We start from the raw sequence: 114346 nt of genomic DNA, 5'->3' as shown, positions 1-114346 counted from the left end.
CTATGTGGTCAAGCCCTTTGAGTCCAAGGAGATCGTGGCCCGCATCAAGGCGGTGCTGCGGCGCACCGGCACCCGCGCCCAGGCCTCCGACGTGAAAGAGGTGCGCTACGACAAGCTGGTGGTCAACCTGACCCGGTACGAGCTGAAGGTGGACGGCAAGATCGTGGACACCCCGCCCAAAGAGCTGGAGCTGCTCTATCACCTGGCCTCCAACCCCAACCGGGTGTACACCCGCGACCAGCTGCTCGACGAGGTGTGGGGGTTTGAGTACTACGGCGACTCCCGCACGGTGGACGTGCACATCAAGCGGCTGCGGGAAAAGCTGGAGGGCGTCTCCGCCCAGTGGTCGGTCAAGACGGTGTGGGGCGTCGGCTACAAGTTTGAAGTGAAAGACTAGCGCGCAAAAAAAAAGCGGTGCGGACGGGGGCGGAAGGCCCCCGTTTTGCGACTGGACGGGAAAGGGGCGCCGAGGTGCGAAACGGGATAGTCAAGCGGTATTTTTTTACCTGTGTGTCGGTGGTGCTGGTCAGCATCGTGGTGCTGGGGGCGGTGTTTTTGGGGCTGTCGGCCCAGTACTTTAAGGACGAGCGCCAGGACCAACTGCTGATCATCGCCCAGCGGGCGGCCGAGCGCACCAGCTCGGGGCTGACCACCAGCGACGGCAACTCCTATCTGCTGGACTTCGACACCCTGCGCCAGGGCTACCGGCTGCTGATCTCCACCCAGGAGGACGCCGACCTCTTCATGACCGACGTGAACGGCGCCGCCGTCCTCTGCACCGAGGGGACCCGCTGCGCCCACACCACCTACCGGGTGCCCGCCGATGTGCTGGAGAAATCCTCCCAGGCGAGCGTGGCCAAGGGCTACCGGGGGATGGGGACGCTGGGGGAGATCTACAAGCGCCCCCACTACATCGTCAGCGTGCCCATCACCGGGGACGACGGCTACATCATCGGCTATGTCTTCGCCGCCTCGCCGGCGGACGAGCTCTCGCAATTTTTGGTGGACGTGCTGCGGATGTTCGCCATCGCCGCGGTGGTGGTGCTGGCCATCTCCTTCGCGGTGATCTACTACACCACCAAGCGGCTGGTCTCCCCCCTCAAGGAGATGGCCGGCTACGCCGCCCGCTTCGGGCAGGGCGACTTCTCGCAGACGGTGCCGGTGACCTCCGACGACGAGGTGGGCCAACTGGCCATGGCCCTCAACAACATGTCCTCCTCCCTGGCGGTGGTGGAGCAGACCCGGCGCAACTTTGTGGCCAACGTCTCCCACGAGCTCAAGACCCCCATGACCACCATCGGCGGCTTTGTGGACGGGATTTTGGACGGGACCATCCCCCCGGAGCGGCAAAACCACTACCTGGGCCTGGTCTCAAACGAGGTGAAGCGGTTATCCCGGCTGGTCAGTGGCATGCTAAATGTGTCCAAGATCGAGGCCGGGGAGATGACCCTCAACACCGTCCCCTTCAACATCTGCGAGGTGATCTTCACCGCCCTGCTCTCCTTTGAACAGCAGATCGAGCAGAAGTCCATCGAGATCGAGGGGCTGGACGTGGACAAGGTGATGGTGGAGGGCGACCGGGACCTGGTGCACCAGGTCATCTACAACCTGGTGGACAACGCGGTGAAGTTTGTCAACGAGGGGGGCGTCATCTCCTTCGGCTTTGAGACGGTGGGGGGCTATACCTTCACCGCGGTGCGAAACAGCGGCGAGGGGATCCCCAAAGAGCAGTTGCAGCAGGTGTTTGACCGCTTCTACAAGACCGATCGCTCCCGCGGACTGGACAAGAAGGGGGTCGGGCTGGGCCTCTACATCGCAAAGACCATCGTCAACCGCCACGGCGGCGACATCGTGGTCAGCAGCAAAGAGGGGGAGTACACCGAATTCCGTTTCTCCCTGCCGGCGGCCAAACCGCTGCGGGCCAAACGGGCCGCCAAGGGCGAGGGCCGGCGGGAGGGCCAGCCGGCGGACGCCCCTGCCGAGGCGGAGGGACAGCAGGCTCCCGACCCGGGGGACGGGGACAGAAAAATTTAAAGGGATTTCACCGTTCTGTCACATCCTATTGGTACAATCAAAGGCGTAATATTCAAAATTAGGAGGCCTCTCCATGTTTGATAACCAACAAAATCCCGAAACGCCCCGGGACGAGACCGGCGGCGCTTCCTCCGCGGGCGGGCCGGGCGGCTCCAGCATTCCCGGCCCCGGGCCCTATGGGCAGCAGCAACCGGGCGGCTACCGCCCCCAGACCCCGCCCCCGGGCGGCGGCGCGCAGGGGGACGGCCAGTCCCCCTATTCCCCCTACCGGCCGGCGGGCCCGGGCGGGGCGCAGCCCTTTGTCTTTGACCCCGACCGGTACGCCTCGCCCGGCGGCCCGGGGGGGAAGCGACCGGACAAAAAGCCCAAAAAGGGCAGGGGGGCGGTGGCCTTTGCCGTCATCCTCTGCTGCGTGCTGGCCCTCTCCGGCATTTTGGTGGGGGCCAACATCCTCTACAAAAACTCCCAAAAGGGTTCCGGCGGGCAGGGGGGCAGCTCCCAGGCGGGGGTGACCATCCAAAACCGCCCTGAGGACGGGGACGACGGCGCCGAGACCAAGAGCGGCGAGAAGATGACCACCGAGCAGGTGGCCACCAAGGTGAAACCGGCGGTGGTGGGGATCGCCGTCTACAGCCAGCAGAGCACGGTGGAGGCCAGCTCCTACGGCTCGGGCATCATCATGAGCGCCGACGGCTACATCATCACCAACGCCCACGTGGTGGAGGGGGCGGTCGGCCTGACCATCACCCTGGAAAATGACGAGGAGTACACCGGCAAGGTGGTGGGGACAGACACCAAGACCGATCTGGCGGTGGTAAAAATAGAGGCCCAGAACCTGACCTATGCCGAGTTTGGCAACTCCGACCAGATGAAGGTGGGCGAGGACGTGCTGGCCATCGGCAACCCGGGCGGGCCCAGCCTGGCCGGGAGCGTCACCAAGGGGATCGTCTCGGCGGTCAACCGGACGGTGGGCGGCTCTACCGGCTATTCGCTGCACTGCATCCAGACCGACGCGGCCATCAACCCCGGCAATTCCGGCGGGGCGCTGGTGAACATGTACGGCCAGGTGGTGGGGATCAACTCCTCCAAGATCGCCAAGACCGAGTACGAGGGCATCGGCTTTGCCATCGCCATCAACGAGGCCAAGCCCATCATCGACGGGCTGATCCAAAACGGCTACGTGAAGGACCGGGTGAAACTGGGGGTCACGGTCATCGAGATCAACGACACCACCTCCCGCCTCAACGGGCTGCCCAAGGGCCTCTACATCAAGAGCATCGATCAGGGCAGCAGCCTGGAGGGCACCGGCGTGCAGCCGGGGGACATCATCCGCAAGTTCAACGGCGAGAGCACCGAGAGCTACGAGGCGCTGCAGGCCCAGCTGAAAAACTGCAAGCCGGGCGACGAGGTGAAGCTGACCATCTACCGGTCTCAGCAGTCGGGCACCGACAAGACCTTCGAGGTGGTGGTGACCCTCAAAGAGGACGTGCCCGCCCCCGCGACCACCAACCAGTCCACCCGCTCCAAGGCGAGCTGAATGATTTTTTGACCGCCCTTTTCCCGCAAAGGGCCCTGCGAGGGGGCTTTTTGCCCGGGGAAAGGGGGAGGGGGGCGCGCAGAGCCTGCGCGCCCCCCTCTTTTGCCGAACGGCCCCCCCACAAGGGGCATAGGATGGGACTGTCGAGGTCCGGCATGCGGGGCCTCGTTGAGATAGATGGCGGGGGCCAGCGAATGTTCGCCGGCCCCCGCTCTTTTGGGCAAAATCCTCTATTCCAGCCCCTGGATCTCGGCGTGGATCTCGGCCAGCCGGTCGGGGATCTCGATGTGCTGGGGGCAGTGCTTCATGCAGGCCCCGCAGCGCCGGCACTGGTCGACCCGATTTTCGGCAGGGGTGAAGCGCTGGTACATGGATTTGACCAAGAACTGGTTCTGGTGCCGCTTGTAGTCGTTGTAGAGGGCGAAGATGCGGGGGATGTCCACCCCAAAGGGGCAGGGCATGCAGTAGCGGCAGCCGGTGCAGGGGACGGCGGTGACCTTGCTCAGCTCCTCCAGGGACTCGGCCAGGGCGCGCTCCTCCTCATCGGTGAGGGGGGCGGCGTCTTTGAGGGTGTCGATGTTCTCCTCCATCATCGCCAGATCGGACATCCCGCTGAGGATGACCCGCACATTGGGGTGGCCCGCCACCCAGCGCAGGGCCCAGGCAGCGTCGCTCCAGTCGGGCCGGCAGGCGCGCAGGGGGGCCTGCGCCGACTCGGGCAGCTTGGCCAAAAAGCCGCCCCGCACCGGCTCCATGACGATGAGGGGGACGCCGGCCTCGGTGAAGAAGCGGTACTGCTCGTCGGCGTGCTGCAGCGACCAGTCCACGTAGTTGAGCTGCATCTGGGCCACGTCCCACCGGTGGGAGGCGAGGACCCGCTGCAAAAAGGCGGGGGAGTCGTGGAAGGAGAAGCCCACGTGGCGGACCTTCCCCTCGGCCTGCATCCGGCGCATGAAGTCGTAGGCGCCCAGCCGCTCGGCGTCGTCGTAGTTCTCGTGGCTGACGGCGTGCAGCAGGTAGATGTCGAAGTAGTCGACCCCGCAGCGCTCTAGCTGGGTGTCAAAGACCTTCTGCATGTCCTCTTTCTCTTTGCAGGCCCAGATGGGCAGTTTGTCCACCAGGATGTAGCTGTCCCGGGGGTATTTGGCCAGGGCGCGGCCCACATTTTCCTCAGAGGTGCCGTCGTGGTAGGGGTAGGCGGTGTCGAAGTAGTTGACCCCGTTTTCCATGGCGCAGTCCACCATCTGCTGCACCCGCTCAAAGTCAACGGTCTTCTTGTCCTCCTGCAGGGGCAGGCGCATGGTGCCGAAGCCCAGCAGCGGGGTGGAGAGTTCGAGGTTGCCCAGTTGTCTCCTTTGCACGTGTCATTCCTCCCTAATGGCGTGGGAAATCCCCACAGATTTCGACTTTATCATACACCATCGCCCGAGCCATTGCAAAGGAAATGGCTGCAGGGGCGGCGAAATTGACGGCCGGGCGGTTTTGTTATACAATATATCTGTATGAATGCGACTTGCAGAAAGGGGTTACCCACCTTGCTGAAAATTTCACCTTCGATTCTGTCCTGCGATTTTGCCAATCTGGAGAGCGAGTGCGCCCAGATGAAAGAGGCCGGGGCCGAGATGCTGCACATCGACGTGATGGACGGCCACTTTGTCCCCAACCTGACCCTGGGGGCGCCCATCGTCAAGTGCCTGCGGCCGAAAAACGACCTCTTTTTTGACGTGCACCTGATGATTTCCGAGCCGCTGCGCTACATCGACGACTTTGCCGCCGCCGGCAGCGACCTGATCACCTTCCACGTGGAGAGCGAGAGCGACGTGGGCGAGACCATCGCCAAGATCAAGTCCCACGGCATCAAGGCGGCCCTGTCGGTCAAGCCCGGCACCCCGGCCGAGGCGGTCTTCCCCTACCTGGACCTGCTGGACATGGTGCTGGTGATGACGGTGGAACCCGGCTTCGGCGGGCAGAAGTTCATGGGCGACATGATCCCCAAAATCGAGGCCATCCGCAAAAAGGCCGAGGAGCTGGGGCTTTCCCTGGACATTGAGGTGGACGGCGGCATCGATGCGGGCACCGCGCCGCTGGTGACGGCGGCCGGCGCCAACGTGCTGGTGGCCGGTTCGGCCATCTTCGGCAAACCCGACCCCCGCGCACCCGATGTGTGGCTGTCTCTTATACAAATTTAGATGTGTATAAGAGACAGGCGCGCCAGCAGCCGGGCAATGGCCTGTCGTGCCGGTTCCCCCTCGGGCCGCCAGCCCTCGCCGATCTGCAGGGCCCGCAACTCGGCGGCCTCCAGGGCGATCTTCCAGCGGTCGGCGTCTATCCTCTCAATGGTCATGGCTGTCCCATCCCCCATTTCTCACAACCGGAAAGGAGTCCCCCATGGATCGGTCCTCCCCCCTCTACCGGCGGTATGCGCTGTCCAAAGACGTGCTCATCGCAATGCTGCCCATCTTCCTCATGAATGTGATCACCTACGGCCTTCGCCCCCTCCTCCTGCTGGCGGTGTCAATGGCGTTTTCCTATCTCTTTGACGCCCTCACCGCCCGGATGCGGCAGGAGCGCTTTGACCGCCACGACATCTCGGGGATGGTCACCGGCGCCATTTTGGTGATGTTCCTCCCCGCCAGCGCCCCCTATTGGCTGGCGGTGGTGGGTGTCTTTGTGGCCATTGTGCTGGCCAAAAACGCCTTTGGCGGCTACGGCAACAACATCTTCAACCCCGCGGCGGTGGGCGGGGCCTTCCTGGCCCTCTTCTGGCCGGAGCTGATGTTCTCCTACCCCCTGCCCTTCACCAACGTGCCGCTGATCCTGCAAAAGACCTCGGTGCTGGTGGACTCCCCCCTCAAGACCATGAAGATCGGCGGGGTGCCCTTTGTGGAGAAGATGGAATTCCTCATCGGCAACTACCCCGGCCCCCTGGGCGCGGTGGGGACGCTGGTGGTCCTCTCGGGGGCGGTCTACCTCTTTGTAAAAAAGGCGGTCGACTGGCGGCTGCCGGTCTCCTTCTTGGGCGCCTGCGCCCTCTTTTCCTACCTCTTCCCCCGGCTGCACACCACCCGGCTGGACGCGGCCTGTCTGGAACTGCTCTCGGGCACCCTGGTCTTTGCGGCCTTCTTCGTGGTCACCGACCCCATCACCGCCCCCAAGCAGCCCCTGTCCCGGCTGATCTACGGGGCCCTCTTCGGGGTGATCACCATGCTCTTTCGCTACTACGGTGCCTTTGAGATGGGGGTCTGCTTTGCCGCCATCGCCTCCAATGCCATGGCCGCCTTCATCGACCGCAAGGTAGCCTGGTTCCAAAACCGAAACAGCGGCCTGCGGATGATCTCCCAGTGACGGCGCGGAAAGGAGTGAAGCAACTGTGAGCAAATTCAAGCGGCGCTTTCGCGCCTGGAAGGAGCGGGGCCGCCTCTTTTTCGGCCGCCACCAGGAGGACCTGGGCCGGGTGGACGGGGTCTTCTCCCAAAACCCGATTTTGATGCAGGGGCTGGCCCTGGCGCCAGCCATCGTGGCCACCCAGTCGCTCAAGGCGGGGGTCATCCTCTCCCTGGGCTTTTTGGGGGTGGTGGTGCCCACCATCCTCCTGGGCAGCCTGCTCTTTAAAAAGGTGGACGCGGTCTACCGCACCATCCTCACGGCGCTGTTGGGGGCCCTGCTCTTTGTGCCGGTGGCCTACGGGCTGTCGCAGATGTTTCCCTTTGTCTCCACCAGTGTGGGCATCTATCTGCCCATCCTGATCGTGGACTCGATCGTGGTGACCAAGTGCAGCTCCTACACCCATTTCGGGGTGGACCGCTACACCTTTTTGGACCTCTTTTGCACCTGGCTGGGCTTCACCCTGGTGGTCTGCGTGGTGGGCGCCCTGCGGGAGGTGCTGGCCTACGGGCGGCTCTGGGGGATCACCCTCAAAGGGGTGGTGCCGGTCTCCCGCTCCATCGCCCTGCCCTTTTTCGGGTTCTTCCTCATCGCCGTGCTGGCGGCGGGCTTCCGCTTTCTCAACAACAGCTTCCGCCACTGGATCAACAAAAAGGAGGGGAAGTAAGCCATGGCACAGGTCGCAGCAAACATGCTGGTTTCGGTCATTCTGGCCATCTTTGCAGAGAATGCCCTCTTCTCCCGCAGCCTGGGGGTGGAGCGGACGCTGCTGCTGGTGGACGACATGGGGGCCATGGTCACCTTTGGCTGCCTGACCACCCTCTCGGTCACCCTCACCTCGCTGCTCACCTATCTGGTGAGTTTCCCCCTGCAACAGGACGTCAACGCCTACATCTACAAGCCGCTCCTGTTCATCCTATGCATGGTGGCGGTCTATTTTGCCCTGTCGGGGATCGCCCGCCGCATCCGCTTTCCCCGCTTTGTCAAATGGCAGGCCAAGGTGCGCCCCCACTTTCACCTGGCCACCTTCAACAGCGCCGTGCTGGGCACATTGATGCTCTGTTCCGGGCAGGTGTTCTCCCTGCCCCAGACCGTCGGCTTCTGCCTGGGCAGCGGCGCGGGCTACACCCTGGCCACCCTCATTGTGGCCGAGGGGCAGAGAAAGCTGAAAAACCGCAGTGTCCCCGCCTCCTTTCAGGGGCTGCCGGTGACGCTGCTCTACATCGGCATCCTCAGCCTCTGCATCTACGGGTTCACCGGCTACCAGTTGAGTTTTTAGGGAAAAAGGGCGAAATGGGGCCGGCATACGGCCAATTTATGAAATTTTTTTAAACCCTTTTGCATTTTGCACACCTCGTCAAAAAAATGGTGTATACTTATCACGGCTGATCACAGCGCCCGAACAGCGGGCAAAAAGGAGGGAGTCAGGCGGATGGCGAAGCGATACAAAATCAAGCGCTACGATAAGATCTACCGCAGCAGCAACCGAAACCTGATCCGAAATATCGCCATCTGGGGTGCGGTGTTGGTGGTGCTCGCCTTTGTGGGCTTTGCCGCCTACCGCCCCCTGGTCAACTTCTTAAACGGCGTCTACACCGGGGAGAAGCCGCCCACCTCCCAACCGGCGCAGGACCCCGGCCAGACCGGCGAGGAGGAGACGCCGCCCCAGGAGGAGAAGGCGCCCGTCTACGCCAGGGTCTCCCTGAGCGACCTCGCCGATGAGGCCAAGATCGCCGAGACCGCCCAGCGGCTGGAAGCCGCCGGAGTCACCCGGGCGGTGCTCCCCCTCAAGGACAGCGAGGGGATGGTGCACTACAACACCGGGGTGGCCACCGCCCAGGCAGCCGGGGCCGTGGCGGCCGGCGGCATCGACCTGGACCGGGTGGTCAGCGCCTTTTCCGAAAAGGGGATCGAGGTGGCGGCTCAGCTGTCGGCCTTTAAAGACCCCCTGGTCTCCCGCTACGACAAGACCGCGGCGGTCCTCTACAAAAACCAGGCGGGGGTCCTCTGGCTGGACAACACCGCCCAGGCCGGGGGCAAGCCCTGGCTCAACCCCAACGCGCAGAGCGCCCAGACCTACCTGAAGGCCCTGTGTGCCGAACTGGGGCAGAAGGGGGTCAAAGAGATCATCCTCGCCGACGCCACCTACCCGGTGGCCACCTTCCTGAAGGACGCGGGCTACGGCCTTTCCGGCGGCACCACCGCCCAGCAGGCGCTGCAGGCCTCCATCGATGGGATCGCCCAGAGCGCCAAGGGATCGGGGGCCGAGTTGAGCCTCTACTACCCGGCCAGCCCCTGGATGTTGGCCGAACAGGTAAACGGGGTGGATTACCGGGCCCTGAAGGCCGATCGGCTCTACGTGGACGTGGGGGAGACCGGCGTGCCCAGCGGCACCAAGGTGGGGGAACTCACCGTGGCGGCCGGCACCTCCCGGCAGGAGGTGGCCGACGCGGTGCGGGCGGCCCTGGAGGGAAAGACGACCACGTCCCCCCTCTACTGCACACCCGACGGGGTGAGCGCTTCCGGGCAGGAGGAGACGGTCCCGCCCCTCTCGTAAATTCAAATCCAACAGCGCGCCGGGAGAAATCCTCCCGGCGCGCTTTTTGCAGGTGGTCCCCCAACCGCATTGGGGCGGGGTGTGGGGGAGACCGGCGCAGAAGAGGCAGTGCGCTGCCGATGTGCTGGGGCAACTAAAAGAGCGTCTCCTCTTTGCCCGCTCTGTTTCGCCGTCTCGCCTCCGAAAGGTGCTTGGGGGAAAACACCTTCCCCCCCCCCACCCAGTTGCAGGCCTGCTCTGGTGGGGCCTTTGGGGGCGTTCGGGGCAGCTTCTCCCCGGAGCCGGCGCAGTGAGGGGCGGGTGGCTGTTTTTTCCCTCTTTGCCGCGGCGTGCCCTGTCCGGCGCTATTGGGGCGGTAGGGGAAAGGGAAGGGGAAGAGACCCGTAGGTCGGCCTCCCCACCCTTACGGGGCGGCCTTGGCGCAGGGTCTGACCGGCGTCCAAGCCGCTTGCGCTCCCCAGGCCCTTGTGGTGCGGCCCGGCGCTCTTGGAGGCAGGGCCCGCCCGTTCCGCCCCGCCGGGCGTTGAGGGCCAAAGAGGACGATTTTTCCCCTTGACAAGACGGCGGGGGCGGAGTAGAATGACACCATATTCCAGAAAACCGTTGATTGAGAAGAGTAGGTGCGGAGTGCTCCCTTCCAGAGAGCTGCGGGCGGTGAGAGCGTAGCGGGCAAGGCGCCGGACTGAATGGACTCATGAGGGCGGGACGAAAGGCGGATGGCCGAGTAGTGCCCGACGGGAACTCCACCCGTTACCAAGGGAGCGCACATGGTGGTGTGCGGAGCGAGTGGGCGTCTAAACGCCAATTTGGGTGGTACCGCAGGAGAATGTTTCCCCTGTCCCAGCAGAAATTGCTGGGACAGGGGATTTTTTATTGCCGGGGAAATGTCGAGGGGGCGGCCGCAAAAGGGGGCCGCAAACGCGCTCTTGCCCGGCGAAGGACCGCCGCCACCGCATCTGTCGAGTCGGGCCTCCAGGGCTCGGAAGAGAAGGGGGAGAGAGGGATGAACGTCCGCGCCGCCGGGGTCTTGCCGGTGTTTCGATGGCGGGGAGAAACGCCCGACCGCAAACACCCGAAACCAATTTTTGAGGAGGACTGAACACCATGACCTTTACCCCCATTCTGGCCTTTGCCGTGGTCGCCATCGTCTTTGCCCTGGGCGACCTGGTGGCCCGCAAAACCAAGGGCATCATCTCCGCCTTCATCGTCGCCATCGTGCTCTTCGTGCTCTTCGGCGGCGTGCTCAAGGTGCTGCCCGCCGACTTGATGGACACCTCTGGCCTCAACGCCATCATCCCCACCTTCGGCATGGGGCTGATCCTCACCAACCTGGGTTCCACCCTGGACCTCAACGAGCTGAAAAAGGAGTGGAGGACCATCCTGGTGGCCCTGGCGGCGGTGATCGGCATTCTGGTGCTGGGCTTCACCCTGGGCCAGCTCATCTTTGGCCGGGAACTGGCCCTCTCGGCGCTGCCCCCGGTCTCCGGCGGGGTGGTGGCCACCATCATCACCAGCGACGCGGCCACCGCCGCCGGCCGGCCCGACGTGGCCTCCTATGTGGCGGCGGTCAACGCCCTGCAGGTGATCATCGGCCTGCCCATCTCTTCCTTCTGCCTGAAAAAGGCGGCCACCAAGTACGCTTCTGAGGGCAACCTGAAGCGGGCCGCCGAGGAGGGCGGCCGCCGCATCGACCTCCACTTCCTCCCCAAGACCCCTAAAGGGCTGGACAGCCCCTTCGCCCACTTTGCCCGCCTGGCTTTGGTGGCGGGGCTGGCCGAACTGGCCGCCTCGGCCACCGGCCTCAACGCCACCATCGTCTATCTCCTCTTCGGGGCGCTGGCCTCGGCCACCGGCGTGGTGGACAAAAACGCCCTCGCCAAAGCGGGGGGCGACGGGGTGATCCTGCTGGCCACCTACGCCTACTGCTCGGTCAGCTTTTTGACCATGTCCTTCTCCCAGTTTGCCAGCATCCTGGTGCCGGTCTTCGGGATGTTGCTGATTTCGGCGCTGGGCATCACTGTCTTCTCGGTGGTGGTGGGGAAACTCTTCAAATGGAGCCCCGCCCTCTCCATCGCGGCTGGCTTCTCCTGCATGTTCGGCTACCCCATCACCTACACGGTGGCCATGGAGGTCGTCCAGGGGGTCACCGACGGCGGCGACTACACCGAGCAGGAGGTGCAGCGCCTCACCGACTACGTGCTGCCCAAAATGCTCATCGCCGGGGTGACCACCGTGAGCGTGGCCTCGGTGGTGCTGGCCGGGGTGGTGGCGCCCATGATTTTTGCCTAACTGTTCGATCGGGAGAGCAGGCCGTTTTTTCGCCGGAAAAAATGGCCTGCTTTCGTCTGCGCGAGGAAGGGATTTTGGCATAAAATAACCTGCCGTGCAAATACTAGCAATGTGAAATTTCCCGCAGGCGCCAGGAGGCGCCGCGGATAAACGCCAGTTTTGACATGGGAGGAAAAGCCAGATGAAGGCAACGGGAATTGTGAGAAGAATCGATGATTTGGGGCGGGTGGTGATCCCGAAGGAGATCCGCCGGACCCTGCGCATCCGGGAGGGCGACCCCCTGGAGATCTACACCGACAACGGGGGGGAGGTCATCTTTAAGAAGTATTCCCCCATGGGGGAGATGTCCACCTTCTCCGCCGTCTGCGCCGAGGTGTTGGCCAAGACCACCGGGCTGCCGGCCCTGATCTGCGACACCGACGGGGTGATCGCCGCCGGCGGCATCTCCAAGAAGGAGGTCCTCGACCGCCGGGTGGCCCCGGCCCTGGAACAGTTGGGGGAGGGCCGCAAAAACTACCTCTGGGAGAAGGGCGGCGAGGTGCTGCGCCCGGTGGAGGGGCTGGAGCGCCAGGCCCAGACGGCCTCCCCCATCCTCAGCAACGGGGACGTGGTGGGCTACGCGGTGCTGCTGCAGGGCGACGGCACCGCCTCGGCCACCGAGGCCGAGTGCAAGCTGACGGTGGCCGGCGCCGCCTTTTTGGGCCGCCAGATCGAGGGCTGACCCCGGCGGGGGAAAAAGCGGCCTCCGGGGGGCAGAAAATGCCCTCCAAAAGGGATGTTTGCCCCGTTTTTTGCCTCAAAGCCCCTTGCAATGGGGCGGGGGATGTGATATAGTGAATAGCACAGTAAGGTTTTATAAGTGAGGTTGAAAGAGTGGGGTTTCCCGCTCTTTCATTTTTATGGGGCCCAGGCGGGCCCCCCTCCACAGAAAATAAGGGAGGCACTGCTGTGGCAAAACGAACTTCCGGCGGCAAGACCGCCAACCTGGTGCGCGAGCTGGTCCAGCCCATCTGCCAGGAGCTGGGGGTGGAACTCTGGGACGTCCTCTATCTCAAAGAGGGGTCCGACTGGTTCCTGCGGGTGGTCATCGACCGCCCCGAGGGGATCGACCTCAACACCTGCGAGGCGGTGAGCCGCCGGGTCAGCGACCTGCTGGACGAGGCCGACCCCATCCCCGAGAGCTACTTTTTGGAGGTCTCCTCCCCGGGCATCGAGCGCGCACTCACCCGGGATGAGCACTTTGCCCGCTACCTGGGCGAGCCCGTCCGGGTGACCATGATCCGCCCGCTGGACGGCTGCAAGGAGCTGGTGGGGGAGCTGGTGAAGAAGGAGGGGGCCCTGCTGACCCTGGCGCTGGAAGGCGGCGGCACGGTGGAGATCGACCTGGCCCAGACGGCCAAGGTCAACGCCGTGGACACCGAAGAGGCGTTTGCCGACAGTGAAGACGAGGATGGAGGAATGGAGAAAAGATGAACACCGAATTTTTTGAAGCGCTGGCCCTGCTGGAGAAGGAGCGGGGCATTCCCGCCGACTACCTGCTGGAGAAGATCGAGGCCGCCGTGGTGATCGCCGTGAAGAAGGACTACAACTGCGGCGACAACGTGCTGGTGGACATCGACGCCGAAAAGTGCAAATTCGACGTTTACCTGGTCAAGACCGTGGTGGAAGAGGTGGAGGACGAGACCGCCGAACTCACCCTGGAGCAGGCCCAGTCCTATAAAAAGAGCGCCAAGATCGGCGACACCATCCAGATCAAACTCAAGACCAAGGAGTTCGGCCGCATCGCCGCCCAGACGGCCAAGCACGTCATCCGCCAGGGCATCCGCGAGGCGGAGCGGGGGCTGATGGTCCGCGACATGCAGGAGAAGGAGCACGAGGTCATCACCGCCACCGTGCTGCGGGTGGACCCCCTCAAGGGCTTTGTCACCGTCGATTTGGGCAAGAACGAGGCGGTGTTGGTCCGCTCCGAGCAGGTGGAGGGAGAGGTCCTCCGCGAGGGCGAGCGGGTCAAGGTCTATGTGGTGGACGTGTTGGCCACCGACCGCGGGCCCAAGATCATGATCTCCCGCACCCACCCCGGCCTGGTCAAACGGCTGTTCGAGATGGAGGTGCCCGAGATCTACGACGGCACGGTGGAGATCAAGGCGGTCTCCCGCGAGGCGGGCAGCCGCACCAAGATGGCCGTCTGGAGCAAGAACCCCGACGTGGACCCGGTGGGCGCCTGCATCGGCCCCAAGGGCTCCCGGGTGGCGGCCATCGTCGCCGAGCTGGGGGGCGAGAAGATCGACATCGTCCGCTGGAGCGAGGACCCGGTGGCCTTCATCAGCGAGGCCCTGAGCCCGGCCCAGGTGGTCGGGGTGGAGATCTTGGACGAGGAGCAGCGGACCTGCCGGGTCTCGGTGCCCGACGGACAGCTCTCCCTGGCCATCGGCAACAAGGGGCAGAACGCCCGCCTGTCGGCCAAGCTGACCGGTTGGAAGATCGACATCCGCCCCGAGAGCGGATTTTACGGCGAGGACGAGACCCCGGCCCCCGCCCAGGACAGCGGCGAAGAGGGCTGATCCCCCCGTTTGCCGGCAAGGGCCCGCGCAGGCGGGCAAACGCGTGTTTTTTGAGCAGAGAAGGGTGAAGAGAGATGGTTCAAAAGCGGGTCCCCATGCGGATGTGCGCCGGCTGCGGCGAACAGAAGCCCAAGCGGGAACTGATTCGGGTGGTGCGCAACAAAGAGGGGGAGGTCTCCCTGGACACCACGGGCAAAAAGCCCGGGCGGGGGGTCTACCTCTGTCCCAGCGCCGGCTGCCTGAAAAAGGCCCAAAAGGCCAAGCGGCTGGAGCGGGCGCTGAGCGCGCCCATCCCGGAGGACGTCTATGAAACCCTGCTCTCGGAGATAGAAGCCCATGGAGAGTAGAGAGAAACTGCTGAATATGTTGTCCCTCTGCCGAAAGGCGGGAAAACTGTCCATGGGTTTTGACAGCGCCAAAGAGGCGCTGGTGCGCAAAGCGAGCCGGCTTTGTCTGCTGGCTGCCGACTGCTCCCCCAAAACCGCCAAGGAAGTTCGGTTTTTTTGCGGCAGGGAAGGGGTCTCCTGCAGAGACCTGCCCGTCGGCCGCGGGGACCTTTCAAAGAGAATGGGCAAGGAGTACACCGTCCTCAGCGTGGACGACGATTCCTTTGCCGCCAGCATACAAAACCTGTTGACCTGTACGAACGAGGAGGACTGTGTATATGATTAAACAGCATCGCATCCACGAATTGGCCAAGGATATGGGCCTGCCCAGCAAGGACTTGATGGAGATTATGGAGGGGAAGGCCGACCTGACCAAAAAGCACATGAGCGCCCTGGATGACGAGCAGCTCAGCTACCTCTTTGAAAAGCTGACCGAGCGCAACCAGCTGCCCAACCTGGACAGTTATCTGGAGAAGAAGCCCGTCGCGAAAGAGGCGGCCAAAGCCCGGCCCCAGAAGGCGGCCAAACCCAAAAAGCCCAAGGAGAAACTGCAGACGGTCAAGCTGCCGGTGGTGCAGGACCCCGAGGCCGAGAAGGCCGCCGAGGAGATCGCCAAACAGGCAAAGACCCTGCGGCACGTGGAGACCCGGGCGGTGGACGTCAACCTGGACAAATTCAACGAGAAGTACGACCGCATCGCCCCCCAGACCCCCAAGACCAAGAACGCCGTCACCAAGCAGAAGTTCACCAGCCGGGGACGGCGGGGCGGCTTCCGCGGCGGCAAAAAGGTGGAGACCGAGGCCCAGCGGCTGCAGCGGCTGCGGATGGAGAACATCAAAAAGACCCCGCTGAAGGTGCTCATCCCCGACGAGATCACCGTGGGCGAGCTGGCCGCGCGGATGAAGATGACCGCCGCCAACATCATCAAAAAGCTGATGGGGCTGGGGGTCATGGCCTCCATCAGCGATACCATCGACTACGACACCGCCTTCCTGGTGGCCAGCGAACTGGGCTGCGCCCCCGAGAAGGAAGTGGTGGTCACCATCGAGGAGCGCCTCTTTGAAGAGGAGGAGGACAAGGACGAAGACCTGGTCACCCGCAGCCCCATCGTGGTGGTCATGGGCCACGTCGACCACGGCAAGACCAGCCTCCTCGACGCCATCCGCCACGCCAGCGTCACCTCCACCGAGGCCGGCGGCATCACCCAGCACATCGGCGCCTACAAGGTGAAGGTGGGCGACGGGGAAATCACCTTCCTCGACACCCCCGGGCACGAGGCGTTCACCGCCATGCGCGCCCGCGGCGCCCTGATGACCGACATCGCCATCCTGGTGGTGGCCGCCGACGACGGCATCATGCCCCAGACGGTGGAGGCCATCAACCACGCCAAGGCCGCCGGGGTCTCGATCATCGTCGCCATCAACAAGATGGATAAGCCCGAGGCGAACCCCGACCGGGTGATGCAGGAGCTCACCGAGTACGAGCTGGTGCCCGAGGAGTGGGGAGGCGACGTGATCTGCGTGCCGGTCTCGGCCGCCACCAAACAGGGCATCGACACCCTGCTGGAGATGGTGCAGCTGACCGCCGACGTCAAGGAGCTCAAGGCCAACCCCAACCGGATGGCCAAGGGCGCCGTCATCGAGGCCAAGCTGGACAAGGGCCGCGGCCCGGTGGCCACCGTGCTGGTGCAAAACGGCACCCTGCACCGGGGCGACGTGGTGATCGCCGGCACCGCCGTGGGCCGTGTGCGGGCCATGACCGACGAGAACGGCCGCCGCCTGGAAGAGGCCGGCCCCGCCACCCCGGTGGAGATCACCGGCCTGGCCGAGGTGCCCGCCGCGGGCGACGACTTCAACGCCGTCGAGAACGAGAAGCTGGCCCGTGAGCTGGTGGAGAAACGCCGCTACCAGCAGAAGCAGGAGCAGTTTAGCTCCTACCAGAAGGTCACCCTGGAAAATCTGTTCAGCCAGATCGAGCAGGGCGAGTCCAAAGAGCTCTCCATCATCGTCAAGGCCGACGTGCAGGGCTCGGTGGAGGCCGTGCGCCAGTCGCTGGAGAAGCTCTCCAACGACGAGGTCAAGGTGCGGGTCATCCACGGCGCGGTGGGCGCCATCACCGAGTCGGACGTGATGCTGGCCGAGGCCTCCTCCGCCATCATCGTCGGCTTCAACGTCCGCCCCGACCCCCTGGCCAGGAACCGGGCGGAAGAGGCCGGGGTCGACCTGCGGCTCTACCGGGTCATCTACGACGCCATCGAGGACGTGGAGTCGGCCATGAAGGGGATGTTGGCCCCCAAGATCCGCGAGGTGGACCTGGGCCGGGCCGAGATCCGTCAGGTCTACCGCATCTCCAACGTGGGCGCGGTGGCCGGCTGCTACGTGACCGAGGGCAAGATCCTCCGGGGCGCCAAGATCCGGGTGGTCCGGGACGGCATCATCATTGCCGACGACGAGCTGGCCAGCCTCAAGCGCTTTAAAGACGACGTCAAAGAGGTGGCCCAGGGCTACGAGTGCGGCATGAGCCTGCAGAAGTTCAACGACATCAAGGAAGGCGACTTCTTCGAGGCTTATATGATGGAGGAATACAGAGAAGATTAATAGGGGCGCGACCCGCGCCGCAATCTGCCCCGGCCGCCCCCAACCGGGCGGCCGGGGATAGGGAGGGGAAACCATGTCATCCTTTCGGGTAAACCGCATCTCAGAAGATGTGAAGAAGGAACTGGTGGACATCATCCGGGTCCTCAAAGACCCGCGCATCAAGCACGGGGTCATCTCCATCGTCAAGGCAGAGGTGACCAGCGACCTGTCCTACGCCACGGTGTACGTCTCGTCCCTCGACGGGATCGAGGACGCGAAAGAGGCCGTCAAGGGCTTTGAGAGCGCGGCCGGCTATATCCGCCGGGAGATTGGCAACCGCCTACGGCTGCGCCGGACCCCGGAGTTTCGGTTCGTGGCCGACGACTCCATCGCTTACAGCAGCGAGATCTTCAAAAAGCTGGACGACATCCGGGAAAAGGACCGGCAGAACCGGCAGAAGGACCAGACCGAGTCCGATTGACAGAGGTGTTCCGGCGAGACCTAGGGGCCGCCCCGCGCAGGCGGGGCGGCCCTTCCTCGTCGGCGCGCCCGAAACCGGCCCCGAAAAGGGGCCCTATCAAAGGGGGAGACGTTGGAGATGGAGATGACGGTAAAAGGGGCGGCAGACCTGCTCAAGGGGGCAAAGGACGTGCTGATCCTCTGCCACCAGAGCCCGGACGGGGACACCCTGGGCAGCGGGTACGGGCTGTACTTCTGCCTGAAAAAGCTGGGGGTGCGGGCCCGGGTGCTCTGCCCGGACGAGATACCGGAGCTGTTCAAACCCCTCCTGCGGGGGTACAGGGAGGAATCGTTCGACCCCGCCCTGGTGGTGGCGGTGGACATCGCCGACGCCAAGCTGATGGGCCGCCTCTGCGCGCAGTACGGCGATTCGGTGGACCTCTGTATCGACCACCACATCTCCAACACCGGGTACGCCCGCCGGCTGCTTTTGGACCGGGAGGCCGCCGGCACCGCCGAGGTCATCTTTGCCCTGGCAAAGGAGTGGGGGCTGGCGCCCGACCCCCACCTGGCCGACTGCCTCTACACCGGCATCGCCACCGACAGCGGCTGCTTTAAATACCAAAACACCACCCCCCGCACCCACCGCATCGCCGCCGAGCTGATGGAGTGGGGGGCCGACGCGGCCGAAATCAATCGGGCGATCTTCGACACCAAATCCCAGGGGCGCTTGGCGGCCGAGAGCGCCCTGATCCGCTCGATCCGCTATTTCTGCGGCGGCCGGCTGGCCGTGGCGGTGATGGACCTGGCGACCATCGCCGAGACCGGGGCCGGCCCGGCCGACTTTGACGGGCTGACCGCCCTGCCCCGCCAGGTGGAGGGGGTGGAGATCGGGGTCACCCTGCGGGAGCGGGAGCCCGGCTTCTTTAAAGTGAGCGTGCGCACCTCCAGCTATGTGGACGCCTCGGCCCTGGCGGCCCGGCTGGGGGAAGGGGAAGGGCGACATCCGCGCCGCGGGCTGCACCATCCGCGGCACGGCGGACGAGGCGGTGGAGACCATCCACCAACTGGCAAAGGAGTTTTTGCACTAGATGGACGGGATTTTGTGCGTCAACAAGCCGGAGGGGTTCACCTCCTTTGACGTGATCGCCAAGATGCGGGGGATCGCCCGCTGCAAGAAGATCGGCCACGGGGGGACGCTGGATCCCATGGCCACCGGGGTGCTGCCCCTCTACTTCGGCGCGGCCACCCGGGCGGTGGACATGGTGCCCGGCCAGAAAAAAGAGTACCGGGCCACCTTTTTGCTGGGCCGGACCACCGACACCCTGGACCGCACCGGCACCCTGCTGGAGACCCGGCCGGTGCGGGTGGGGCGGGCGGAGGTGTTGGCCCTGCTGCCCCGCTTCACGGGGGAGCAGGAGCAGCTGCCCCCCATGTACTCGGCGGTGTCGGTGGGGGGGCGGCGGCTCTACGACCTGGCCCGCCAGGGCATCGAGGTGGAGCGCAAGCCCCGCCGGATCACCGTAGAGGAGCTGGAGCTGCTGGACGGCGAGGGGGACAGCTACACCCTGCGCATCCTCTGCAGCAAGGGAACCTATGTGCGCTCGTTGGTGAGCGACCTGGGCGAGGCCCTGGGCTGCGGCGCGGTGCTCACCGACTTGGTGCGCACCCGCTCCGGCCCCTACACCCTGAAAGACTGCATCACCCTGGAAGAGGCCCAGGCCAAGCGGGAGGAGCTGGCCTCCCTTTTGCTGCCGGTGGAGACGGCCTTCGCCCACCTGCCGGCGCTCTCCCTCTCGGCCCACTTTGCCCGCCTCTTTGCCAACGGGGTGCGGCTGCGGGCCGAGCAGGTGGGCAGCCCGCAGCCCGGCGAGTACCGGGTCTTTGGGCCGGACGGCTTTTTGGGGGTCGCCCTGCAAGACGGGGGACAACTGCGGATCAAACGCCTGTTTTTGGGGGGGAGATAGCCGATGGAAGTGGCGGCAACACTGGACTTTTGCAGTTTGCAGCAGACTTCGGTGGCGCTGGGGTACTTTGACGGGGTGCACCGGGGCCACATGGAGGTGATCTCCCGGGCGGTGGCCACCGCCCGGGAGAAGGGGCTGCGCCCGGCGGTCTTCACCTTTGTGGCCGAGGGGGGGCGCAAGGGGGAGCGGGCCCTGCAGGGGCAGCTGCTCACCGAGGCGGCCAAGGAGCGGCTGCTGGCGGGCGCCGGGGTGGAGCTGGTGCTCACCCCCCACTTCGCCAGCTTTCGCCAGATGGAGCCGGAGCAGTTCGTGGCCGAGGTGATCCACCTGCGGCTGCGGGCCCGGGCGGTGACCTGCGGCTACGACTTTCGCTTTGGCCGGGGCGGGGCGGGGGACGCCGCCGCCCTCAAGCGCCTCTGCGCCCCCCTGGGCATCGCCGTGGAGGTGGTGCCCGAGTTCCGGCTGGCGGGGCGGGAGGTCTCCTCCACCCGCATCCGCGCCCTCATCGCCCAGGGCGAGGTGGAGGAGGCGGGCCGACTGCTGGGCTACCCCTTCGCCGTGGAGGGGAGCGTGGGCCAGGGCAACCACCTGGGGCGCACCCTCCAGTTCCCCACCGTCAACCAGCGGCTGCAGGAGGGGATGGTGCAGCCCCGCTTCGGGGTCTATGTTTCCCGCACCCGGGCGGCCGGGCGCTGGTGGCCCTCGGTGACCAATGTGGGGGTCAAGCCCACGGTGGGGAGCGAGTGGCCGGTGGCCGAAACCAACCTGCTGGGCTTTTCCGGCGACCTGTACGGGGCCGAGATACGGGTGGAACTGCTCCACTTTCTGCGGGGGGAGCAGAAGTTCGCCTCGGTGGAGGCGCTGCGGGAACAGATTGCCCGGGACGTGCAGAGCGCCCGGGACTACTTCGCCCAAAACGGCTGAGGGGTGGGCCCCCGCCGGGCAAAGGGGGCGGTATCTGCCGGGCGAAAAAGGCCCTCTCCCGGCCTTCGCCCCGGAGAGGGCTACCGGGATGGTGGCAGCGCACCGTGCCCATCGCCTCCTCGCCCCCATTGCCCCCGGTAGCACCGTTTCGCGCCGGCTGCACCTCTAAAATCGCTTTTTTGCCTCTTCGGCGCCCATTCGTTCGGGAGGGGCTTCTGCCAAAACCGTTTGCGCTCCCCAATCAAACCGGGGGGGCTGGGGGTCAAAGTTGAAAAATAGAAATACAGGCAGGCGGATGATACGCCTGCCTGTATTATTTTTATAAAAAACAACAAATTGGATTGCTTGGGCGGGTCAGGGGGCGATCAGAACGGCCCGCACCGGCGCGCCGTCGCTGCCGGCGATCTTGACGGGGGCGGCCGAGAGGAAGTAGCGCCCCGGCTCGACCCCCTCCAGCTTGAGGGTCTCGATGATGGCGATCCCCTCGCCGAGGATGCTCTGGTGGGGCGGTTTCTCCCCGCCCACCGGGCCCACCGAGAGGGCGTCGGTGCCCAGGGTGATGATCCCCTTTTCCCGGAGGATGGGACCGGCGTTCTCGCTGAAAAAGGCAAACCCCTTGACGAGGAGGATGGAGCAGCCCTGGGTGTCCAGCTCCCGCAGCCAGGCGTCGCCCACAGTCTGGCCGGGATAGCTGACCACCAGGCATTCGCCGATGTAGTGCTCCAGCGGCATGTCGGCGATGGAGACCGGCGAGTCGGTGAAGTGGCAGGGGGCGTCGGTGTGGGTGCCCTTGTGCACCGAGGTGGTGATTTGGGTGCAGTTGCAGTCGTCCCCCCGCGCCCGGCTGAGGGTCTGGCGGGTCTCGGCCGGCGGGTCGCCCGGGTAGAGGGGGGCCGAGAGCAGTTCGTGGGAGATGTCGATCAAACGCATGGCAAGCGCCGCCTTTCCGTTTTCTTTTCTCCAGCATAGCAGAGAGTTCCCCCCCTGTACAGGGGCGGCGGCGCTTTTGGGGCAAAAAAGCGCCGAACCTACCGCTCGCCGATGGCGGCAATGATTTCGTAGGTCTTGCGCTCGCGCAGGGCGGGACTCGGCCGCCGCGGCACCAGCGCCCCGGTGTCGAGTGTCCGGTCAAGGGCGATCAGCCGCTCGTTCCGGGCAATCTTGTCCCGGTTTTCCCGCAGGATGTCCGCCGTTTTGGAGGCGGGCTGGGCGACGATGTAGGGGGCGATCCCCCCGCTGTGCAGAATGGCCGCCGCGGTCTTGGGGCCGATCCCCCGCACCCCCTCGATGTTGTCGCTCTTGTCCCCCACCAGGGCCTTGTAGAGGACGTACTCCCCGGGCGCGATTTGAAACCGCTCCCTTACCCGCCGGCAGTCGAAGAGGACGCTGTTTTTTCCCCGGGGAACGTAGAGGGTGGTGCGCCCGTCCACCAGCTGAATGAAGTCGGAGTCGGTGGAGACGACGGTGCAGGCCCGCCCGGCCGCCCCCTCCCGCGCCACGAGGGAGGCGATGAAGTCGTCGGCTTCCACCCCCTCCGCCTCCCGGTGGGGGATGTCCAGGTAGTCCAGCGCCTTTTTGATGAGGGGCAGTTGGGCAAAGGGGTTCTCCCCCTCCGGCACGTCGGCGTAGTCCCGCCGGTTGGCCTTGTAGCCGCTGTCGATGGCCAGGTTGCCCGCCCAACTGGTCTCGCTGTCAAAGACGACGGCCAGGGCGCAGGGCTCAAACTGCTCGGCCAGCTTCTTCAGGCTCCCCAAAAAGCCCACCAGCCCCTTGATTTCCCGCCCCTCCCTGTTTAAAATAGAGGCGGGGATCCCATAGTACATCCGAAACAGCAGGTTGTGCCCGTCCACGACGACGATTTTTTCCATCTTTTCGCCCTCCCCGATCAAAAGGTGATGTGGGCCTCCATTCGACCCCGCGGTCGCCCCCGCCCCCCAGCGCAAAAGGGGGGCGGGGCGGTTTTCTCTGTCCCCCCGCCGGCGGGGGGATAAAAAAAGACAGGTATGATGTCGATCATACCTATCTCTAGGGTCCGGCCGCCCGGCCGGAGGGAACTGCTTCTGCCCCCATTATAGCAGAGGGGCAGACCCTTGGCAACGCCCTCACGCCCTTCCTTTTTTGGAGGGGGAGGAGGGGCCGTTCCCCGCCGGCGAACGCCGGGAAAAGATTGGATTTTTGCTTTACAACAGCCCTGGTTTGTGGTATCCTAACAACTGTGTGACCCATTACTTGGCTCTGGGGGCATGCCCCGAAACGGGGAGTTCACCTGCCCACTGCGAAGTTTTGCGGCGCAAATTTTACAATGAGGTGAAAGACATGGAAAACAAACAGGAACTCATCGCCAAATACCGCGTCAATGAGAAAGACACCGGCTCGCCGGAGGTGCAGATCGCCCTCCTGACCGCCCGCATCAACCACCTGAGCGAGCACCTGAAAGAGCACCCCCACGACCACCACTCCCGCCGGGGTCTGCTGAAGATGGTCGGCAAGCGCCGCAACCTGCTCAAGTACCTGACCAAGGTCGATGTGGAGCGGTACCGCGCCATCATCAAAGAGCTGGGCATCCGCAAGTAGGCGACGATCAAAAAAATAGAGAGGGCCCTGGCCACCATCGGCCAGGGCCCTTTTTTTGCAGGAGCGCCGCCCCGCCATCGGCTGGGGCGGCGCTCCTTTGACGCGTGTTTTTTTACAGGCCCTGCCGGACGCAGTCGCCGGTAACCCGGCCGATTTTGGCCGAGCGGTGGACCGAGAGGGTGCCGCTGCAGTCCACCTGCCCGATGTCGCAGCGGGGGCCGATGGTCACGTTCTGCCCGCTCACCGTGTCGGCCCGGACCCCCGAGAGGGAGATGGTGGTGGCCTCCACCATCCCCACGGTGGAGAGGGTGGGGAAGAGGAGGGCACCCAGCCCGCGGCTGTGGGAGATGATTTGGATCTGGTCGCCCACCACCTCCCGGGCGTTGATGGCGCCTTCGGCCTTGAGGAAGTCGGCGGAGATCTGCCCCCCCACCCGGATGTAGCCGGAACAGCGGACCTCCTGCGCCTCGAGGTTGCAGTCCTCGCCCAGGACCAGCCGCCCCGAGGCGGACAGGGACGCGGCACTGATGTCGCCCTCGAAGTCGGCGGTGCCGCTGCAGGTGAGTTTGCCCACCTTCAGCTTCCCCTGGCAGGTAAACTTGCCCGAGACGGAGAGGGACTGGGCCGTCAGGTCGCCGGTGCACTTACCCATCCCCGAGACCTTGACGCTGCCGTACTCCCCCCCGGCAATGGTGCCCATCCCATCGATTCGCGTATCCTGCATCTCATTTCCTCCTGCTCTCATCTGTCGGGCCGCTCTCAAAGCGGGCGGTGTACTTCATCTTGATGCGGCCGGCCAGCTCGCTCATGGGGCGGCTGTCCAGCACCGAGACGGCCGGGCCGAAAAGGGGCGGCTGCTCCCCCCCGGTGACCGCCAGGGTCAGCTCCCCCCCGCAGCGAAAGAGGGTGCAGCCCCCCTCGGCGCAGCGCAGCGGCGGGGGGAGCGCCAGGGCCTGATAGACCAAGTCCTTGGCGCTTTCGGGCGGGAGGGAGAGGTGCTGCACCCCCTCCCACAGGGCGGCCAACAGCACCGCCTGGTCAAAGGAGAGGCCGGCGGGCGGGGCGGCGGCTTCGGCCGCGGCCAGCAGGTCGGGCCCGATCTCGCCCCACTCCCAGAGTTCCCGCGGGGCAAGGGGGACATCCACCGCCTCGGGGGAGAGGATCTTGGCCAGCTCTTCCAGGGAGTAGCGGTCTTTTGCCTCCAGAATGGCCTGCACCCGGGCGAGCATCTGTTCTTTGGGGAAAAAGGTCTCCTGCCCGGTGTAGGAGGACTGCTTGATAAACCACCCCTCCGGGATCAGCCGCTCCCGCTTCCAGCGGTAGAGCTGGCCGTAGGAGATGCCGGTCTCGGCCAACAGCTGTTTTTTGGAGATGAGTTCCAGGGAAATCGCCCCCCTTTCGTAACAATGTTCTGTCGATGGGTTCATCGTAACATAACATTGTTTTGTTGTCAACCAAAACTTTGGCGCAAAAAAAGAGAGGGCCGCAGGGCCCCCTCTCAATGGGTGGGTAGAAGACCGCTATTCCCCTGCCGGGGGAAAGGCCACCTGCCGCCGGTAGACGGGGCCGGGGATGGTGGCGCGGTAGACGGCGTCCAGCAGGGCGGGGATCTCGCAGTCGGGGAAGTCCCGCGCCACCGGGAAGAAGAGGATGCGGTAATCCACCCCGAAAAGGCGGCAGCGGCAGCCGGTCTCCCGGGCCCCGTTTTTCAGGTAAAAGCGGATGCGCCGGCGGCGGGTCTCCCGCTCCGGGGCGGTGGGGGCGGTGTCGGGGTCCTCCACCTCGATGAGCAGCCCCTGGCAGCCGTCGAGCTGGCCGGGCAACTGCCGCCAAAAGGCGCTGCCCGCCCCCCGGCCCCTGCCCCCCTGGCAGACGGCGTAGTAGTCCAGCAGCCAGCAGGGGCCCTCGGGCACCCGGGTGAAAAAGGCGTAGGCGCGCAGTTCCGCCCCCGCAAAGCCGCCCAGGCAGAGGTAGCGCCCCCGCCGCAGCAGGGAGAGGATGGCCGCCAGGGGCTTGCGCTCGGCGGGGGGAAAGTCGCGGGAGAGGTGGCGGGCGTAGAGGGCGCGCACCTCTTTGGCGGTGAGGGGTCGGCAGTTCAAAGAAGATGCTCCTTTCTGAATGCGCCGCCGCCTCAAAGCGGCGGGGCAGGGGATGGGGCGCCCCTATGCAAGGGGGCGGGTGTACTGGATCTCCTCCACCGGCTGGCCCCCGACCTCCCCTTCGAGGCGGGCGCCGGAGGGGGCAAAGCCCTGGCGGCGGTAAAAGGCATGGGCCCGCAGGTTGCCCTTCAGCACCCACAGGTAGACAGAGGGGTAGCCCTGACCAGCCAGTTCGTCCAGCGCTGCGCCCAGCAGCGGGACACCCAGCTCCCGGCCCCAGTAGGCGGGCTTTAGGTAGAGGGAGACCACCTCCCCCCAGCCCGCCATCTCGGGACTGCGGGCCGGGCAGCAGGAACAGGTGCCGGCGATGGTGTCCCCGTCCAGGAGGAGGAAGCTCGTTCGCTGGGGGGCGTCCAGCACCCCCAGCCAGTTGCGGGCATCGAGGCCGTCGAGATAGGCCTGGGGGATGAGCCCCCGGTAGGCGGCCCGCCAACTGTCCACGTACACCTGGCCGATGGCGAGCCGGTCGTCGCCGTCTGTGGCGGGGCGGACGATCATCCCTCCGCCCCCCCTTCTGGGGGCGGGGTGGGCCCGGGCGGGTCCTTTTTCTTGATGGCGGTGCCGATGGCCAGCCCCAGACAGAGGCCGACGGAGATGCCGATGGCCAGGTTGTGAAAGACGACACCGAAGGCCGTTCCCAGGCAGAGACCCAGGCACAGCCCCAGGGACTGGTAGTTTTCTTCCTCCGGCTCGGGGGGAGGGGTGGGGTCGTCGCGCTTGGGCGCTTCGCCGGTGGACATAAAAATCGCTTCCTTTCGCCGCTGTTTCTCCCAGTGTACTGTCTGTACAGGCCCGCTGTCAACGACTTTGCGGTTTGACAACAACTGGCATTGGGGGTAAACTGGCATCCAACCCACCAAAGGGCCCTGCCGCCCGCCGGGGCGAATGGGGGGGAACAGGGCCGTTCGGCAGAACGCCCCCGCCCGCCGCGGCCGGCATCCCTCCGCGCCGCGGGCCCGGCGGGAGAGAGGGCATCCTGCCCAGGGGGCGCCTAGGGCCTCCCTCGGACCCCATCTTGAAAGGAGCGCGTTTTTATGTGTGAGGAGTGTTACAGCGAAGACAGCCGGGCCACCCCACTGCGGGGGGCGCGGGCCTGCCTGGAGGGGCACACCCAGTACATCTGCGGCAGTTGCGGCCGCTGCATCTGCATCGAGAGGGAGGAGCGGCGCGGGCTGCAGCGCTGGAACTTCCCCTTTCAGACCCTCGAGCAGGCCAAACTCTACCTGCGGGCCGCCGACCACACCTGCCAAAGGGCCTGCGGCATCTACCAGATCGAGGGGCCGGGCGGCCGGACCTTCTACAAAATTTTCCCCGGCCGGGGGGAACTGGCGGCCTTTCTGCGCAAAAACCCCGGCAAGCGCTGCCCCCAGGGCGCGCCCCTCTTTTCGGCCGGCCGGTACCGCGAATTCCCCGGCACCCAGTTGCGGCGGCTGCGCCCCCAGGAGGTGGAGGCGTACCTCGCCCAGCGGTGATGGGGGATGGCCGTCCCGCCGCCCTGTCCCCCCCTTCCATTCTGCCCCGCCCCCTTTGCCAGAGCCGCCTTTTCCTCTCGGCCGCAGCGCATCCGTCCCCTCCTGCCGCCTTTCCCCCTCCGCATCTCTGGAAGGCAGGGCCGCCCCCTCTCCGTCCGGTGGCGAAGGGGGGCGGCCCTGCCTTCCCTCACCCCCCGTCGGCATTTGTCGAATTGCCTACAAAATGGCCGCCGTTATGGGCATAGCCCACAAAACTGCGGCCATTCCTTTACAGTGAACTGGTATTTATACTATACTGATGCCATAGCCGAACGGCCGCCTCCCCTTTCCCTCCGTGGGGGAGGGGGGCGGGCCGCCCGGCCCCGGGGTGGGGGCGGACATCGGTTTTTGCAGACTATCGCGCCCCCTTTGCGCCTTCAAAAGGGGTGGGATACCCTGTAAAAGCGCGGTCCCGCCGGCCATCAATTTTGTGTGCGCAGGAGGAATGCGTGATGTTTGAGGAATTCAGAGTGTTTGAGACCCAGTTCGCGGGGAAGAAGCTGTCGGTGGAGACCGGGAAGATGTGCTGCCTGGCCAACGGCTCCTGCCTGGTGCGCTACGGCGAGACCACCGTGCTCTGCAACGCCACCATGTCCCAAAAACCCAGGGAGGGGATCGACTTCTTCCCCCTCTCGGTGGACTTTGAGGAAAAGCTCTACTCGGTGGGGCGGATCCCCGGCTCCTTTTTGAAGCGGGAGTCCCGCCCCTCCGAAAAGGCGGTGCTGGCCTGCCGGATGGTGGACCGCCCCATCCGCCCCCTCTTCCCCAAGGACATGCGCAACGACGTGGCGGTGGTGATGACGGTGATGTCGGTGGACCCCACCTGCGCGCCCGAAATCGCCGGTCTCATCGGCACCTCCATCGCCCTGGCCATCTCCGACATCCCCTGGAAGGGGCCCATCGGCGGGGTGCAGGTGGGGCTTGTGGACGGCAAGGTGGTGCTCAACCCCAGCGAGGAGGAGGGCCACCGCTCCGACCTGCACCTGACCCTGGCCGGCTCCAAGGAAAAGATCGTCATGATCGAGTGCGCCGCCAACGAGGTGGACAACGACACCATGCTCGACTGCATCAAGGCCGGGCACGAGGAGATCCGCTCCATCATCGATTTCATCGAGAACATCCGCCTGGAAATCGGCAGGGAAAAGATCCCCTATACCTCGAAAGACGTGCCCTTTGAACTGCTGGACGCGGTGCGCGACTACGCCCTGGAGAAGATGCAGCACTGCATGGACACCGACGACAAGCGGGTGCGCGACGAGCGGCTGGCCCCCCTCTACGAGGAGGTGCACGACCACTTTGACGACCGCTGCCCCGACGACCCCGGCCTGATCGACGACTGCCTCTACAAGCTGCAAAAGCAGGTGGTCCGCCGCTGGCTGCTGGACGAGGGCAAGCGGGTCGACGGCCGCGGCATCGACGAGATCCGCCCCCTGGCGGCCGAGGTGGGGGTCCTCCCCCGGGTGCACGGCAGCGCCCTCTTCACCCGCGGGCAGACCCAGGTGCTGACGATCGCCACCCTGGGCCCGGTCAGCGAATCGCAGCGGCTCGACGGCATCGACCACGAGACCGGCAAGCGCTACATGCACCACTACAACTTCCCCTCCTACTCGGTGGGGGAGACCCGGCCCAGCCGCGGCCCCGGCCGCCGGGAGATCGGCCACGGCGCCCTGGCCGAAAAGGCCCTGGTGCCCGTCCTCCCCAGCGAGGAGGAGTTCCCCTACGCCATCCGCCTGGTGAGCGAGGTGCTCTCCTCCAACGGCTCCACCTCCCAGGGCTCCATCTGCGCCTCTACCCTGGCGCTGATGGACGCCGGCGTTCCCATCAAAGAGCCGGTGGCGGGCATCTCCTGCGGCCTGGTGACCGAGGGGGAGCGCTGGATGACCATGGTGGACATCCAGGGGGTCGAGGACTTCTTCGGCGACATGGACTTTAAAGTCGGCGGCACCAAAAACGGCATCACCGCCATCCAGGTGGACATCAAAAACGACGGCCTGACCTATGACATCATTGCCGAGGCCTTTGAAAAGACCTACAAGGCCCGGATGCACATCCTCAACGACATCATGCTCAAGGCCCTGCCCGCCCCCCGGCCCGAGGTGTCCCAGTACGCGCCCAAGATGCGGGGGATGCAGATCCACCCCGACAAGATCCGCGAAGTCATCGGCTCGGGCGGCAAGGTCATTCAAAAAATCTGTGCCGAGTGCGGCGTCAAGGTGGACGTGGAGGACGACGGCCGCGTCTTTGTCTCCGGCATCGACCTGGCCGGGGTGGAGCGCGCCATCACCATCATCAAGACCATCGTGCAGGACCCCGAGGTGGGCGCCCTCTACAAGGGGGTCGTCACCCGGCTGATGAACTTCGGCGCCTTTGTGGAGATCGCCCCCGGCAAAGAGGGGCTGGTCCACATCTCCAAGCTGGACAAAGAGCGGGTGGAGAAGGTGGAGGACGTGGTCAACGTGGGCGACGTGGTGGTGGTCAAGGTCACCGAAATCGACCGCCAGGGCCGCATCAACCTCTCCCGCAAGGACGCGCTGGAGGAGATGGAGCGGGCCAAAAAGAAGAGAGAAGAGCAGCAGGAGCAGGGGGAGTAAAGCCCCCGCATCCCCGCCGCCAAAAAAGAGAGGGCCCACACAGCCGTGTGGGCCCTCTTTGATTGCCTGTTCTATACGATTTGTAATATACAATAAAATAATTACAAGTTTTCCTCCCCCGGCAGGGGCTGCAAGGGGGATCTGCCGTCGGGGAGGGGGCATATCTGGTAGAGGCGGTCGCTCAACTGCACACAGGTGTGGTAGGCGGACCAGTAGCACCCGCACAGCCGCTTCCAGCGCTTGGTCAGGAGGAAACCGGCGAGGGTGGCGGCCGCGCAGAGGCAGCTACACCCCCAAAAGACGTACCACCCCCAGCCGGGGAAGCGCAAAAACAGGAAAAAGCCTGCGCCGAGGCAGAGCAGGAGGGCGTATAAAACAGGCGTCCAACGCCAAAAGTGGGTGCGCCGTTCCAGCCGTTCGCGGGCCTGTTCGGCCGCCAGCAGCCGGGGGTAGACCTCCTCCCACCGGCGGCAGATGGCGTCCAGTTCCTCCCGCTGCGCCTGGGAGAGCTGCGAGACGTCCGGCCACTGCGACATGGGGCACACCCCCTTTCGGGCAGAAGGGGCGGTCAGTCCCGCGCCTTCATGATGGATTTGAGCACTTCCTTGAGCAGCCGCCGCTCGTGCGGGGTGAGGCGATCGACCAGGGGGCGGATGTCCTCCCCCCCGTCGGGCAGGCAGAGGTCCCCCTGCAAAAGGTACTGGGGGGAAACCGTGAGGTTGTTGCAGATTTTCAGCAGCAGGTCCAGTCCCAGCCCCCGCTTGCCGCTGAGGATCTTTTGCATGTAGGCGGCGGAGACGTCGCACGCCTCGGCCAGCGCCTCCACCGTCACCCCTTTGGCCAGCCGCGCCTCGTTGAGCAGCTTGCCGAACTGTGTCCGGTCCACCCGGTCCCACCCCCTCTCTGCCCGTTTGGTATAAGACTGCATGGGCCCCTGACCGCGCGCCGCGCCGCCGGGGCCCTTTTTCAGTATAGGAAATATTTTCCCCGCGGAGAATCGACAGACCGGCCTTTTTGCGGACAGAAAGGCCGCGGCGGTCCTTTTTTTGAAATCTGCTGAGACAATCCCCGCAGTCAATTCAACAGCATACAGGATTTGGGGAGACAATATACCAACGATTGAGGGTATTGCCGTATTTTTTGCCGGGTGTCCACCTCGCGAGTTATTGGGGAGAAAGCATACCGCCGTGGGTGATGGAAAGGGAGCAGGGAGGGAGATGCGCCCCTCTCTCCGCCAGCACAGTCCGTCTCATCCCCTCTTTTTTCACGGCATGGGGCGAGGTAGAGAGCACCTGTTTCACCCCTTTTTTCCAGCGTGCGATGGATATAACAAGATTCCGACAGTACACGGGAGCAAGGGTACCTCCCTCTGACAGAAAACGCCCCGGGAGCGCTTTTGCCGCCTTCCTTGCCAGCACTTCCCTGCATGGCAGAAGATAGACACCCCCTACATTCCCCCGAACAGTACACAGGGCAAAGGCCGCCTTCTCCTGGTGAGATCCTCCCGGCCATCCTGATTTCCTCCCATCCCCGCCCCCTCTGTGCGCGGAGGAAAAGTGGGGAGTGCCCCTTCCTCACCGCGGCCGCAAAGGCGCCCCTCCTCGCCGCCAAAGGGGCCACAGTACCCACGGAGAGGGAAAATCAGAAGAAAAAATTCCCACAAAATTTCGCGCGGCAGCGGCCATTTTGCGGCAAATCGGCAAAAGCGGGGGGCGGGATGAAAAATTTGGGGAGAGGGGATTGACAGATTGGGTTAGCAGCGGTAAACTATGAACTGTTCAAAAAAGTTAGTTAACGCTAACCAAATGCATTGGCCCTCGGTCCCAGGTGGGCCGCCAAAGAGGAGGGGAGGGGACATGATGCCCTTGACAATGGCAAAGGCGGGGGAGACGGTCACCATCCGCAAGATCACCGGCCGCGACGAGGTCCGCCAGCACCTGGCGGAGCTGGGCTTTGTGGTGGACACGTCGGTGACGGTGGTCAGCGAGTTGGCCGGCAACCTGATCTTGCAGGTGAAAGACAGCCGCATCGCCCTGGACAAGACCATGGCCATGCGGGTGATGATTTGAGAGGAGAGAGAGCCCGATGAAAACGCTGAGAGACGCCAAGGTGGGGGACACGGTCACGGTGGTCAAGCTCCACGGCGAGGGGGCGGTCAAGCGCCGCATCATGGACATGGGGATCACCAAGGGGGTGGACATCCACATCCGCAAGGTGGCCCCCCTGGGGGACCCGCTGGAACTCAATGTCCGCGGGTACGAGCTGTCCCTGCGCAAGGCGGATGCACAGATGATCGAAATCGGCTAGGGCGGCGGGCGCCGCCTGTTTTTCGGCCAAGCGGTTAGCTTGTGCTAATCGAGAGAGGGGGAGTACAAGAAATGGAGATAAAAATCGCCCTGGCGGGCAATCCCAACTGCGGTAAAACCACCCTGTTCAACGCCCTGACCGGCTCCAACCAGTACGTCGGCAACTGGCCCGGCGTCACGGTGGAAAAGAAGGAGGGCCGCCTCAAAGGGCATGGGGACGCGGTCATTCAGGACCTGCCGGGCATCTACTCGCTGTCGCCCTACACCCTGGAAGAGGTGGTGGCCCGCAGCTACCTGGTGGGGGAGAAGCCCGACGCCATCCTCAACATCGTCGACGGCACCAACATCGAGCGCAACCTCTACCTGACCACCCAGCTCATCGAGCTGGGGCTGCCGGTGGTGGTGGCGGTCAACATGATCGACCTGGTGCGCAAAAACGGCGACCGCATCGACCTCGCCAAGCTGGGCGACGCCCTGGGCTGCCAGGTGCTGGAGATGAGCGCCCTCAAGGGGGAGGGCGGCATGGCCGCCGCCGAGGCCGCCCTGGCCCTGGCCAAGGGCCACCGGGCGGGGGAACTGCCCCACGTCTTTACCGGCAGCGTCGAGCACGCCATCGCCCACATCGAGGAGTCCATCGCCGGGAAGGTGGACGACCGCTTCCTGCGCTGGTACGCCATCAAGGTGTTCGAGCGCGACGAGCGGGTGATGGAGGAGCTGCGGCTCTCCGCCTCCCTGAAGGCGCACCTGGAACAGCACATCGCCGACTGCGAGCAGGAGCTGGACGACGATGCCGAGAGCATCATCACCAACCAGCGCTACGCCTACATCAGCGGGGTGATCGAGCGCTCGGTGAAAAAGAAGCGGGCCAAACACAGCCTCTCGATTTCCGACAAGATCGACCGCGTCGTCACCAACCGGGTGCTGGCCCTGCCCATCTTTGCGGCCGCGATGTTTTTGGTCTACTACATCTCCATCTCCACGGTGGGGGACATCGTCACCGAGTGGACCAACGAGACCCTGTTTAGCGGCCTCATCTGCGGCAACCTGAGCGCCTGGATGGAGGGCATCGGCTGTGCACCCTGGCTGGTGGGCCTGGTGGTCGACGGCATCGTCGGCGGCGTGGGCGCGGTCATCGGCTTTGTGCCCCAGATGCTCATCCTCTTCCTCATGCTCTCGGTGTTGGAAGACATCGGCTACATGGCCCGGGTCGCCTTTATCATGGACCGCATCTTCCGCCGCTTCGGCCTCTCCGGCAAGAGCTTCATCCCCATGCTCATCGCCTCGGGCTGCGGGGTGCCCGGCGTCATGGCCAGCCGCACCATTGAAAACGAGCGCGACCGCCGCATGACCATCATGACCACCTGCTTCATCCCCTGCGGGGCGAAAATGCCCATCATCGGCCTGTTCGCCGGGGCCCTCTTCGGCGGCTCCGGGCTGGTGGCCACCTCGGCCTACTTCATCGGGGTGGCGGCGGTGATTTTTTCAGGCATCGTCCTCAAAAAGACCAAGATGTTCTCCGGCGACCCGGCCCCCTTCGTCATGGAGCTGCCGGCCTACCACGTCCCCGCGGTGGGGAACGTACTGCGGGCCACCTGGGAGCGGGGCTGGTCCTTCATCAAGCGGGCCGGCACCGTCATCCTGGCCTCCTCGGTGGTGCTGTGGTTCTTGCAGTCCTTCGGCTTTGTGGATGGGGTCTTCGGGATGGTGGAGGACAACAACACCTCCCTGCTGGCCTCCATCGGCAGCGCCATCTCCTTCCTCTTTGCACCCCTGGGCTTTGGCAGTTGGAAACCGGCCGTGGCCACCTTCACCGGCCTCATCGCCAAGGAGAACGTGGTGGGCACCTTCGGCGTTCTCTACGGCTTTGCCGAGGTGGCTGAGGACGGCGCCGAGATCTGGGGCAACATCGCCACCGACTTCACCCAGCTCTCCGCTTACAGCTTCATGATCTTCAACCTCCTCTGCGCCCCCTGCTTTGCGGCCATGGGCGCCATCAAGCGGGAGATGAACAGCGCCAAATGGACCTTTGCCGCCATCGGCTACATGTGCGGCCTGGCCTATCTCGCCTCGCTGGTGGTCTACCAGTTGGGCCTGCTCTTCACCGGCCACGGCTTTGGCGTCGGCACCGCCGCCGCTGTCCTGGCCCTGCTGGCCGCCGTCTACCTGCTGGTGCGCAAAAACCGGTATGACGACAACCCCCTGGCGGTGCGTTCGGTCACCGCCGCCTCGAAGAAAAAGGAGATGATTTCTTGAACGGACCCACTATCGTCGGCGCGCTGATCGTCTTGGCCGTCGTCGCCGCCATCGTCGGGCGGGGCATCTGGAACAGGAGACACCACCGGGGCGGCTGCAGCTGCGGCTGCGGCGACTGCCCCAGCAGGGGCCTCTGCCACCCCGACAAATAGACAAACAGGGGGACGCGGGCGGCAAAACCGCCGGCGCCCCTCTTTTTTGAAAGGAATATTTTCCCGGGAGACGCCGCCGCAATGGGGCCCTCGGGGAAGGGAGTGAGGACAGACGAGATGATGATCGACAAACGGCTGATCGGCGCTGTGCCGGACAGCAGGGGCCATGTGGCCCGAAACGTGCTCTACCAGTGGGGCGGGCTGTTGGCGAGTGCGGCCACGACCTTTGCCTTTGCCCGGCTGCTGGGCGGGCTGTTACAGGGGGTGGCCACCGGCGCCGACCTGGCCGCCGCCTGCGGGGTGGGGCTTTTGGCCATGGCGGTGCGCTGGCTCTGCACCGCCATGGCCGGGCGGGAGAGCTTTCTCGCCTCCCGCTCGGTGAAAAAGGCGCTGCGCCGCCGCATCTGCGACAAGCTGCTGCGGCTGGGGCCCTCCTACGCGCAGCGGGTCTCCACCTCGGAGGTGGTGCAGGTCGCCACCGAGGGGGTGGAGCAGTTGGAGACCTATTTCGGCGCCTACCTGCCCCAGTTTTTTTACAGCCTGCTGGCGCCTTTGACCCTCTTTGTCCTGCTCTTCCCCATCAGCTGGAAGGCGGCGGTGGCCCTCCTCCTCTGTGTGCCGCTGATCCCGGCGGCCATCGCCGCGGTGCAGACCGTGGCCAAGAAGCTGCTCTCCCGCTACTGGGGCCAGTACACCGCCCTTGGGGACACCTTTTTGGAAAACCTCCAGGGGCTGACCACCCTGAAGATCTACGGGGCCGACGGCCGGAAAAACGAGGAGATGGACCGGGAGGCCGAGCAGTTTCGCCGCATCACCATGAAGGTGCTGAGCATGCAGCTCAACTCCATCACCATCATGGACCTGGTGGCCTTCGGCGGCGCGGCCCTGGGGATGATCCTGGCCGTGGGCGAACTGGCGGCGGGAAATCTCTCCTTCGCCGGGTGCCTGGCGGTCATCCTCCTCTCGGCGGACTTCTTCATCCCCATGCGGCAGCTGGGCTCCTTCTTCCATGTGGCCATGAACGGCATGGCCGCCAGCGGCAAGATTTTCGCTCTGCTGGACCTGCCCGAGGACCCGCCCCGCCAGGGCCGTCTGCCGGGGGACGACTACACCGTCTGCTGCCGGGACCTGCACTTTGGCTACGAGCCGGGGCGGCCGGTGCTGCAAGGGGTGTCGCTGGACATCCGCCCGGGCGCGCTCACCGCCGTCGTGGGGGAGAGCGGCTGCGGCAAGAGCACCCTCGCCGCCCTGCTCACCGGGCGCTGCCGGGGCTATGGGGGCGAGGTGCGCATCGGCGGGGTGGAACTGGGCCGGCTCTCCGCCGAAGAACTGGCCCGCACCGTCACCTATGTGGGCTTTGCGGGTTACCTGTTTTCGGGGACGGTGGCTGAAAACCTGCGCATGGGCTGCCCCGAAGCCGACGACGCGGCCCTCTGGCGGGTGCTGGAACGCACCCGGATGGCCGACTTCCTGCGGGGGGAACAGGGGCTGGAAACCCATCTGGAGCCCCAGGGGGCCAACTTCTCGGGGGGACAGCGGCAGCGGCTGGCCCTGGCGCGGGCCCTGCTACATGACACCCCCATCTACATCTTTGACGAGGCCACCTCCAACATCGACGTGGAAAGCGAGAACGACATCATGGCCGAGATTCACGCCCTGGCGGGGAAAAAGACGGTCCTCCTCATCTCCCACCGGCTGGCCAATGTGGCCGCCGCCGACTGCATCTGCGTGCTGGAGGGTGGGCGGGTGGCGGGGCTGGGCAACCACCTCTCCCTGCTGGCTGAGGGCGGGCTCTACCGCGCCCTCTGGGCGGGGCAACAACAACTGGAAAGATTTGCGAAAGGGGGTGCGGCCCAATGAAGAAAAGGGGAAATTGGACGATTATGGCGCGGCTGATCCGGCTGGTGGGGCCCCTGTTGCCCCTGATGCTGCTGGCCATCTTGCTGGGGGTGGCAGGGTTTCTCTGCTCCACCTTCCTGAGCATATTCGGCGGCTGGGCGGCCCTGCAGGCTGTGGGGCTGAACGCCCCCTTTGCCCTGGGGACCCTCTTTGTCCTGGCGGCGGCGGCCGCCCTGCTGCGGGGCTTTCTCCGCTATGGTGAGCAGGCCTGCAACCACTACATCGCCTTTCGGCTGCTGGCCCTGATCCGCGACCGGGTCTTTCGAGCCCTGCGGCGGCTCTGCCCGGCCAAACTCGAGTGCCGGGACAAGGGAAATTTGATTTCGGTCATCACCTCCGACATCGAACTGCTGGAGGTCTTTTACGCCCACACCATCTCCCCGGCGGCCATCGCCCTCTGCATGTCGGTCATCATGTCCCTCTTCATTGGCAGCTACCACCCTCTGTTGGGGCTGGTGGCGGCTACCGCCTACCTGGTGGTGGGCGGGGTGCTGCCGGTGCTCATCTCCCGCCGCAGCGGCGGGGCCGGGGCGGCCTTCCGCAGCCGGTCGGGCGAGCTGGGCGGCTTTGTGCTGGACACCCTGCGGGGGATGGGGGAGCTGTTGCAGTACGGCCGGGGGGAGGTCCGGCTGGCGGAGCTGGACCGCCGCACCGACGAGTTGTCCCGCACCGAGGAGGGGATGAAACGCCAGGCCGCCCGGGGCAGCGCCCTGACGGGGGCGGTCATCCTCCTCTTTGACCTGGCGCTGCTGTCGGCTGCCGTCGGCCTCTACTGGGCCGGGCAGGTGGATTTCGGCGGGGTGCTGATCCCCTTCCTCGCCCTGTTGAGCTCCTTCGGGCCGGTGGTGGCCCTGGCCAACCTGGGCAGCACCCTGCAAAACACCCTCGCCGCCGGGGACCGGGTGCTGGACATCCTCGACGAGACCCCCCAGGTGGAAGAGGTCAGCGGCTGCCCGCCGGTGGCCTTTGACGGGGCCAGCTGTGAGGACGTCTCCTTCTCCTATGGGGACGAGGCAATCCTCGAACACCTGGACCTGCGCATCCCTGCGGGAAAGGTGTTGGGGATCTCCGGCCGCAGCGGCAGCGGCAAATCCACCCTGCTGCGGCTGCTGATGCGGTTTTGGGACGTGCAGGGGGGCGCAGTGCGCATCTCCGGGACCGACCTGCGCCAGATCGACACCGCCAACCTCCGCCGGATGGAGGGCTTTGTCACCCAGGAGACCCACCTCTTTCACGACAGCATCGCCGCCAACCTGAAGATCGCCAAGCCCGACGCCACCCGGGAAGAGCTGGTGGAGGCCTGCAAAAAGGCCTCGCTGCACGACTTCATCGAGACCCTGCCCCAGGGGTATGACACCCCGGTGGGCGAACTGGGGGACACCCTCTCCGGTGGGGAGCGGCAGCGGCTGGGACTGGCCCGCGCCTTTCTGCACGGCGCCCCCCTCCTGCTGCTCGACGAGCCCACCAGCAACCTGGACAGCCTCAACGAGGCGGTGATCCTGCGGGCCATCCGCCAGGAGCGGGGCGGGCGAACGGTGGTTTTGGTGAGCCACCGGGCCTCCACCATGGCCGTTGCCGACGAGGTGTACTCCGCCGAGCGGGGGAGGGCCAGTTGATGGGCCGGGTCCGGCCGGTGGGCGAAAAGCGCCGCCGGGAAAAGGAGATGGTGGCCGAGATGATCGCCCTCTACTGCCGGGGCCGCCACGGCAGCAGGGGAACGCTCTGCCCCCAGTGCGCCGAACTGGCCGCCTATGCCGCCGCCCGCAGCGACCGCTGTCCCTTTATGGAGGAAAAGACCTTCTGTTCCAACTGCCGGGTGCACTGTTACCAGCCGGAGATGCGCCGCCGCATCCGCGAGGTGATGCGCTACGCCGGGCCGCACATCCTCTTTCACCACCCGGTGGCGGCCGTCCGCCACACCCTGTCGACCCTGCGCGAAAAAAAGCGATTGGAGGGAGAGAGATGAAGATACTCTACCTGATTTTGGGCTTTCTCGGCCTGGGACTGGGGGCCCTGGGCGCGGCCCTTCCCCTGCTGCCGGCCTTCCCCTTTTTGATGTTGGCCGCCGTCTGCTTCGCCAAGAGTTCTCAGCGGCTCAACAACTGGTTTTTGCAGACAAAACTCTACAAGAACAACCTGGAGAGCTTTGTCCAGGGCCGGGGGATGACCTGGTGCACCAAGATCCGCATCATGGCCATCGTCACCCTGACCATGGCCTTTGGCTTTGCAATGATGGGGCGGGTGCCGGTCGGTCGGGTCGTCCTGGCGGTGGTCTGGGTCTTTCACATCCTCTACTTTGTTTTCGGCATCAAGACCCTGCCCGCCGGGGACGGCAGGGGGCGGGAGATACCCCTTGACTTTGCCGGGGCAGAGGAGGACGATGCCGCCTGAGGGCTGCTTTTTCTAAATCCACTTTGTCGCAGGGGGAGAGGGGCCCGGCCGGGCCCCTCTCCCCTCGTTTGCTCCCATCCTATTCCTCCCAGACCCCGTTGGCAGAAACTTCCCCGCCCCCATTGTGACGAAATCGTCACCCGCAGGGGGGCGGGGTTTGCTATAATAGAGGCAAGTTCGACCGCGGGGGACCTGTGTCGCCCCCGCGGGGAAGGGGGGAGCGCGGAGATGCGCATTTTGCTGGTGGAGGACGACCGCACCATCGCTGCCGGTCTCTGCTATTCGCTGCAGGCCGAGGGCTACCAGGTGGAGCACTGCACCACCTGCGCCGACGCCCTGCGGGGGGTGGAGGCGGGGGGCTGGGACCTGTTGCTGCTGGATCTGACCCTGCCCGACGGCAGCGGCTACGACATCTGCCGCCGGGCCAAGGCCCTGGGGGACACCCCGGTGGTCTTTCTCACCGCCTGCGACGAGGAGGTCAGCGCGGTGATGGGGCTGGACATGGGGGCGGACGACTACGTGACCAAACCCTTTCGCCTGCGGGAGCTGCTCAGCCGCATCAATTCGGTGCTGCGCCGCAGCGGCCGGGGCGGGGGGGAGACCTCCCTCGCCTTCGGCGCCCTCACCATCTGCCCCCAGCGCGCCCAGGTGCGCTTTGCCGGGCGGGAATTGGCCCTCACCGCCCTGGAATACCGGCTGCTGCTGACCTTTGCCGCCCACCCCGGGCAGGTGCTCACCCGGGGCCAACTGTTGGAGGGGATCTGGGACGTGGCGGGCAACTTTGTCAACGACAACACCCTCACCGTCTACATCAAGCGGCTGCGGGAAAAGCTGGCCGCCGCCGGGGACGAGGGGCGGATCTCCACCGTCCGCGGCCTGGGCTACCGAATGGAGGGGGAGTGATGCTGCGCGGCCGGGAGGGGAAGCTCGCCGCCGTCCACTTTGTGGCCCTCTCCGCCGCGGGGACGGCCCTCTGCTTTGCCGTCGCCCCGGCGGCCGGGTGGATCTGCCTCTCCCTCTGCGCGCTGCTGGGGGGCCTCTTCGCCGCCTTTACCCGGCGGCGCTACCGGGAGATCCGCCGCCTCTCCCAGTACCTGGCGTCGGTCTATTCGGGGGGCAAACCCCTGGACATCCGCGACAACCGGGAGGGGGAGCTGAGCATCCTCAAAAACGACCTCTACAAAATCACCTGCGTCCTCACCCGGCAGGCCGAGCAGCTCCACCGGGACAAGGACTACCTGGCCGAGGCCATGCAGAACATCTCCCACCAGCTCAAGACCCCCCTCACCAGCCTCTTTGTCATGACCGAACTGCTGCGCTCCCCCGACCTGCCGGCGAACAGGCGGGAGGAGTTCTGGCAGAGCACCGGCCAGTCGCTGGAGCGGATCCAGTGGCTGGTGGGCACCCTGTTGAAGTTTTCCCGGCTGGACGCCGAGGCCGTCGCCTTTGCCAGGGAGGAGCTCTCCCTGGCCGACCTCCTGGCCCGGGCGGCGGCCCCCCTGCGCCCGCTTTTAGAGGGGCGGCGGCTCTCCCTCTCCATCGACTGTCCCCCCGCCCTCACCTGGCGGGGGGATGGGGAGTGGACGGCCGAGGCCCTGGGCAACCTCCTCAAAAACTGCGCCGAGCACACCCCGCCCGGGGGCGACATCCGGGTGCGCTGCAGCGAGAACCCGCTGCACATCGAGATCGCCATCTGCGACAGCGGCGAGGGGATCGACCCCGGCGACCTGCCCCACCTCTTCGAGCGCTTTTACAAGGGCAAAAACGCCGCCTCCGACGGGGTGGGCATCGGCCTGGCCATGGCCAAGACCATCCTGCAGAGCCAGAACGCCGACGTGAGCGCCCGCAACCGCCCCGAGGGCGGGGCCGAGTTCTCGGTCAAGCTCTACAAGCAGATCGTCTGAAGGTGACCAAATGGTCACCGCCCGGGTCACCCCCGCGTCACCTGACAAAAGTAGAGTGGGGCCAGGCGGGGGAGCGTGCCCCCGCCGATCACCGGGCCCCGGCCCGCATGGGAGGAATGGTTTGATGGAACTGTTGCGCGTGGAAAACCTCTGCAAACACTACGGCGGCCGGGAGACCGGCACCGACGCCCTGAAGGGGGTCTCCTTCACCGTCGAAAAGGGGGAGTTCGTGGCCATTGTCGGCCCCTCCGGTTCGGGGAAGAGCACCCTCCTGCACATCCTCGGCGGGGTGGACCGCCCCACCTCCGGCCAGGTGCTGGTGGACGGGGCCGACGTCTACCAGATGGACGAAAACGCCCTGGCCATCTTCCGCCGCCGCCAAATCGGGCTGATCTACCAGTTTTACAACCTGATCCCCGTCCTCAATGTGGAGGAGAACATCACCCTCCCCCTGCTGCTGGACGGGCGGAAGATCGATCCCTTCCGGCTGCAAAACCTGGTGGAAAAACTGGGCCTGGGCGAGCGGCTCGGCCACCTGCCCAGCCAGCTCTCGGGCGGGCAGCAGCAGCGCGTCAGCATCGGCCGGGCGCTGATCGCCAGCCCCGCCCTGGTGCTGGCCGACGAGCCCACCGGCAACCTGGACAGCAAGAACAGCGGCGAGATCATCGGCCTGCTGAGGGACTTTCACCGCACCCTGGACCAGACCCTGCTCATCATCACCCACGACGAGCGCATCGCCCTGCAGGCCGACCGCATCATCGCCATTGAGGACGGGCAGATCGCCCGGGACGAGGTGATCCGCCGATGAACATCATCCACCGCCTCACCCTCAAAAACATGGCCCAAAACCGGCGGCGCACCCTGGTCACCGTGCTGGGGGTCGCCGTGTCGGTGGCCATGCTCACCGCCGTCTCCCTCATCGCCGTCTCCTTTTTGGACATGATGCAGCGCACCGTGCTGGCCGACACCGGCGACTGGCACGTCCGCTTCGAGGGGGTCTCCCCGGCGGCCCCCGCCGCCGTGCGCGCCGACAGCCAGACCGGGTCGGTCACCACCCGGGGGCTGCTCTCCTACGCCAAGCCGCCGGAGAGCCTGGACACCCAGCGCCCCTACCTGGCCCTCTGGGGCTACGACCCCTCCGACCAGTCGGCCGCCCGGGCCCCCCTCACCCTGGAGGAGGGGCGGCTGCCCGAGCGGGCGGGGGAACTGGTGGTCTCCCGCGCGTTTTTGGAGACCTCTGCCCTCGACTGGCAGGTGGGGCAGCAGGTGGTGCTGCCCACCGGCCGGCGGCTGGTCCCCGACGAACAGAGCGGCGAACTGTTGCCGGTCTCCCCCTCCTCCCCCGCGGTGGACGGGGAGCAGTGGCTGCCCGAGGGGAGCGAGCGCTACACCCTGGTGGGCATCGGCTCCTTCTCCACCGGCCTGGAGCCCAGTTGGAGCCGCAGCTACACCGGCATCACCTGTCTGCCTGACGGGTACGGCGGCCAGCTGGAGGTGTCCGCGTCGATGGCCCACCTCGACCGGGGGGTCTACGACTGGGGCGACCGTCTCTGGGAACAGGTGGGAGGCGCTCGCACCTACAACAGCGAGCTGCTCTTTTACATGGGCATCACCGACGACAACACCCTTTACAGCACCCTCTTCGGGGCCCTGGCCATCGTCTGCGGGGTCATCCTCGTCGGCTCGGTCAGCCTCATCTACAACGCCTTCGCCATCTCCCTGGCCGAGCGGGGGCGCACCTTCGGGATGCTCTCCAGCGTGGGGGCCACCCGCCGCCAGAAGCGGGGCAGCGTCTTTTTTGAGGCGGCCCTCATCGGGGCTGCGGCCATCCCCCTGGGTCTCTTCGCCGGCTGGCTGGGCATCAAGATCACCTTTGCCTGCATCGGCTCCATCGTCCAGGAGATGTTTCGCGCCGCCCAGCCCCTGCGGGTGGTCATCGCCCCGGCCGCCGTCTGCGCGGCGGTGCTCCTCTCGGCGGCGGTGCTCCTCCTCTCGGCCTGGGTGCCGGCCCAGCGGGCCTCCCGCATCCCCCCCATCGAGGCCATCCGCGGCAGCCGGCAGGTGCGCATCTCCCCCCGGCAGGTGCGCACCTCCCCCATCAGCCGCAAGCTGCTGGGGTTTGAAGGGGAGCTGGGGCTGAAAAACAGCAAGCGCAGCCGCAGCCGCTACCTGGCGACCCTCCTCTCCCTCTTTGTCAGCGTGGTGCTCTTTCTCACCGCCTCCACCTTTACCTATTACATGGGGCGCTCCTTCTCCATGACGGTGGAGGACGTGCAGTTTGACTACACCGTCAGCTTCCCCTACACCAGCGACAGCCAGCGCGACCGGCTGGCCGCCGGCATCCAGGCCCTCCCCGGCATCGAGGAGAGCGCCTGCACCCAAAGCCTGTACGGCCAACTGACCCTGCGCCCCGAACAGCTCACCGCCGAGGCCCGGTCGGCCATCTGGCAGCGGGGAGACGGGCTCTACCCCATGGGGATCCAGGTCTACGCCCTGGACGAGGCGTCCTTGCAGAGGTACTGCCGGCGCGCGGGGCTCGAGGCCGCCCCCCTGCTGGGCGAAAGCGGCAAGGGCATCCTCCTCTCGCCCCAGCTCTACCGGGTCGGACACGAGTTCCGGGAGCTGCGCCACCTGGCTGACCCCCTGGGCAGCGAACTGACCTTTGCCACCGGCGAGGTGGGGAGCCCCCAACTGCGCCTGCAGATCGCCGGGGTCTCCTCCGAGGCCCCCATGCCGGTGGCCGGGGCCATGGGCAACAGCTCCACCCTGGCGGTGCTGGTCTCGCAGGACACCTTTGCCGGCTGGCTAGACCAGATGGGGACCGACTCCCGCACCGCCTCCGTGATGGTGCGCGCCGCCGACCCCGACCTCTTTTACAGCCGCCTGCTCCAGTACCAGAAGGAGACCCGCAGTGAGTGGAGCGTCACCGATTTCACCCGCTACCGGGAGCAAAACAGTCAGCTCCTGCTGCTGGTGGAGGTCTTTGTCTACGGCTTTGTGGCCCTGGTGGCGGTGGTCTGCGGGGCCAACATCTGGAACACCGTATCCACCGGGGTGGCCCTGCGCCGGCGGGAGTTCGCCATGCTCCACTCGGTGGGCATCTCCCCCCGGGGCTTCCGGCGGATGATGCGCTGGGAGAGCCTCTCCTACGGGGTGAAGGCCCTGGCCCTGGGCCTGCCGGTGAGCGCCCTGCTGGCCCTGGGCATCTACAAGGTGCTGGAGCAAAACTTCGCCTTTGCCTTCTCCCTCCCCTGGGGGGCCTATCTGGCGGCGGTGCTGGGGGTGTTCCTGCTGGTGGGGCTGCCCATGTCCCTGTCGCTGCGCAAGCTCCGCCGCGAAAACGTGATGGACGCCCTGAAAAACGAGAACCTCTAAGGGCGCCCGGCATTTGCGCCCGCCCCCTGCCGGTGGTATGATGGGGCTGTGACCGGGCGGACCCCGGAAGAGAGGGAGGTTTTTTGTATGGACGTGTTGGAAGCCATCTACACCCGCCGCAGCATCCGCAAGTACACCGGCCAGCCGGTGGGGGACGAGGCGGTCAGGGCCCTGCTCAAGGCGGGGATGATCGCCCCCACCGCGGTGGACAACCGCGACTGGGAATTCGTCGTCACCAGGGAGCGGGCGGTGCTCGAGCGCCTGTCCGACTGCCTGGGCCACTCGGGGCTGATGCTGAAAGAGGCCCCCCTGGCCATCGCCCTCTGCGGCGACTGGGACCGGGCCTACCGCTGGGGCAGGGACTACTGGGTCGAGGACTGCGCCGCCGCGGCCGAGAACATCCTCCTGGCCGCCCACGGCATGGGGCTGGGCGCGGTCTGGCTGGGCACCTACCCCCAGACCGACAAGATGCGCCGGGTCGCCGAGACCCTGGAGCTGCCCGCGCACATCATCCCCTTCTGCGTCCTCTCCATCGGCTGGCCGGGGGAGACAAAGCCCGCCGCCGCGGACGAGCGGTACGACGAGGCGAAGATCCACATCGACCGCTGGTGACCCACCGGCGGGGGAGCCACCCCGGGCTTTTTGCCTGTCAAAAACAGAGAATTTTTTTTGGTATTTTTAGAAAGGCCTTTCGGCGGGCGGGGTTGCGTGGTATACTGGTGAAAATCGAGGGGCTGCCGCGGGTGGCCCCTCGCCCCGCAGCGGGCGGGGCAAAGGGGGGCGCGCAGGGTGAAACAGGAGATCGGCCGCAGGCGAAAAAATCTGCTTCTGCCCACCTGCGCCATTGCCCTGGCCCTGGTGCTGTCGGTGCTCTCCTTTGTCTCCTACCAGCGGGGGCTGCGGGCCACCCTCCTAAAAAAGACCGAGGAGGAGATGGCCCGCTACACCCACCAGAGCGGGGCGATGGTCTCCGGCCTGGTGGAGGACTACTTTGCCCAGCTGGACACGGTGGCCCTCTTCTGCGCCGGGAACGCCGGCCGGGACAACGACAACATCGTCGAGCTGCTGCGCCGGCAAAACAGCCGGGACGAGGACTGCAGGCTGGGCCTCTCCGACCTGGGCGGCACCCTCTACACCGGCACCGGGGTGCCGGTGGACATCTCCGGGCGGGATTTTTTTCAGCGGGCCGCCGCCGGAGAGCGGGTGCTGAGCCGGGTGCACGGCAGCTGTCTGGACGGCCGCTCCTGCGTGGTGCTGGCCATCCCCCTCTACGAGGGGGAGCAGGTGGCCGGGGTGGCCTATGCCGAGTACCCGGTGACCCACTTTACCGAAATGCTGGGCAGTGCCCAGTTTGCCGGGCTGGGGGCCACCATGGTGATCCAGCCCGACGGGGCCATGGTCTCGGGCTACGCCGGGACCGAGCGGTACGAGACCTTTTACGACGCCATCGGCCAGATGGACTTTCAGGGGGCAGACACCCTCGCCAGCCTGCGCGAGCGTGTTGGGGCGGGGGAGTCGGGGCTCTTCACCTACTACCGGGGCGGCAAGGCCCGCTACCTCTACTTTGAGCCCGCCGGGGTGGGGGACTGGACGGTCCTCTCCCTGGTCCTGGCCGAGTCGGTGGAGCGGCAGTTTTCCACCATCAACGGCCGCTCGGTGACCCTGATGGGGCTCAACCTGCTGCTCTACAGCGTGGTCCTCCTCTGCATCTGGCTGATCTGGCGCAAAAACCAGGCGGTGCTGCGGGCCAACCGCTGCGACGGGCTCACCGGCATCTACAACCGCGGGGGGCTGCGCGCCGCCGTGGAGCCCATGCTGGCGCGGGTGCCGGAAGGGGGGCGGGTGCACGCCTGCCTCTTCATCGACGTGGACGACTTCAAGGGGGTCAACGACCGGCTGGGCCACCAGGTGGGGGACCAGGTGCTCATCCAATTGGCGTCCTTGCTGCAGCGCACCTTCCGCCAGAGCGACGTGGTGGGCCGCTACGGCGGCGACGAGTTCCTGGTCTGGATGCGGGACGCCCCCTCGGCCCAGCTGGTGGAGCACCGGGCCGAGCAGCTCTGCGAGTCGGTGGCCGCCTGCGACGACTTCCCCACCTCCATCAGCGTGGGGGTGGCCCTCTGGCCGCAGGACGGCAGCGGTTACGACGAGCTGCTGCACGCTGCCGACCAGGCCCTCTACACCGCCAAAGGGGCGGGGAAAAACCGGGTCGCCTTTTTCCAAAATGCCGGGGAATCGGGGTAAAATAGTCTTGTTTTTTGAGAGAAAGGGCCGTATAATGAAACCATGTACACGGGACACGGCGGGCCGCTGTGTAAAAATGTTTGCTCTGCCCTTGGCGGAGCGCCGAGAAAAGAGGTCATTTGAATGAACAAATTGGCAACGCATGCCAAGGCGCAGCTGCAAAAAAAGACCGGCAAAAAGGGCTTTACCCTGGTCGAGGTCATCGTGGTGCTGGTCATCCTGGCGATCCTGGCCGCCCTGCTGATCCCCTCCATGGTCAAGTGGATCGACAAGGCCCACGAGAAAGAGGCCATTGTCGAGGCGCGGACGATTGTCATGGCCGCCCAGACCATCGCGTCTGAAGCCTATGAAAAAAATCCCGCTGCCACCGCTCTGACCGGTGCGCAGGAGGCCGAAGTGCTGGCCCTGGCCGACATCGGCGGCTCCTTCCCTGCAGGCTCCTCCATCACCATCGACGCGGGCAAGGTCACCGGTTTGACCTATCAGACGAAAAACAACGCCTACAAGGTGGTTTACAGTTCGATAGGGGACACCTATACCGTCACCAAGCTGTGACGGTGGTTCCCGCGGTCAAAAAACAGCGCATTTACTAGAAAGTGAGGGCACCCTTGCGGGACTTTCCCGCAGGGGTGTTCTGAGATAAGGGCAAAAATGCCCGAGAGGGGAGGGTCCGCCAGTGCCAGCTTCGTACTACGTCGCCTGCACCGTGCTGGCCCTCCTCCTCTTTGCCTTCGGCAGCGTCGTCGGCAGCTTTTTAAACGTGGTCATCTACCGGGTGCCCCAGGGCATCTCGGTGGCCAAAGGGCGCTCCTTCTGCCCCCGCTGCGGCAAGACCCTCCGCCCGCTGGACATGGTGCCGGTCTTCAGTTGGCTGGCCCTGCGGGGGCGCTGCCGGTCCTGCGGGGCCCCCATCTCCCCCCGCTACCCCCTTGTCGAGTGCGCCGGCGGGGCGCTGGCCCTTCTCTGTGTGGGGGCGCTGGGCCCCACCCCCCTGGCGGCGGTGGCCTTTGGCGCCCTCTGCGTGCTGCTGTGCGTCGCCTGCATCGACGCCGCCACCATGGAGATCCCCAACGGGCTGGTGCTGGCCCTGGCGGCCTTTGCGCTGCTGGCGGTCCCCGCCGCGCCGGGGGTGGGGCTTCTCTCCCGCCTCCTCGGCGCGGCCGAGATCAGCCTGCCCCTGCTCCTCTGCACCCGGCTGGTGCCCGAGAGCTTTGGCGGGGGCGATGTAAAGCTGATGGCGGCCGCCGGCTTCCTGTTGGGGTGGCGCGCCACCCTGGCGGCTGCCTTTTTGGCCCTGGTGGGCGGCGGGCTCTACGGGGTCTGGCTGCTGGCCACCCGCCGCGCCGGGCGGAAGAGCCACTTCGCCTTCGGCCCCTTCCTGGCCGGGGGGATCGGGGTGGCCCTCCTCTGGGGCGAGGGGCTCATCTCCGGCTATCTCTCCCTCTTTGGCTTGGCCTAGGGGGATTATCAAATCGGAAAGGGGGCGGGGCAGGTGCCCGTCTACCAGTACCGCGCCGCCGACAAGGGCGGCAAAATCACCGAGGGGGAGATGAACGCCCCGGCCGAGACCCAGCTGTCCGAGCGGCTGCGGGGCGACGGGCTCTTCCTCCTCTCCTGCAAGGAGAAGGAGGAGAAGACCGCCTCCTACCGGCTGCGGCCGCTGGAACTCTCCGAGTTCTGCCGCGACCTGGGCACCATGCTCGGCTCGGGTGTGCCGCTGCTGCGCTCGGTCTCCATCCTCATCCAGCGCGACCCCAAGGTGCGCATCAAGCGGGTCTACCAGCACCTCTACCGCTCCCTCCAGCGGGGGCTCCCCCTGTCGGAGGCCATGGAGGAGCAGACCGGCGCCTTCCCCGAACTGCTGATCCAGATGTACCGCGCGGGGGAGGCCAGCGGCCGGCTGGACCTGACCTCCCAGAAGATGGCCCTCCACTACCAAAAGGAGCACCGCCTCAACAGCAAGGTGCGGGGGGCGATGGTCTACCCCATCATCCTCCTGTGCCTGACGGTGGTCATCACCCTGGGCATCTTCCTCTTCGTCCTCCCCAACTTCTTCACCCTCTTCGAGGGGATGGAGCTGCCCTGGCCCACCCAGGTGGTGATGGCCATCAGCGGCGGGTTGGAGCGGTACTGGCTGTTCTGGGTCATCGGCGCGCTGCTGGCGGTGCTGGTCTTGGGGTTTGTGCTGCGCCTGCCCAAGGTGCGGCTGGCGGTGGACCGCTGCAAGCTGCGCCTCCCCCTGGTGGGCAAGCTGCTGCGCACCATCTACACCGCCCGCTTTGCCCGCACCCTCAGCTCCCTCTACGCCAGCGGGCTGCCCATCATCACCGCCCTGCAAAACGCCCGCGGCACCACCGGCAACCGCTACATCGGCGACCAGTTCGACGGGGTGGTGCGGCAGGTGCGCAGCGGCGGCGCCCTGTCCGACGCCATCGCCCAGGTGGACGGCTTTGACCCCAAGCTGGCCGCCACCATCCGGGTGGGGGAGGAGACCGGCAAGCTCGACGAGATGCTCGAGTCCACCGCCGAGTCCTTCGACTACGAGGCGGAGAGCGCCACCGCCAAGCTCACCGCCATCCTCGAGCCGGTGCTCATCATCCTCATGGCGCTGGTCATCGGCTTCATCATGATCTCGGTGATGCTGCCCATCTACTCCCTCTACGATCAGATCGGCGCCGGCGCCGGCAGTTACGGCGGCTGATCGAACCCGCTTTTTAAAGGAGAAAAAACACCATGGAATGTTCGGCATATATCGGCAACGAGGCCATCCACGCGGTGATGGGCCGGGCCGGGCGCAAGGGGGTGCAGATCGAGCGGGTCTGCTCGGAACCCCTGGCCCCGGGGGCGGTCATCGGCGGCGTGTTCATCGACGAGGCGGCCGTCAAGGCGGCCCTCTGCAGCCTCTGGGGCCGCAGCCACCTCCCCCAGCGGGGGGTGCGGCTGGTGGTGGGGGGGCGCTCGGTCTTCCTCAAGCGCTCGGTGGTCCCCACCCTCTCCCGCGGCAAACTGCAGCGGGTGCTGGTGGACGAGTTCCCCGAGGTGGAGGACCCCGCCGAGCTGCTCTACGACTACGCGGTGCTCACCCCCCGCCTCCCCGAAGGGGGCGGCGCGGTCCTCTGCACCGCCGCGCCCCGGGCCTTCATCCAGTCCTACCGGCAGCTGTTCGCGTCGGCGGGCATCGGCCTGCGCTCGGCGGAGCTGAACATCGGCGGCCTCATCAAGGTGGCGCGGCTCTCGGCCGCCCTGCAGCGGGAGAGCTGCGTGGTGGTGGTGCTCGACGACCTGGGCGTCGACCTGACCCTGCTGGCCGCCGGCGACTACCGGTTTTGCAACCGCTCCCGCCTGCTGGAGGGGCGGGGCACCCCCCAGTCCGCCGCCGAGATCGGGCGGCTGCTCTCCTCCATGGTGCAGTTCAACGCCTCCGAAAAGGGGGAGCCGGTCAAGCACGTCTACCTGGCCGGCCTTAAGGAGGGGGAGGAGGGGCTCTGCGCGGCCCTGGGCGAGAGCCTGGGCATCGCCGCCGACCCCTTCCCCGACTGCCCTGAAATCGCCGCCCTGCCCCGCCGCAGGGGGTGCCAATTCACCCTTGCCGAGCACCTGTACGCCGTGGGGGGACTGATTCGGACAGGGGGGATCTGGGGATGAAGGCGCTTCGCAAAAAGGACATCGACTACCTGGCCCGGCTGAAGGACGGACGGCGCAGCGGCCGCCCCATCCTCCGCATCGCCCTGCTGGCGCTCCCCTTCGCGCTGGTGCTGGGGGCCTTCGCCGCCGCCTTTTTCTACTACACCGGCGCCACCTCCCGCCTGAAAAGGGAGGACGCGCCCCTGCAGGCCTACCTGCAAAACCCGCAAAACCTCCAGCGGCAGAGCAAGGCGGTGGAGCTCTCCGACCAACTGGCGGGCTACACCGCCCGGCGGGACGCCCTCAAGAGCGACCTGGACGCCCTGGCCGGCTACCCCCGGCTCTACAAGGAGCTCTACCGGCAGGTCATCAGCCTCACCGGAAACGCCGTGCAGGTGGAGAGCACCTCCTTCTCCGACGAGACCGGGCTGCTGAGCCTGGAACTGTCCTCCTCCGGGGTGAAGGACGCGCCGACCTACATCCAAAAGCTGCGGGAGTCCGGCCTCTTCCAGGACATCGCCTACCGGGGGTATGGCGTGGACGAACAGGACGGCCGCTACCACTTCACCGCCGACTGCCTGCTGGCAGCCTCGGCCCAATAGCCGCAAGGAGGGAACGCCATGACCAAATTGACCCGGCGGGAGCGAACGCTGCTCTACGCCATGTTTCTCATCCTCTTTGCGGCGGGGGCCTTTCTCCTGGCGCGGCCCCTGGCCGCGTCGCGGGATGCGGCCCAGGAACAGCTCGCCCAGGACAGGGAGGCCGCCCAGCTGATGGAGCGGCAGATCGCTCTGGCCCAGACCTATGAGGGCCAGATCAGCGCCTGCAAAGAGGAGATCACCGCCCTCTCCGGCAGCCTGCCGGCCCCCATGGTCTCCAACCGGGCCGACCAGATGGTGACCAACCTGGCCCTCCGCCACCGGTTGACCCCGGTGAAGGAGACCATCTCCGACCCGGTGAACACCCCCATCCCGGTCTACCTCTCCCAGCCCGCCGAGCAGGGGAGCGCCCCCCAGGGGGAGGAGGAGGCCGTCGGCGCCCTGGTCACCACCGAGATCGAACTGCAGGCCTACGGCACCCTGTCCAACCTGCAAAACCTCCTGGAGGAGATCAAGGACCTGCCTGAACTGCGGGTCACCCAGTACAAGACCACCGTGGAGCGGGGCAAGGACGAGGCGGGCAACGCCTCCAGCCGCACCCTGTTCACCATCCACTTTGCCATCTACCAGTACCAGGAGGGCGAGTAGCCCCCAAACCGCCGCAGAAGGGAGGGATTTGCCGTGCGCGCCAAACCAAGAGAGCAGGGCTCCGCCATGCTCTGGTCGGTGCTGGTGCTGGCCATCATCGCCATCTTCGCCACCGGGGTGCTCACCCTGGCCCTCTCCTTCTCCCAGCGCAGCATCCAAAACGACAGCCGGCAGCAGGCCTACCTCACCGCCCGCTCGGCGGTGGACGCCCTCTCCTCCCAACTGCACGGGCTGGAGGCGGGGCAGTCCTCGGAACTGGTCCCCACCACCCCCGAGGGCATCCGGGTGGAGATCCCCCAGACCGAGGGGATGGGCAGCTGCACCGCCGTCATCGCCCGGCCGGAGGAGGGGGTCATCACCATCACCGCCACCGCCCGCTACGGCAGCCAGGAGCAGACGGTGGTGGGCCGCCTCACCCGGGAGGGGGGCGGCGACGGCGACCTGCCGGTCACCGACCTCTCCGGCTTTGTGGGCTTTGTGGGCGGCCGGTGGGTCGTCAGCGGCCAGTTGGAGTTGGAGGGCGACGTGGGGGACGAGGACGCCTCGGCCATGTACGTGCTCGAGAGCGTCGTTTCCGGCAGCCAGAAGGGCCACGTCCACGCCGACGTTCCCCCCGTTCTGGCCCCCGGGTACAGTTGGCCCAAAGAGGTGGGCTACGACGGCAAGAACCGGGAGCCGCTCAACCAGGAGATCACCGCCGCCCTCCCCCAGCTCACCTTCCCCGACGAGGGGGTGCAGACCCTCCCCGCCGGGGCCTGGCGCGCCACCCTCGGGGGCGGCCAGCAGTGGTACCAGTTCGAGGGGAGCACCTCCCCCTCGGTGCTGACGATCACCGGGGACCGGGACATCTACATCCGGGTCCGCCAGGGGCAGAAGCTCTATCTCAGCAAGATCGAGCGCGACGAGGACGCCGCTGACGTGCAGGTCTTTGTCCTGTTGGAGGAGGGGGCGTCCGGGGCGGGCGGCGTCTTTCAGACCGAGTACGGCTTTGAAAACCCCGACAACGCCCCCCTCTATCTCTGCGGCGGGGCGGGGACCAAGGTCAGCCTGGGCGGGTCCACCGAATTGACCGGCAGCATCTACTGCACAGGCGAGGTGGCGACCGGCCACAAGACCGAGCTGGAATACCGCCCGCCGGTCGCCGGCAGCGGGGGGGAGGAGCCCGGCGGCGGTGCGGGGGAGAGCAGCACCTTCACCGGGATGGTGGCCAACCACTGGTGGCTGGGCAGCTACACCTACACCTTCGGCACCTCGGAAACGCCCTGCGACATGGTGGTGCTGCAGGACTTTCGGGAGGTGGGCTCCCAAAACCGGGTGGTGACCTACCGCGCCCCTATCGTCAAATCGGGGGCCACCGGGGCGGGGGGCTACACCGTCCGCTGGAGCGTGGAGCCCCAGTGGAGCGAGAGCCCCGCCGTCCCCCGCCCCCGCCTGCCCAGCGGCCCTGCCGGCGGGGAGACGGCCTCCCTGCGGCTGGAAGCCGGCGGCACGGTGGAGATCGGCGGCGAGGGGGAGCACTGGTACCGCTGTGAGGGCGGCTGGCAGTTGGGCGCCACCGTCCGGGTGGTGGGGAGCGGCGACTGCTACCTCGTCGTCCCCGCCGGGCAGAAGCTGCAGTGCAACTTTGTCCGCCCGGCCACCGAGGGGGACGCCCGGGTCTTCATCGTCCTCGAGGACGGCACCTCCCCCTGGAACCAGACCACCTTTGAGACCGCCTACAACACCGAGTGGAGCCAGCCGGACAACCTCAACCTCTACGTGTTGGGCGGGGCGGAGACCAACTTCACCCTCTGGGGCGGGTTTGCCGGCGCCGCCTATGTGGACCACCTGCAGTGCAACCGGGCGGACATCCAGTTCCACTCCCGCCCCACCGAGGTGGGAAGACCCGTCGCCCCGAGCAGCGGCCGCTGGAAGCTGGTCCGCTACGAGGCGGCTTGACAAGAGAGAGGAGGGCGCGAAATGGCGCGCAGAGAGCGAGCAAAAACCGCCGCCACCGGGGGGATGACCCTGGTGGAGGTGGTGGTTTCCCTGGCGCTGCTGGCCGTTGTCGCCCTCATCTTGGTGACCGGCTTCTCGGCGGCGGGCAAGCTCATCCGCCGGGGGACCGACACCAAAAACAGCACCGACAAGACCATCTCCGCCCTGGAGATGCTCGCCGGCGGCCTCTCCCCCGCCGACGAGGTGGACAGCACCGAGGAGGAGAGCACCCTCACCTACCTCCTAAACGGCGCGACCCGCAGCGTGAAGGGCCGCACCATCACCGTCACCGACCCGGAAGACCCGGCCATCAGCCACCGGGTCTTTGTCCCCGATGCGCCGGCGCAGTAGGGGCCCGGCCGCCCGCCGCGGCTGGACCCTGGTGGAGGTGTCGGTGGTGCTCTTGCTGCTGGTGCTGGTGGTGGCCTTGGCGGGGGGGATGATCCTCTCCGGGGGCAACCTGCTGGGCCGCAGCGCCCAGTTGGGGGAGGAGAAGCTCATCGGCGACACCGCCTGCCAGTGGCTCTCGGGCAAGCTGCGCTACGCCACCGAGCTGCGCCTCGCCGGGGGGGACGACCTCTCCGCCCCCGAGGCCGTCTGGCTGGAGGAGGGCCGCCTCTGGTACCGAAACAGCGGGGAAGGGGCCCCCCAGCCCGGCCAGGGGATCGACTACTACGGCGACGCCTTCTACCAGGGGCGCACCCTGTCCGTCACCGCCGCCCTGCACGACCAGTACTACCTGGATCTGACGGTGCGGGTCCACCGCGCCGACGGGGCGCTCTGCTACACCACCCGCACCACCGTCAAGCTGCTCAACCTGGAAATCAGCGCCGCCCCGGCAGAGGGCCCAGCCGGCGCGGTCGAGGACCCGGCCTTCCTCTTTGCCAGCGGGCAGGGGGCGGACTGACCGGCCGCGGCCGCAACACAGAGGAAAAGGGGAGTATCCATGAAAAACATACCCATCGGCGAGGTGCTCAAGGAGTACGGCTACATCACCGAGGAGCAACTGCAGCAGGCCCTGGCGGCCCAGAAGCAAAACCGCAGCCGCCGCCTGGGCGAGATCCTCGAGGACATGGGCTTTGTCACCGAGCGCCAGAAGCTGGAGGCCCTGGGCCAGAGGATGGGGCTGCCGGTGGTGGATCTGGCCACCTACGAGGTGGACACCGACGCGGTGGGCAAGATCCCCAAGCAGTTGGCCCTGCGCCACGGGGTCATCGCCGTGGCCCAGCAGGGCGGCCACCTGGTGGTGGCCACCAGCGACCCCCTCAACTTCTACGGCACCGAGGAGGTGCGCCAGATCACCGGCCTGCCGGTGGACTCGGTGCTGGCCGAAAAGGCCCCCATCGACGCGGCCATCGCCCACTACTACGCCGAGATCGGGGCCAAGCTGGCCGCCGAGCGGGCCAACAAGGACGTGGAGCCCCTGCCCATCTCCCCCATCGAGGTGGAGGAGGGGGAGGGCGACGCCCCGGTGGTCAAGCTGCTGGCAAGCCTTCTGGACCGGGGTTACAACTCGGGGGCCAGCGACATCCACGTCGAGCCCTTTGAGCAGCAGACCTCGGTGCGGATGCGGCTGGATGGGGTGATCGTCGATTACGTCACCCTCTCCCCGGCCATCCACCCCTCCCTCATCACCCGCATCAAGATCCTCGCCGGGCTGGACATCGCCGAGCGGCGCCAGCCCCAGGACGGGCACTTTCGCCAGAAGGTGGACGGGCAGGACGTCAACATCCGCGTCTCCATCATCCCCACCATCTACGGGGAGAAGGCGGTGCTCCGCTTCCTCAACCAGAACACCCCCATCGACCGGGCGGGCCAGTTCGGGATGGACGACGACAACTATCAAAAGTTCTCCCAGATGCTCCGCTCCCCCCACGGCATCATCTATATGACCGGGCCCACCGGCTCGGGCAAGACCACCACCCTCTACATGATTTTGGAGCAGATGGCCGAGCGCACCCTCAACATCTCCACCATCGAGGACCCGGTGGAGAGGGACATCTTCCGCATCAACCAGATGCAGGTCAACACCGCCGCCGGCCTCACCTTCGACGCGGGGCTGCGGGCCCTCCTGCGGCAGGACCCCGACGTGATCATGGTGGGGGAGACCCGCGACAGCGAGACCGCCTCCATCTCGGTGCGGGCGGCCATCACCGGCCACCTGGTCTTCTCCACCCTCCACACCAACGATGCCCTCTCGGCCATCGTCCGCCTGCAGGACATGGGGCTGCCGGCCTATATGGTGGCAAACTCCCTGGTGGGGATCGTGGCCCAGCGGCTGGTGCGCAAGGTCTGCCCCCACTGCGCCGAGGAGTACACCCCCGACGAGACCGAGCGGGCCGCCCTGGGGGTCGACCTGCCCCGGCTGCGCCGGGGAAAGGGCTGCCACATCTGCGGCCACACCGGCTACAAGGGGCGCATCGCCATCCACGAGGTGGCGCTGGTCGACCGGCAGATCCGGCGGATGATCTCCGCCGGGGCCCCCATGGACGACATCACCCAGTACGCCCGCGAGAGCCAGGGGATGCGCACCCTGCGCGACAGCGCCCTGCAACTGGTGCAGAGCGGGGTCACCACGGTGGACGAATTCCTCAAGGTGACCTACTACGCCGACTGACACCGGCGCGAGACGAGAGAAACGAGGTTTTTGCAAGATGACCATTCAGGAACTGGTCGCCTGCGGGCGGCAAAACGGGTGTTCCGACATCCACCTCACCGTGGGGGCCCCGGTCCCCTGCGCCCTCCGCCGGGACGGCGCCCTCTTTCCCGCCCCCTTTTCCCTGGACAGCGGCGAGGCAGAGGCGCTCATCCGCGCCCTGGCCGAGGGCGAGCGCCCCGAGGGCCTGCGCCGGGGGGAGGACATGGACTTCGCCTTCGCCCTGCCGCAGGGGCGGCAGCGGGTCAACATCTTCTGGCAGCAGGGCCATCCGGCGGCGGCCATCCGCCTGCTGTCCGACCACATCCCCACCCTGGAAGAGCTCTCGCTGCCCCCGGTGTTGGGGCAGTTGGCCGACAGCCCCCGGGGGCTGATCTTGGTCACCGGCCCCACCGGCAGCGGCAAGTCCACCACCCTGGCGGCCATGATCCAGCGCATCAACTGCAGCCGCCCCGCCCACATCCTCACGGTGGAGGACCCGGTGGAGTACCTCTACACCCCCGAGCTTGCTACCGTCCACCAGCGCGAGGTGGGGCGGGATGTGCCCTCCTTTGCCGCGGCCCTCCGCTCGGCCCTGCGGGAGGACCCGGACGTGATCCTGGTGGGGGAGATGCGCGACTACGAGACCATCTCCGCCGCCGTCACCGCCGCCGAGACGGGGCACCTGGTCCTCTCCACCCTCCACACCACCGGCGCGGCCCAGACCATCGACCGCATTGTCGACGTCTGCCCGCCCCAGGCACAGTCCCAGATGCGCTCCCAGCTCTCGGCCATCCTGCGAGGGGTCATCACCCAGCAGCTGCTCCCCCGGGTGGGGGGCGGGCGGATCGCCGCCACCGAGGTGCTGGTGGGCACCGACGCGGTGCTCAACCTGATCCGCGAGAACAAGTGCCACCAGTTGGACACCCCCATGCAGGCGGGGGCCGCCCAGGGGATGCACACCCTGAACGCCGACCTGGCCAACCTGGCCCGCCGGGGCGTCATCGACCGGCAGACGGCGCTGCTGGCCTCCACCTCTCCCGCCAACCTGCGGGAATACCTGTGAGAGGGGGGCGCGCGGTGAAGGCGAAAAAACAGGCTGCCCGCAGGGGGCGGCAGGGCTTCACCCTGGTGGAGGTCATTGTGGTGCTGGTGATCTTGGCGGTGCTGGCCGCCCTCCTCATCCCCTCCATGGTGAAGTGGATCGACAAGTCCCACGAGAAGATCTGCCAGGTCAACCGCAGCGACATCGCCCGCTTCTACCAGGCGGCCCTCCCCCTGGAGCCGGAACTGCAGCGGGACAGTCAGAACGGCCAGGCGGACAAGGTGCTGCCCTTCCTGCGGGAGACGGGCTACGTGGAGGAGGGGATGAAGTGCCCCGACGGCGGGACCTATCTCTCCCTCTACGACAATGTGAACGGCGGGGTCATCTTCGTCTGCTCCAAACACCTGGGGGATGTGAGCGAGGCGGTGAAAAACCAGGTCAACACCGGCACCGTCTACGAATACGGCTCCAGCGCCCTGAAAAACTACATCGACATCATGGGGGACGATACCCTCAGCAAGGATGAAAAGCAGAAGCGGCTCAAGGAGCTGGGGATCGAGAGCATCTTTACCAACAAAGACCCCTCCCTCATCAACAACGAGAGCTTTCGCAACGCCGTCTACAAGAAAAACGGCGGCTGGGGCGAGTTGAAGGTGGACGTCCAGACCTTTTACGTCCAGCCCTACTACAATACGGTCAAGCAGGACAAGACGGAAAACTCCCTGGTGATTTTCGCCAACACCAACCCAAACAACAGCGGCAACTGGACGGCCAACTACATCTACAACCGCGACGACGGCAGCTGGTACCAGTGCGCCACCGGCTCCAAATCCATTAACGGCAAGAGCTGGAGCGACATCAAATACGACCTGGAAAATGAAAAGACCTATAATGGCTCCCCCCAGTGGGTCAAAGTCGACAAGGTCTTCGGCCTCCCCGACGGGACGGAGGGGGCGTAGGCCGGCAAAAGAGAGGGGTGCGCCCCTCTCTTTTGTGTTGCCGAAAAGGCGGCATCCTCTTCCCCCGCCACCAAAAGGCTCCAGGGCCGTCCCCCCCCCCTCCTTTCTGGTATTTGCTGTAAATCCGCCACTTTTCACGGTTTGTTCAAACAATCGGTTTGATTTCGCCTGCGCGGATTGGTATAATGAGGACGATCATAACGGGTCGGCTTTTGGCGCACAAAGGCCGCCCTTGCGCGGACCGGCCGGCCAGGGCCGGCCGTTTTCCGCACAGGCGGCGAAAGGGGGGACAGGCAGGTGTACGGCGACGGCAGAGAGCGAGACTACGCGCAGCAGACCTTCGAGGGCTTTCCCCCGCCGGAAGAGGGGGAGGGCTACTCCTATTCCGCCGGCTTTGGCTACCTGGGCGGCCCCCAGGAGGGAAAGGGCAAGGGCAGGGGAAAGAGCGAACTGCAGATCCAGGAGATCCACCGCCAGGCCAACATCCTGGGGTTCGCCATCCTCCTCTCCATCTTCCTCTCCAACGCCTCCTTCTTCCTGCTGACCCGGCTCTTCGCCCTCCTCTCCTCCGGGGTGGTCATCATGCAAAATGGGCAGGTGCTGACCAACCAGTTCCTCCACTACTTCATCCGCCTGCTGGTCTACCTGGCGCAGATCGTCATCCCCTACTGGGTGGTTTCCTGCCTCAACGGGTTCCGCCTGAAAAAAGACCTTCCCCGCGGCCCGGTCAAGGGGCGCATCCTGGTGCCCTGCACCTTCATCCTGCTGGCCATCGGCATTGTCGGCATCGCCTCGGCCAACGTTCTCAGCGGCCTGGCCTCCCAGCTGAACATCCGCTTTGTCAGCAGCACCGAACCAGCCATCACCTCGGTGCCCGCCTATCTGCTCTACTTCCTCTCCCTCTCGGCGGTCCCCGCCGTGGTGGAGGAGGTGGTCTTTCGCGGGGTGGTGCTGCAACCCCTCCGCCGCTTCGGCGACCGCTTTGCGGTGGTGGTCAGCGCCATCGTCTTTGCCATGGCCCACCAGAGCTTTGTCAAGGCCCCCAACATGTTCTTCGTGGGCCTCTTCCTGGGCTATGTGGCCATCAAGAGCGGCTCCATCCTCACCACCGCCATCCTCCACTTTGTCAACAACGCCCTCAGCCTGGTGCTGGCCACCTTGCAGACGGCGGTGAGCGCCTCCACCTACTCCCTGCTGCAAAACAGCCTCTTTGCCCTGCTGCTCCTGCTGGGGGTCTTTTCCATCGCCTACCTCTCGCGGCAGTACAGCGCCATCTTCGCCATTGAGGACTACGAGGACACCAACACCCTTACCACCAAGATGATCGCCTTCATCGGCTCGGGCGGCTTCGTCATCAGCCTCTGCATGGTGGCCTTCCTCATGGCCTCCCAGGCCCGCATCCTCTGATGGACAGGCAGTACATGGGCCTCGCCCTCGATCTGGCCCGCTGTGCGGCGGCCCAGGGCGAGGTGCCGGTGGGGGCGGTGGTGGTGCACCGCGGCCGGGTGGTGGGCTGGGGCTACAACACCAGGGAGCAGAGCAAAAACGCCCTGGACCACGCCGAGATCAAGGCCATCGACATGGCCTGCCGCAACCTGGGCGGCTGGCGGCTGCCCGACTGCGCCCTCTACGTCACCCTGGAACCCTGCGCCATGTGCGCCGGGGCCATCATCAACGCCCGCATCGACCGGGTCTGCTTTGGCGCGAGGGACGAGAAGTTCGGCGCCTGCGGCAGCGTGGTCGATCTCTTTTCCCAGCCCTTCACCTACTGCCCCAAAGAGGTGGTCCAGTTGATGGAGGAGGAATCCCGCCAGCTCCTGCGGGAATTTTTTGCCGGTCTGCGGGCCCGCAAGCGGGCCGAAAGGGAGAAGGGGCGGGAGGAATAACCCCCTTCTGCCTTGCACCAAAAAAGACCGCCGGTCGGTCCCATTCGGGTCGGCCGGCGGTCTCTTTCTGCCGCAAAAGGTTTCCCCTCTTTGACCGCCGAGCAGCAGAGCGGGGGAGCGATACATCTGCCGCCCGCCAAAATGGCGGGGGAAAAGCTGCCCCTCCACCCCGGTCTTGTAGGGCATGTCCATCCCCTGCAACCGGTGCTAGACAGCGACCTGGTAGAGCGGGGCGGCGTAGGTCGCGGTCCCTCCATCTTTGCAGAGGGTGCGCCTGGGAAAGAGGAGGCGCTATCAAAGCAATAATTACAATTCGTATAATTTACTTATTTTTCAACTGAATATCCCCCGCGCAAAGGCCTTTTTCAGGAGTTCCTGGCGGAGGTGGGGCGCCCCGCTGAGGTGGCGAAAGATCACCGCGGCCGAGATGAGGGTGCAGCCCGCGGCGATGCACTTGTTGGGGCAGAGGAGAAAACTCCCCCCGGCGAAGAGGGAGAAGGTGGCCAGGGTGCGCAGCCGGTGGTCGGGGATCACCGCGATCAGGGAGAAAAAGAGGTAGAGGGCCGCCAGCCAAAAGACCACCAGACTGCCCGGAAGCAGCCCCAGCAGGGCCCCGAAGCTGGCGGTGATGGCCTTGCCGCCCCGGCCCTGCCGCCAGGGGGAGAAGGCGTGCCCCAGCACCGGCGCCGCCAGCACCAGGGAGAAGAGGAGCCGCTCCTGGGTGGGCAGCCGCGAGGCCGCCCAAAAGACGGGGAGGAACCCCTTGGCCAGGTCGCAGAGGACGCAGAGCACCCCCACCCGCGGCCCGGCCAGCAAAAAGGCGTTGGCCGCGCCGGGGTTGTGGTCGTCGCTGTCGGCGACGATGTCGATCCCCCGCAGCCAGCGGGGCAGCAGGGCGCTGTATAGGATGCTGCCGGACAGAAAGCCCAGCAGGGCGTAAAAGAGATAGGGCAGCACAGCCGGTTTCCTCCTCTCTAAAAAGGGTCGTCTAAAGGTCGTCTTCCGCCATCCGGCGGACGATCTCCTCCGCCGCCCGCGGGTTGCAGTTGGCCGCCTGGGCCGCGGCCATCGCCTCCCGGCGGGCGGGGTCGCCCAGCAGCCCTTCCGCCGCCTCGGCGGTCTCTTCCGGGCCGTCGGGGCAGAGGGACATCCCCCGGCTGCTGAAGAAGGCGGCGTTCTGGGTCTCGCACCCGGGGATGGGGGCGGTGTGGATGAGGGGGATGCGGTGCACCGCCGCCTCGGTGCTGGTCAGGCCGCCGGGCTTGGTGAGGAGCAGGTCGCAGCCGTCCATGTAGAGGGGGACCTGGTCGGTGTAGTCGAGGACCACCGCCCGCGGCTCCCCGGCAAAGCGCTCCCTCAACTCGGCCTTCAGCCGCTCGTTCCGGCCGCCGAAGAGGTAGACGCGGCGGCGGTCGCTGCCCCGCTCCAGCAGGGCCTGGGCGTACTCCCCCGCCCGGCCAAAGCCCATGCTGCCGGTCATCACCAGGCAGACCTGGCTGTCGGGGCCGATGCCCAGGGCGGCGCGGGCGGCCCCCCGGTCGCCCGGGTGGGAAAACCGCCGGCTCACCGGGATGCCGGTGGCCGCCAACTTTTCCCGGGGAAGCCCCTTCTGGGCAAACTCCTCCGCCAGGTCCCGGTGGGGGATGAAGTAGGCGTCCAGCTCGGTCTCCTCCCAAAAGGGGATGCAGGTGTAGTCGGTGGCGATGCCATAGCAGCGCGCCGCCAGCTTCCCCCGCCGCCGCAGGCTGGTGAGGGCCTCGGCCGCGAAGAGGTGGGGGGTCAGCACCCGGTCAAACCCCTGCTCCTCGATGTAGCGCAGCAGGTTGTCTGCGTAGAGGGTGTTGGCGAAATAGACCGGCGAGTGCAGCCGGTCGGAGCGGATGGCCTCGCCCGCCCGGTAGAGCCACTGGAACACCAGGGGGGAGCGGGTGGTGATCTTGACGTAGGCGTTGGACACCACCCGCGAGGTGCGCTGCCCGGCAAAGAGGAGCACGTCCTTCATCTCGCAGGGGACCCCCTGCCGCCGCAGCTCCTCGAGCACCGCCCGCCCGGCGGTGTTGTGCCCCTGCCCGGTGTTGCAGGACAAAATCAGTACCTTCACCCAATCCCTCCCCAATTTGTTGCCGTTTCTGTGCCTTTAGTATAGAAGCCTCGTCCCCGCTTGTCAATCGGCGGCGAAAAAGGGGAGGGCCTGCCGGTTTGCCGCCCGACAGGCCCTCCCTCAAATCTGCTTTTTTACTTTCCGAACCAGGAGAAGGGGGCGCGCCCCTTCCAGCGGCTCCAGGCCGTCTTCTTCACCGGCGGCGCCGGCTTGGCGGCAGCGGTCACCGCCTCCTCCATGAACAGCTCCTGCGAGCCCACCGGCCAGTCGGCGGGCGGGGTGCGCTGCAAGTAGGTGCCGTCGGCCTGCTGCTCCCTGCCCTTGACGTTGTCGCCCAGCATCACGTGCACCATCTGCAGGATGCGGGCCTTGAGCTCCTTGTCCTGAATGGGGCAGGCGATCTCCACCCGGTGCTCGGTGTTGCGGGTCATCATGTCCCCCGAGCCGATGTAGACCCGGGTGAACTCTCCGGTGCCGAAACAGTAGATGCGGGAGTGCTCCAAAAACCGGCCCACAATGCTCACCACGCTCACGTTGTCGGTGAGGCCGGGCACCTTGGGGGTCAGGCAGCAGATGCCCCGCACGATCAGCTGCACCTTCACCCCCGCCTGGGAGGCCTCCACCAGTTTGGCCATGATCTCGGTGTCGGTGAGGGAGTTGCACTTGATGGTGATGCCGCAGGGCTCCCCGGCGCGGCAGTTGGCGATCTCCTCGTCCATCCGCGCGAGGATACTCTGCTTAAAGCTCACCGGCGCCACCCAGAGCCGATTGTAGTGACCGAAGAGGTTGCCCATGGCCATGTTCTTGAAAAACTCCACCGCGTCCTCGCCGATGGAGAGGTCGGGGGTGATGATGGAGAGGTCGGTGTAGAGCCGGGCGGTCTTTTCGTTGTAGTTGCCGGTGCCGATTTGGGTGATGGTACGGATGCGCCCCCGGTCCCGCAGGGTGATGAGGCAGATCTTCGAGTGCACCTTGTAGCCGTCGGTGCCGTAGATGACGTGGCAGCCCGCCTCTTCCAGCCGCTGGGCCCACTCGATGTTGTTCTGCTCGTCAAAGCGGGCGCGCAGCTCCATCAGCACCGTCACGTCCTTGCCGTTCTCCGCCGCGGCGATCAGGTATTCCGCCAGCTTGGACTGGCGGGCGATCCGGTAGAGGGTGATTTTGATGGAGAGGACCGAGGGGTGGTAGCTGGCCTCTTTGATGAGGTTGAGAAAGGGGTTCATGCTCTCAAACGGGTAGGAGAGGAGGATGTCCCGCGCCAGGGCCTGGCGCAGCATGCTCTCGCCGGGGTCCACCAGGGCCGAGCGCTGGGGGGTGAAGGGCGGGTCCAAGAGCTCCAGCTTCTGGGCGGGACTCAGCTTCCCCTCCAGCGCAAAGCAGTAGGAGAGGTCCAGCGGCGCCCGGGAGAGGAAGACCTGGTCGCGGCCGATGTGCAGCTTGCCGCAGAGGTACTTGACGAACCGGTCCCCCACCTGGCTCTGCAGTTCCAGCCGCACCGGGGCCAGCCGCAGCCGCTTGCGGATCACCCGCTTCATGTGCTGGCGGTAGTCGATGTCCTCGTCCAAAAGGCCGGCCTCGGTGTCGATGTCGGCGTTGCGGGTGACGCAGAGCACCGTCCGCTCCACCACCTCGTACATGTCAAAGACCAGGTGGGCAAAGTGGCAGAGCAGGTCCTCGGTGAGGACAAAGCGCAGGGCCTTGTCCTCTGCCGGCTCCAAAAAGGTGATGCGCTCCACCATGGGCGGCAGGGGGATGATGCCAAAACAGATTTTTTCCTTGTGCCGCAGGGTCACCGCCACGTTGAGCTGCTTGTTGCCGATGTGGGGAAAGGGGTGGCGGTTGTCGATGATCTGGGGGGAGAGCAGGGGCAGGGTATTCTTGAGAAACTGCTTCTCCAGGTGCCGCTGCTCCTTCTCGGGCAGATCCGCCACCTGGCAGCGGGCGATCCCCTTTTTGGACAGGGCCTTGGCCACCGCCTCAAAGGACCGGTCGCGCAGCCGGTAGAGGGGCCCCACCGCCGCAAAGATGGCGGCCAACTGCTGGGCCGGGGTCATCCCGGTCTTGGTGTCCCTGCTGTCCGGCGCGGCCAGCAGGTAGTCGGTGATACTGCCCACCCGCACCATGAAAAATTCGTCCAGGTTGGTGGTGAAGATGGAGAGGAACTTGAACCGCTCCAACAGGGGGGTGGCCTCGCAGTTGGCCTCTTCCAGCACCCGCTCGTTGAACTTTAGCCAGGACAGCTCCCGGTTTTGCATACAGGGGGCCAGCTCGCTTCCCTTCATCCCTCTTCACACCCTTTTTTGGTCTGCAGCATCCGGTCGATGAGATAGCCCTCCCGCACGCCGCTCTGGCTGATGGCGATCTGCTGGCAGCCGAAGGCGTCCACCACCTCCCGCAAGATCATCAGCCCCGGCTGGATGCTGAAGATCCGCTCGGGGACGATGCGGTAGACGGTCTGGTAGAAAAACTCCTTGTCCCGGACCATCTTGCACAGCTTCTTCACGTTTTTGGCGGGCACCTCCCGGGCGTCGGCGGGCAGGCCCAGCAGCTCACAGCTGAGCTTGTGCAGCGCCCGCAGGGTGCCGCCCACCCCGCACATCTGGGGCAGGGTGTCCCTCCCGACCCAGTCCACCTTGCCCATGGCCTTGCGGATGACGCCGCGCACCTGGTGGCGCTCCTTGTCGCTCATCAAAAGGCCGTCCACGTACTTGGCGTGCAGCCCCAGCGACCCCACCGGCAGGGAGCAGAGGTGCTCGATGGCCCCCTCCTTGCTCACCACCAGCTCGGTGGAGCCGCCGCCGATGTCGCAGAGCAGGCCGGTCCCCATGGGCATGGCGTGGTTGACCCCGATGTAGTCCAGCCGGGCCTCCTCCTCGCCGGTGAGCACCTCGGGCGAAAGGCCGGTCTCCCGCCGAATGGCCTCCAGGGCCTTGTCCCGGTTGCCCGCCCCCCGCAGGGAGGCGGTGGCAAAGACCCCGTACTCCTCGATGCCGAACCCGGCGAACACCTCTTTGTACCCGGCGAGGATGGCGCAGGCCTTGCGGATGCCCGCCTCGGCCAGCATCCCGTCTTTTTTCACGTATCCCGCCAGGCCGGCCATCTCCCGCTTGTTGATGAGCTGGGTGATCTCGCTGCCCTCGCACTCGTAGATGGAGAGGCGGATGGAGTTGGAACCGATGTCGATGACGCCGTACTGCAAAGTGGTATCCCCCTTTAAATGACAAACCCTGTTTGCCCCATTTTATCATATTATGGGCTGGTTTAGGTAAATTTCTTGTAATATTTTCAGGGGGCTGCCCGGGTTTCCACCGCCTGAGGGGCCCTGTCCATCCAGCGACGCGCCTCCTCCAGGGAGCAGATGCCGCCCCGGGCCCCCAGCACGGTGCAGGCGCGGGCGGCCATCCCGTTTGCAAAGCGGGCGCAGTCGCCCAGCGCCCAGCCGTTGACCCGCGCCCAGAGGAAGGCGGCGCCCCAGGTGTCCCCGGCGCCGGTGGTGTCCACCGGCGTCACCGGCAGCCCGGGGCAGGCGATGGTCCGCCCCGGGGTGTGCACCCGGCAGCCGCCGGGCCCCAGGGTGACGGCCACGAACTCCACCCCGCCGGCAAAGAGGTCTTTCAGGCAGGCCCCCTCGCTGCGGTCCCCCCGAAAGGCGGCAAACCCCTGTTCGTTGAAGGTGAGCCCGTCGGCCCGGCGGAGGAAGCGGGGGTCGTTGTCCTCGGCCACCACCCCTTCCACATCCAGGTAGAGCTTGGCCCCGGCGGCCCGGGCCCGGTCCAGCACCGCCTCGGCGTCCTCCACCTGCTGCAGGGTGCGCACAATGGTGTAGATCCAGGCCGCCCCGTCCAGCAGCCGCTGGTGGCGGGGGGTGATGCGGCGGGGGGCGCGGGCGGTGTCCACCACGCAGACCACCCGCTCGCCCCCCTGGGTGACGATGATGCACTTGGGGTCGGCCATGCCCGGGTCGTGGAGGGTGTAGGAGGTGTCGATGCCCTCGGCCTCCATCGCCGCGCGCAGCTGGCGGCAGACCGGGCTGTCGCTGAGGGAGTCCACCAGGTAGCACTTCTGTCCCAGCCCGGCGGCCACCCCGGCGGCGTTGGCCACCATCCCCCCAACCAGGTTTTCCACCGGGCGCAGCATCATCTTGTCCCCCATCTCCCCCCAGTGGTCGGTCTCGTAGTACTCGTCGATGCAGGCCTCCCCCAAAAAGACCAGGTAGGGCGCGTCTTGGCGCTCCATGGCGATCCCCCTTTTCTCGCTGTGCGACAGGGGGCGCCGGCTCTCCAGACAGCCGGCGCCCCCTCTCTCGCATCCGTCTTACCGCTCGGCGGCGACCTCCGCCAGCCGGTCGGCCAACCCGCGCAGGTCGTAGCCGTTGACCCGGTCGATGACCTCCAGGTAGTGCTCCGGCAGGGCCCCGATGCCGCTGTGGGCCCCGGCGATGCTGCCCACAATGGTGGCCACCGTGTCGGTGTCGCTGCCGATGTTGACCCCGGCCAGGGTCGCCTCCACCGGGTCTGTCGCTTATACACATCTAGATGGGTATAAGGAAGAGGTGGGGGCGGCGGCGATCCAGATGCGCCGCTCCACCGAGGGCCCGGCCAGCCGGGCGCCCACCCGGCCGCCCTTCTCATACCCCTTTTGGGCCCCGTAGGCCCCCGCCTTGACAATGGAGAAGAGGTCGGCCCCCTCCCGCACCGCCTCGGCGCAGGCCGCCGCCACCGCGCAGGCCCCCGAGAGGGCGATGTCGTAGGGGTGGGTCGGCAGGCAGATGGTGATGGCGTCCTCCACCGCCCGGTCCCAGTCGCCGGGGTTGACATAGCCCACCGCCTCGATCTTCATGGCTCCGCCGTTGGAGGCCTTGGAGTTGTCGCAGGCCAGAAAGGAGAGGGGGGCCTCCATGGGGGTGCCCAGCATGGCCATCACCGCGGCGCGGGTGGTGGGGCCGGCGTACCGCTCGAAGTAGTCCCCCAGGCCGTGCCAGCGCACCAGGGCGTCCTTGGCGCAGGCCTCGTCGATGACCCCTCCGCGCTCGGCAATGGCCATGGCGGTGCACCAGGCCAGGGAGAAGTCGTCGGTGACGGTGCCGGCCTTGGCCCCGCGGGCAAAGGTGTCCTCGGGCGCGTCGATAAAGTCCCGCACCGGGCCGCCAAAGCGCTCCTCGATCAGCGCCGTGGAGCGGGTCTCGGTGGCGGCGCCGATGGCGTCTCCGGCGGCGGCCAATACCAGGCCGCCCAAAATGCGTTCGTTCAGGGTCATCTGTAATGTCCTCCTCGCTTTTGGTTCCCCTCCCCGCTCGGTGGGGCAGGGGGTCAATATCCGATGTAGAGCCGGTACCGCCCGCCCGTCAGCTTCTGGGCGTAGACCCAGTAGGAGGTGTTTCCCTCCCGCTTGATGTGCTGGCAGTACCCCTCGATGTCCTGCTTCTTGTAGTCCACCTTCCACTGCTCGGTGATGGGGAAGGTGGCGGTGATGGGGGTGTCCCAGGAGCGGTTGTCCGGATTCCCGTCCGGGTCCAGCTCCAGCCCGATGCGCTGGCCGTACTCCTTGGCGTAGGCCACAAAGTAGTCGATGTCGTAGGACTTGACCGGCTCGGGCTCGGGCGCAGGCTCCGGGGCGGGGGTGGGTCCCGGCTCCGGCTGGGGCGCGGGTGTCGACTGGCCGGCGGAACTCCCCCCCTGGGAGGGGGCCTTTTGCCCTTGGGAGGGGGAGTTGGTCCCCTGCGGGTCCTTCTCCGCCGCGCCGCCGGTCTGCGCCGGGGCGCTCGGGCCCGCAGCGGCGCTCTCCCCCTCTGGGGCGGTGGGCTCTTCCGGGGCGGTCCCCCCTCCGTCGGGGGGCCCCTCCCTCTCGATTTCCGCCACCGCCCCGGGGGCGGTCGGGCAGGCGGCCGTCCCCGCCTCCCTTTTGGCGGAGCAGCCGCCCAGGAGAAGGGCCGCCGCCAGGAGGAGGGCGGCCCCCCGCCTCGCCCGGTTTGTCACCTCTATCCCCCTTGCCGCGGCGCGGCCGTCACCGCTGGGGCGGCAGCGGGTGCTCCTTGACAAAGGCCTCCACCTCCTCCAGGGTGGCGATGCCGCTGCGGCTGCCCACCATGGTGACGCAGCGGGCGGCGGCCGCGGTGGCGAAGGCGGTCACCTTGGGCAGGCACCAGCCCTGGGTCAGCCCGTAGACAAAGGAGGAGTTGAAGGTGTCCCCGGCGCCGGTGGTGTCCACCGGCTTGACCGGGCAGGCGGGCTGGTTGACGATCATCTCCTTGGAGTAGACCGAGCAGCCCTCGCCCCCCTTGGTGATGACCACCATCTTGGCCCCGTTTTCCAGCAGGGTCTTGCAGTAGACCGCCTCCTCCTTGCCGTGGGCCATGTGGGCAAAGTCGTGGTCGTTGACGAAGATGATGTCGCAGAGCCCCAGGTATTTCTGGTGGCGCTCGTCGTCCTCATAGCTCTCCAGGTCATAGGTCACCAGAGCCCCGTGTTCGCGGGCCTCGGCAATGGCCTCGTAGCCGTTTTCGTAGAGCTCGATCTTGTTCATGGTGGTGTAGATAAAGGCCGCCCCGTTGAGCAGCTTCTGCTGCTCGGGGGTGAAGCGGAAGGTGCAGCCCTCGTCCAGCCCCACGAAGATGGTCCGCTCCCCGCTGTCAGTCAGGTAGATGTTGCAGACCACAATGGTGTAGTCGTCGTCGTAGTTGTGGTGGCTCAGGTCCACCCCCGCCTCCCCCAGGGTCTTGAGGATGAAATCCCCCTCGGGCGAGTGGGTGGTGGTGCCGATGAGGTAGGTGTGGCGGCCGTATCCGGCCAGGGTGGAGCTGGCGTTGGAGATCATCCCCCCCACATAGTCCCCCATGGGCCGGCAGAGGATCTGCTCCCCCAGGTCGGGCCAGCGGGAGAGGGCGTAGTAGTGGTCCACGCCGCCGTCCCCCACGGCGACCACATAGCGCTCGGGATTGACGATTGCCTCGTTCATGGTTTGGTTCCCCTTTCCGTTATCCGTTGTGATGGGCCGGGCGCTCACCGCTCCCCGGCCAGGCAGCGGGCGACTTTTTGGGCCAGTCCCCACAGGTCGAATTGGTTTTGTCTCTCGATGAGGTCGATGTGCGCCGGGGGGATCTCCCCGGCCCCGGCAAAGGCGCCCGCCATGGCCCCGGCGATGGTGGCGATGGTGTCGGTGTCCCCGCCGATGTTCACCCCGCCGTAGACCGTCTCCATCACCCGGCCCTGGGCGGCCGCCAGCAGGCCGAAGGCGGCGGGCACCGCCTCCACCGTGGCCAACCCGTTGCCGATGAGATCGCGGATCTCCGCCATCCCCGCCCGCCAGTCGCCGGCGTGCCGCCGGCCGATCTCCCAGGCCACATGAAAACCGCCGTAGCGGACCGCTAGACGGGAGGCGATCTCGGCCCTGGCTCTTATACACATCTAGATGGGGATAAGAGGCAGGCCGAGCCGTGGCCGTCCGCCGGGGCGACTGGATGTATCAGTTTACCTACAAATCAGGCGTCCCGCCGCAGGCGGGCCGCCGGGAAAATAAGCGGAGGGAATGAATATGGGTCTTATCAAAGCGGCAACCGGCGCCATCGGCGGCGCCCTGGCGGACCAGTGGCTGGAGGCGTTTGAGGCGGGCGACATGGGCGACACCACGGTCATGGCCCCCGGCGTCAAACTCCGCCGGGGCGACCGGCGGGACAGCAACTACAAGGGCACCGCCCAGGTGGTCTCCAACGGCTCGAAGATCATCGTCAACGAAAACCAGTGCATGCTCCTCGTCGACGGCGGCAAGATCGTCAGCTACACCGCCGAGCCGGGCTACTACACCGTCGACAACTCCACGGCCCCGTCGGTCTTCAACGGCCAGCTGGGCGACGCGGTCAAGGAGACCTGGGAGCGCTTCAAGTTCTCCGGCTCCACCCCCCTGCAGCAGAAGATCTACTTCATCAACATGCAGGAGATCAAGAACATCGCCTTTGGCACCGTCAACCCGGTCAACTACTTTGACGAGTTCTACAACGCCGAGCTCTATCTGCGGGCCCACGGCTACTTCTCCATCCGCATCACCGACCCCATCAAGTTCTACCGCGAGGCCATCCCCCGCGACGCCCAGCACGTCAATGTGGAGGACATCCACAAGCTCTACCTGTCCGAGTTCCTCACCGCCTTCCAGGCGGCCATCAACCAGATGTCGGCCGACCATGAGCGCATCTCCTACGTCGCCTCCCAGAGCCAGAAGCTGGCCCAGTACATGTCCACCGTCCTCGACGACGACTGGAACGACCGCCGCGGCATGGTGATCGAGTCGGTGGGGATCAACAGCATCTCCTACGACGAGGACTCCAAGAACCTCATCAACCTGCGCAACAAGGGCGCCATGCTCTCGGACGCCACCGTCCGCGAGGGCTACGTCCAGGGCTCGGTGGCCGAGGGCATCAAGGCCGCCGGCTCCAACTCGGCCGGGGCCGCCCAGGCCTTTATGGGGATGGGCATCGGCATGCAGGCCTCGGGCGGGCCCATGGGCGCCTTCAGCGCCACCAACCAAAACCAGATGCAGCAGCAGGCGGCCGAAAAGCAGGCTGCCAAGGAAGAGGCGGCGGCCCAGGCCGCGGCCGCAGCGGCTGCCGGCGCCTGGACCTGCGAATGCGGGCAGCAAAACACCGGCAAGTTCTGCCAAAACTGCGGCAAGCCCCAGCCCGCCCCGGCGGAGACCTGGACCTGCGAGTGCGGCCAGGAAAACGGCGGCAACTTCTGCTCAAACTGCGGCAAGCCCCGCCCGGCCGCCCCCTCCGTCTGCCCCAAGTGCGGCAAAGAGGTGGAGCCCGGCGCCAACTTCTGCCCGTCCTGCGGCGAAAAACTCAAGTAATTGCCCCCTGATTTTCCCCCCTGCCGCCTTGGCAGAGGGGGGAGGGGGATATTGGGCCCCTGCGGACGCGCCTCGCTCTGCAGGGGCCCGGCCCTGTGGCCACCACCCAAATGGAGAAAGGGATGAGACACGCCATGCCAGAGACCCAGACCACCCTCACCTACGACTGTCCCCGCTGCGGCGCCGCCCTCTCGTTTAACAGCGACAGCCAAAAGTGGGACTGCGCCTTCTGTAACGGCTCCTTCACCGCCGAGGAGATGGAGGAGATCCTGCGGCAGCAGCAGGCCGCCCAGGTCGACGACCCCCTGGAGCAGTGCGAGGGGGCGGGGGAGGACCACGCCGAAGAGGTCACCGTCTACACCTGCCCCAGCTGCGGCGCCCAGATCCTCACCGACCGGAACACCACCGCCACCTTCTGCGTCTTCTGCCACAACCCCGCCGTCATCGCCGGCCGGTTGGAGGGGGCGTTTCGCCCGGCCTACGTGCTCCCCTTTGTGCTCAAAAAGGAGCACGCCCTTCAGGCGCTGGAGGGGCTTTGCAAGAAAAAGCCGCTGCTGCCCCGGGACTTCACCGCCACCCACCACATCGAAAAGCTCAGCGGCCTCTACGCCCCCTTCTGGCTCTTTGACTGCCAGGTGGACGCCTCCCTCTCGGCCCGGGCCGAGCGGATCACCAGCTGGAGCGACTCCAGCTACCGCTACACCAAGACCGACGTCTACCAGATCGAGCGGGCGGGGGAGATCTCCTTCAGCCACCTGCCGGCCGACGGCTCCAAGGGGCTGGACGACAGCATGATGCAGGCGCTGGAACCCTTCAATTTCGGCCAGATCAAGCCCTTTTCCATGGCCTACCTCTCAGGCTACCTGGCCGAGCGCTACGATGAGAGCGCCCGCGACCTGGCCGCCCGGGTCCACCAGCGCATCGAGAGCACCAGCCGGATGCTGCTGCGGGACACGGTGGCCGGCTACACCAACGTCAGCCCGGGCAACTGCTCGGTGTCGATGCGCAGCGAGCGGGCCGACTACGCCATGCTGCCGGTCTGGCTCCTCAACACCAAATACAAGGGGGAGACCTACCACCTGGCCATGAACGGCCAGACCGGCAAGATGGTGGGCCGCCTGCCCATGAGCAAAGGGCGGCTGGCCGCCTGGTTCGGCGGGGTGAGCGGCATCCTCTTTGCCGTGTCGATGTTGATCGGAGGGCTGATCAAGTGAGCAAACATACAAACGGGACCCGAAAAAAGGGGTGGGCCGCCCTGGCGTTGGCCGCCCTCCTGCTGTGCGCCGCCCCCCTCTGCGCCCTGGCGGGCACCGCTACCGGCAGCCTGACCAAGGTGTTTGACCAGGCGGGCCTCTTCACCCAGCAGGAGCGGGACACCCTCACCAAAAAGGCCACCGAGACCGCCACCACCTACCACATGGACATCGCCGTGGTCACCACCGACGACGCCGGGGGCAAGTCGGCCATGTCCTATGCCGACGACTTCTACGACTACAACGGCATCGGCTGCGGGGAGAAAAACGACGGCCTGCTGTTGCTCATCGACATGGACAACCGCAAGGTCTGGATCACCACCACCGGGAAGGCCATCGAGCTCTTTACCGACGACCACATCGACACCCTTCTCGACGATGAGGTCATGCCCCACATGGAAAAGGGCGACTACTACGGCGCCGCCCAGGCCTTTCTCGACCGGGCCTCCCGCTACATCAAGTACGACGGGGGAGAGGGGCCCTTCCTCGGCCACCCGGTCCTCTACACCGCCATCGCCCTGGGCGGCTCCCTCCTGGTGGGGGGGATCGTGGCGGGCTGTTTGGCGGGCAGCCACAACAAGCTGCCCAACCCCGCCCAACTGGCCCGGGCCTATACCGGCACCAACGGGGTGCGCCTCTCCCGCAAGGAGGACAACTTTGTCACCACCCACACCTCCCGCACCGCCATCCCCAAGAGTTCTAGCAGCGGCGGCGGGGGCGGCGGCTCCTCCACCCACTCGGGCTCCAGCGGGGTGTCCCACGGGGGCGGCGGCCGCAGCTTTTAAAGGAAGGGGAGTGAGGGGATGACCATCGAGGAGATGAAGTGTCCCAATTGCAGCGCACCCCTCAGCCGCAGGGGGGCGGACTGGTACTGTCCCTTCTGCGGCGGGGCCTACCGCGAAAATGGGGCGGAAAAACCGCCGTCACCGCCCGCTGACCGGCAGGGGGACCCGCCCTCCGACAGCCGGGCCGAGGCGCCCTATCGAGGGGCGGAGATCCTCGCCTGCGCGCAGGGGAAGGATGTCCCTTTGCGCGCGGGCAATACGGCGGTGCGCGCTGTGCCGATGCGCTTTGACCGCTCACAGGCCATCTCCATCCTCCGGCAGGCAGCCCCAAAGGGCGCGGTCAAAGCCTGCTTTTCTCTCTCTGCCCTCCAGGCGGTGAGAGAGGTGCGCCTGCCCCTGTGGCGAATTGCCTGCCGGGGCATTGCCGCCATGGAGGGGATTTGGGCGGAGAGACCGCACCTTCCCCCCACCGCTGGGTACCGGGTGGCCCAGAGCTGTCTCTTCTCTGCCGAGGAGCTGCTCTACTCCCCTCTGGCCTCCCCTGTCTTTTTGCGCAGTGACCTGCAACAAGCTGCTGTCTGCGATTTGGAAGAGCAGGGAATGTGGGAGATTTTGGGGGACACCGCCCTCCCCGGAGATGAGCGCTGGCGGGAACAGGCCAAATGGCAGCTGCAAAAATGCCTTCCCCGCCCGCTCGGTGGGGGGCGTTTTGAAAATGGCGTTTGGCACAGCATCGTTCTCTCCATCACCGAAGCGGTGGCCCATCTCTACCTCGCCCCCTATTGGTGTCTGGAAGGGGCGTGGGAGGGGAAACCCTACCGACTGCTGGTCAATGGCTGTACCGGCTGGGTAGATGGCAATCCTCCCCTTGGGCCGCAGGCAGAGGAGGAGCGGTGGCGACAAAGCCGCCTCTGTGAGATGACGATGCGGGGAGGACCCCTCTGCACGGCGGCGTTTGAATGGACGTTTCAGCAGAGCGACCGCCAGCCGGCCGAGAAGAGATGAGTCCACTTGACCCGACAGAGAGGGGAGAGAGATTGTGAGAGAGCTAAAAAAGCGCAATTGCCCCAGCTGTGGGGCACCGCTGACCCCTATGCCGGGCGGCGGGGGATACACCTGCCCTTTTTGCGACACCGTCTTGCACTGGGAGGAGACGGAGCCCCCCGTCCAGGATGCCAAAAAGCGGCCGCCGGCGCCCTTTGTGCCGCCCAAACCGACGGTGGACCCACGCAAGGACTGGCTGGCCGACTTTCAGCGGGCGGACAGAGAGGTGACCATCTTCCCCCCCACCGACCCCCTGCGGGTGAGCAAAAAGGTCCCCTGTTCCATCCCCCAGGAGGAGGCGGCCCAGGCTGTTTGCGACTACTGTAAGCGGGTCAAGGGCTCCCCCCTCTGGACACGCCGGCCACAGGGCCTCCTCCCCCACCTGGAGCAGGTTTGGTTCCCCGTCTGGTGCGCCGACGCCACCGCCACCGGAGCGATTGCCGCCGTTTCCTCCACCGGCCTCAGCGCGGAGATCCACCGGGGGGAACTGACCCTCTTGGGAAAACAGTTCGCCGACCTGCAGGGGATGGAGGAACGGCTGCTCTGGCAGCGGTTTGCCCCCTTTCCCCTCGACCGGGCAAAGGAGGGGGACCCGGTCAAGGTGGAGCGCTGCCCCTCTGATTTGAAGCGGTCGGCCCTCCTCGCCGGCAGCGAGGCAAAAGACCGGCTGTACAGCTCCCTCTTTCAGGAAAATCACTGCAAAGAGGAGCAAAAGGTGCAGTACAAGGCCTCCCTCCTCAGCTGCAGCGCCGACTGTGTCCTCTATCCCATCTGGAAGTGCCGCCTGTCCGGCAGGGGAAAGGGCAGCGTCGTCTGGGTGGACGGGGTCAGCGGCAGGATCGCCGGTTCCGTTAAAGCGGGCTTTTTCTCCAGCATGCTCACCCCCGCCCCCTGGGTGCTGGGACTGATTGCCGGTGGGCTGGCGACCTTTTTGGGGGTGCTGATATGGTAAAAAATCGCTGGAAGTGGATGGCCGCCCTGCTGGCCTGCTGTCTTTGCTCCCTTGTAGGCACCAGTGCTTTGGCGCTTGGCGCCGACCCCTGGGAGGACACCAAAGGGGGAGCCCACGTATTCGATTCGGCCCAGTGCTTAGAGGACCCCTCGGCGCTGGAGAAGCGCTGTGCCGCCCTGTTTGACGAGTTCGAGTTCGACCTGATAATCATCAGTCAATATGACAACAGCACCTACGCCCCTCCTGATTTGGATCACCGCTTGGAGGAGGTGTTGAGGCAGCGCTACGGATACAGTTCCTACAAGCGTATCGATGCCGCGGTGATGTTCATCAATGCCAGGAAGGGCACCTGTGAACTGGGTGTCTGGGGGCAGTTTGACTCCTTTTCCCCCGGCGATGGGACCGCCTTTACCTATGACGAGCTGGCGTTTGCGATGATCGACGATTTGACGGCCCAACTGCAGTTGGCAAGTGATAAGGGCCGCTACCACCCCATTTCGTGGCGTCACCGCCGTCACGTCCTTTACAGCGCCCTCTTCGGGGCGGCGGTCTTTGCCGCCACCGTCTGCCTGTTGGCCCGCCGCCGGCAAAAGGAACAAAATGCCGAGCTCCGGCAGAGCGTCTCTTATGCCACCTCTCCCCTGAAGGGAGGGGAGCTGCTCTACCGCTCCACAGGGCACAGCCATAAGGGGGCGGGCTGATTTTTCCCTGCGGCTTTTGGATAGAGCCCCCCGCCACAATCTGTCGCCCCATGAAAGAGCGCCCCTTGCAAAGCTGCAAGGGGCGCTCTTTTTGAATGGCTATTTGACGGGAATTACTGCGCTTTCTTGCGCAGCGTCAGAACTGCCGCCCCGCCCAGCAGGGCCAGGAGAGCGACTAGAAAATATGGCTCAAAGCTTTCTGTACATCATTGTGAAATATTTACTATTTCATCGCCTCCACCGCCCGCTCGAGCTGGACGTCCAGCTCGCTCTGCTGGGTGTACCACTTCAGCGTCACCGCCTGGGTGAGGGCGCGGCAGAGGTCTCTGTCGATTGCCTCCCCCTCGGGCAGCCCCGTGTCGGCCCGAAAGGCCCGCACGGCGGCGGCGGAACCCGGAGCGTAGTAGCTGTCCTGGCGGGCGACCGGGTAGCCCAAAAAGGCCAGGTAGGTCTGCACCGGGCCGGCCGCCTCTCCCACCTGGTCGGGGGAGGTGGTCTCCCCCTCCGCCATCTGCGGGGCGGGGGTCTCCAGCGCGCCGGGCTGTGAAACCTCCAGGTCGGGGGCGATCCCCTGGCCGTTGACCCACCCGCCGCCGGGGGTCAGCCAGCGGTAGCGGGTGTACTTGAGCCCGCTCCCATCGCCGAAGAGGAGGGTGGACTGCACCGTCCCCTTGCCGTAGGTGGCAGTCCCCACCACCATCGCCCCCAGCTGCTCCTTCAGGGCGGCGGTGAGGATCTCAGAGGCGCTGGCCGTGTCCCCGTCCACCAGCACGGCGATCCGCTCAAAGGAGCGGCGCTCGGTCTCGCGGTCGGCGGTGATTTCGCGCACCTTGCCGGCCTTGTTCTCTTCCTTGTAGACCACCGCCCCCTCGGGCAGAAAGTAGCTGGCCACCTCCACTGCGGCGTCCACATAGCCGCCGCCGTTGCCCCGCAGGTCGATGACCAGCTCGGTGCAGCCAGCCTCCTGCAACTGGGTCAACACCTCGCCGGTGCGCGCGCCCAGGGTGCTGGTGAAGGAGCGGATGGTCAGCACCCCCACCCCGTCGACAACTCGTCCGCTGGCCGAGTTGTCCACTGTTCGCCGCTCCAGGGCGTACTCGGTCTCCACCCCGTTTCGCGCCGCGGTCACCCGCACGGCGGTGCCCTCCTCCCCGGCGATCTCCGCCGCCGGATCCTCCAGCTGGGAGAAGGGGACACCGTTCACTGCCACCAACAGGTCTCCCGGCAGGATGCCCGCCTCGGCGGCCGGTGAGCCGTCCACCACCTGCACCACCAAAAAGCCGCCGTCCGCCTGCTGGTAGACCACGCCGATCCCGACCGACGCCCCGGCCAGGCTCTTCTCGCTCCGGGTGCGCAGGGCGGGGGGAAGGTAGCCGGTGTGGCTGTCCAACTCGCTCTGCGCCATCCCCGCCAGGGCCTGGTCGGTCAGCCGGCCGGACAGATCCTCCACCTCGCTGCCAAAGTACCACCGGTCCCGCAGGGCCCGGTAGCTGGCGGTGAGTTTGCAGTATCCCTGCGCGCCAAAGGGGGAGAAGAGGCCCAGCGCCCCTTCCAGCGCCACCCCTCCGCCAAAGGCGAGGAGAAGGGCGAGGGAGAGGGCAGTGACCTTTTTCCAGCGTCCGGGACTGCGGCCGAGCCGTCGGGGCTGTCGGCCGCGGGGAGAGAGTGAAAACATGGCAAGCATCCTTTCTGGTGGGGAACTGGGCCGGCTTCCCACCGGCCCGCAATAAAATAACAGTATACCGCTTTTTTGTGACAGACAGATGAACGGCCCCTCTCTGCCGGGGCCCTTCCTCACCAGGACCCTCTCCCTGACGGGGCTCTCCTCTTCACCGGGCCCCCTCCTCGCCAAGACCTTCTTCCCACTGGCCCCCTTCCTCGCCAGGGCCCCTCTCTCATCAGAGCCACTCTCGGTCGAGGCCCCTCTTAGCCAGGCCGCCTACTCTTGATGAAGGCCCCTTCCTCACTGAGAGCCTCTCTCCGCCGAACCCCTTCTTCACTGAGGCGTTCTTTTCACCGGGCCCCCTCCTCGCCGGGGCCTTCTCCCTCACCGGAGCTCCCGCCTTGTCAAAGTCCCTCTCCACCGAATTGCCTTTCGCCAAGACCCTTTCCTCGCCAGGGCTCCTCTCCACCAAGGCCCCCTCTCTGTCGAACTTTACCAGTCCCCCTCCTCTACTGGGCCCTCTCTTTACCAGAGCGCCCTCTTCACCGAGCCTTCCTTCACCGGGCTTTCCCCCTTATCGGAGCGGAGCCCCTCTCTGCCGAGGTCCCCTTTTGCCGGACCGCCCCCTCTTGCCAAAGGCCCTCGTTCGCCGGAGGCATCCCTTCCTACCGAACCCCCTCCTCACCGAGCTCTCTCTCAACGACCCTTCTCTTTCTCCGAAGCCCTCCCTCTCCACCGGACCACCTTCCCCCCGAGTCTCTCTCTCGCCGAAAGCCCTTTCTCCCCGCTGCCCCCCTCCCACCAAACAACTCCCCCTTCCCAGAAAAATCCAAAAAGAGAGCCCCGCCGGGCGCTTTCGCGCCTCGACGGGGCTCTCATCAGCTCTCAAATGGCTTATTTGTCTTTCAGAGCGGCCTGCGCAGCAGCCAGCCGGGCGATGGGCACCCGGAAGGGGGAGCAGGAGACATAGTCCAGGCCGACGCGGTGGCAGAACTCGACCGAGGTCGGGTCGCCGCCGTGCTCGCCGCAGATGCCCAGGTGGATGTCGGGTCTGGTCTGGCGGCCCAGCTTGGCGGCCATCTCAACCAGCTTGCCAACACCCTTCTGGTCCAGGTGGGCGAAGGGATCGGACTCGTAGATCTTGTTGTCGTAGTAGTAATCGAGGAACTTCCCGGCGTCGTCGCGGCTGAACCCAAAGGTCATCTGGGTCAGGTCGTTGGTGCCGAAGCTGAAGAACTCGGCCTCGGTGGCGATCTCGTCGGCGGTCAGGGCCGCGCGGGGGATCTCGATCATGGTGCCGACTTCGTACTCCAGGTCGATGCCGGACTCAGCGATCAGCTTGTCGGCGGTGGCGACCACCACGTCCTTGACAAACTTCAGCTCTTTGACTTCGCCGACCAGCGGGATCATGATCTGGGGCTTCACAGCGAAGTTGCCCTTCTTGGTCACGTTGATGGCAGCCTTGATGACGGCGGTGGTCTGCATCTCGGCGATCTCCGGGTAGGAGACAGCCAGACGGCAGCCGCGGTGACCCATCATCGGGTTGAACTCGTGCAGGGAGGCGATGACCTCTTTGAGCTTGGCAACGGTGATGCCCAGCTCGTCGGCGATCTCCTTGATGTCCTCTTCCTTGGTGGGGAGGAACTCGTGCAGCGGCGGGTCGAGGAAGCGGATGGTGACAGGGTCTCCCTCCATGGCCTCGTACAGGGCCTCAAAGTCGCCCTGCTGATAGGGCTCGATCTTGGCCAGGGCCTTTTTGCGGTCCTCGGTGTTCTCGGCCACGATCATCTCCCGCATGGCTTTGATGCGGCTCTCCTCGAAGAACATGTGCTCGGTGCGGCACAGGCCGATGCCCTGGGCGCCGAACTCGCGGCCCTGTTTGGCGTCGCGGGGGGTGTCGGCATTGGTCAGGACCTTCAGCTTGCGGACCTTGTCGGCCCAGCCCATGAACCGGCCGAAGTCGCCGGAGATGGCGGCGGGGCTGGTGGGGATGGCGCCGTAGTAGATGTTGCCGGTGGAGCCGTCGATGGAGAGGAAGTCGCCCTCGTGCAGGGTCTTGCCGCCCAGGGAGAACTCTTTGGCCTCTTCGTCGATGACGATCTCGCCGCAGCCGGAGACACAGCAGGTGCCCATGCCGCGGGCCACGACGGCCGCGTGGGAGGTCATGCCGCCGCGCACGGTCAGGATGCCCTCGGCCACGTTCATCCCCTCGATGTCCTCAGGGGAGGTCTCGCGGCGGACCAGGACGATCTTCTCGCCCTTCTCGGCCCATTCCTTGGCGTCCTCGGCGGTGAAGACCACCTTGCCGCAGGCGGCGCCGGGGGAGGCGGCCAGGCCCTTGCCGATGCACTCGGCCTTCTTCATCTCGTCGGCGTTGAACTGGGGGTGCAGCAGGGAGTCCAGCTGCTTGGGCTCGACGCGCAGAACGGCCTCGTCCTCGGTGATCATCCCCTCGTCGACCAGGTCGACGGCGATCTTCAGGGCGGCGGCGGCGGTGCGCTTGCCGTTGCGGGTCTGCAGCATGAACAGCTGCCCGTTTTCAATGGTGAACTCCATGTCCTGCATGTCGCGGTAGTGCTGCTCCAACCGGTTGGCGATCTCGGCGAACTGGTTGTAGACCTCGGGCATGTCCTCGTGCAGGTGGGAGATGGGGGAGGGGGTGCGCACGCCGGCCACCACGTCCTCGCCCTGGGCGTTGATCAGGTACTCGCCGAAGAGGGCCTTCTCGCCGGTGGCGGGGTTGCGGGTGAAGGCAACGCCGGTGCCGGAGCGGTCGCCCGAGTTGCCAAAGACCATCATCTGCACGTTGACGGCGGTGCCCCAGTCGTAGGGGATCTCGTTCATGCGGCGGTAGACGTTGGCGCGGGGGTTGTCCCAAGAGCGGAACACGGCCTTGACGGCCTCCATCAGCTGGACCTTCGGGTCAGCGGGGAAGTCGGTGCCCTTTTTCTCTTTGTAGAAAGCCTTGAAGCGGACCACCAGGTCCTTCATGTCGTCGGCGTCCAGCTCCACGTCCTGGGTCACGCCGCGCTCTTCCTTCTTGGCGTCGATGATCTTCTCAAACTCGGGTTTGGGCAGCTCCATCACCACGTCGGAGAACATCTGGATGAACCGGCGGTAGGAGTCGTAGGCAAACCGGGGGTTGTTGGTGAATTTGGCAAAGCCCTCCACCACTTCGTCGTTGAGGCCCAGGTTGAGGATGGTGTCCATCATGCCGGGCATAGAGGCGCGGGCGCCGGAGCGGACCGACACCAGCAGCGGGTTCTCGGGGTCGCCGAACTTTTTGCCGACCAGCTTCTCGAACTCGGCCAGATTCTCGAAGATCTCCTTCTGGATGTCCTCGTTGATCTGCTTGCCGTCCTCGTAGTACTTGGTGCAGGCCTCGGTGGTAACGGTGAAGCCCTGGGGAACCGGCATGCCGAGGTTGGTCATCTCGGCCAGGTTGGCGCCTTTGCCGCCCAACAGCTCCCGCATGGTTCCGTTGCCTTCGGAAAACTTGTACACGTATTTCGTGCTCACGGGTATCTACCTCCTGTTTTTTGTAAACAGATTTGGACACCACAAAGACTATGCGCGCTCCCCCCTCGCCGGAAAGAGCCCACATAGTCCTCTCATCCCCAATCTGTTCAGACGCACCGTCTATGCGCCCATTATAGCAAATCGAGACTGTATTTGCTATACCCAATTTGCTTTTTTTGCGTTTTATTGGTGATTTTCAATAGATTTTCCCCAGAGCCGGAAAAAGGGCTTGCAAAAGGGACGGGAAGTTGTAATAATTATATAAAGAACAGTGCGCCGATTCGTCAAAAAGACCCCGCTTCCCCCATGGGAAAAGGGGCTTTCTTGCGCCTGGAGGGCACTGTGCAAAAACGAGGTAGCTTATATGCCGGGGCGGGGCCGCGCGCCTTCCCCCATGCCGAACACAACTGGAAACAGGAGGCAAGTACATGGAAGCAGCCATCAACGCCGTCGTCCTGGCGGCGGGCGAGGGGACCCGCATGCGCTCGCGCAAACCTAAGGTGCTCTGCGAGGTCCTCTTCAAGCCGATGATCTCCTGGGTGACCGACGCGCTGGAGCGCGCGGGCATCGAGGACATCTGTGTCGTGGTGGGCCACGGCAGTGAAGAGGTATGCCAGGTCCTGGGGGACCGGTTTGCCGTCGCCATGCAGACCAAACGGCTGGGAACGGGCCACGCCGTGCTGCAGGGGGAGGCATTTCTCAACTCCCACCGGGACGGGCATACCCTTATTTTATGCGGCGACGCCCCCTTTGTCGACGAGGACACCATCCGCCGCTCGCTGGAGAGCCACCTCCGCTCGGGCAACGCCGTCACCGTCATCACCGCCGAACTCGACGACCCCACCGGCTACGGCCGCATCGTCAAAAACGGCGGGCAGATCGCCAAGATCGTCGAGCAGAAAGACGCCACCGAGGCCGAGCGGGCCATCCGCGAGGTCAACTCCGGCGCCTACTGGTTTGAGACCGCCGCCCTGCTGGAGGTGCTCCACCAGCTGCAAAACGACAACTCCCAGGGCGAGTACTACCTGACCGACACCGTCTCCCTCCTGCTGCGCGCCGGCAGGGGCGCCGGCACCTACACCGCCCAGAGCGAGGACGTGGTGCTGGGGGCCAACGACCGCCTCTCCCTCTACAAGCTGGGGGAGATCGCCCGCCGCCGGGTCATTGAAAAGCAGATGCGCCAAGGGGTCGAGTTCGTCACCCTCGACGGCATCGTCCTCTCCCCCGACTGCGAGATCGGGGCGGACACCACCATCCTCCCGGGCACCATCATCAAGGGGCACACCGTGGTGGGCTGCGGCTGCACCATCGGCCCCAACTCCCTGCTCACCGACGCGGTGGTGGGCGACGGCACCGTGCTCAACGCCTCCCAGGTGACCGATTCGGAGATCGGCTCCGGGGTGCGGATGGGGCCCTTCGTCCAGGTGCGGCCCGGCTCCCGGGTGCAAGACGGCGCCAAGGTGGGCAACTTCGTCGAGATCAAAAACTCCACCGTGGGGGAGGGCACCAGCGTCGCCCACCTCACCTACGTGGGGGACAGCGACGTGGGCTCGGGGGTCAACTTCGGCTGCGGCTGCGTCACCGTCAACTACGACGGCAGCCAGAAGTACCGCACCGTCATCGGCGACAACGCCTTCATCGGCTGCAACACCAACCTGGTGGCCCCGGTCACCGTGGGGGAGGGGGCCTACACCGCCGCCGGCTCCACCATCACCGAGGACGTGCCCGACGGCGCCCTGGCCATCGAGCGCGGGTACCAAAAGACCATCGAGAACTGGGCCGGCAAAAAGCTGGCCGGCCGCATCGCCAAGGCCAAAAAGAAAAAAGAAGAGGAACGGTAGCGCCGCAGGGTGCAAAACGCTGCCGTCGCACCGGTGCGGGGCAGCCAGATAAATAGGGGAGTTAAAAAGCTATGAACGTACACGGCAAGGACATTAAGATTTTTTCCGCCAACTCCAACAAGAAGGTGGCCGAGGAGATCGCCGAATACCTGGGCCTGCCTCTGGGCAAATCGGACGTGGGGATGTTCTCCGACGGGGAGATTTCGGTCTCCATCCACGAGACCGTCCGCGGCTCCGACGTCTTCGTGGTCCAGTCCACCTGCGCGCCGGTCAACCGGCACCTGATGGAGCTGCTCATCATGATCGACGCCTTCAAGCGCGCCTCGGCCGGCCGCATCACCGCCGTCATCCCGTATTACGGCTATGCCCGCCAGGACCGCAAGAGCAAGGCCCGCGACCCCATCTCCGCCAAGCTGGTGGCCGACCTGATCACCGCCGCCGGGGCCGACCGGGTCCTGACCATGGATCTGCACGCCGCCCAGCTCACCGGCTTCTTCGACATCCCGGTGGACCACCTGCTGGGCGTCCCCCTGCTGGAGCCCTACTACGAGAAGAAGTTCGCCGGCAAGAAGGAAAATCTGGTGGTGGTCTCCCCCGATCTGGGGTCGGTCACCCGGGTGCGCTCCTTCGCCCAAAAGCTCGACGTGCCCATCGCCATCGTCGACAAGCGCCGCCAGAAGGCCAATGTCTCCGAGGTGATGAACATCATCGGCGACGTGAAGGACAAGACCGTCATCCTCGCCGACGACATGATCGACACCGCCGGCACCCTCTGCAACGCCGCCAAGGCCCTCATGGGCAAGGGCGCCAAAGAGGTTTACGCCTGCGCCACCCACGCGGTCCTCTCCGGCCCCGCCATCGAGCGCATCAAGGAGTCCCCCATCAAAGAGCTGGTCTTCCTCGACACCATCCCCATCCCCCCCGAGAAGATGCTCGACAAGTTCCGCATCCTCCCGGTGGCCCCCGTCTTTGCCGAGGCCATCGCCCGCATCTACTCCGACAAGTCGGTCTCCACCCTCTTTGTCTGATCCCTGCCCACAAAATCAGGCGGGGCGGCTCTCTGCCGCCCCGCTTTTTCTTTTTCCCCGACTGTGCTATGATGGGAAAAACTGTCGCAACAGGGGAGAAGAGAGATGTATCTAAATCTCGATCGGGTCGAGTTCACCATGACCTACCACTGCACCGGCCGCTGTGCCCACTGCTCCCAGGGGGAGATGTCCGGCCACCCGCCCGGCCACCTCCCCTACGCCCTCTGCGAGGGGGTGCTCACCCGGCTGGCACAGCGCTTCCCCCTGCGCTCGGCGATGTGCTTTGGGGGCGAGCCCCTCCTCTGGCCGGAGGACACCGTCGCCCTCCTGCGGGAGGCCAAGGCCGCCGGCATCTCCCGGCGGCAGGTCATCACCAACGGCTACTTCTCCCGCGACCCCGCCCGGGTGGCCCAGGTGGCCGGCTGGCTGGGGGAGGTGGGGGCCGAGGTGCTCCTCTCGGCCGACGCCTTCCACCAGCGGCGCATCCCCCTCTCCGCGGCGCTGGACTTTGCCCGCCGCCTGGCCGCCGACGGCCGCTGCCGGCTCCGCATCCACCCGGCCTGGCTCCAGGGCCCGCAGGGGCAAAACGAGTGGGACGAAGAGACCCGCCGGGTGCTGGCCGCCTTTGTGGCCGAGGGCTTTGCGGTCAGCAGCGGCAACCAGATCGCCCCGGCGGGCAGCGCCGCCCGCCACCTGGGGCGGTACTTCTCCCGCCCCGCCGACCTCGACGGCTCCTTTCGCTGCGGGCAGGCCCCCTACACAACTCCCCTGGACCGGGGCGAGACCCTCTCGGTCCTGCCCGACGGGACCGTCGCCCTCTGCGCCTTCTCCATCGGCGACCTGCGCTGCCAGGGGATCGACGAGATCGTCGACGGCTACGACCCCTTTGCCCGCCCCGACATCGCCGCCCTCCTCCAGGGCGGGGTGGCGGGCTACCGGGCCTACGCCGGGGAACAGGGGGTCGAGGTGGGGGAAGAGGGGCTCTACACCCCCTGCGACCTCTGCCGCCGGCTCACCGAAAAGCGCCACCTCCAGGAAGGGGCCGAGGTGCGGCAGGCAGGTCCTGCCGACCGGGCCGCCGCCCTCGCCCTGGCGGGCAAACTCTGGCCGGGAAGCGGGGCGGAAGAGCTGGCGGAGGACCTGGCCCCCTGCTTCTCCGGCCCCGACGGGGCCATCTTTCTGGCCTGGCAGGCGGGGCGGCCGGTGGGGTACGCCCAGTGCCAGTTGCGCCGCGACTACGTCGAGGGCGCGCGCCCCGGCCCGGTGGGGTATCTGGAGGGCATCTACCTGGAGCCGGACTGCCGCGGCCGGGGCCTCTCCCGCAGGCTGTTGGAGCGGTGCGAGGCCTGGGCCAGGGGGCGGGGCTGCCGCCAGTTCGCCAGCGACTGCGATTTCGGCAACGCCGCCAGCCAGAGCTTTCACCGCCGCGCCGGCTTTCGAGAGGTGGGGAGGATCGTCTGCTTCCTCAAAGAGCTCTAGCCACCAGCCAAAAGAGAGGGGGTCGTCCCGCGGGACGGCCCCCTCTCTTTTGGGCGTCTGGCACCCTCACTCGAACAGTTCGCCGATGGGGTCCGCGAACTCGGCGCAGTGTAGCCTCTTTCCCCCTCTGCGGATGGAGCAGCGCAACGGGTGCGCCGAGTTGCTGGCTGGGGCCCGTTCCTCCGCCCCAGGCTTAAGAGGGGGAGTAGCCCCGTTCACCTCCACAAAGATTGGCGTGGGGCCGCCGGTCAGCTGCACTGCCGGACTTTGAAACGACCGGCCGGGGAAGTCCCGCCCGCAGGGCCCGTTGGTCTGGCGGTTACTGCGGATGCCCCGGCCGTTCCCCGCGGGGCGGCAACATCCAGTGCCGGGGCGGCCTCGTCCGAGGGCGCAAAGAGCTTCCAGCGGGTGAGTAGGTCCTTCCCGAAGCAAAGAACTCCATCCACCGGGGGCGTCCACCCGGCAAGCGCAGAAAGACTTCTGCCGCCGCAGCGTTTTCCGGCGCTGGGCATCGCCCGACGGGTCAAAGGGGCGCACCCAAATGCCGGCGTCCGCGCACATCCCTCCCTGCCGCCCGTCTGCCCCGCTGCGCCTCGACCGCTGGCGCCGATACCCATCTCCGTCGCCAAGATACAGGGCCCGCCCGCAGGAAATCCCTTCCCCGAGGTAAAGAACCCCATCCATCGGGGGCGTCCACCCGGCAAGCGCAGAAGAGCCTCTGCCGCCGCGGCGTTTTCCGGTGCAGAGCGTCGCCTGGCGGGTCAAAGGGGCGCACTCGAATGTCGGTTGCCGCGTGCATCCCTCCCGGTTTCCCATCTGCCCCGCTGCCCCGGCCGTTGGCGCTGGTACCCGTCCCTCCAGCGCCAAAACACAGGGCCTGCCCGCAGGAAATCCCTTCCCCGAGGCAAAAACCCCATCCATCGGGGGCGTCCGCCCCCAGCGAGCGCAGAAATTTCTCTACCGCCGCGGTATTTTTCCGGCGCAGAGCATCGCCCGCCGGGTCAAAGGGAGGCACCTGAGTGCGGGCGTCCGCGCACATCCCTCCCTGCCTCCCGTCTGCCCCGCTGCCCCCCGATCGCTGGCGCCGGTACCCGTCCTCAGCGCCAAGGTACAGGGCCAGCCCGCGGGAAATCCCCTCTCTGAGGCAAATAACCCCATCCATCGGGGGCGTCCGCCCCGGTAAGCGCAGAAATTTCTCTGCCGCCGCGGCGTTTCTTCGGCGCAGGGCGTCGCCCGCCGGGTCAAAGGGGCGCACCCGAATGTCGGTTGCCGCGCGTATCCCTCCCTGCCGCCCGTCTGCCCCGCTGCCCCCCGGCCACTGGCACCGGTACCCGTCCTTAGCGCCAAGGTACAGGGCCAGCCCGCGGGAAATCCCCTCTCTGAGGCAAATAACCCCATCCATCGGGGGTATCCACCCGGCAAACGCAGAAATTTCTCTGTCGCCGCGGCGTTTTCCGGCGCAGAGCGTCGCCCGCCGGGTCAAAGGGGCGCACCAGAATGTCGGTTGCTGCGCGTATCCCTCCCTGCCGCCCGTCTGCCCCGCTGCCCCCCGGTCACTGGCGCCGATACCCATCCCCATCACTAAGACACAGGACCCGCCCCAAAAAAGAGCCGGGTCAGCCCTTTTGGGCCGGGGCGCACCCCAGGGCCAGCCAGGCCACCGCGCTGCCCAGGGCGGTGATCCCCACCCCGAACAGCAGCATGGCGGGGATGCCCGCCCGGTCGATGAGCCAGCCCCCCAGCAGCGAGCCGAAGACCCCGCCCAGGGTGTTGGTCACCGCCAGCATGGCCTGCCCCTTCACCCGGTCGGCCCCGGCGATGACGGCGTTGGCGTGGTGGACAGCCGCCGGGGTGAAGAGGGCGAAGCCCCCCACCTGAAAGACCTGGCTCAGGTAGACGCCCCCCGGGTCGCGGGCCACAAACAGCAGCACCGCCTTGACGAGGAAGAACCCCAGCGAGATTTTCAGCAGGGTCTCGCAGCGGACCCTGCGCACCAGCCGAGAAAAAAGGGCCATGGTGGGCAGTTCCAGGGCCGAGGCCACCGTGAGGGCGGCCCCGAAGTCGGCGCTCTGTCCCCCGGCGTGCACCACGATCTGCATCAGGAAGTTGTTGAGCATGGTGTGAAAGACAAAGACGCAGGTCGCCCCCGCCAGAAAGAGGGTGAAGCGGGGGTTTTGCCGGAAGAACTCCAGCAGGGAGGAGGGGCGCGCCCCCTCTCCCGCCCCCTCTTCAGCGGCCTTGGCGGCGGGGGCGTCGGCCAGCCCCTTGGCGCGAAAGGTCAAGGCCAGCAGGGCAATGAGGAGGTAGAGCAGCACAAACCCCACCGGCAGCACGTCGGCCCCCCACCGCTCCAACAGCAGCCCCAGCAAAAACGAGACCGCCGCATAGCAGAGGGAGCCGATCCCCCGCGCCAGGCCGAAGTCGATGGGCAGCCCCCACCGCTCGTAGACAAACCCCAGGGCGTTGATCAGGGGCTGAACGGTGAGCATGGCGGTGGCCACCAGGCAGAAGAGGACGGCCGTCAGCCAGAAAGAGCGGGGGATGGCCAGCAGCACCCCCGAGAGGGCGGCCGCCGCAAAGGCGATGGCGGCGGTGATCTGCCGCAGGGAGAACCGGCGCGCCCGATCGGCCAGGGAGGCGGCCGCGGGCTGAAGCAGCGCCCCGAACACGTTGGAGAGGGCCAGCACCACCCCGATCTGGGTGTTGTCGAAATCGCGGGAGAGCAAAAAGGCCGAGGCAAAGCTCATGACCGCGCAGAAGACCATCCAGTAAGCGCCCTGTAAACTGGCGTACTGGGCGGTCATCCGCCGGGCGAGCGAGGGATTTGACTGCAAGGGTCCGTCCTCCTTTTTTGGCAGGTCCCGCCGCGGGACGATATGGTCCAAAACGGTCCAAAAGCGGCCGAAATCTGCCGATCTTTGCCTATTTTAGCACGATTTTGGACCGGGCGCCATCCCGCGTTTTCGCCGCCGGAGGGCCGGTTCCGGCAAAATGCCGGGATTTCGTCCCTTTCTTCTGTGCTTTTGCCGGTATCACCCGGCAAAGCGGCTGTGATACAATGCAGCTATCGGCCAATCGCGGGCCCCGCCCGCGGCTGGCGTGCCAGAGAGGGGACGATTTTTTTGCACAGACAGAACAAGCGGCCGGGCGGCCGTGGCGCGGCCACCATGGCGGTCTTTTTTTTCGGGCTGTTGGCGGTCAACTACGCCCAGTACCAACTCTCCCCCCTGGGGCCGGAGATCACTGCCGCCCTGGGGCTGAACGCCGCCCAGTTTTCCAGCGCCTTCTCGGCGCCGATGATCCCGGCCTTCCTCCTCTCCTTCTTTGCCGGGGCCCTCTCCGACCGCTGGGGGGTGCGCCGGGTGGCGGGGGTGGGGCTGGCCGTCAGCGCCCTGGGCACCGCCCTGCGCCCCCTCTGCGGCAGCTACCTGGGGCTGATGGGGAGCATGGTGCTGCTGGGGGTGGGGATGGCCTTTTTGAACGCCAACACCGCCAAGGTGGTGGGGAACTGGTACCCCCCGCAGCGGGCGGGAACGGTGGCGGGGGCGGTGCTCACCTCCTCCCCGGTGGGGATGACGGCGGCCCTGGCCACCACCGCCCTGCTCCCCAGCGCCAAGGCGGCCTACTGGGTGGCCTTTGCCGTCTGCGCGGCAGCTGCCTTGCTCTGGCTGCTGCTGATGCGCGAGCGGCCGGAGGGGGCGTCGGACGCGCCCGCCGAAGAGGAGGCCGCGCCCCCCTCGGCAAAGGAGAGCGTGGCGGTGGCCGCCCGCAGCCGCTCGGTCTGGCTGGCGGGGGGCTGCATGGCCTGCCTGATGGGGGCCTGCGTTCTCCTCAACGCCTTTCTGCCCAGCGCCCTGCAACAGGTGCGGGGGATGACCGCGGCCGCCGCCGGGGTGGCCGCTTCGGCGGTGACGGTCGGCAACATCTTCGGGGCGCTGCTGGGGCCGGTTTTGCTGCACAAGACCGGCAGCCTCAAGGGCTGCCTGGTGGGGGCCGGGGCGGTCTTTGGCCTGGGGTCGGCCTTTGGCTGGATGCTGCCCCAGGGCCTTGTCATGGGGGCGGTCCTCTTTGTCACCGGGGTGGCCCTGGGGATGTTTTTCCCCCTGCTGCTCTCCCTGCCCGCCACCCTGCCCGAGATCGGCCCCCGCTACGCCGGGGCGGCGGGGGGGATCATCGCCACCCTGCAGATGCTGGGGGGCTTTCTCCTGCCCACCTACCTGGTGGCGCCCCTGGCCGGGGGCAGCTACCCGGTGCTCTTCGGGGCCGCCGGCGGGCTGATGGCCCTGCTCTGCCTGCTGGCCCTGGCCTTCCCCCGCGCGCCCCGGGGCGAGGCTGCCTAAGGGGATTTTGAAAAATCGGATTTTATTGCAAATCAAAGGGGCGATTGCCCGGCGGCGCGATGGCGTGCTATAATACAGTTGACTGTGCAGGTTTGCTTTATAAAAAGGAAACAAAAAGAGAGACTTTCAGCACCCGCTTGAAAGGGCGCCGGGATCTCTGGCGAGGAGGCCACCAATGGAGACTCCGCACATCAGCTCCCACGCGATCCAGTCGTTTCCCATCGACGCGCAGGTGCTCTACAAGGCAATTGTCAACAGCACGGAGGACTATATCTACATTGTGGATATGTCCGCCGATCTCGCCCTGGTCTCGGAAAACATGGCGCAGGACTTTGCGCTGCCGGGGCGGCTTGTGCCCGGGCTGGTGCCCCTCTGGGGGGAACTGGTCCACCCCCGGGACCAAAAGCGCTACTTTGACTCCATCGACGAGATGCTGGCGGGCCGCACCGACGAGCACAACGTGGAATACCAGGTCAAAAACCGCGGGGGCGAATATGTCTGGGTGGTCTGCCGGGGCCTGCTCAACCGGGACGAGGTGGGCCGGCCGGTCACCTTTGCGGGGGTGGTGGCCCCCATCGCCAACAAGGGGAAGATCGACCCCACCACCGGCCTCTTCACCCAGGGCGAGTGCCGCAAGCGGGTCGAGCGCCTGCTGGAGCAGGCGGAGGCGCCGGGGGGCATATTGCTGCTGGGGCTGGACGACTTCAAGCGGATCAACAACCTGAAAAACCACATCTTCGGCGATTCGGTGCTGCGCCAGATCGCCCAGAACCTGCAGCGGCTGCTCCCCCCGCGGGCGGAGGCGTACCGCTTTGACGGGGACGAGTTCGCCGTCGTCTGCCCGGGGGCCTCGCCGGAGGAGATGGAGCGGCTCTACCGGACCATCCACCTCTGCGCCAACCGGGAGCAGGAGGTGGACGGCACCCCCTATTTCTGCACCATCTCCGGCGGCACCGCCCAGATCGGCCGGGACGCGGACAACTACCTGGACCTGCTCAAATACGCCGAGAGCGCCCTCGAGGCATCGAAGGACGGCGGCAAGAACCGCTGCACCGCCTTCACCCCCGACCTGCTGAAGCAGCGCATCCGCAAGATGGAGCTGACCAGCTGCCTGCAGCAGAGCGTCCGCAGCGGGATGGAGCACTTCTCGCTGGTCTACCAGCCCTTTGTCCGCTTTGAGAAGGGCGGCGGCCTGCAGCTCATCGGCGCCGAGGCCCTGTTGCGCTGGTCCTGCGAGCCCTTTGGCCCGGTGTCGCCGGTGGAGTTTATCCCCCTACTGGAATCCAGCGGTCTCATCATCCAGTTGGGGCGGTGGGTGTTGGAGGAGGCGGTGGCCACCTGCAAGCGCTGGCTGGATCTCTGCCCCGACTTTGTCATGAACGTCAACGTCTCCTATCTGCAGTTGGCGGACAAGGCCTTTGTCCCCTTTGTGCTGGACCTGCTCGAGCGGTATGAGCTGGCCCCCCGGCACCTGGTGCTGGAGTTGACCGAGAGCTGCTTTGTCACCGACATGCCCGCCCTGAGAGAGGCCTTTCAGGGACTGCGGGGCTCCCACATCCAGATCGCCATGGACGATTTTGGGACAGGCTACTCCTCCCTGGGGATGCTCACCCAGATGCCGGCGGACATTGTGAAGATCGACCGGCTCTTCATCTCCCTCATCAACGACCAGACGCACGAGTTCAACCGCGCCTTCATCGCCGCGGTGATCCAACTCTGCCACAGCGTGGGCATCTCGGTCTGTGTCGAGGGGGTCGAACAGCTCGACGAACTGAAGACGGTGCAGACCTTGAACGCCGACAGCGTGCAGGGGTACTACGTCTCCCGGCCCATTGCCAGAGAGGTCTTTGAGGAGAAGTACTGGCCGGTGGCAGAGCGGTGAGGGCGGGGTCGGGGCGCACAGACGCCCTGCGCGGGGAAGGCGGCCACGTGAAGCGCGCCTACCGCCAGATCGTGGGGCTGGCCGCGGCCGCGCACCTCTCCTACGCGGTGCTCTTCAGGCTGTTGGGGCCACTCTCCCTCTCCCTTTACAACGCGGGCAGCACCCTCTTCTACGGCGCCATGCTGCTGGTGGTGGAGCGGGACCGCTACCGCCTGGCCGTGACCTGCGTCCACCTGGAAGTCTGCCTCTTTGCCGCGGTGAGTACCCTGGTCTTGGGGTGGGGGTCGGGCTTTTCCCTCTACCTGGTGGCGATGCTCTCGGTGACCTATTTTCGCCCCTTCCGGCACAAAGGGGTGGTCTACCTCTTCGCCGCGTTGGAGATACTGCTCTTTCTCGCCCTGAGGTGCGCGGCCCCCGCCGGGATTGCCGCCCCGGTGCTGCGGGGGAGGGGGGAGCTGTGGCTCTACCTCTACAACGCCTGCGCCTGCTTCACCGTCATCCTCTTTGCCGCGATCTCCGCCAAGGTCTCGGCGGCGGTCAGCCGGCAGGAGCTGCGGGCGGAAAACCGCAGCCTGGAGGCCCTGGCCAACTTCGACGACCTCACCGGGCTGCTCAGCCGCCGGGCCTTTTTGGCCAGAGTGGAGGACGGCGGCGGCCCGGCGGCGGTGGCCTTGGGCGACGTCGACAACTTCAAGGCCATCAACGACACCTGGGGACACCCCTGCGGCGATGCGGTGCTGGCCGAACTGGCCCAGCTCATGCGGCGGCAGCTGGGAGACGGGGTGGAGATCTGCCGCTGGGGCGGGGAGGAGTTCATCTTCCTCTTTCGCGGCCTCGTCCAAAGCGAGGTGATGGAGCGGCTGCAGGGGCTGTGCGCCGCAGTCTCCGGCCACCCCTTTCGCTGGGGGGAGGCGCAGCTGCACATCACCCTGACCGTCGGCTTCAGCACCGGCGCAGAGGGGCTCACCGCCCGGGAGATGATCCTGCTGGCCGACCGGCAGATGTACCGGGGCAAGGCGGCGGGGAAAAACCGGGTGGTGGCCCCGGAGAGGCCGTGAGGACAGGCCCTGGAGGGGGAGGACCTGTCGCCGGGCGAGCGGTTTGCGCGAGGGGAAGGGCGATACAAAAACACTCTGTGGAGATACATCGTTTCATCTCCACAGAGTGTTTTGCTTTTTGCCCCCCCTCTGGCGGTTGCGGGGGAGCAGGGCCCTGGGCCCTGCCGGGGCGGGCGCCTGTGCCGCCGTCGGGCCGCCGCGCCCCTTTCTCGCAAAGACGCGGTGCCCCGCCTTGTGGGGCGGCCGCTCGGGGCTGCCTCCTTTTTTGTCTGCCGGCAGCCCCTCACTGAAACTGGGCCCAGTAGAGTTCGGCGTAAGCCCCGCCCCGCTGCAGCAGGGAGGCGTGGTTGCCCTGCTCCACCACCCGGCCGTCCTTCACCACCAGGATGACGTCGGCGTTTTGGATGGTGGAGAGCCGGTGGGCGATGACAAAACAGGTGCGCCCTTCCATCAGCTGGCGCATGGCCCCCTGGATGCGGCGCTCGGTGCGGGTGTCCACGTTGGAGGTGGCCTCGTCCAAAATGAGCATGTTGGACTGCAAGAGCATGGCCCGGGCGATGGTCAGCATCTGCTTTTGCCCCCGGGAGATGGCCGCTTCGTCCCCGGTGAGGGGGGTGTCGTAGCCCTGCGGCAGTTGGGAGATGAAGCGATGGATGTGGGCGGCCTTGGCGGCGGCCACGACTTCCTCCCGGGTGGCGTCGGGGCGGGCGTAGGCGATGTTCTCGGCAATGGTGCCGGAGAAGAGCCAGGTGTCCTGCAGCACCAGGGTGTAGCAGCGGCGCAGGCTGTCGCGGGTGATGCGGCGGGTCTCCCGCCCGTCCAGGCGGATCTCGCCGGACTGGGGGTCGTAAAAGCGCATCAGCAGGTTGATGACGGTGGTCTTACCCGCGCCGGTGGGGCCGACGATGGCCACCAGGCTGCCCGGCGGCGCCCGCAGGCTGAAGTCCTTGAGGACGGGGGCGGTCGGGTCGTAGCCGAAGCTCACCCGGTCCAGCTCCACCTCGCCCCGCACCGCCCCGGCGGGCAGGGCGTCGGGGGCGTCGGCGGGCTCGGACGGCTCGTCGATGAGGCGGAAGACCCGCTCGGCGGCGGCAAAGGCCGACTGCAGGTCGCTGGCGATGTTGGCGATCTCGTTGATGGGGCCGGAGAACTTGCGGGAGTAGAGGACAAAGGAGGAGAGGTTGCCCAAAGTGATCTTGCCAAAGAGAAAGAGGGTGGCCCCCAGCACGCTCACCAGGGTGAGGGAGAGGTTGTTGATGAAGTTGACCGAGGGGCCGGTCATGGTGCCGTAGTAGTCGGCGGCGTACTGGGCGTCCAGGGCCCGCTTGTCCTGGGCGTCAAAGCGGGCGGTCACCGCCTCCTCCCCCGAGTAGGCCTTGACGGTGCGCAACCCCGAGACCGCCTCTTCCGACAGGCCGCCCAGGGCCCCCAGTTCGGCCGAGCGGCGGGAGAAGAGGGGGCGCACCTTGCGGGTCATGTAGCGGGTCCAGAGGATGGAGAGGGGCACCGTGACGGCAAAGACCGCCAGCAGCGCCGGGGAGATGGCCAGCATCATCCCAAAAGAGCCCACCACCGTGATGGCGCTGGTCCCGATCTGCAACAGGTCGCTGGAGAGGGAGGTGTTGACCGTGTCGATGTCGTAGGAGATGCGGCTGACGATGTCGCCTGTCTGGTGGCTGTCGAAGTAGCGCACCGGCAGGTCCATCAGGTGGGAGAAGAGGTCCCCCCGCATCTGCCGCACCACCCGCTGGCTCAAGCGGATCATCAGCAGCGAGAGGAGGTAGCCCAGCAGGGCCGAGAGGAGGTAGAAGGCCAGCATCCACCCGGCGTAGAAAAAGACCCGGGGAAAGTCCACCTGGCCGGGGACGGTGCCGATGGCGTCGATGGCGAGGCCGGAGAGCATCGGCCCCAGCAGGGCCAGGAGGTTGCTGGCCAGGGCGAGGGCCGCCGCGGCCAGCAGCATCCAGCGGTGGCGGCAGAGGTAGCCCCAGAGCCGCCGCAGGGTGTAGCGGGTGTCCCGGGGCCGCTCCTGGCTGCCCGAGGGGCGGCGGTGGCCGCCGGGGGTCTGCATGTTGTAAGAGCCCTTCACTGCGCCGCCCCCTCTCCCATCTGCAGGGCATAGAGTTCCCGGTAGGGCAGGCAGCTCTCCAGCAGCTCGCCGTGGCTGCCGCAGCCCAGTAGCCGTCCCTCGTCGAGCACCAGGATGAGGTCGGCCCCCATCACCGAGCTGACCCGCTGGGCCACCACCACACAGGTGGCGTCGGCGCAGTGCGCCCGCACCGCCTGGCGCAGCTTAGCGTCGGTCTGGTAGTCCAGGGCGGAGGAGGCGTCGTCGAGGATGAGGATGTCGGGGTCGCCGGCCAGGGCCCTGGCCACCAGCAGCCGCTGGCCGCTGCCGCTGCCCGCCGGAGAGGTCGGTCCCCCGGGCGGCCAGCGGGTGGGCAAAGCCCCCCTCCAGCCCGGCGACAAAGTCGGCCTGGGCCCAGCCGGCGGCCGCCTCGGCCCGGTCGGGGGCGATCCCCCGGTCAAAGTCGATGTTTTCGGCGACGGTGCGGCCGAAAAGGAGGTCATTTTGAAAGACCACCCCAAAGCGGCTGCGCAGCTCCTTTAGGGGGATGGCGCGGATGTCCCGCCCGTCGAGGCGGATGACCCCCTTGTCGGGGGTGTAAAAGCGCAGCATCAGGTTGCAGAGGGTGCTCTTGCCGCTGCCGGTGGCGCCGATGATCCCGAGGGTCTGCCCCGGCCCCACCGAAAAGGAGATGTCCTCCACCGCCGGCTCCCCCCCGCCGTAGGAGAAGGTGACCCCCTCGAAGGAGAGGCGGGCCGCCCCCCGGTCGGGCGCCGCGGCGGCGAGGGTCTCGGGCTCGCCCTTGGCGGCCAGCACCTCCTGGATGCGGGCGGCGGAGGCCGCGCCCTTGGAGTACATGACAAAGACCCGGGTGATGGAGAGCATGGCGCCCAGGATGATGGTGAAATAGGAGAGGAAGGCGAGGATGGTGCCCGGCTGGGTGAGCCCGCTGTCGACCCGGAAAGCGCCCACCAAAATGACCCCGGTGAGCCCGGCGCCCAGGAAGAAGTTGATGGCCGGGTTGGAGAGGGCCATGGTGGTGGAGGCGGCGGTCTCCCGCCGGGAGACCGCCCGGTTGACCCCGTCAAAGCGGGTCTTCTCCCCCTCGGTGCGGGAGAGGGCCTTGATGATGCGGATGCCGGTGACGTCCTCGCGGACGGTGCGCACCAGGGCGTCCACCGAGCGCTGCATGTCGGAGAAGAGCCCCACCCCCTTGCGGGAGACGAAAAAGACCACCAGGGCGATCAGCGGCAGCACCGAGAGGAGCACCAGGGTCAAGACCGGCTCCAGCGTCAGGGTGACCGCCACGCCCCCCAGCAGGAGGATGGGGGCCCTGACCCCCACCCGCTGCATCATGTTGAGCATCTGGTGGACGTTGTAGGTGTCGGTGGTGAGCCGCGCCTCCAGCGAGGGGACGGTGAAGCCGTCGATCTGCCGGCAGGAGAGGTGGGCGGTTTGGGAGAAGAGGTCGTGGCGGATGCGCTCGCTGGCGTCCCTGGCGATGCGGGCGGCCGAGCGGTTGGCGGCGATGTTGCCCACCACCGCCAGCACCGAGCACAGCAGCATCACCCCGCCCCAGAGGGCGATCTGGGCGAGGGAGCGGCGGGGGACCACCGTGTCGATGACAAAGGCCAGTATCCAGGGGAGGAGCAGGTCCATGACGGTGCCGAGGAACTTGATGGTCAGCCCCCAGGCCATCTTTTTGGCGCTGGGGCGCAGGTAGGAGAGGACGGTTCGCAAGGGAGGGGCCCCCTTTCTCATTTGGGCGTATGGCGTTCCCTAACAGGATACCACAGGACGGCGGGGGAGAACAATTTGCGAAACGGAGAAAAAGCCCCCCTTTCCCTGTGCCAAATGTCGAAGCGGGCCGAAGGGGGGAAAATCGCCCCGAAGGTGTTGAACCGGGCGGCGCGATGGGCTATAATGAAAGGCGCTTGCAGTGCGCGGGCGGCAGTTTGAGCGGGGCGGTGGCTGACACCGGTCCGCCCCGACCTGTTGCGCCCATTTTGCAAAAAAAGGGGGACGGGCCCGCGCCCGCCCCGGACCAGGAGAGAGAACATGCTGTTTTCCAAACCCAATATCGACCTCTGCGTGGTGGGGCTGGGCAACCCCGGCAAGAAGTACGAGCGCACCCGCCACAACGTGGGCTTTGTGCTCGTCGACGAGATCGCCCGGGAGCTGGGGGTGTCGGTCAGCCGGCTCAAGCACCAGGGGACCTGCGGGCAGGGGCTCGTGGACGGCAAAAAGGTGCTGTTTGTCAAACCCCAGACCTTTATGAACCGCTCGGGCCTCTGCGTGCACGAGGTGGCCAGCTACTACCGCCTCCCCCCCGAGCGGGTGCTGGTGATCTGCGACGATGTCTCCCTGGACGTGGGGAGGATGCGCATCCGCCGCAAGGGCTCCCACGGGGGGCACAACGGCCTGCGGGACATCGCCCTCTCGCTGGACAGCGAGAACTACCCCCGCATCAAGATCGGGGTGGGGAAGAAGCCCCACCCCGACTACGACCTGGCCGACTGGGTGCTGGGCGCCCTCTCCCCCAAGGAGTGGGAGACGGTGCGGGACCTGGCCGGCCCCTGCCTGGACACCCTGCGGCTGCTGCTGGAGGACGACCTGAACGAGGCCATGAACCGCTACAACTAGAGCGCCCCCGCGCCGGGGGCAGAGGAGTGTGTGAGGATGGAGTTTTTTACCCGCATCTGGCAGGGGGTGCCCGCCTTCGAGACCCTGCGCCGCAGCCTGGAAGAGGGCCGCGTCCCCCTGGCCTGCTACGGCCTCTCCACCGTGCACAAGGCCAACTTGATCGCCGCCCTCTACGCCGAGACCGGCCGTCAGATGCTGGTGCTGGTGCCCGACGAGCGGGCCGGGGAGCGGATGGTGCGCAACCTCAACACCATGATCGGCGGGGAGGCGGCCGCCCTCTACCGGCAGAAGGACTACGTCTTCCACCCGGTGGAGGGGGCCTCCCGCGAGTTTGAGTACGGGCGGCTGTCGGTGCTGGGCCGGGTGCTCGACGGCAGCTGCCCCATCGCCGTGGCCACCGCCCCCGCCGCCTGCCAGTACACCCTGCCCCCCCAGCGCTACCAGGAGGCCACCTTTGTGCTGCGTTCGGGGGACGCCTGCCCCACCGACCAACTGGCCCGCCGGCTGGTGGAGGCCGGGTATGTCCGCCGCCCCCAGGTGGACGGGCCGGGCCAGTTTTCGGTGCGGGGAGGGATCGTCGACCTCTACCCGCCCCAGGCGGCCGCCCCCTTGCGGCTGGAATTCTGGGGGGACGAGGTGGACACCATCGCCGCCTTCGACCTGCTCACCCAGCGCCGGGGCGACGGGGTGGAGGCGGTGGAGATCACCCCGGCCAGGGAGGTGCTGGTGGCCGACCCGGCGGCCCTGGCCGCCAAGCTGCGCAAACTGGGGAAAAACGGGCCCGAGGCCCTACTGGCTGACGCCGAGCGGCTGGAGACCGGGGCCGAGGTGGCGGGGCTCGACCGCTACCTGAGCCTCTGCCTGCCCGAGCGGGCCACCCTCTTTGACTACCTGGAGGACGCCTTTGTCTTCACCAGCGAGCTGCAGGAGATGACCCAGGAGCTGGAGGGTTTTCTCTGGCAGTTGGGGGAGGATGTAAAGGAGCTGTTGGAGCAAAAGCTCCTCTCGGGGAAAGCGGCCGCCTTTGCCGACGAGAAGGGGGCCTTTTTGGCCCGCCTGGGCAAGGGCCGCACCGCCTTTTTGGAGACCTTTTCCCGCCAGCTGGAATTCCCCTTAAAGGAGCTGCTGGACTTCACCGCTGTCTCCACCGCCAGTTGGAGCGGGCAGATGAACCTGCTGCTGGAGGAACTTGCCAGCCAGCAGGAGCAAAACTACTGCACCCTGATCCTGGCGGGGACCGAGAAGGCGGCCAAGACCCTGGCCTACGACCTGCAAAAAGACGGCTACAACGCCCAGTACACCGACTCAGGCAAGACCCTCTCCCCCAAAAAGGTCTATGTGGCGGCCGGCAGCCTTACCGCCGGGTTCGAGTACCCCGAACTGCGGGTGGGGGTCATCTCCTACACCCTGCAAGAGGGCAAAGGCAAGCGGCGGACGGCCAAGAAAAAGCGGGGGAAGGACGCCATCACCACCCTGGAGGACGTGACCCCCGGGGACTACGTGGTGCACGTGACCCACGGCATCGGCCAGTTCACCGGCATCACCCAGTTGGATCTGCAGGGGGTGAAGAAGGACTACCTGAAGATCCAGTACGCGGGCAAGGACGTCCTCTTTGTGCCGGTGACCCAGCTGGACCTGGTGAGCAAGTACATCGGCCCCCGGGAGGACCGGAAGATCAAGCTCAACAAGCTCCACTCCACCGAGTGGCAGCGGACCAAGCAGCGGGTCTACTCCTCGGTCAAGGACATGGCCGACGAGCTCATCAAACTCTACGCCGAGCGGGCGGCGGCCAAGGGCTTTGCCTTTTCGGAGGACAGCGAGTGGCAGCGGGAATTCGAGGAGCGCTTTGAGTACACCGAGACCGACGACCAGCTGCGCTGCATCGAGGAGATCAAGGCCGACATGCAGTCCCCCCGGCCGATGGACCGGGTGCTCTGCGGGGACGTGGGCTACGGCAAGACCGAGGTGGCCCTGCGGGCGGCCTTCAAGTGCGTGCTCGACTCCAAGCAGTGCGCCATTCTGGTGCCCACCACCATCCTCGCTTGGCAGCACTACCAGACCATCCTCAAGCGGATGGGCAACTTCCCGGTGAACGTGGAGCTGCTCTCCCGCTTTCGCACCCCGGCCCAGCAGGCCGAGTCGATCCGCCGGCTCAGGAGCGGACAGGCCGACATCGTGGTGGGCACCCACCGGCTGCTGCAAAAGGACGTGAGGTTCAAGGACCTGGGGTTGGTGGTCATCGACGAGGAGCAGCGCTTCGGGGTGGCCCACAAGGAGAAGTTCAAAGAGGCCTTCAAGGGCATCGACGTGCTCACCCTCTCGGCCACCCCCATCCCCCGCACCCTGAACATGGCCATGAGCGGGATCCGCGACATCTCCATCATCGACGAGCCGCCCCAGGACCGCCACCCCATCCAGACCTACGTGCTCGAGCACAGCGACCTGGTGGTGGGGGACGCCATCCGCAAGGAGCTGCGCCGGGGCGGGCAGGTCTACTACCTCTACAACCGGGTGGAGTCCATCGAGGCCTGCGCCTCCCGGGTGCGGCAGATGGCCCCCGACGCCAACGTGGCGGTGGCCCACGGCAAGATGGGCGAGCGGGAGCTCTCCTCGGTCTGGGCCCAACTGTTGGAGGGCAGCATCGACGTGCTGGTGTGCACCACCATCATCGAGACCGGGGTGGACGTGGCCAACTGCAACACCCTCATCATCGAGGACGCCGACCGGCTGGGCCTCTCCCAGCTCTACCAGATCCGGGGGCGGGTGGGGCGCAGCGCCAAGCGGGCCTTCGCCTACTTCACCTTCAAGCGGGGCAAGGCCCTGTCGGAGGTGGCCTCCAAGCGGCTGACGGCCATTCGGGAGTTCACCAGCTTCGGCTCGGGCTTCAAGATCGCCATGCGGGACCTGGAGATCCGGGGGGCGGGGAACATCCTCGGCGCCCAGCAGCACGGCCACATGGAGGCGGTGGGGTACGACATGTACCTGCGCCTGCTCTCCGAGGCGGTGAGCGAGAAGAAGGGCGAGGAGAAGCCCTACAAGAACGAGGAGTGCTTGGTGGACATCCAGCTGGACGCCTACATCCCCAAGGCCTATATCGAGGACATGGCCAGCCGGATCGACACCTACAAAAAGATCGCCGCCATCCAGTCCCGGGAGGAGGCCGACGACCTTCTCGACGAACTCATCGACCGCTTCTCCGACCCGCCGGCGCCGGTGGTGGGGCTGGTGGACGTGGCCCTGCTGCGCAACCAGGCCGCCAACTTGGGGGTGGGGGAGATCACCCAGTGGGAGGACACCGTATACATCCGCTTTGTCCACCTGGAAATGGAGCGGGTGGCCCGGGCGGTGGGCTGCAAGAAGGGGGTCAAAAACGTCCTCTTCAACGCCGGGGAGAAGCCCTTCCTGGCGGCGGTGCTGGAAAATCCCCACCGCCCCATCGACGGGATCCGGGCGGTGCTCGACGCCATGTCCGACGCCTAGGGGGAGCGCCGCACCCAGCGCCCCTTCCAGGGGGAATTGCCTTTTGACAGCCCCCCGAAAAATTGCTATAATCGTAGCTAGTTGTATGCGCTGCGGCGCGAAAAGAAAATGGGAGGAAAGACGATGTCTTTTAAACATAAGCTGGCGGCCGGCCTGGCCGCTTTGGGGGTGCTGGCCTCGCTGAGCGGCTGCACCCTGGGCAAGAGCTTTGACTATGCCGCCAAGGTGGGCGAGGTGGAGATCTCCAGCGGCCTCTACCTCTACTACCAGTACGCCAGCTACCTGGACGCGGCCGAGCAGTCGCAGAAAAACCCCAAAGAGGTCAAGACCGTCTTGAAAGAGCAGATCGGCGAGCAGAGCGCCACCGACTACATCAAAGACCAGACCAAGGCCCGCTGTATCAGCTATGCGGCCATGGAAAACCTCTTTGACAAAGAGGGGCTGGAGGTCACCGAGGAGGACGAGGCCCAGATCGAGGCCAACGTCAACCAGAACTGGGACAGCCAGAAGAAGGTCCTCGAGAAAAACGGCATCGGCAAAGACACCTACCGCACCCTGGTGCGCTCGGCCCTCAAGTCCAGCAAACTCTTCGACCACTACTACGGCGCCGACGGGCTGACCCCGGTGGGGGACGACGAGCTCAAGGCCTACTTTGAGAGCCAGTACCTGCATATCTCCTTCCTGGCCCTGCCCAAACTCAACAGCGAGTCAAACGCCATCTCCTCCGACGGGATCGCCACCATCAACGACCTGTCCGAGCAGATGCTCGCCAAGCTGAAAGACGGCGCCACCATGAAAGAGGTGGCCGACGAGTTCATGCCCCAGGTGCTGGAGGTGGGCGGCCACTCCTTTGCCGAGGGGACCGACTTCGTGCAGCAGGACTTCATCAACAAAGACACCGAGAATTACAGCACCTACCCCATGAATATGATCAACCAGATCAAGGCCGACGGGGTGGGGGACTACAACCGCTACGAGGCGGCCCAGTACACCTTTGTCTACCAGCGCCAGAGCGCCCTCGCCAACGAGTCGGACTTCACCTCCGCCCGCACCTCGCTGCTGGTGGAGATGAAGGAGGGCGAGTTCTCCGAAAAGAGCAAGGCCGCGGAAGAGGGGCTGGAGATCGTCTACAACGAGGCGGCGGTCAAGGAGTTCAGCCCCAAAAAGATCAAATACGTGGCGTCGTAATGCGCCGCGAAGGGGGGAGACCTGCCCCCCGCTGAAAAGACGGGCGGAAGTCCCGTTTTTTCTTTTTTGAGGCGGTTTGAAAAAACGGCCGCCCGCACTTTGGGGCCCCTGCCGGGCCCGGACCAGAGAGAGGAGATCGCCTGTGCAGATCCACCGCCTATTTCGCCGCGGGGCCGCTCTGGCTCTGGGGGCCGCGTTGACCCTGTCCCTCCTTTGCGGCTGCTCGCTATTGGACGAGCTGCGCACCGGGAGCAACGACCTCTTTCGGGGGGAGCCGGTCACCCGGCAGCAGGTGGAGCTGGAGGGGAAATACGGCCGCTCCCAGCTCGACGGGCTGCAGCGGGAGCTCTATGACGACCTGTACAGCGCCGTCTCCCGGGCCGAGGACAGCATCCAGGTGGACAGCCGCATCACGGTGGAGGAGTTGGAGACGGTCTACCGCTACTACTTCTCCGACAGCCCCGAACACTTTTGGGTGGACGGGTACAGCTATGTCACCGGCCCCGGCGGCCGGGTGCAGAAGGTGCTGCTGCGCTACATCGGCACCCGGGAGGAGATCGCCCGGATGGACGGGGAGCTGGAGCAGAAAGTGGAGGAGCTGACCGCCCAGGGCGCGGCCCTGCCCGGGGACTTTGAAAAGAGCGTCTGGGTCAGCGACGAGCTGGCCCGGCGGGTGCGCTACGACACCGACTTGAGCGGGAAGAGCCCCTACACCGCCTACGGCGCCCTGGTGGACGGGCGGGCCGTCTGTCAGGGGTACGCCAAGGCCGCCCAACTGCTCTACCAGAAGCTGGGCTACCCCTGCCTCTACGTGCGGGGGGAGAGCCGGGGCGAGCGCCACGGCTGGGTGATGGTAAAGCTGGGGGGAAGCTACTACCACGTGGACCCCACCTGGAACGACCTCTATGTGGAGGGGATGGGGGAGGACGAGGTCATCCTCAACCACAGCTATCAAAACATCACCACCGCCGCCATCTCCCGCGACCACCAGATCTACGGGGACGAAAACTACCCCCTGCCCCCGGCCGACTCCACCGAGATGGACTACTACCGGGTGAAGGGGCTGCAGGGGGCCGACTTCGGGGGGATCGCCGAGCGGGTGATCGCCGTGGCGGCGGAGAACATCGGCCGGGGCGACTACTCGGTGGAGATGCAGCTGGGGGATGCCCAGGCCATCCAGGCGGCGGCCGAGAGCACCGGGGGGATGCGGCGGCTGATCTCCGGGGTCAACGAGACCTTGGGGAGGGAGGCGGTGGCCTACCGCTACTCCTACTACCAAAACCCCGACCAGTTCACCCTGCAAATCTACTTTGAGAAGGCCGCTTCCTGACGGGCGGCTGGGAAGGAGGGCCCGGCGTGGAGGTCTACACCGTCAACCTTGAAGAGGGGATGCCCTATGTGGACGAGGCCCTGGAGCACCTGGAAAAGTCACTGCGGCGGGCCAAGAGCGGCGGCTGCAAGGTGGTGAAGTTCATCCACGGCTACGGCTCCTCCGGCAAGGGGGGAAAGATCCGCCGGGCGGTGCGGCTGGAGCTGGAGCGAAAGTGGGAGCGGGGGGAGCTGGCCCTGGTGGTGCCGGGGGAGCGCTTCTCCCTCTTTGATCCGGACACCCAGCAGATGATGCGCCGCCACTTTTTCGTCACTCGGGACAGCGACATGGGGCGAAACAACCTGGGGGTCACCCTGGTGATGCTGAAATAGGGGCGTGTTCCCCGGCAGGGTCGGGGGGCGATGCGTCCATAAAGGCTTGGTGCCCGCGGGCGGCCAATAGCGCAGCGGAATTTCGGTTCACCTTGCTGCGGCCCGGCCTGAAAGCGAGCAATTTGCCTGTTTAAGACATCCCCTTAGACTGTCCCCCTGCCGTTGACGGCCCACTTTTGCCCGGCGCTTGCAGCGAGGGCTTTTTTGCGGGACGGTCTTGCCGGCAGGGCCGGTGGCTTTGCTGACAATAAGAGAGGGGCCCTTCCCCGCGGGGAAGGGCCCCTTTTTTGTTGTCCGTCACTGGGGCAGTTCGACCCAGAAGGGGCCGCTGCCCCGGTTGCCCAGCTGGTCGCAGACCGAGAGGGTGTAGCGCCCGGCCGGGGCATCGAACCAGGCCACCTCCGCTGCCTCGTCCACCTGGCAGGGGGAGAGGGTGGTCCCGTCCTCCCCGGTGAGGGAGAGGGTCCCCCAGTCGACCCCGCTGGGGTCTTGCAGCCGCAGGGCCACCAGCCCGTTTTCACCCCAGCTCTCGGCCAGGACGGGGGAGGAGAGGTCGCCGTCCCCCACCGAAAAGTCCACCCGAACGGTGCGACCGTTGGCCCCGGCCGCCACCGCCGTGCAGGGGCCGGGGGCCACGGGGGAGAGGGTGAAGACGCCACCCTCCCCGGGCCGACAGGGGAGGGTGCGACCGCCCTGTTCCAGCCAGACCTGGCCGGCCCCCTCGGCCTGGACCGACACCTGGGCGCCGCCCCCCGCGGGGGTGCTCCGCACGCTGTCGATCTGCGGGGCGGGCAGCAGCGCCAGGGCCACGCATCCCCCCACCGCGGCAATGCCCGCCAGGGCCGCCGCGGGAAGGGGAACGGTGTGCGGGGGCGGCGGCGGGCGAAACCCGGCCCGCCTCCCCGCCGCGGAGAGGACCAGCCCGGCGGGGAGGAAGGCGGGGAGGAACCCGTCCATCTCCCGCCGCAGCTGGGCCCGGGCCAACTGCAAATCCCGCTTGACGGTGCCGGGAGAGCAGTGGAGGAGGGCGGCAATCTCCCCCACCTTGCGGCCCTGAAAATAGTGCAGGACGACCGCTTGCCGGCGGCGCTCCGGCAGGGCGGCGAGGGGCACCGGCGGTGGTGGAGTAAGACCCCTGTCTCTTATACACATCTAGATGTGTATAAGAGACAGGCTCGGGTTGGCCTGTCTGGTCCCGGTCGGGCAGGCCGGGCAGCAGCTCGTCCCCGCTCCCCGCGCGCCGGTTCTCCACTCGGCGGATATTTTGGCAGGAGAGAAAGGTGGACCTGTTGAGAAAGGCCACCAGGGAGCGGGGGTCGCGGATGTCGCCCATCTTTCGGTAGAGGGTGAGGTAGCTCTCCTGCACCGCCTCCTCGGCGAGGACGTCGCTTTTTAAGAGCAGCTTTGCCTGGGCCAATTGGGCCGGGGCGGTTGCGCGGTAGAGCTGGGCAAAGGCCTCTTCATCCCCCTGACGGGCCGCCCGGAGAAGGGCTTCCAACTGCCGGTGTGTCCGTTTTTCCTCCATTTTCCACCCCTCCAAATCTTGCCGCATCCTGTCGAAAAGTGTACACTATCTTCATGCGAAAAACAATGTATTTGGAGAGTTTGGAAAATTTTTAAAGATGTTTGGCTATTTCGGGTTGGCCGTTTTGAGGATGGCGTACACCTATTTAGAAACAGATTGAAGCACAGGGGCAGATGCGCCCTTGACGAAGGGGAGGAAAACGCCATGAAACACGGTAAGCGGCGGGAACTGGGGGCGCGGTTGACAGCCCTGGGACTGGCGGCCGCCCTGGTGGTGGGGGGCGCGAACGCTCTTCGCCGGCCGGTCCATGCCGAGCAGTCGGCAGGGAGCTTTGTAGAGGAAAAAGACCTGAACGCAATTTTTGCCATGCGCACCACCACCGCAGGTGTTGGCGTCGTCGACGGCAACTGGGTCCACTTGGCGGATGAGGACCACTGGGTGGACGGCGTGAGCAACACGGCGCTTTTTTCCAAGGGGAAGATCTCTCTGAAAGCCAACTGGAAACTCGAGGCGAACTTCACCATTGTCGGGAGTGGACACTGCCATTACGGGGAGGTGGCCCTTTACGGCAGCACCACCAACTATCGGTTTTCTGCCGGTCGGGTGGGCGGCATCGAGCGGCTCACCGTCGTCCACGGAAACGACTACGAGCAGCCGCAGCAGCCGCTGACGGAGGCGGACTTTGGGGAGAATAAGCCCTACTGCCTCTCCTTTGACGCGGCGGCCAATGCCTTTACCTTGTCCTACAACGGCAAGAGCATCACCTACCCCAACCCCTTCACCGAAGACGTGGTGGCCGTACAAATCAGGGGCCTGATGGACTACAAAGGCGACGTCCCCGCTGTGGGGCGGGTGGAAGGAACATTTTTGGGGATGGCCTATACCGATTACAGCCCCACCTTTCTTGAAACCAAATTGCTTGACGAGAGCGGGCAGGCCATCCCTGCGGGGACGCCGATCGCCGACGGAAGCATCGTCACCGTGCAGGCAAAAATCAAAAACAACTGGGAAAATGGGGGCACCGTCCCCAGCCGCCTAAAGCTGTCGGACAGCAAGGAGTACCCCACCGCTGGGCTGCATTTTGACCCCGCCGCCTGGGGGGATGGCAAGAGCCAAAAAATCACCGTGAACGGCGTGAACGTGACTGCTCAGGGGGACAATGTGGCGACAGGGGGCATCCCCTTTGATTGCTCCCCCGCCGAAACGGTCATCACCTACCGGGCCAAGGTGGCAAACCCCGAGGGCAAGGCGGTCACCATCGGCCAGATGATGGTGGACGACTTCTTTCAGTCCAAACAGTATTCAGGGGACGAACTGATCCCCGCCAAGCCCCTGGTGCCCTACGACCCGGAGAAACCGGCGGAGGAGCAGGGGACGGCGGGGAAGGACTACCACTATACCCGCACCCCGGCCAATGAAAACGGCTGGAACGCCGGCCCGGTGGAGATCACCTTCTACCCCGACCAGTTCAACCAGTTCCTCATCAAAGAGGGGGAGGTGGTCACCGCCACCCTCGACCAGGGCAACTGCAAGACCAGTTACAGCCAGGAGACCGGGGGGACCCAGACGGCCTATCAGGCCAAAAACACCGTGACGGGGGAGCTGTCTACCACGGTGGAGGACGCGGTGAAGATCGACGCCACCGCCCCCACCCTCACCGTCTCGGGGAATGCCCTCACCCTGTCGGACAGCCTCTCGGGCATCTGGAAGGTCGAGCGCTATGACGTCAAGGCTGGCCGCTGGGTCGGCGCCAAGGCCTTTTCCCTCACCGACGGCAGCGGCGCCGCCAGCCAGACGTTTGCCGCCAGCCAAAACGGCAGGTACCGGGCGGTAGATGCGGCGGGGAATGCCTCCCCCGCCTTGGCGGTCACCGTCAACGACCCGCCCTCGGCCGACCCCAGCGACCCCGATGTCACCCCCTCCGAGCCGGAGAAGACCACCGATGAAAACGGCCTGGTCCACACCTCTATTCGCGACAGCATGCAGGAGGTCATCGACCGGGAGGCCCCCCTCTACGGTGGCCGCTTCACGGCAGAGGACGCCAAGGACCTCTTTGACGGCCGCTACGGCTTCTCCTCCAATGTGCCGGGAAACAGTGACCTCACCTATGCCTACACCATCGCCCAGGGGGGCAAGGACGTCACCGGGGAAGGGGTGGACACCACCCAGCCCGGCGCCTTCACCGTCACCTGTCTGGTCACCGACGCGGACGGGAACACCACCACCGTCCTCCTCACCGATACCCTCATCGACCGCTCGGCCCCGCCCACGGTGGACTGGGGCGAGAGTTCCGACCCGCCGGTGGGCCCCTCCTTTGACCCCCTAAAGCCCCTTCCCAAGCCAACCGTCAAGGACGACCCGGCCACCGGGAAGAAACACGCCCACCTCTACGACAGCATCACCGAGGTGGTGGGCACGCCCCCCGCCTATGGCGGCAGGCTGACGGCTCAGGTGGCGGCAGAAATGCTGAAGGGCCGTTACCAGTTCGGCAGCGCCCAGGGGGACGGGGTGTTGACCTACGGCCCGGTCACCGTGACGGTGGAGGGGAAGGCAGGTAGCCTGGACACCGCCAAGCCCGGCAGTTGCCTCATCTCCCAAACCGTCACCGACAGCCAGGGCAACCAGACCACCGTCCACCTCACCTACACCTTTGTGGGCCAGGGGGCCCCGCCGGTGGTGGAGTACGACCCCAGCGACCCCACGGTGGAGCCGGGGAGCCGCCCCGACGCCCCGGAGGTGGTGGAGGACTGGCAGAACGGCACCAAGTACGCCACCGTAAAGGACCGGCTGGTGCAGGTGGTCTCCGACCCACCCCTGTCGGGCGGCTGGCTGGACGAGGGAGAAATCCGCGACTTGATTGCCGGCCGATATAAGTTCACCTCGGCCCAGCCGGACGGGGCCCTCAAGGAGATCCGCTTCGCCGTGATCCAAAACGGGAAGGCGGTGGAGGGGATCGACACCACCCAGCCCGGGGAATACGTCATCGCCTACACCCTGGAGGACTCCTCCGGCAACCGCACCTCCCTCTTCTTGCAGTACCGGCTGGCGGAAAAGACCGCCGGCGGGTCGATTGAGGGGGAGACTGCCGCGCCCGGCGGCGGACAGCCCAACACCGGGGATGTGGACACCGGACTGCTGGGCGGCGGGATGGGCCGGGAGGCCGGTTCCTGCGGCATCCACTGGGGGCTGTTGGCGCTGGCGGTGCTGGTCGCCGGCTATACCCTCTTTCGCAAGGGACAGTTGGACCGAGAGGAGGGACGAGACCGTGAAACTCTGTGATTTTCTCTTTTTCACCCTGGTGGCGGGCGGGGGCGCGGCCCTCTTTGTCTTTGCCGGCTGCCGTTTTGACATCCCGGCGTTGCTGGTCCTCGCCGGGGCGGTGCTGCTGGGCAGCGGCTACCTGATCCGCCGCACCCGCCGCCGCGACCGAGGCGAGCTGTGACGCAGCGGCTGCGCCCACCCCTCAAATAGAAAAAACAGACACCCTTTTCGCAGCTGAAAAGGGTGTCTGTTTTTGTCGAAAATCTATGCTTTTCAAGAAATTTTGGGAATGGTAAAATAAGGATGAAAAAGCCGTTCACCACTCGAGGGAGGGAAAGTAGAAATCCCTGTCGGGGAAGGCGGCGGCGCAGAACATGTCCCGCACCACGTCGCAGAGGTGGGCAGGGTCCAGGTCCTCCCGCTCGAAGAGGGAGGCCAGCCGGGCCACCTGCAGGGGGTCGGGGGAGAAGAGGGGCGTCTCGATCCCGCCCTCTGCCTGTATGCCAAAGCGGCTTTTCTCCGGGTTGGAGATGACCGCAAAGCAGTGGTTCTTACTCATCGCAATGTCTCCTTTTATTCCTTCTTCTGCGGCACCCACATACCGCGTACTCTATGCTATCAGGATGGGAGACAAAGTCAATAAAAGGAGGCGCTTTTTACAGGAAATGGGTGAAAATTTACCGAGCGCGGATATTTGGGAGGCGGGCGGCGGCCGGGAGCTCTCGGAGAAGCTGCGGCTGCTGAAAGAGCGGGAGGGGTTTACCACCCAGATGCTGGCGGACTGCTCGGGCGTTCCCCTGGGGACCCTCAACAAGATCCTCAGCGGGGCGACCAAGGACCCCTCCCTCAAGACGGTGGAGCGGCTGGCCCGGCTCTTCGGGCTGCCGATGCGCTATTTCTGCGACGTCTACCCCAGTGGGCAGAGCCGCGCCGCCCTGTTGGAGCAGGAGGTGGAACAGCCCCTCCTCCTCACCGAGGAGGAGTACCAGTTGATTTGGAGCCTGCGGCGGTTCACCGGCAGGGAGCGGCGGATCCTCCTGACCATGGTAAAGACCTTTGACGCCCTCCACCGCCCCGACAGCCCGGCGAGACAGGTGCTGCCCTGTTACCTCCCCACCCGGGCAGAGGGCGGGCGGACGGCGGTGAACTCCATCGCCGTTCGCCACATCTCGGTAAAAGACGGCGAGACGGCCCGGGCCGCCGACTTTGCGGTGGTGCTTTACGGCAGCGCCATGGAACCCGCCTACCACGCCGGGGAGGTGCTGGCGCTCTCCCACCGCCCGGCCGGACAGGACGAGATCGGCCTTTTCAACCTAAACGGGGAGGGGTATATCCGGCTCTACCAGAAGGTGCGCGGCGGGGTGCGGCTGGCGGCGCTCAACCGGGCTTTCCCCAATATCTCTGTGGAGGAGGGCAGCCAGTTTTGCTGCCTGGGAACGGTGGTGGGCCGCCTCGATCTGCTGTGAGCGCACAGGGGAGAAGGGCCCGGACAGACATCTGTCCGGGCCCTTCTCCCAGCCGCCTAGCGGAAGTAGTTTTTCAGCAGCATCCCGTCCTGGGTGGGGTCGTAGTCCCGCCCGCCGCTGTAAAAGATCTGGGGGGCGGTGATGGTTTTGGGCTGGCCCGAGAGGGCCTCGGTCAGCTCCTTTTGCAGTTGCAGGCAGGCCACCGAGGTGATGTTGGTCTTGCACTGGCCCGACCAGCGAGCAAACCACTGGGACATCCCCGCCACCGACTGGGCGGTGAGATAGCGGTCCAGATAGGCCTTGAAGAGGTTTAGGCGCAGGGTATCCTTCTCGTCCCCCTCCAATTTGGTGTAGCGCAGGTAGCCGGTGAGCTTGTCGCCGCTGAGATCTTGGGGGCCGTAGGGCAGCTTGAAGGTGAGCAGGCCGCTTGTCTCGTCGTAGCGGTAGATGTCCTCGGCCACGCTGTAGGGCAGCTCCCCGACCTCGTCGAGGATGGCGGCCAGGGTCTGGTCGGTCAAGTCGGCGTAGTAGTCGATGCGCAGCCCGGTGAGGGCCTGCAGGGAGGAGATGCACTCCATGGCGCCGCCGTAGCCGTAGCACTGCTGCAGGCTGTCCTCCCGGTTGGCAAAGGACACCTTCCAGCAGGGGGGGAGGACGGTCAGGGCCAACTGCCGCTTGGTCCCGTTGATCCCCACCAACAAAAAGGCGTCGGGCAGGCTGCGCTCCTCGGGCCGCAGGCAGAGCAGCAGATTGGTGCCCGAGGCGTAGTTTGCCTCCACCACCTGGGCCTGCTTCTCCCGCTCCTCCAGGGCGGGCTTTTGCACCAGCTGCCCAAAGGCCAGGGCAAAGACCGCGATGAGGGCGAGGAAGGTGAGGCTGAAACTCTGCCAGAAAAGACGGGTGCTGCGTTTCACGGGCCATTTCCCCCTTTTGCTCATTTACAGGGAGAGTATGGCCCGCCCACAGGGGAGATATGCGGGCGGCGCGGCTGCCCCAAATCGACAAAAGAGGGGGAGCGCCTTTGTGCAAATGAGACCTTGCTTTTCTTGTAAAAACGTTTTATCATAAAGGCAAATCAATACAAAACCACCTGGTGGTTTCACCTGAGCAGCGGCAGATGTGCGAGACCTGTGCCTGAGGAGACGGGGCTTTTAGAGGGACGGATGCGGCTGCTCCTTTGATTTCTGCCGGGGGCGGCGAGGAGGAGTACGCTTTGAAGATGGATTTTTTGGGGGACTGCAAGGTCGTCATCCTGGACATGGACGGCACCCTGTACCAGGACGAGGGCTTTATCGCCCGCAACGTGGCCTATCTGGCCGAGGGGACCCGCTGGCAGGGGCGGGAGGACGACATCACCGCCAAGTGCTTTGAACTGATCCGGGGACAGCTGCCCCTGAAACTGGGGCACTTTTACGAGACCGACGCCAGCCTGCACTGCGAGACGGTGGAGGAGCTGTTTGCCGTGACCCCGGTGGAAAACCGGCGCAGCGACGGCTTTGAGGAGCGGTTTTTCGACCACAATAAGCACTTTACCTACATGGGCGACGCCTGGAGCGTGACCTTCTTCATCGGCGAGCGGATGGGGATCCCCCGCGCCCGGGGGACCGAGTGCTTTTTGAAGGTGCGCGAGGAGATGCTGGAGGGCCCCTTTGCCATGCACCTGCACGAGGACATCAAAGAGGCGGTGGGCCAGGTGACCGCCAGCGGCAAAAAGACCTACATCTTCACCAACACCCAGCAGGTGGGGGCCGAGGGCTTTATTCGCAAGCTGGGGCTTTTGGACAGAGTGTACCAGGTGAAGTACGGCACCAACAAGCCCTACGGGCTGGACACCCTGCTGCCCCAGATATTAAAAGAGACCGGCGTGCGGCCGGAGGAGATGCTCTCCATCGGTGACCACACATTCAACGACCTCTCGCCCATCAAGAAGTTCGGGGGAAAGACCATCTGCATGTCCCCCTATGAGATCCACGACAACGTGCAGTGGGACGCCCGGCTGACCACCCTTGACCAGCTCTGCGACACCCTGCGCCAGCTGGCCCGCTAAGCGGCAGAAAGGAGAGACGCCATGCGCCCCACCATCACCTTTTTCTCGGGTCTCAACACCATCGGCGGCACCCACGTCCTCATCGGCTGTGGGGAGGAAGCCATCCTCTTTGACTACGGCGCCCGCCCCTCGGCCCATTACGACTGGCTCAACCCGGCGGTGCACATGGAGCTGCCCCGGGGGCTGCGCCAGCACCTGCTGACCCGCAAGGCCCCGCCGGTCTTTGAACTCTACGACCCGGACTACCTGGGGGATCTGTCCTATGAGGACGTGATCCAGAACGCCTGGGACGGGATGCAGTTCCCCCGCTACAAGCGGGTGTCGGCCTTTGTCAGCCACATCCACCAAGACCACATGGAGTTGCTCCCCTTTTTGGGGGAGCAGGTGGACCTGTACATGCACAGGGACTCGGTCTCGGTCTATGACGGGGTGGTGGCCAGCGGCGAGTGGTACGGCACCAAGGCGAACGTCATCGGCCTGGCCGACGGGGAGGAGCGCCAAATCGGCGAGCACCTTCACATCCAGCTGCGGGAGACCGACCACGACATCGCCGGCGCGTCGGCCCTCCTGGTCACCGCCGGGGGGCACAAGATCCTCTACACCGGCGACTGGCGGACCCACGGCCGCCACCGGGACTATGTGGAGCGGCTCTTTGCCGACATGGCCGCCCAGCACCTGGACATGATCATCACCGAGACCACCCAGCTGAAGGAGGAGACCCTCTGGCAGAAGCAGCTGCCCCAGAAGGAGCTGGAGCTGCCCGGCCTCTACCGGGAGATGTTGCAGGGGGCCCAGGGGCTGTGCTATCTGAACATCCTCTGCCGCAATGTGGAGCGGGTGGCGGACTTTATCAAGGTCACCAAGGAGTGCGGCCGTACCCTGGTGCTCGACCGGGCCACCGCCCTGCTCTGGCACACCGCCGCCACCGAGGGGCTGAGCCACCTGGAGGGGGACCCGGTGCTGGAGGAGACCGGCGCCATCCGCCTCTTTGAGGGGGAGGACCCCAGTGGTCTGCCCTACGAGACGGTCAGCCTGCGGGAGATCGTCCACCACAAGAAGGACTATGTCTTCTACCTGATCTACCCCAAGACCCCCATCATGGCCGAGTTGGAGCGCACCGGGGAGCAGGGCGTCCCCTCCCACTACTTCCACGCCGACGGCAACCCCCTCTTTGCGGGGGACAAGATCCTGCACGCCTGGCTGGACGACTTCGGGGTGCGCTACCACTTTCACGGCACCTTTGGCCACGCCATCCCCCGGGAGATCACCCGGATGATGAAGCTGGCCGCCCCCAAGCTGGTGGCCCCCCTGCACGGCAACCACCCCGAACTGCTGGACACCGGGGAGATCCCCAAGCTGTTGCCCACCTTTGGCCAGACCTTTGACCTGGACAAACTCTTTTCCTGACGGCGCCTGAGCTGAAGAGCGCCCCGCCAAACCCGGCGGGGCGCTCTTTTTATCTTTTGTGTAAACTTTGTATACTATAAATAGTTTACAATAGAGGCGGGCGGGAAAGGCTGTTTCATCTGCGGATGGAACGGAGGGAAAAATCAATGTATACTTAAAATATAAAATGAAGTTTACATTGAGGAGGAATTCCCATGCGTCAACCGTCCAAGACCAGAGAGCTGGTGCTCACCGCCCTGGCCGCAGCCGTCATCTCCCTGCTGGCCCCCCTGTCCGTCCCCCTGCCCTTCACCCCGGTGCCCATCTCCCTGGCGAGTTTTGCGGTCGTCCTCTGCTCGGCCTGCCTGGGCTTTTGGCGGGGGACCGTCGGCACCCTGGTCTACATTGCCGTGGGGCTGGTGGGGCTGCCGGTCTTTGCCGGGTTCACTGGCGGGGCGGACAAGCTCTTCGGCCCCACGGGGGGCTACATCGTCGGCTTTGTCTTCTGCGCCGCCGCCACCGGCTGGCTGGTGGACCGGGCGCCGGGGAAGGTCTGGCTCTACCCGGTGGCCATGGTGGCGGGGAGCCTGCTCTGTTACGCCTTCGGCAGTCTCTGGCTGGGGATGCAGATGCACCTCCCCTTCGGCCAGGCGCTGCTGACGGGGGTGGTCCCCTTCCTGCCGGGGGACGCGGGAAAGATTGTCGTCGCCTGCCTGGTGGCCTACCCCATCCGCCAGCGGCTGGAAAAGGGCGGCTTCCTGTCGGCCGAGGGCGCCGCAAAGTAGAAGAGAGAGGAGGGCCTACGGCGGGGGAGGTGCTGCTGACGGGGGTAATCCCCTTCCTGCCGGGGGACGCAGGAAAAATCGCCGTCGCCTGCCTGGTGGCCTACCCCATCCGCCAGCGGCTGGAAAAGGGCGGCTTCCTGTCGGCCGAGAGCGCCACAAAGTAGAAGAGAAAGAAGGGCCCACGGCGGGGGAGGCGCAGATGCACCTCCCCTTCGGCCAGACGCTGCTGGCGGGGGTGGTCCCCTTCCTGCCGGGGGACGCGGGAAAGATCGCCGTCGCCTGCCTGGTGGCCTACCCCATCCGCCAGCGACTGGAAAAGGGCGGCTTCCTGTCGGCCGAGGGCGCCGCAAAGTAGAAGAGAGAGAAGGGCCCACGGCGGGGGAGGTGCAGATGTAGCTCCTCTTCAGCCAGGCGCTGCTGGCGGGGGTGGTCCCCTTCCTGCCGGGGGACGCGGGAAAGATTGCCGTCGCCTGCCTGGTGGCCTACCCCATCCGCCAGCGGCTGGAAAAGGGCGGCTCCCTGTCGGCCGAGAGCGCCGCAAAGTAGAAAAGAGAGAAGGGCCCCACCGCGGTGGGGCCCTTTTCTGTGGCGCAAAATCACTGCAGTTCCTGCCCCTGCGCGTCAAGGAAGCGGCAGCGGTAGGGGGGCTCGCTCCCGCCCCCGTCGGTGGCGGAGAAGGCCTCTGCATCGAAGATGATCTTGGGGGTGGTGTCAAAGCTGTTAGAGGTGCGAGTTGTCCCCTTTGTCCCCTCGCTCCGCTCGACGCGGACGCAGGCGGGGTTGTCCACCAGCAGCACCAGCCCGTTTTGCCACCGGTAGCTGTAACAGCCCGGGGCGCGCCGGGCCAGCTCCCCCTCCTCCAGGGCGGAAAAGGCGTAACCGCTGCCGCTCCGGCTGAAGCTGACG

108 protein-coding genes and 1 other annotated feature (2 of these 109 cut by a window edge) are annotated in these 114346 nt (G+C 66.1%); of the genes, 76 read left to right on the top strand and 32 right to left on the bottom strand.

The window, feature by feature from the left end; translation table 11 throughout:
- From BN3266_RS06290 to BN3266_RS06280, 3 genes are all read left to right on the top strand, one after another.
- Nucleotides 1-397 carry the 3' portion of a response regulator transcription factor gene (locus BN3266_RS06290; RefSeq protein ID WP_021659545.1) on the top strand. The gene continues 290 nt to the left of window position 1, outside the view, so only the last 397 of its 687 coding nucleotides appear in the window; its start codon lies beyond the left edge, outside the window; its stop codon occupies nt 395-397.
- A gap of 74 nt (nt 398-471) precedes the next feature.
- A complete protein-coding gene (locus BN3266_RS06285; RefSeq protein WP_059004476.1) occupies nt 472-2034 on the top strand; it encodes a HAMP domain-containing sensor histidine kinase in 1563 nt (520 codons plus the stop codon).
- A 73-nt stretch (nt 2035-2107) separates the two neighbouring features.
- Nucleotides 2108-3571, top strand: coding sequence for a S1C family serine protease (locus BN3266_RS06280; RefSeq protein ID WP_059004475.1), 1464 nt, complete (start codon nt 2108-2110; stop codon nt 3569-3571).
- Between the two features lie 230 nt (nt 3572-3801).
- Here BN3266_RS06280 and BN3266_RS06275 read toward each other — a convergent pair whose 3' ends face one another.
- On the bottom strand, nt 3802-4932 hold the full coding sequence (locus tag BN3266_RS06275; protein WP_059004474.1) for an aldo/keto reductase: 1131 nt from the start codon (nt 4930-4932) through the stop codon (nt 3802-3804).
- A 174-nt stretch (nt 4933-5106) separates the two neighbouring features.
- Here BN3266_RS06275 and rpe point away from each other — a divergent pair, with 174 nt between their 5' ends.
- Nucleotides 5107-5760 carry a ribulose-phosphate 3-epimerase gene (gene rpe, locus BN3266_RS06270; RefSeq protein ID WP_154669000.1) on the top strand — a complete coding sequence of 218 codons (654 nt, stop codon included), beginning with the start codon at nt 5107-5109 and terminating at the stop codon, nt 5758-5760.
- On the opposite strand, the gene BN3266_RS13810 is transcribed toward rpe, so the two are convergent.
- Nucleotides 5757-5915 carry a hypothetical protein gene (locus BN3266_RS13810; RefSeq protein ID WP_154668999.1) on the bottom strand — a complete coding sequence of 53 codons (159 nt, stop codon included), beginning with the start codon at nt 5913-5915 and terminating at the stop codon, nt 5757-5759. The two genes, rpe and BN3266_RS13810, sit on opposite strands and share 4 nt — an antisense overlap.
- Nucleotides 5916-5959: 44 nt before the next feature.
- On the opposite strand from BN3266_RS13810, the gene BN3266_RS06265 reads away from it, so the two are divergent.
- The 15 genes from BN3266_RS06265 to ribF all read left to right on the top strand — a co-directional run bounded on the left by BN3266_RS06265 (nt 5960) and on the right by ribF (nt 20674).
- On the top strand, nt 5960-6916 hold the full coding sequence (locus BN3266_RS06265; protein ID WP_021658661.1) for an RnfABCDGE type electron transport complex subunit D: 957 nt from the start codon (nt 5960-5962) through the stop codon (nt 6914-6916).
- 25 nt (nt 6917-6941) lie between these two features.
- On the top strand, nt 6942-7622 hold the full coding sequence (locus tag BN3266_RS06260; RefSeq protein WP_059004472.1) for an Rnf-Nqr domain containing protein: 681 nt from the start codon (nt 6942-6944) through the stop codon (nt 7620-7622).
- Nucleotides 7623-7625: 3 nt separating this feature from the next.
- The gene (locus BN3266_RS06255) at nt 7626-8234 is read left to right on the top strand and encodes an Rnf-Nqr domain containing protein (RefSeq protein WP_059004471.1); all 609 of its coding nucleotides are present in this window, start codon (nt 7626-7628) and stop codon (nt 8232-8234) included.
- 153 nt (nt 8235-8387) lie between these two features.
- A complete protein-coding gene (locus BN3266_RS06250) occupies nt 8388-9512 on the top strand; it encodes a putative glycoside hydrolase (protein WP_059004470.1) in 1125 nt (374 codons plus the stop codon).
- 594 nt (nt 9513-10106) lie between these two features.
- Nucleotides 10107-10358: a binding site (T-box leader), on the top strand.
- Between the two features lie 258 nt (nt 10359-10616).
- A complete protein-coding gene (locus BN3266_RS06240; protein ID WP_059004468.1) occupies nt 10617-11801 on the top strand; it encodes a hypothetical protein in 1185 nt (394 codons plus the stop codon).
- 181 nt (nt 11802-11982) lie between these two features.
- On the top strand, nt 11983-12522 hold the full coding sequence (locus BN3266_RS06235) for a stage V sporulation T C-terminal domain-containing protein (protein ID WP_021658655.1): 540 nt from the start codon (nt 11983-11985) through the stop codon (nt 12520-12522).
- 227 nt (nt 12523-12749) lie between these two features.
- Complete coding sequence (rimP, locus tag BN3266_RS06230; protein WP_059004467.1) at nt 12750-13274, top strand: ribosome maturation factor RimP; 525 nt, start codon at nt 12750-12752, stop codon at nt 13272-13274.
- Nucleotides 13271-14362 carry a transcription termination factor NusA gene (gene nusA, locus BN3266_RS06225; RefSeq protein ID WP_059004466.1) on the top strand — a complete coding sequence of 364 codons (1092 nt, stop codon included), beginning with the start codon at nt 13271-13273 and terminating at the stop codon, nt 14360-14362. The genes rimP and nusA overlap by 4 nt, the downstream gene beginning before the upstream one ends.
- Before the next feature lie 74 nt (nt 14363-14436).
- Nucleotides 14437-14709 carry an RNase P modulator RnpM gene (gene rnpM / locus BN3266_RS06220; RefSeq protein WP_021658652.1) on the top strand — a complete coding sequence of 91 codons (273 nt, stop codon included), beginning with the start codon at nt 14437-14439 and terminating at the stop codon, nt 14707-14709.
- Nucleotides 14699-15034 (top strand): L7Ae/L30e/S12e/Gadd45 family ribosomal protein, encoded by a 336-nt coding sequence (locus BN3266_RS06215; protein ID WP_021658651.1) that lies wholly within the window; start codon nt 14699-14701, stop codon nt 15032-15034. Before rnpM ends, BN3266_RS06215 begins: the two co-directional genes overlap by 11 nt.
- Entirely contained in the window at nt 15027-17345 is a 2319-nt protein-coding gene (gene infB, locus BN3266_RS06210; protein WP_059004465.1) for a translation initiation factor IF-2, read from the top strand. Before BN3266_RS06215 ends, infB begins: the two co-directional genes overlap by 8 nt.
- A 73-nt stretch (nt 17346-17418) precedes the next feature.
- Nucleotides 17419-17805: a 30S ribosome-binding factor RbfA gene (rbfA, locus tag BN3266_RS06205; RefSeq protein WP_021658649.1), complete on the top strand. Its 387-nt coding sequence runs from the start codon at nt 17419-17421 to the stop codon at nt 17803-17805.
- Between the two features lie 117 nt (nt 17806-17922).
- Complete coding sequence (locus BN3266_RS06200) at nt 17923-18924, top strand: DHH family phosphoesterase (RefSeq protein WP_154668998.1); 1002 nt, start codon at nt 17923-17925, stop codon at nt 18922-18924.
- Entirely contained in the window at nt 18875-19750 is an 876-nt protein-coding gene (gene truB / locus BN3266_RS06195) for a tRNA pseudouridine(55) synthase TruB (RefSeq protein WP_059004463.1), read from the top strand. The genes BN3266_RS06200 and truB overlap by 50 nt, the downstream gene beginning before the upstream one ends.
- A gap of 3 nt (nt 19751-19753) precedes the next feature.
- Complete coding sequence (gene ribF, locus BN3266_RS06190; protein ID WP_059004462.1) at nt 19754-20674, top strand: riboflavin biosynthesis protein RibF; 921 nt, start codon at nt 19754-19756, stop codon at nt 20672-20674.
- 354 nt (nt 20675-21028) lie between these two features.
- Here the strand turns inward: ribF and BN3266_RS06185 are convergent, their stop codons facing one another.
- Nucleotides 21029-21604, bottom strand: a complete 576-nt coding sequence (locus BN3266_RS06185; RefSeq protein WP_059004461.1) for a cyclase family protein — start codon at nt 21602-21604, stop codon at nt 21029-21031.
- Nucleotides 21605-21702: 98 nt separating this feature from the next.
- A complete protein-coding gene (locus BN3266_RS06180) occupies nt 21703-22542 on the bottom strand; it encodes a 5'-3' exonuclease (protein ID WP_154668997.1) in 840 nt (279 codons plus the stop codon).
- A gap of 448 nt (nt 22543-22990) precedes the next feature.
- Between BN3266_RS06180 and rpsO the strand changes: the two genes are divergently transcribed.
- Nucleotides 22991-23248: a 30S ribosomal protein S15 gene (gene rpsO / locus BN3266_RS06175; protein WP_044992442.1), complete on the top strand. Its 258-nt coding sequence runs from the start codon at nt 22991-22993 to the stop codon at nt 23246-23248.
- Between the two features lie 112 nt (nt 23249-23360).
- Here rpsO and BN3266_RS06170 read toward each other — a convergent pair whose 3' ends face one another.
- The 5 genes from BN3266_RS06170 to BN3266_RS06150 form a co-directional block, all read right to left on the bottom strand.
- A complete protein-coding gene (locus BN3266_RS06170; protein ID WP_075109687.1) occupies nt 23361-23972 on the bottom strand; it encodes a polymer-forming cytoskeletal protein in 612 nt (203 codons plus the stop codon).
- Between the two features lies 1 nt (nt 23973).
- The gene (locus BN3266_RS13525; protein ID WP_082671690.1) at nt 23974-24675 is read right to left on the bottom strand and encodes a DUF4004 family protein; all 702 of its coding nucleotides are present in this window, start codon (nt 24673-24675) and stop codon (nt 23974-23976) included.
- 93 nt (nt 24676-24768) lie between these two features.
- Nucleotides 24769-25347: a hypothetical protein gene (locus tag BN3266_RS06160; RefSeq protein WP_059004458.1), complete on the bottom strand. Its 579-nt coding sequence runs from the start codon at nt 25345-25347 to the stop codon at nt 24769-24771.
- A 63-nt stretch (nt 25348-25410) separates the two neighbouring features.
- Nucleotides 25411-25905 carry a GNAT family N-acetyltransferase gene (locus tag BN3266_RS06155; protein WP_059004457.1) on the bottom strand — a complete coding sequence of 165 codons (495 nt, stop codon included), beginning with the start codon at nt 25903-25905 and terminating at the stop codon, nt 25411-25413.
- The gene (locus tag BN3266_RS06150) at nt 25902-26147 is read right to left on the bottom strand and encodes a glycine zipper domain-containing protein (RefSeq protein ID WP_059004456.1); all 246 of its coding nucleotides are present in this window, start codon (nt 26145-26147) and stop codon (nt 25902-25904) included. The genes BN3266_RS06155 and BN3266_RS06150 overlap by 4 nt, the downstream gene beginning before the upstream one ends.
- Before the next feature lie 294 nt (nt 26148-26441).
- Between BN3266_RS06150 and BN3266_RS06145 the strand changes: the two genes are divergently transcribed.
- Nucleotides 26442-26879 carry a hypothetical protein gene (locus tag BN3266_RS06145; RefSeq protein WP_059004455.1) on the top strand — a complete coding sequence of 146 codons (438 nt, stop codon included), beginning with the start codon at nt 26442-26444 and terminating at the stop codon, nt 26877-26879.
- A 491-nt stretch (nt 26880-27370) separates the two neighbouring features.
- A complete protein-coding gene (locus BN3266_RS06140; protein ID WP_059004454.1) occupies nt 27371-29509 on the top strand; it encodes a polyribonucleotide nucleotidyltransferase in 2139 nt (712 codons plus the stop codon).
- A 101-nt stretch (nt 29510-29610) separates the two neighbouring features.
- Here the strand turns inward: BN3266_RS06140 and BN3266_RS06135 are convergent, their stop codons facing one another.
- Nucleotides 29611-30045 (bottom strand): hypothetical protein, encoded by a 435-nt coding sequence (locus tag BN3266_RS06135; protein WP_059004453.1) that lies wholly within the window; start codon nt 30043-30045, stop codon nt 29611-29613.
- A gap of 32 nt (nt 30046-30077) precedes the next feature.
- Complete coding sequence (locus BN3266_RS06130; RefSeq protein ID WP_052537612.1) at nt 30078-30395, bottom strand: helix-turn-helix domain-containing protein; 318 nt, start codon at nt 30393-30395, stop codon at nt 30078-30080.
- Nucleotides 30396-31365: 970 nt separating this feature from the next.
- Between BN3266_RS06130 and BN3266_RS06125 the strand changes: the two genes are divergently transcribed.
- The 28 genes from BN3266_RS06125 to BN3266_RS05995 all read left to right on the top strand — a co-directional run bounded on the left by BN3266_RS06125 (nt 31366) and on the right by BN3266_RS05995 (nt 59406).
- Nucleotides 31366-31578: a FeoA family protein gene (locus tag BN3266_RS06125; protein WP_059004452.1), complete on the top strand. Its 213-nt coding sequence runs from the start codon at nt 31366-31368 to the stop codon at nt 31576-31578.
- A gap of 16 nt (nt 31579-31594) precedes the next feature.
- A complete protein-coding gene (locus BN3266_RS06120) occupies nt 31595-31816 on the top strand; it encodes a FeoA family protein (RefSeq protein ID WP_059004451.1) in 222 nt (73 codons plus the stop codon).
- Between the two features lie 71 nt (nt 31817-31887).
- Entirely contained in the window at nt 31888-34068 is a 2181-nt protein-coding gene (feoB, locus tag BN3266_RS06115) for a ferrous iron transport protein B (RefSeq protein ID WP_059004450.1), read from the top strand.
- Nucleotides 34065-34220 carry a FeoB-associated Cys-rich membrane protein gene (locus BN3266_RS13170; RefSeq protein ID WP_075109686.1) on the top strand — a complete coding sequence of 52 codons (156 nt, stop codon included), beginning with the start codon at nt 34065-34067 and terminating at the stop codon, nt 34218-34220. Before feoB ends, BN3266_RS13170 begins: the two co-directional genes overlap by 4 nt.
- A gap of 120 nt (nt 34221-34340) precedes the next feature.
- Nucleotides 34341-36080, top strand: coding sequence for an ABC transporter transmembrane domain-containing protein (locus tag BN3266_RS06110; protein ID WP_368013947.1), 1740 nt, complete (start codon nt 34341-34343; stop codon nt 36078-36080).
- Nucleotides 36077-37735 (top strand): thiol reductant ABC exporter subunit CydC, encoded by a 1659-nt coding sequence (gene cydC, locus BN3266_RS06105; RefSeq protein ID WP_059004448.1) that lies wholly within the window; start codon nt 36077-36079, stop codon nt 37733-37735. Before BN3266_RS06110 ends, cydC begins: the two co-directional genes overlap by 4 nt.
- A complete protein-coding gene (locus BN3266_RS06100) occupies nt 37735-38085 on the top strand; it encodes a nitrous oxide-stimulated promoter family protein (protein WP_059004447.1) in 351 nt (116 codons plus the stop codon). Before cydC ends, BN3266_RS06100 begins: the two co-directional genes overlap by 1 nt.
- Nucleotides 38082-38510 carry a YbaN family protein gene (locus BN3266_RS06095; protein ID WP_059004446.1) on the top strand — a complete coding sequence of 143 codons (429 nt, stop codon included), beginning with the start codon at nt 38082-38084 and terminating at the stop codon, nt 38508-38510. Before BN3266_RS06100 ends, BN3266_RS06095 begins: the two co-directional genes overlap by 4 nt.
- A 228-nt stretch (nt 38511-38738) precedes the next feature.
- Complete coding sequence (locus BN3266_RS06090) at nt 38739-39413, top strand: response regulator transcription factor (protein WP_059004445.1); 675 nt, start codon at nt 38739-38741, stop codon at nt 39411-39413.
- Complete coding sequence (locus tag BN3266_RS06085; RefSeq protein WP_059004444.1) at nt 39413-40414, top strand: sensor histidine kinase; 1002 nt, start codon at nt 39413-39415, stop codon at nt 40412-40414. The genes BN3266_RS06090 and BN3266_RS06085 overlap by 1 nt, the downstream gene beginning before the upstream one ends.
- Before the next feature lie 124 nt (nt 40415-40538).
- A complete protein-coding gene (locus BN3266_RS06080) occupies nt 40539-41222 on the top strand; it encodes an ABC transporter ATP-binding protein (RefSeq protein ID WP_059004443.1) in 684 nt (227 codons plus the stop codon).
- On the top strand, nt 41219-43789 hold the full coding sequence (locus tag BN3266_RS06075; RefSeq protein WP_059004442.1) for an ABC transporter permease: 2571 nt from the start codon (nt 41219-41221) through the stop codon (nt 43787-43789). The genes BN3266_RS06080 and BN3266_RS06075 overlap by 4 nt, the downstream gene beginning before the upstream one ends.
- 87 nt (nt 43790-43876) lie before the next feature.
- Complete coding sequence (locus BN3266_RS06070; protein ID WP_021658749.1) at nt 43877-44401, top strand: nitroreductase family protein; 525 nt, start codon at nt 43877-43879, stop codon at nt 44399-44401.
- 177 nt (nt 44402-44578) lie between these two features.
- Nucleotides 44579-46033, top strand: coding sequence for a sensor domain-containing diguanylate cyclase (locus BN3266_RS06065; RefSeq protein ID WP_059004441.1), 1455 nt, complete (start codon nt 44579-44581; stop codon nt 46031-46033).
- Between the two features lie 123 nt (nt 46034-46156).
- A complete protein-coding gene (locus BN3266_RS06060) occupies nt 46157-46588 on the top strand; it encodes a prepilin-type N-terminal cleavage/methylation domain-containing protein (RefSeq protein WP_059004440.1) in 432 nt (143 codons plus the stop codon).
- Between the two features lie 121 nt (nt 46589-46709).
- Nucleotides 46710-47492, top strand: a complete 783-nt coding sequence (locus BN3266_RS06055) for a prepilin peptidase (RefSeq protein WP_059004439.1) — start codon at nt 46710-46712, stop codon at nt 47490-47492.
- 33 nt (nt 47493-47525) lie between these two features.
- Nucleotides 47526-48734 (top strand): type II secretion system F family protein, encoded by a 1209-nt coding sequence (locus tag BN3266_RS06050; protein WP_059004438.1) that lies wholly within the window; start codon nt 47526-47528, stop codon nt 48732-48734.
- Between the two features lie 32 nt (nt 48735-48766).
- The gene (gene pilM, locus BN3266_RS06045; protein WP_059004437.1) at nt 48767-49678 is read left to right on the top strand and encodes a type IV pilus biogenesis protein PilM; all 912 of its coding nucleotides are present in this window, start codon (nt 48767-48769) and stop codon (nt 49676-49678) included.
- Nucleotides 49675-50259 (top strand): hypothetical protein, encoded by a 585-nt coding sequence (locus tag BN3266_RS06040; protein WP_059004436.1) that lies wholly within the window; start codon nt 49675-49677, stop codon nt 50257-50259. Before pilM ends, BN3266_RS06040 begins: the two co-directional genes overlap by 4 nt.
- A gap of 18 nt (nt 50260-50277) precedes the next feature.
- Nucleotides 50278-50904: a hypothetical protein gene (locus tag BN3266_RS06035; RefSeq protein ID WP_059004435.1), complete on the top strand. Its 627-nt coding sequence runs from the start codon at nt 50278-50280 to the stop codon at nt 50902-50904.
- A 33-nt stretch (nt 50905-50937) separates the two neighbouring features.
- Complete coding sequence (locus BN3266_RS06030; protein ID WP_154668996.1) at nt 50938-52842, top strand: type II secretion system protein; 1905 nt, start codon at nt 50938-50940, stop codon at nt 52840-52842.
- Nucleotides 52843-52863: 21 nt separating this feature from the next.
- Nucleotides 52864-53232: a type II secretion system protein gene (locus BN3266_RS06025; protein ID WP_059004433.1), complete on the top strand. Its 369-nt coding sequence runs from the start codon at nt 52864-52866 to the stop codon at nt 53230-53232.
- The gene (locus BN3266_RS06020) at nt 53216-53788 is read left to right on the top strand and encodes a hypothetical protein (RefSeq protein WP_021658738.1); all 573 of its coding nucleotides are present in this window, start codon (nt 53216-53218) and stop codon (nt 53786-53788) included. Before BN3266_RS06025 ends, BN3266_RS06020 begins: the two co-directional genes overlap by 17 nt.
- Before the next feature lie 39 nt (nt 53789-53827).
- Nucleotides 53828-55498, top strand: a complete 1671-nt coding sequence (locus tag BN3266_RS06015) for a GspE/PulE family protein (RefSeq protein WP_059004432.1) — start codon at nt 53828-53830, stop codon at nt 55496-55498.
- Nucleotides 55499-55535: 37 nt separating this feature from the next.
- Nucleotides 55536-56582, top strand: coding sequence for a type IV pilus twitching motility protein PilT (locus BN3266_RS06010; RefSeq protein ID WP_059004431.1), 1047 nt, complete (start codon nt 55536-55538; stop codon nt 56580-56582).
- A gap of 14 nt (nt 56583-56596) precedes the next feature.
- On the top strand, nt 56597-57520 hold the full coding sequence (locus BN3266_RS06005; RefSeq protein ID WP_059004430.1) for a prepilin-type N-terminal cleavage/methylation domain-containing protein: 924 nt from the start codon (nt 56597-56599) through the stop codon (nt 57518-57520).
- A 297-nt stretch (nt 57521-57817) separates the two neighbouring features.
- Nucleotides 57818-58927 carry a CPBP family intramembrane glutamic endopeptidase gene (locus tag BN3266_RS06000; RefSeq protein ID WP_021658733.1) on the top strand — a complete coding sequence of 370 codons (1110 nt, stop codon included), beginning with the start codon at nt 57818-57820 and terminating at the stop codon, nt 58925-58927.
- Entirely contained in the window at nt 58927-59406 is a 480-nt protein-coding gene (locus BN3266_RS05995; protein WP_059004429.1) for a nucleoside deaminase, read from the top strand. The genes BN3266_RS06000 and BN3266_RS05995 overlap by 1 nt, the downstream gene beginning before the upstream one ends.
- A 333-nt stretch (nt 59407-59739) precedes the next feature.
- On the opposite strand, the gene BN3266_RS05985 is transcribed toward BN3266_RS05995, so the two are convergent.
- The 10 genes from BN3266_RS05985 to BN3266_RS05940 form a co-directional block, all read right to left on the bottom strand.
- Complete coding sequence (locus tag BN3266_RS05985) at nt 59740-60363, bottom strand: glycerol-3-phosphate acyltransferase (RefSeq protein WP_059004427.1); 624 nt, start codon at nt 60361-60363, stop codon at nt 59740-59742.
- A gap of 31 nt (nt 60364-60394) precedes the next feature.
- Nucleotides 60395-61507, bottom strand: a complete 1113-nt coding sequence (locus tag BN3266_RS05980) for an MGDG synthase family glycosyltransferase (RefSeq protein ID WP_059004426.1) — start codon at nt 61505-61507, stop codon at nt 60395-60397.
- A 134-nt stretch (nt 61508-61641) separates the two neighbouring features.
- Nucleotides 61642-63789: a polyphosphate kinase 1 gene (ppk1, locus tag BN3266_RS05975; protein ID WP_059004425.1), complete on the bottom strand. Its 2148-nt coding sequence runs from the start codon at nt 63787-63789 to the stop codon at nt 61642-61644.
- Nucleotides 63786-64706, bottom strand: coding sequence for a Ppx/GppA phosphatase family protein (locus BN3266_RS05970; protein ID WP_059004424.1), 921 nt, complete (start codon nt 64704-64706; stop codon nt 63786-63788). Before BN3266_RS05970 ends, ppk1 begins: the two co-directional genes overlap by 4 nt.
- 86 nt (nt 64707-64792) lie before the next feature.
- On the bottom strand, nt 64793-65743 hold the full coding sequence (locus BN3266_RS05965) for a carbohydrate kinase family protein (RefSeq protein WP_059004423.1): 951 nt from the start codon (nt 65741-65743) through the stop codon (nt 64793-64795).
- 78 nt (nt 65744-65821) lie between these two features.
- Nucleotides 65822-66016: an ADP-ribosylglycohydrolase family protein gene (locus BN3266_RS14250; RefSeq protein WP_059004422.1), complete on the bottom strand. Its 195-nt coding sequence runs from the start codon at nt 66014-66016 to the stop codon at nt 65822-65824.
- 12 nt (nt 66017-66028) lie between these two features.
- Nucleotides 66029-66763 (bottom strand): ADP-ribosylglycohydrolase family protein, encoded by a 735-nt coding sequence (locus BN3266_RS05955; protein WP_059004421.1) that lies wholly within the window; start codon nt 66761-66763, stop codon nt 66029-66031.
- A 53-nt stretch (nt 66764-66816) separates the two neighbouring features.
- The gene (locus BN3266_RS05950; RefSeq protein WP_154668995.1) at nt 66817-67545 is read right to left on the bottom strand and encodes a hypothetical protein; all 729 of its coding nucleotides are present in this window, start codon (nt 67543-67545) and stop codon (nt 66817-66819) included.
- Entirely contained in the window at nt 67511-68461 is a 951-nt protein-coding gene (locus tag BN3266_RS05945; RefSeq protein WP_021659445.1) for a carbohydrate kinase family protein, read from the bottom strand. Before BN3266_RS05945 ends, BN3266_RS05950 begins: the two co-directional genes overlap by 35 nt.
- Nucleotides 68462-68505: 44 nt before the next feature.
- Complete coding sequence (locus BN3266_RS05940) at nt 68506-68847, bottom strand: ADP-ribosylglycohydrolase family protein (RefSeq protein WP_059004419.1); 342 nt, start codon at nt 68845-68847, stop codon at nt 68506-68508.
- A 190-nt stretch (nt 68848-69037) separates the two neighbouring features.
- Between BN3266_RS05940 and BN3266_RS05935 the strand changes: the two genes are divergently transcribed.
- The 6 genes from BN3266_RS05935 to BN3266_RS05910 all read left to right on the top strand — a co-directional run bounded on the left by BN3266_RS05935 (nt 69038) and on the right by BN3266_RS05910 (nt 75080).
- On the top strand, nt 69038-70345 hold the full coding sequence (locus tag BN3266_RS05935; RefSeq protein WP_044992028.1) for an SPFH domain-containing protein: 1308 nt from the start codon (nt 69038-69040) through the stop codon (nt 70343-70345).
- A gap of 134 nt (nt 70346-70479) precedes the next feature.
- Nucleotides 70480-71559, top strand: a complete 1080-nt coding sequence (locus BN3266_RS14050) for a TFIIB-type zinc ribbon-containing protein (protein WP_059004418.1) — start codon at nt 70480-70482, stop codon at nt 71557-71559.
- Nucleotides 71556-72383 carry a TPM domain-containing protein gene (locus tag BN3266_RS05925; protein WP_059004417.1) on the top strand — a complete coding sequence of 276 codons (828 nt, stop codon included), beginning with the start codon at nt 71556-71558 and terminating at the stop codon, nt 72381-72383. Before BN3266_RS14050 ends, BN3266_RS05925 begins: the two co-directional genes overlap by 4 nt.
- Before the next feature lie 18 nt (nt 72384-72401).
- The gene (locus BN3266_RS05920; RefSeq protein ID WP_059004416.1) at nt 72402-73388 is read left to right on the top strand and encodes a hypothetical protein; all 987 of its coding nucleotides are present in this window, start codon (nt 72402-72404) and stop codon (nt 73386-73388) included.
- A 34-nt stretch (nt 73389-73422) separates the two neighbouring features.
- On the top strand, nt 73423-74379 hold the full coding sequence (locus BN3266_RS05915) for a hypothetical protein (RefSeq protein WP_059004415.1): 957 nt from the start codon (nt 73423-73425) through the stop codon (nt 74377-74379).
- Nucleotides 74373-75080 (top strand): hypothetical protein, encoded by a 708-nt coding sequence (locus tag BN3266_RS05910; RefSeq protein ID WP_154668994.1) that lies wholly within the window; start codon nt 74373-74375, stop codon nt 75078-75080. Before BN3266_RS05915 ends, BN3266_RS05910 begins: the two co-directional genes overlap by 7 nt.
- 223 nt (nt 75081-75303) lie before the next feature.
- Here BN3266_RS05910 and BN3266_RS05905 read toward each other — a convergent pair whose 3' ends face one another.
- The 3 genes from BN3266_RS05905 to ppdK form a co-directional block, all read right to left on the bottom strand.
- Nucleotides 75304-76755 (bottom strand): S41 family peptidase, encoded by a 1452-nt coding sequence (locus BN3266_RS05905; protein WP_059004413.1) that lies wholly within the window; start codon nt 76753-76755, stop codon nt 75304-75306.
- A gap of 223 nt (nt 76756-76978) precedes the next feature.
- On the bottom strand, nt 76979-77212 hold the full coding sequence (locus tag BN3266_RS05900; RefSeq protein ID WP_059004412.1) for a hypothetical protein: 234 nt from the start codon (nt 77210-77212) through the stop codon (nt 76979-76981).
- A gap of 425 nt (nt 77213-77637) precedes the next feature.
- Nucleotides 77638-80262, bottom strand: coding sequence for a pyruvate, phosphate dikinase (gene ppdK, locus BN3266_RS05895; RefSeq protein WP_021658502.1), 2625 nt, complete (start codon nt 80260-80262; stop codon nt 77638-77640).
- Nucleotides 80263-80690: 428 nt separating this feature from the next.
- On the opposite strand from ppdK, the gene glmU reads away from it, so the two are divergent.
- From glmU to aac(6'), 3 genes are all read left to right on the top strand, one after another.
- Complete coding sequence (gene glmU / locus BN3266_RS05890; protein ID WP_059004411.1) at nt 80691-82103, top strand: bifunctional UDP-N-acetylglucosamine diphosphorylase/glucosamine-1-phosphate N-acetyltransferase GlmU; 1413 nt, start codon at nt 80691-80693, stop codon at nt 82101-82103.
- Nucleotides 82104-82174: 71 nt separating this feature from the next.
- Nucleotides 82175-83131, top strand: coding sequence for a ribose-phosphate pyrophosphokinase (locus BN3266_RS05885; RefSeq protein WP_021658498.1), 957 nt, complete (start codon nt 82175-82177; stop codon nt 83129-83131).
- 105 nt (nt 83132-83236) lie between these two features.
- A complete protein-coding gene (aac(6'), locus tag BN3266_RS14150; RefSeq protein WP_242861730.1) occupies nt 83237-84610 on the top strand; it encodes an aminoglycoside 6'-N-acetyltransferase in 1374 nt (457 codons plus the stop codon).
- A gap of 1616 nt (nt 84611-86226) precedes the next feature.
- Here the strand turns inward: aac(6') and BN3266_RS05870 are convergent.
- A complete protein-coding gene (locus tag BN3266_RS05870) occupies nt 86227-87444 on the bottom strand; it encodes an MFS transporter (RefSeq protein WP_059004409.1) in 1218 nt (405 codons plus the stop codon).
- A 288-nt stretch (nt 87445-87732) separates the two neighbouring features.
- On the opposite strand from BN3266_RS05870, the gene BN3266_RS05865 reads away from it, so the two are divergent.
- From BN3266_RS05865 to BN3266_RS05855, 3 genes are all read left to right on the top strand, one after another.
- The gene (locus BN3266_RS05865) at nt 87733-88950 is read left to right on the top strand and encodes an MFS transporter (protein ID WP_059004408.1); all 1218 of its coding nucleotides are present in this window, start codon (nt 87733-87735) and stop codon (nt 88948-88950) included.
- A 175-nt stretch (nt 88951-89125) separates the two neighbouring features.
- Complete coding sequence (locus BN3266_RS05860; RefSeq protein ID WP_059004407.1) at nt 89126-90832, top strand: bifunctional diguanylate cyclase/phosphodiesterase; 1707 nt, start codon at nt 89126-89128, stop codon at nt 90830-90832.
- 47 nt (nt 90833-90879) lie between these two features.
- A complete protein-coding gene (locus BN3266_RS05855; RefSeq protein ID WP_242861729.1) occupies nt 90880-91890 on the top strand; it encodes a GGDEF domain-containing protein in 1011 nt (336 codons plus the stop codon).
- A 283-nt stretch (nt 91891-92173) separates the two neighbouring features.
- On the opposite strand, the gene BN3266_RS05850 is transcribed toward BN3266_RS05855, so the two are convergent.
- From BN3266_RS05850 to BN3266_RS05845, 3 genes are read right to left on the bottom strand one after another with little or no spacing between them, the layout of a single operon-like run.
- Complete coding sequence (locus BN3266_RS05850) at nt 92174-93979, bottom strand: ABC transporter ATP-binding protein (RefSeq protein WP_242861728.1); 1806 nt, start codon at nt 93977-93979, stop codon at nt 92174-92176.
- Nucleotides 93976-94266: an ABC transporter ATP-binding protein gene (locus tag BN3266_RS14245; protein WP_242861727.1), complete on the bottom strand. Its 291-nt coding sequence runs from the start codon at nt 94264-94266 to the stop codon at nt 93976-93978. Before BN3266_RS14245 ends, BN3266_RS05850 begins: the two co-directional genes overlap by 4 nt.
- Complete coding sequence (locus BN3266_RS05845) at nt 94184-95698, bottom strand: ABC transporter ATP-binding protein (RefSeq protein WP_242861726.1); 1515 nt, start codon at nt 95696-95698, stop codon at nt 94184-94186. Before BN3266_RS05845 ends, BN3266_RS14245 begins: the two co-directional genes overlap by 83 nt.
- Before the next feature lie 318 nt (nt 95699-96016).
- Here BN3266_RS05845 and pth point away from each other — a divergent pair, with 318 nt between their 5' ends.
- The 5 genes from pth (at nt 96017) to BN3266_RS05820 (ending at nt 102970) form a co-directional block, all read left to right on the top strand.
- Entirely contained in the window at nt 96017-96601 is a 585-nt protein-coding gene (pth, locus tag BN3266_RS05840) for an aminoacyl-tRNA hydrolase (RefSeq protein WP_059004406.1), read from the top strand.
- A gap of 36 nt (nt 96602-96637) precedes the next feature.
- Nucleotides 96638-100081, top strand: a complete 3444-nt coding sequence (gene mfd / locus BN3266_RS05835) for a transcription-repair coupling factor (protein WP_059004405.1) — start codon at nt 96638-96640, stop codon at nt 100079-100081.
- Between the two features lie 123 nt (nt 100082-100204).
- Nucleotides 100205-101269, top strand: coding sequence for a hypothetical protein (locus tag BN3266_RS05830; RefSeq protein WP_059004404.1), 1065 nt, complete (start codon nt 100205-100207; stop codon nt 101267-101269).
- Between the two features lie 142 nt (nt 101270-101411).
- Nucleotides 101412-102599: a transglutaminase domain-containing protein gene (locus BN3266_RS05825; RefSeq protein WP_059004403.1), complete on the top strand. Its 1188-nt coding sequence runs from the start codon at nt 101412-101414 to the stop codon at nt 102597-102599.
- Nucleotides 102600-102625: 26 nt separating this feature from the next.
- Nucleotides 102626-102970, top strand: coding sequence for a Smr/MutS family protein (locus BN3266_RS05820; protein ID WP_021659481.1), 345 nt, complete (start codon nt 102626-102628; stop codon nt 102968-102970).
- A 297-nt stretch (nt 102971-103267) separates the two neighbouring features.
- On the opposite strand, the gene BN3266_RS14145 is transcribed toward BN3266_RS05820, so the two are convergent.
- Nucleotides 103268-104122, bottom strand: coding sequence for an RNA polymerase sigma factor (locus BN3266_RS14145; RefSeq protein WP_082671682.1), 855 nt, complete (start codon nt 104120-104122; stop codon nt 103268-103270).
- 577 nt (nt 104123-104699) lie between these two features.
- Here BN3266_RS14145 and BN3266_RS05805 point away from each other — a divergent pair.
- Both BN3266_RS05805 and BN3266_RS13795 read left to right on the top strand, forming a co-directional pair.
- The gene (locus BN3266_RS05805) at nt 104700-107774 is read left to right on the top strand and encodes a hypothetical protein (protein ID WP_059004400.1); all 3075 of its coding nucleotides are present in this window, start codon (nt 104700-104702) and stop codon (nt 107772-107774) included.
- Nucleotides 107761-107937, top strand: coding sequence for a hypothetical protein (locus BN3266_RS13795; protein ID WP_154668993.1), 177 nt, complete (start codon nt 107761-107763; stop codon nt 107935-107937). The genes BN3266_RS05805 and BN3266_RS13795 overlap by 14 nt, the downstream gene beginning before the upstream one ends.
- 135 nt (nt 107938-108072) lie before the next feature.
- Here the strand turns inward: BN3266_RS13795 and BN3266_RS13790 are convergent, their stop codons facing one another.
- On the bottom strand, nt 108073-108315 hold the full coding sequence (locus tag BN3266_RS13790) for a hypothetical protein (protein WP_059004399.1): 243 nt from the start codon (nt 108313-108315) through the stop codon (nt 108073-108075).
- A gap of 106 nt (nt 108316-108421) precedes the next feature.
- Between BN3266_RS13790 and BN3266_RS05795 the strand changes: the two genes are divergently transcribed.
- Nucleotides 108422-109222: an XRE family transcriptional regulator gene (locus BN3266_RS05795; RefSeq protein WP_059004398.1), complete on the top strand. Its 801-nt coding sequence runs from the start codon at nt 108422-108424 to the stop codon at nt 109220-109222.
- A gap of 56 nt (nt 109223-109278) precedes the next feature.
- On the opposite strand, the gene BN3266_RS05790 is transcribed toward BN3266_RS05795, so the two are convergent.
- Nucleotides 109279-110136, bottom strand: coding sequence for an LCP family glycopolymer transferase (locus BN3266_RS05790; protein WP_059004397.1), 858 nt, complete (start codon nt 110134-110136; stop codon nt 109279-109281).
- Nucleotides 110137-110441: 305 nt separating this feature from the next.
- Between BN3266_RS05790 and BN3266_RS05785 the strand changes: the two genes are divergently transcribed.
- The 6 genes from BN3266_RS05785 to BN3266_RS14235 all read left to right on the top strand — a co-directional run bounded on the left by BN3266_RS05785 (nt 110442) and on the right by BN3266_RS14235 (nt 113986).
- The gene (locus tag BN3266_RS05785) at nt 110442-111269 is read left to right on the top strand and encodes an HAD family hydrolase (RefSeq protein ID WP_242861739.1); all 828 of its coding nucleotides are present in this window, start codon (nt 110442-110444) and stop codon (nt 111267-111269) included.
- 21 nt (nt 111270-111290) lie between these two features.
- Complete coding sequence (locus BN3266_RS05780; RefSeq protein WP_059004396.1) at nt 111291-112676, top strand: MBL fold metallo-hydrolase; 1386 nt, start codon at nt 111291-111293, stop codon at nt 112674-112676.
- 194 nt (nt 112677-112870) lie between these two features.
- Nucleotides 112871-113440 (top strand): biotin transporter BioY, encoded by a 570-nt coding sequence (locus tag BN3266_RS05775; protein WP_059004395.1) that lies wholly within the window; start codon nt 112871-112873, stop codon nt 113438-113440.
- A gap of 29 nt (nt 113441-113469) precedes the next feature.
- The gene (locus tag BN3266_RS14240; protein ID WP_242861725.1) at nt 113470-113604 is read left to right on the top strand and encodes a biotin transporter BioY; all 135 of its coding nucleotides are present in this window, start codon (nt 113470-113472) and stop codon (nt 113602-113604) included.
- A gap of 35 nt (nt 113605-113639) precedes the next feature.
- Nucleotides 113640-113795, top strand: a complete 156-nt coding sequence (locus BN3266_RS13785) for an ECF transporter S component family protein (RefSeq protein WP_154668991.1) — start codon at nt 113640-113642, stop codon at nt 113793-113795.
- A gap of 71 nt (nt 113796-113866) precedes the next feature.
- Nucleotides 113867-113986, top strand: a complete 120-nt coding sequence (locus tag BN3266_RS14235) for a biotin transporter BioY (RefSeq protein WP_242861724.1) — start codon at nt 113867-113869, stop codon at nt 113984-113986.
- Between the two features lie 50 nt (nt 113987-114036).
- Here the strand turns inward: BN3266_RS14235 and BN3266_RS05770 are convergent, their stop codons facing one another.
- Nucleotides 114037-114346: the 3' portion of a hypothetical protein gene (locus BN3266_RS05770; protein ID WP_059004394.1), read on the bottom strand. The gene runs 224 nt beyond the window's last position; the window shows 310 of its 534 coding nt (coding positions 225-534); its start codon lies off the right edge, out of view; its stop codon occupies nt 114037-114039.

Origin of the sequence: Bittarella massiliensis (ex Durand et al. 2017) (assembly GCF_001486165.1) — a bacterium.
Taxonomy (GTDB): Bacteria; Bacillota; Clostridia; order Oscillospirales; family Ruminococcaceae; genus Bittarella; species Bittarella massiliensis.
Note: the sequence above shows the minus strand (reverse complement) of the source record. Positions and strands in the feature narration are given on the sequence as shown.

Coding starts and splice junctions, on each gene's coding strand:
- pth (WP_059004406.1), top strand. CDS start 96,017: ATGCTGTTTTCCAAACCCAATATCGACCTCTGCGTGGTGGGGCTGGGC.
- infB (WP_059004465.1), top strand. CDS start 15,027: ATGATTAAACAGCATCGCATCCACGAATTGGCCAAGGATATGGGCCTG.
- BN3266_RS05860 (WP_059004407.1), top strand. CDS start 89,126: ATGGAGACTCCGCACATCAGCTCCCACGCGATCCAGTCGTTTCCCATC.
- BN3266_RS05795 (WP_059004398.1), top strand. CDS start 108,422: ATGGGTGAAAATTTACCGAGCGCGGATATTTGGGAGGCGGGCGGCGGC.
- BN3266_RS06240 (WP_059004468.1), top strand. CDS start 10,617: ATGACCTTTACCCCCATTCTGGCCTTTGCCGTGGTCGCCATCGTCTTT.
- BN3266_RS06255 (WP_059004471.1), top strand. CDS start 7,626: ATGGCACAGGTCGCAGCAAACATGCTGGTTTCGGTCATTCTGGCCATC.
- BN3266_RS06135 (WP_059004453.1), bottom strand. CDS start 30,045: ATGTCGCAGTGGCCGGACGTCTCGCAGCTCTCCCAGGCGCAGCGGGAG.
- BN3266_RS06090 (WP_059004445.1), top strand. CDS start 38,739: ATGCGCATTTTGCTGGTGGAGGACGACCGCACCATCGCTGCCGGTCTC.
- BN3266_RS06070 (WP_021658749.1), top strand. CDS start 43,877: ATGGACGTGTTGGAAGCCATCTACACCCGCCGCAGCATCCGCAAGTAC.
- BN3266_RS14145 (WP_082671682.1), bottom strand. CDS start 104,122: ATGTGTATAAGAGACAGGGGTCTTACTCCACCACCGCCGGTGCCCCTC.
- BN3266_RS06095 (WP_059004446.1), top strand. CDS start 38,082: ATGAAGATACTCTACCTGATTTTGGGCTTTCTCGGCCTGGGACTGGGG.
- BN3266_RS06080 (WP_059004443.1), top strand. CDS start 40,539: ATGGAACTGTTGCGCGTGGAAAACCTCTGCAAACACTACGGCGGCCGG.
- BN3266_RS05910 (WP_154668994.1), top strand. CDS start 74,373: ATGGTAAAAAATCGCTGGAAGTGGATGGCCGCCCTGCTGGCCTGCTGT.
- BN3266_RS06020 (WP_021658738.1), top strand. CDS start 53,216: ATGCGCCGGCGCAGTAGGGGCCCGGCCGCCCGCCGCGGCTGGACCCTG.
- BN3266_RS05885 (WP_021658498.1), top strand. CDS start 82,175: ATGAACGTACACGGCAAGGACATTAAGATTTTTTCCGCCAACTCCAAC.
- BN3266_RS05920 (WP_059004416.1), top strand. CDS start 72,402: ATGACCATCGAGGAGATGAAGTGTCCCAATTGCAGCGCACCCCTCAGC.
- BN3266_RS06170 (WP_075109687.1), bottom strand. CDS start 23,972: ATGCAGGATACGCGAATCGATGGGATGGGCACCATTGCCGGGGGGGAG.
- BN3266_RS05955 (WP_059004421.1), bottom strand. CDS start 66,763: ATGACCCTGAACGAACGCATTTTGGGCGGCCTGGTATTGGCCGCCGCC.
- BN3266_RS05935 (WP_044992028.1), top strand. CDS start 69,038: ATGGGTCTTATCAAAGCGGCAACCGGCGCCATCGGCGGCGCCCTGGCG.
- BN3266_RS06035 (WP_059004435.1), top strand. CDS start 50,278: ATGACCAAATTGACCCGGCGGGAGCGAACGCTGCTCTACGCCATGTTT.
- pilM (WP_059004437.1), top strand. CDS start 48,767: ATGGAATGTTCGGCATATATCGGCAACGAGGCCATCCACGCGGTGATG.
- ribF (WP_059004462.1), top strand. CDS start 19,754: ATGGAAGTGGCGGCAACACTGGACTTTTGCAGTTTGCAGCAGACTTCG.
- BN3266_RS06150 (WP_059004456.1), bottom strand. CDS start 26,147: ATGTCCACCGGCGAAGCGCCCAAGCGCGACGACCCCACCCCTCCCCCC.
- BN3266_RS06085 (WP_059004444.1), top strand. CDS start 39,413: ATGCTGCGCGGCCGGGAGGGGAAGCTCGCCGCCGTCCACTTTGTGGCC.
- BN3266_RS05775 (WP_059004395.1), top strand. CDS start 112,871: ATGCGTCAACCGTCCAAGACCAGAGAGCTGGTGCTCACCGCCCTGGCC.
- glmU (WP_059004411.1), top strand. CDS start 80,691: ATGGAAGCAGCCATCAACGCCGTCGTCCTGGCGGCGGGCGAGGGGACC.
- BN3266_RS05780 (WP_059004396.1), top strand. CDS start 111,291: ATGCGCCCCACCATCACCTTTTTCTCGGGTCTCAACACCATCGGCGGC.
- BN3266_RS06180 (WP_154668997.1), bottom strand. CDS start 22,542: ATGGAAAAAATCGTCGTCGTGGACGGGCACAACCTGCTGTTTCGGATG.
- BN3266_RS13785 (WP_154668991.1), top strand. CDS start 113,640: ATGCACCTCCCCTTCGGCCAGACGCTGCTGGCGGGGGTGGTCCCCTTC.
- BN3266_RS06120 (WP_059004451.1), top strand. CDS start 31,595: ATGAAAACGCTGAGAGACGCCAAGGTGGGGGACACGGTCACGGTGGTC.
- BN3266_RS06125 (WP_059004452.1), top strand. CDS start 31,366: ATGATGCCCTTGACAATGGCAAAGGCGGGGGAGACGGTCACCATCCGC.
- BN3266_RS05830 (WP_059004404.1), top strand. CDS start 100,205: ATGTCTTTTAAACATAAGCTGGCGGCCGGCCTGGCCGCTTTGGGGGTG.
- BN3266_RS06185 (WP_059004461.1), bottom strand. CDS start 21,604: ATGCGTTTGATCGACATCTCCCACGAACTGCTCTCGGCCCCCCTCTAC.
- BN3266_RS06200 (WP_154668998.1), top strand. CDS start 17,923: ATGGAGATGACGGTAAAAGGGGCGGCAGACCTGCTCAAGGGGGCAAAG.
- BN3266_RS05905 (WP_059004413.1), bottom strand. CDS start 76,755: ATGTTTTCACTCTCTCCCCGCGGCCGACAGCCCCGACGGCTCGGCCGC.
- cydC (WP_059004448.1), top strand. CDS start 36,077: ATGAAGAAAAGGGGAAATTGGACGATTATGGCGCGGCTGATCCGGCTG.
- BN3266_RS05995 (WP_059004429.1), top strand. CDS start 58,927: ATGGACAGGCAGTACATGGGCCTCGCCCTCGATCTGGCCCGCTGTGCG.
- BN3266_RS06075 (WP_059004442.1), top strand. CDS start 41,219: ATGAACATCATCCACCGCCTCACCCTCAAAAACATGGCCCAAAACCGG.
- rnpM (WP_021658652.1), top strand. CDS start 14,437: ATGGTTCAAAAGCGGGTCCCCATGCGGATGTGCGCCGGCTGCGGCGAA.
- BN3266_RS06140 (WP_059004454.1), top strand. CDS start 27,371: ATGTTTGAGGAATTCAGAGTGTTTGAGACCCAGTTCGCGGGGAAGAAG.
- BN3266_RS06015 (WP_059004432.1), top strand. CDS start 53,828: ATGAAAAACATACCCATCGGCGAGGTGCTCAAGGAGTACGGCTACATC.
- BN3266_RS06060 (WP_059004440.1), top strand. CDS start 46,157: ATGAACAAATTGGCAACGCATGCCAAGGCGCAGCTGCAAAAAAAGACC.
- ppk1 (WP_059004425.1), bottom strand. CDS start 63,789: ATGAAGGGAAGCGAGCTGGCCCCCTGTATGCAAAACCGGGAGCTGTCC.
- BN3266_RS13790 (WP_059004399.1), bottom strand. CDS start 108,315: ATGAGTAAGAACCACTGCTTTGCGGTCATCTCCAACCCGGAGAAAAGC.
- BN3266_RS13810 (WP_154668999.1), bottom strand. CDS start 5,915: ATGACCATTGAGAGGATAGACGCCGACCGCTGGAAGATCGCCCTGGAG.
- rpsO (WP_044992442.1), top strand. CDS start 22,991: ATGGAAAACAAACAGGAACTCATCGCCAAATACCGCGTCAATGAGAAA.
- feoB (WP_059004450.1), top strand. CDS start 31,888: ATGGAGATAAAAATCGCCCTGGCGGGCAATCCCAACTGCGGTAAAACC.
- nusA (WP_059004466.1), top strand. CDS start 13,271: ATGAACACCGAATTTTTTGAAGCGCTGGCCCTGCTGGAGAAGGAGCGG.
- BN3266_RS06040 (WP_059004436.1), top strand. CDS start 49,675: ATGAAGGCGCTTCGCAAAAAGGACATCGACTACCTGGCCCGGCTGAAG.
- rbfA (WP_021658649.1), top strand. CDS start 17,419: ATGTCATCCTTTCGGGTAAACCGCATCTCAGAAGATGTGAAGAAGGAA.
- BN3266_RS06010 (WP_059004431.1), top strand. CDS start 55,536: ATGACCATTCAGGAACTGGTCGCCTGCGGGCGGCAAAACGGGTGTTCC.
- BN3266_RS06235 (WP_021658655.1), top strand. CDS start 11,983: ATGAAGGCAACGGGAATTGTGAGAAGAATCGATGATTTGGGGCGGGTG.
- BN3266_RS05965 (WP_059004423.1), bottom strand. CDS start 65,743: ATGGAGCGCCAAGACGCGCCCTACCTGGTCTTTTTGGGGGAGGCCTGC.
- BN3266_RS06025 (WP_059004433.1), top strand. CDS start 52,864: ATGGCGCGCAGAGAGCGAGCAAAAACCGCCGCCACCGGGGGGATGACC.
- BN3266_RS05785 (WP_242861739.1), top strand. CDS start 110,442: ATGGATTTTTTGGGGGACTGCAAGGTCGTCATCCTGGACATGGACGGC.
- BN3266_RS06265 (WP_021658661.1), top strand. CDS start 5,960: ATGGATCGGTCCTCCCCCCTCTACCGGCGGTATGCGCTGTCCAAAGAC.
- mfd (WP_059004405.1), top strand. CDS start 96,638: ATGGAGTTTTTTACCCGCATCTGGCAGGGGGTGCCCGCCTTCGAGACC.
- BN3266_RS06110 (WP_368013947.1), top strand. CDS start 34,341: ATGATCGACAAACGGCTGATCGGCGCTGTGCCGGACAGCAGGGGCCAT.
- BN3266_RS05945 (WP_021659445.1), bottom strand. CDS start 68,461: ATGAACGAGGCAATCGTCAATCCCGAGCGCTATGTGGTCGCCGTGGGG.
- BN3266_RS06215 (WP_021658651.1), top strand. CDS start 14,699: ATGGAGAGTAGAGAGAAACTGCTGAATATGTTGTCCCTCTGCCGAAAG.
- truB (WP_059004463.1), top strand. CDS start 18,875: ATGGACGGGATTTTGTGCGTCAACAAGCCGGAGGGGTTCACCTCCTTT.
- BN3266_RS13525 (WP_082671690.1), bottom strand. CDS start 24,675: ATGAACCCATCGACAGAACATTGTTACGAAAGGGGGGCGATTTCCCTG.
- BN3266_RS06280 (WP_059004475.1), top strand. CDS start 2,108: ATGTTTGATAACCAACAAAATCCCGAAACGCCCCGGGACGAGACCGGC.
- BN3266_RS14050 (WP_059004418.1), top strand. CDS start 70,480: ATGCCAGAGACCCAGACCACCCTCACCTACGACTGTCCCCGCTGCGGC.
- BN3266_RS06145 (WP_059004455.1), top strand. CDS start 26,442: ATGTGTGAGGAGTGTTACAGCGAAGACAGCCGGGCCACCCCACTGCGG.
- BN3266_RS06100 (WP_059004447.1), top strand. CDS start 37,735: ATGGGCCGGGTCCGGCCGGTGGGCGAAAAGCGCCGCCGGGAAAAGGAG.
- BN3266_RS06155 (WP_059004457.1), bottom strand. CDS start 25,905: ATGATCGTCCGCCCCGCCACAGACGGCGACGACCGGCTCGCCATCGGC.
- BN3266_RS06250 (WP_059004470.1), top strand. CDS start 8,388: ATGGCGAAGCGATACAAAATCAAGCGCTACGATAAGATCTACCGCAGC.
- BN3266_RS05805 (WP_059004400.1), top strand. CDS start 104,700: ATGAAACACGGTAAGCGGCGGGAACTGGGGGCGCGGTTGACAGCCCTG.